This window comes from Lentzea sp. NPDC037011, from assembly GCF_055607425.1.
Genome location: NZ_JBVJRT010000012.1, coordinates 114,463 through 227,427 on the forward strand (window position 1 = coordinate 114,463; position 112,965 = coordinate 227,427).

Consider the following 112,965-nt stretch of genomic DNA (forward strand, 5'->3'; position numbering starts at 1 on the left):
CCCATGACTCAATCCACGACTCCGCCCGCCGCTCGCCCCGACGGCGCGCCGACTCCACCCACCCGGCTCCGGTGTTCGCCCCGGCGGTCGCCGGGGCGAACACCGCCGGCCGTGGCCGGCCACCCCGACCACCGCGCGCGTCAGCCTCATACCTGGGAACCCATCAACCGTCCTGGCTGGCGCGCGACCGCGGCGTGCCGTTCCTGGTCAGCCACTGGTGCCTGTCCAGCCGACGCTCGCTTCCACGTGCGAGTAGCTCGTGGGCGCTAGACTCCGGAGGCGTCACGGAACTCTCAATGCACGGGCGGTGGCGCACCGACGCCGTTGCCTACCTCAAGGCGGTCCGCCGCTACGCCACCGAGATCGGCAACCTCACCTGGGCCGCGCCCCGCGACCGCAAGAGCGAAGACCATCTTCTCGTCCGCACCGGCTTGAGTCTGCGCACCCGCCAACACCTCACCGTCATCGACTATCTCCGCTTGCGCGACTTGGACTTGGAGTTGGCGTTCATACCGGTCCGTCGAGGACAGTCGATCACCGATTACCAACGGTGCGCGGGCATGTACGAAGAACGCGGCGTCGACCTGGCCGCGCTTCCGTTGGTGGGCGTAGGAATTGTGTGCCGACGCCAGCACACAGTCGAGGTTGAACGCATCGTGCGCTCGTTGGCCGCCCGCGGCTACAAGCTCCACGCTTTCGGTGCCAAGGTTCTCGGCCTCGCCCGGTACGCCGACGCGATCATCTCCAGCGACTCGGCATCGTGGAGTCTGCGGGGCCGCCACGTTCCCGGCTGCACCCCCACCCACCGCAGCGAATCCAACTGCCTGCGCTTCGGCCTGGATTGGCACACCCGTCTGCTCGCCTCGCTGAACATGCAGTCAACGGCCGCGCCCGATGTGCCCAGCGTTGCCGCCGCACCTCCTGCATCTCCGATGCCAGGGTTGTCGAACACCGCTCGCCCGCGCGGACACGTTCAGCTCGTCACCGAACCTTTGCGGCAGCCGGCCATGCCGGAGTTCGGCACGGCCCACGCTGCCTGATCCACCGCGGCGGCGGACAACGGGATTGGGGCCGTTGACGTGCCCCAGCGACCGTGTCGCGCCCGAACGCCCCCGAAACGGGCGAATACCCATACACGGCGGTCGGGCGCGGTGGCGGCGCAACACAAGTCCGCCAGCCACCGCGCTTGACCGTCTTGGGTGCACAGAGCGTGGATAGACCGGTACCAGCGAATCGAACGACACAGGATTTCCCCTGGCGTTCACGAAGAAGGACTGAAGATGGCGGCACATCACCCCTTTCGCAGACCCCCGTTGTCCGATGCCGGACCAATATCTGCAACGTTCGACGGGACCGTCCCCGCCGGGAACGCACACATCCCCGTCTGCCCAGGTCAGATCAGCAAGCATCAGCGGTTCATGGCGGGAGAAGGTGATGAACGGTGAGCAGGCCGCATCCACCCGGACGACGACCGACGGGACGCAAGGACAGCCGCAGACCACACGACGCTGCTCCCGACTGGGAGCGAGCCGTCGGCGACAGCAGCGCCCAGCCATGGATCTTCAGGTTCGAGGTGCACCGAGTCCGCGGCACGGAAGGAGAGTGGCTACGTCGCGAGCTCTCTGCTGTGGTCCGGGAACTTCTGCTCCGGGCCAATCACGACATGTATCCGCGAGAGGTATCCGGTCTTGAACCCGAGGAGTGGGCTGCATGAGCGACGACAAGGTGAACCCGCCCTCCCCTGGCACGCAATCCGGCTCGGCGCATCGCGGTCTCAGCGACCTGGCGGTATCGCCGTTCGGTCTGCCACTGGCGCTGCATGCGAAGGAAGTTCGCGTCGCGTGGGTCGGGCGGACATCCACCGAGGAGCACCAGGACCCCCGGCAGTCACTGCTACGGCAACTGGAGCGGTCGAAGGTGGCCCTGCCTGAGTCGTGGTTGATCGCATGCCACTTCTACGACGTCGAGTCAGGCCGGATGGAGCTGGAACGACGTGGGCGCGGGACCGCCTACGAGCGGTTCGACATCCCCATCGCTCGCGATGGAGGTATCGCCGACCTGCTGGCCGAGGCGCGAAGCCCGGACCGCCGGTTTGACGTGGTGATCTGCGAGTCGACCTCCCGGATCGCCCGCAAGATGTACGAGACGCTGTCGGTTGAGCGCGAACTTGAGCACGCCGACATCCCGGTGTTCGCCGCCAACGAGCCGATCATGCTCAGCGGAGGGCGGGCGCAGCAGATCCTGCAACGCAGGATCAACCAGTCGGTGGCCGAGTACGAAGTGCTGAACATGTTGGAGTTGTCCTGGGGCGGTACCTGCACGCACGTGCGGGAGGGCTACAACATCGGCAAGCCCCCGTACGGGTACAGGGCCAAGAAGCTGCGCCACCCCAACGCGTCGAAAGCGGACAAGGGCCTGACCAAGACCCGCTTGGAGTCTGATGGGGCGCGGGCGGAGACGGTGACCCTCATCGCCCAGTGGCGCTATCACGAGAAGCTCGGCTACGACACGATCGCCGATCGACTCAACACCGACACGGAGAAGTACCCACCACCCGAACCTCCGGGGCAGCTGCGGGCCCGTGGCGCGTGGTCGAAGTCCAGCGTCGCGGAGCTGCTGAAGAACCCCAAGTACACCGGCTACCAGGTCTACAACCGACGGGCCCGGCGCAGCCGCGGAGGGCGGAACAAGCCCAACCCGCCGGAAATGTGGGTGTGGTCGCCCGAACCCGCCCACGAACCCCTGATCCCCAAGTGGATGTTCGACGCGGTGAACGCCACCAGCGACCAGCGCAAGGGGTCGCGCGACGGCGCCGAGCCCAACACCCACCGCTACACCAAGCGCACTTACCTGTTTCGAAGTCGCGTGGTGTGCGACTGCGGCCGACGCATGATGGGGTACCGCCACAAGCTGGGATACACGTACTACCGCTGCTGGCCGACCAACAACAACCGGGGCCGTCCCGACAAGCACGCCGGACACCCCCGCACTGTCTACGTGCGTGAAGAAGCGATCATGACGGCGGTCGAGCACGCGTACGGCGAGTTCCTCTTCCACCCAGGCCGGCGCACCCTGCTCACCCAGGACATCGACCAGGCCGAACAGCAGGCAAACCGACAGCGCTCCGACGAACGCGCCCGCCTACAGCGCCACGCCGCCGACGTGGCCCGCCGACAGGACAACCTGCTCAGACAAGCTGAGAGCGCCGACCCCGACGACCCGTTCACCCTCGGGCTACGTCAGCGCTACAACGACCTGCAGACGGAACGACGTCTCGTTCTCGACCAAGTCGCCGAACTCGACACCCAGGGCACCACACAGACCCGACGACCGGACGAGACCGACCTGGATCTGCTGGACACACTCCCCCACCTGGCGCTCAACCTGCGCCGGGCACCGGAGGACCTGCAACGACGCCTGTACGAGCTAACCCAGCTGAAGATCGAGATCCACCACCAGACGCGCGAAGCCACCCTGGTGATCACATTGCCCGAAGACGACGTTCCTGCGGTCGCCGCCGCAGCAGCCGACCTGCGGCAACCGGACGATCCATCTCACACGCATGCCACACCGGCAAAACCGCAGGTAGTCGCCAGTGTGAATGCTGTACGTGCCCCCGGTGCGACTCGAACGCACACTGGACGGATTTTGAGTCCGCTGCCTCTGCCGATTGGGCTACGGGGGCGTAGCGGGGTGAACTGTAGCGGATCTGGCGGTGTGGTTTGTTGCGGGTACCCCTAGGACTTCACCAAACGGCTGATGGCCGCGGTGGCTTCGGCGAGCTTCTCCTCGGCGACGGGGCCGCCTTCGGCGACGGCCTGGGCGACACAATGCTTGAGGTGCTCGTCGAGGAGGCCGAGGGAGACGGCCTGGAGGGCCTTCGTGGCGGCGGCGATCTGGGTGAGGACGTCGATGCAGTATTCGTCGTTCTCGACCATGCGCTGGAGGCCGCGGATCTGTCCCTCGATGCGGCGCAGTCGCTTGAGGTATGCGTCCTTGTCCGCGGTGTACCCGTGCATCGCTCCTGACCTTCCCTACCCCTGGCGGGTATGTGCAGGATACCCGGAGGACGGGTGGTGCGTTATGTGCAACGCTGCTCCGTCAGCGGGAATGGTGAAGCGTCCGGCAAGCCCAGCAACAGCGGCGTGATGAGACGACTAGCTGCACATTTTGGACCCATAACACCCCTGCGGTTTCCTCCGCAAAATGCCCCGACCGGGCGGTTGGGTCACATTTCAGCGGCGAAAGGTTCGCCGTTTTTCCTCGTGTGGACTATGGTGTTGTCGGTGCACGTGGTTTGGTCGAGGATCCGCGTGCTATGTGAGTACCCAACGGAGGAACAGTGGCACAGCAGACCGTCGTCCAACTCATCGACGACCTCGACGGCGGAGAAGCCGACGAGACCGTGACCTTCGCACTTGACGGTGTCGAGTACGCCATCGACCTGTCGAAGGGAAATGCGGAGCGGCTTCGCGAGTCGCTGGCGGACTTCGTCGCCAAGGCTCGTCGTGCGGGTGGCCGCAAGCAGCGCAAGGGCACCGGCAAGTCCACGGTGAAGGCCAGTGACAAGGCTGAGGCGCAGCGCATTCGGGACTGGGCCCGTGCGCAGGGGCACCAGATCTCGGACCGCGGCCGCATTCCGCAGAACCTGGTCGTGCAGTTCCAGGAAGCGCACGCGTCCTGACCTGCGCGGACTCGCGGGGTTTCCACACGTCGGCCGGGTGGCCGGCCGACGTGTTACCAAGAACAGAAGCACAAAGGTGTAACACGTCCCGGTTCGTTCACACCATCCCCGGAACGCGTGGGATCAGCGACCGGGAAAGTCCGCTCCGAACAGCCGCAACACGGCTGTCGCCTTGACTGCCGTCTCCTCGAATTCCGCGTCCGGCTCGGACAGCGAGATGACTGCTCCGCCGACGCCGAAACTGACCTGGGCACCGTTGCGGACCAGCGTTCGGATGACGATGCTGAAGTCCGCGGCGCCGTTGAGCGAGAAGTATCCGAGGGCTCCCGAGTACACGCCACGTGGACCAGCTTCGAGCCCGTCGAGGATCTGCGTGGTCCGGATCTTCGGTGCTCCGGTCATGGACCCGCCGGGAAACGCGGCTCGAACACATCGGACGGCGGAACTGTCCGGTCGAAGTCGTGCCCGCACGGTGCTCACCAATTGGTGGACGGTGGTGTAGGTCTCGACGTCGAACAACCGGGTCACCTCGACGGAACCGACTTCCGCGCAGGTGCCGAGATCGTTGCGGACGAGGTCCACGATCATCAGGTTCTCGGCGCGGTCCTTGACCGATCGGGCCAGGCTTGTGCGCAACATCTCGTCTTCGGCGGCGTCTTCGCCGCGGGGGCGGGTGCCCTTGATCGGCGATGACTCGACGACGCCATCCCGGTCGACGCGGATAAATCGTTCGGGTGACCCGCTGAGCACGGACAGTTCACCGAAACGCAGCAACGCGCCGAACGGTACGGGATTTGCGGCGCGGAGCAGCCGATAAGCGGCCCAGGGGTCCACGTCGGCCTGCCAGGACATCATGTTCGTCAGGCAGACCTCGTAGGTCTCGCCGGCGGTGATGGCTTCCTGGCACGCGTTGATCAGCTTCAGGTAGTGCGTGCGCGGGTGCCGCAGTTGCACGGTGACCGCGGCGGGCGGTTCGGGGGCCGGCAACGGGGTGAGTGCGTTCAATACGACCAATACCTGGTCGAACCAGTCGTCGTCGGTCAGCGACAGCAAATAAGCGGTGTCTTCGTGGTGGTCGATCACGACGGCGCGGTCGGCGAAGACGAAGGACGCGTCGGGGTGGTCGGACCGGTGGGCGGAGTCGCCGCCGCACTCGGCTTTCAGCTCGTACCCGAGGTAGCCGACCCAGCCGAGCGCGAAGTCGAACGGCACGTCGGGTTGTTCGACGGCCCAGGCGGCCACGTCCTCGTCCAGCCACGAGAAGAACGACGGGCAGTGCAGGCGTTCGCCGTCGACGACCAGCTCCTGGTCCGGCACCGAGTACCGGGCCACGCGCGCGAGGGGCCCTGAGGCGTCGCCCAGGAACGAGAACCGCCCGCCGAAGCCGCTGTCCAGCCAGAACGCGGTCTCAGCGGTCCCGTGGAGGGCCGCGAACGCCTGCTCCGCGTCCACGGCCAGGTCCAGGCGGCGAACGTGCACAGGGCGCTTCTGAGCCGTTGTACGAACCACCGCGGGTTCGGGGACGGCGGCGGTCCGGGTGGGTGTGAGTGCGGCGAAGTTCGCCAGCAGCTCCCGGCCGGACTGGGTGCAGATCGACTCGGGGTGGAACTGCACGCCCCACGCCGGGCGGTCGAGCGCGCGCACACCCATCAGCACGCCGTCGTCGCTCCACGCGACGGCTTCCAGGGAAGGAGGCAGCTCGGTGACCGCCAGCGAGTGGTAGCGGACCACTTCGAGAGGTGACGGCAGACCGGCGAACACGTCGACGCCCGTGTGCGTCACCGGTGAGACGATGCCGTGGCGCGGCACCGGTGCGGGACCGACCGTGGCGCCGTAGGACAGGCACAGTCCCTGATGGCCCAGGCACACGCCGAGCAACGGGATCTCGGCGTGCTCGACCACCGCGCGGCAGAGGCCGAAGTCGGCGGGGTTGCCGGGCCGGCCGGGCCCCGGTGAGATCACCACGTTGTCGAACGACCGCAGCGCGGACAGCCGGAAGCGCGGGTCGTCGTTGGTGACGACCACGGGTTCGGCGCCGTTCACCTCGGCCAGGTGCTGGAAGAGGTTGAACGTGAACGAGTCGTAGTTGTCGATGAGCAGAGTCCGCATCGCGGGCGGCACTCTACCTGCCAAAACACCCGATCGGACGCAGGAGAGAGGGCGGCCACAGAACGTGACCGCCCTCCGTGTGCGACCGGGTCAGCTCCCGAGGACGAACTTCGGGTCGACCGCCATGGCGGCGAGCTCTTCGCCGGAGAACGGCTCGACGTCGAGCGCCGGGTAGCCGCCTCCGTCGTAGCCCGCGCTCTGGGCGACGTTCACGACCCAGCCGTTCGGGTGCTTGTACGACATCCAGCCCATCACGCGGCCCTGGTCCGTGCTGGCCGCGTCACCGACCTTCTTCCCGTCGACGTCGCGCACCTTGCACATCGCCCGGCTCATGCCCCAGAACTGCCTGGCCAGGGCACACGGCTCGGAGGCGTTGCCCTGGCTGGGCGTGGACACCTCGACGATCAGCTTGCCGACCTTGCCGTTCTTGCGGACCGGCACGTACGACGTGTACTCCCAGACCTCGGGCTCACCCTCGTTCGACGAGATCTGCGCCTGGGTGTGGAGCAGGTCGCCGTTCTGGTACTTCGTGTCCTGGTACTTCAGCGACGGCGTCTCGAAGCCGTGCGCCTGGGCGGACTGCTTGACCGCCTCCAGCAGTTGCACGCCGCGCGCCGCCTGCGGGCCCTGCTGCGCGGTGCGGTCGTTCTGCCCGGACGGCCACGCCATCTTCGACGAGGCACCCGGCTGGGAGCTGCTGCTGCTCGGCCCCGCACCGATGAGGTAGTCCTGCGTGCCGCCGGGGTCGAGCGCGAACGCCGACCCGAGGCCGATGCCCACCACGAGCACCGCCACCACCGCGCCGACCTGCGACGACCGCCGCCTGGACCGGGCCTTGCGCGCGACGTCGAGCGCACGGTTCGGATCCATGGCCGGCGGGGGGCTGCTGGTCACCACCACGTCCTGGAAAGCCGTCCTGAGGTCCTGTTCGTTCATCGAACCCTCTCCTGCTGTGAGAGCAGACCGCGCAGCGTCTGCAGCCCCCGCGCGGCCTGGCTCTTGACCGTTCCTCCCGAAACCCCGAGGACAGCGGCCGTCTGGTCGACGGACATGTCCTCCCAGTACCGCAGCACGAGGCACGCGCGCTGCTTCGGAGGCACCTTCGCCAGCGCCTCCAGCAGCACCATCCGCTCCTCCGGGTAGCGACCCGGTGCAGCGGCCGAGTCGGCGAGGTCCTCGCTCACCGACTCGAACCGGAACCACCCGCGCCGCCGCTCGGACAGGAACGTCCGCACCAGTACCTGCCTGGTGTAGGCGTCCAGCGCCTCGTGCCGGTCTATTCGCCGCCACGCCAGGTAGAGCTTCGTGAAGGCTTGTTGCACGAGGTCTTCCGCGCGATGCCAGTCGCCGCACAGCAGATACGCCGTGCCGCGCATGGCGTCGGAACGGGCCGCGAAGTACTCCTGGAACGCGGCGTCCCGGTCACTCATCAGGTCTCCCCCTGTCTGCGGTACCGGGTTACTCACGCCACCGCCAACCTGGCGGGTTGCACGGAGTTCGCGAAACGCATACTGATGTCGTGATTTTCCTTTTGCTCCTCGGCGTCCCCACCGCACTGGGCCACTTCTACCTGTGGCGCAGGCTGGTCGTGGACACCACCCGGCCGCGCTCGCTCGGGCGCCGCGTCGGCACCGCCGCCATCGCCGGCGCGTTCCTGGTGCTGATGAGCGCGCTGGTCGTGACGCGCCGGGTGCCGCCGGAGTACGGGAAGTTCTTCGCCTGGCCGGGCTTCGTGTGGCTGGCCGTGCTGTTCTACCTGGCCATCGCGCTGGGCATCGCCGAGGTCCCGCGGCGCATCCTGCTGCGCAGGGCCAGCGCCGCACCCGTGCCCGTCGGCACCGGCGCGGAGGCGGCCGAGCCGGTCGAGGTCGTGCCCGACCCCGGTCGCCGCCTGTTCATCGCGCGGTCGGTCGCGATCGGCTCCGGCATCGCCGCGGGCGGTGTCGTCGGGTACGGCATGACGCAGGCGCTCGGCGACCCGCAGCTGCTGAACGTGCCGGTGACGCTGGACAAGCTGAAGCCCTCGCTGTCCGGTTTCCGGATCGCGGTGGTGAGCGACATCCACCTCGGCCCGCTGCTCGGCCGCTCGCACACCGAGCGGATCGTGCGGATGATCAACGAGCAGGAGGCCGACCTCGTCGCGATCGTCGGCGACCTGGTCGACGGCACCGTGGCCGAGCTGGGCGAGGCCGCGGCACCGCTGCGGGACCTGGTGTCCCGGCACGGCAGCTTCTTCGTGACCGGCAACCACGAGTACTTCTCCGGTCACGAGCAGTGGATCTCCGAGCTCGACCGGCTGGGCGTGCACCCGTTGCGCAACGAGGGCCTGACCGTCGCCGGTGGGATTGAGCTCGTCGGCGTGAACGACGTCACCGGGAAGTCCTACGGCGACGGCCCCGACCTCGACCGCGCCTTCGCCGGCCGCGACCGCGCCAACCCCGCCGTGCTGCTGGCGCACCAGCCGGTGCAGGTGGGCGACGCGTCTTCACGCGGAGTCGACCTGCAGTTGTCCGGTCATACACATGGCGGACAGATGGTGCCGTTCAACTTCGTGGTGCCGGTGCAGCAACCCGCTGTCGCGGGGCTGTCGAAGGTGGACGACACGTGGCTGTACGTCAGTCGTGGTGCGGGTTTCTGGGGGCCGCCGGTGCGCGTGGGCGCTCCCCCGGACATCACGCTGGTCGAGCTCCGGTCTGCTGGCTAAATCACACTCGGCCCCACGGGATTGCGCACTTGCGGTGTGCAGGCCGTAGAGTGGACGGCCGTGCCCGCGTACGGACGCGAGGCGGATGAAGGGGGAACCCTGGGGAAATGACCGAGAGCTTCGCCGTCGACCGGCGTTACGAGGCAGAGGCTCGTATTCGGCGTTTCCTGGACCAGGAGCACCCGTCGACACCGTGTCTGGTGATCGACCTCGAGACGATCCGCGCGCGTTACCAGGCGATCCACGCCGCGATGCCGTCCATCGACATCTTCTACGCGGTCAAGTCGAACCCCGAGGCCGACGTCGTCGCGACGCTGGTCGCCCAGGGCGCCCAGTTCGACGTCGCCTCCCCCGCGGAGATCGACCTGTGCCTGGCGCGCGGCGCCGCACCGTCGTCGATCTCCTACAGCAACCCCATCAAGAAGGCCGCCGACATCGCGTACGCCTTCTCCCGCGGGGTGCGGCTGTTCGTGTCGGACAGCGAGCAGGACGTGCAGTTCCTCGCCGAGCACGCGCCCGGTTCGTCCGTCCTGGTGCGGATCCTCGTCCACAGCAAGGGTTCCACCTACCCGTTCGGCAACAAGTTCGGTTGCGATCCGGAGATGGCGACGGATCTCTTGCGGTTGTCGCACCGGTTGGGGCTCGTTCCTCTGGGCGTCGCCTTCCACGCGGGCTCGCAGCAGCTGTCCGTGGCGGGCTGGGACTCCGGCATCGCCGACGCCGCCCTGATCGCCGCGAAGCTGCGCGCGGAGGGCATCGAGACCACCACGGTCAACCTGGGCGGCGGGCTTCCGGCCGTGTACCAGGAGGACACGCCGGGCCTTGAGGCCTTCGCCGCCGCCATCGAGGAGTCGCTGGCCCGGCACTTCGGTGCCGCACGCCCGCGGGTGATGATCGAACCGGGGCGCGCGATCTCCGCGGAGGCCGGGATGATCCGCTCGTCGGTCGTGCTGGTGTCGCGCAAGTCCTATGCGGACGAACGCCGCTGGGTGTACATCGACATCGGCCGTTACCAGGGGCTCGCCGAGACCGAGGGCGAGGCGATCGCGTACCGGTTGCGCACCTCGCGCGACGGCGGGCCGACCGGACCGGTGGTGCTGGCCGGTCCGACCTGCGACGCGGACGACGTGATCTACCAGCACACCCGCTACGACCTGCCGCTCGACCTGAGGGCGGGCGACCACGTGGACATCCTCCACGCCGGCGCCTACACCTCCTCCTATTCGTCCGTGTGCTTCAACGGCTTCCCGCCGCTGGCCACGTACTGCGTCTGAGTCCGCCTGTACTTCACATAGTTTGGAGTGATTGATGTCCGAAGCGCCCTGTCAGACCGAGGAGACCGTCGGTTTGTTCGCGGGACAGCACGTACTTGCAGAGCTTTCGGGTGTGAGTGCCGATCTGCTCGACGACGAGCAGTTCCTGCGCCACGCCCTCGGTGAGGTTCTCACGCAGGCCGACGCAACCGTGCTGGAGGTGATCTCCAAGAAGTTCGATCCCCAAGGAGTCACCGTGCTGGCCCTGCTGTCGGAGTCCCACGCGTCCATCCACACCTACCCCGAGGTGGGGTCGGTGTTCGTCGACGTGTTCACCTGCGGTACTCGTGCGAAACCCGCGCTCGCCGTCCAGCTACTCGCTGACGCTCTGGGCGCTGCTCACGTGAGCACGGACCTCGTCACTCGTGGCATCAAGGAGCACGCCGCGTGAACACGATCAACGAGCCGCTCGCCGAGGGCATGACCCGCCACTGGCGCGTGGACGAGGTGCTGGTCGACACCAAGACCGACTTCCAGCACCTGGTGATCGCCCGCACCGCCCAGGGCCTGTCGTTGTTCTGCGACGACGACCGCCAGTCCACGGAGCTCAGCCAGCTGACCTACCACGAGGCCCTGATGGTGCCGGCGCTGCTGCTGGCCGACCAGGTCGAGCGGGTGCTGGTCATCGGCTCGTCCGAGGGCGTGGTGTGCCAGATGGCGGTGCAGCACGGCGCCACCGTCGTCGACCACATCGACATCGACGAGCAGGCCGTGAAGCTGTGCGCGGAGCACCTCCCGTACGGCTACACGACCGAGGAGCTGGCGCTGGCGGAGAAGGGCGAGGGCCCGATCCGCGTGCAGTACATCGACGGGTTCGAGTACATCCGCACGACGTCGGAGAAGTACGACATCGTGCTGGTGGACCTGCCCGACGAGCGTGAGGAGGAAGCGCAGCACAACCGCCTGTACGGCGCGGACTTCCTGCGCATGTGCAAGGCCCTGCTGCGTCCCGGCGGCGTCGTCGTCAACCAGTCCGGTTGCCAGACGATGTGGCGCAACACCACGCTGATCCGCTCCTGGCAGCGGTTCAACGAGGTGTTCGAGACGGTCGCGTACTACGGCTCTGACGAACACGAGTGGGCGTACCTGTTCGGGCGCGCGGACGTCGTCGAGGACCCGACGGCGCTGATGGTCGAGCGGTTGGCCACGGCCGGGTACCGGCCGGAGTCGATCGACGACCTGGCGTTGCTGGGCAACAGCATTCCGCCGTACCGGGTGCGGCAGTCGCTGGCCTGAGCCGGTTTCCGGCACGAGAGAGGGGCGCTTCCCGGTCACCGGGAGGCGCCCCTCCTCCGTTCGTGCGCGCCTAGCCGAGCGCCTGCTTCAGGAAGTCCACCTGGAGCAGCAGCAGGTTCTCCGCGACCTGCTCCTGCGGCGTCATGTGCGTGACACCGGACAGCGGCAGCACGGTGTGCGGCCGGCCCGCCGCCAGCAGGGCGCTGGACAGGCGCAGGGTGTGGGCGGCCACGACGTTGTCGTCGGCGAGGCCGTGGACGATCATCAGCGGGCGGGAGAGCTTGTCCGCGTCGGCGATGAGCGAGTTGGAGTCGTAGACCTCTGGCCGCTCGTCGGGGTGGCCGAGGTAGCGCTCCGTGTAGTGGGTGTCGTAGAGGCGCCAGTCGGTGACCGGGGCGCCGGCGATGCCCGCGTGGAACACGTCCGGGCGGCGCAGGACGGCCAGTGCCGACAGGTAACCGCCGTAGGACCAGCCTCGGATGGCGACCCGGCCGAGGTCGAGGTCGGGTTCGAGTGCCGCCGCGGCGTGCAGGGCGTCGACCTGGTCCTCCAGGGTGGCGCCGGCGAAGTCGAACGCGATGGCGCGTTCCCAGGCCAGACCGCGACCGGGGGTGCCGCGGCCGTCGGCGACGAGCACCGCGAAGCCCTGGTCGGCGAGCCACTGCGAGGCGAGGAAGGCGTTCTGGGCCGTCAGGACGCGCTGGGCGTGCGGGCCGCCGTAGGGGTCCAGCAGCACCGGGAGCTTGGTGCCCGGTACGTGATCGGCAGGCAGCAGCAGGGCGGCGCGCAGGTCGCGTTCGCCGAGGGTCAGCATGCGCGGGGACGCCCTGATGACCGGCGTCTCGGCCCACGACTCGATCTCGCGCTCGCCGACGGTGACCTTCGGGCCGTACCAGTCCAAAGAGGACGATGCGAGCACAACCGTGTCACCGCCCCGGACCGCGGTGTGCACACCATCCCCTGTGGACAACTGCTCGACCGTCGCGCCGACGGAGTGGACGTGCACCTGGGTGGGGTCGTCGGCGGAGGCCGCGATCAGCACGGAGTCGTCGGTGATGTCCAGGACCCGGCGCACCTGCAGCCCTTCGGTCACGATGTCGTCGCCGACCTGCAACGCGTACTCGTCGCCGGAGTGCACGATCCGGACCAGGCGGCCGTCGGGCGTCCACGCCGGGGCGCCGTCGCTGACCTCCAGCCACACCGGGTCGGTCTCGACAGCGAGCTCGGACACCGCACCGGTCTCCGGGGCGAGCGAGTGGACGCGGCGGGTGCGCTGGTCGCGGGTCTGCGTGGTGATCAGCGGCGCACCACCGGCTGACCAGTGCACGTCGTTGAGGTAGTCGAACTCCAGCAGCACCGGCACGAAGGTGCCGTCCAGCGACACCACGTGCAGCGACACCGCGGCGTTGTCCGTGCCCGCCGCCGGGTAGGCGATCTCGGTGGCCGGCGTCGCGGGGTTCGCCGGGTCGGCGATGTACCAGCGGCGCACCGGGGAGTTGTTCACGCGCGCGGCGATGAGGCGGGTGCCGTCCGGCTCCCACCAGTAGCCGCGGTAGCGCGACATCTCCTCGGCGGCGATGAACTCGGCCAGGCCGAACGTGACGTCCTCGCCGTCGGGCACGGCGACCGCGCGGTCGTCGCCCGAGTCCAGCTCGACCACGCGCAGGGTCCCGCGCGTCACGTACGCCACGCGCTGCCCCGTCGGGTCGACGCGCGGGTCGATGACGCCGCCACCGGTCGGCAGCTCGCGCACGTCCCCGCTCACCAGGTCGGCCACGAACAGGCGGCCGGACAGGGCGAACGAGGCGACGTTCGCGTCACCGGACAGGGCGTAGCCGACGATGCCCGCGCCGGACTCGCGCGTGCGTTCGCGGCGGGCCTTCTCCTCCGCGGGCAGGTCCTCCTGCTCGGTCAGCAGGCGGCCGGGATCGGCCACCAGCCGTTCGGCGCCGGTGGTCGTGTTCAGCTCCCACAGCCCGTTCGCACGGCTCGTGGCCGTGGCCGGGCGCAGGAAGAACACGCGCGAACCGTCCGGCGACACCGCGAAGGTGCGCGGTGCGCCGACGGTGAACCGCTGAGAGCGCGCCTGTTGGCGCGGGAAGGAGATGTCGTTGCCCACCCGCTCACACTATCCCGCGCGCGAACGCGGGGGCATGGGAACGAAACCGCTGGTACGACGCACGTACTCGGCGTACCCCGGCCGGCGCGACACGATGTCCCTCTCGAGCAGCGGTTTGCCCGTGCCCTTGGCGAGCAGCCACGTCATGACCACCGGACTGATGACCGTGAGCGCCGCCGGCCAGGAGTGCACCGCGAACAGGAAGAGGCCCCACCACACCACGGCGTCCCCGAAGTAGTTGGGGTGCCTGGTGTAGCGCCACAACCCGCGGTCCATGACGGCGCCCTCGTTCGCCGGGTCCGCCCGGAACCGCGAGAGCTGCCAGTCACCGACTGACTCAACTGTGAAGCCGACCACCCACAAGGTCGTTCCGGCCCAATCTAGCACTCCCCACGGCGCGTCAAGGTGCTGTGCGACCTGCACCGGCAGCGACACGATCCACATCAGAACGGCCTGCAACAGGTACACCCGGTACATCCGCAGCCGCGGATTTCCCTTGGCGCGCTTGAGGATGTCCCGGTAGCGCGGGTCCTCGTCCCTGGTCCGGTTGCGCAGGAGGATGTGCACGCCGAGCCGCACGCCCCAGATCACCGTGAGCGCCGTGACCAGCACGTTCCGCACCGGTTCGCCGTCCGCGAACAGGAACGTCACCACCGCGATCACCGCGAAGCCAGGTCCCCAGGCGGAGTCGACCAGGTCGTAGCGCTTGCGCCGGTCCGCGTAGCCGAACAACGCGGTGAGCACCACCAGCACCACGAGGAAGCTGACCGGGTAGCTCACCGGGCCACCAGCTCACGGCGCACGCGCGGCATGCCGCTGCGGCCGTTCTCGCTCCTGCGCACCGCGAGGACCTGGTCCACGCCCATCCGTCCCTCCTCGAACGTCAGCGCGCCGCCGGCGAGGTAGAGCCGCCACACGCGCGCCTGACCCTCGCCGACGAGCGCGACGACCTCGTCCCACCTCTCTTCGAGCGTCCGCGCCCACGCGCGGACGGTCCAGACGTAGTGCTCGCGCAACGCGTGCACGTCCCGGATCTCCAGCCCGACCGCCTCCAGGAACCCGGTCGTCTGGCTGACCGGTCGCATGTGCATGTCCGGTGCCACGTACGACTCGATGAACGCACCACCGCCCGGCGCGTTCCGGCCGCGCGACATCTGTTGCAGCAGCAGCCGCCCCTCTGGCTTGAGCAGCCGGTGCAGCGTCGCGGCGTACTCGGGGTAGTTCCGCTCGCCGACGTGCTCGCCCATCTCGATCGTGGAGATCGCGTCGAACGGTTCGCCGCGCACCTCGCGGTAGTCCTGCAGCCGCACCTCGACCCGGCCCTCCAGCCCTTCGGCCGCGATGCGCGAGAGGACGTGCTCGCGCTGCTGAGCGGAGATCGTGACCCCGGTGGCGTGCACGCCGTAGTGCTTCGCCGCGTGGATGATCATCGAGCCCCACCCGCAGCCGACGTCGAGCAGCCGCAGGCCGGGCTGCAGGCCGAGCTTGCGGCACACCAGGTCGAGCTTGTTGTGCTGCGCCTGCTCCAGTTCCTCGTCCTCGGCGGTGAAGTACGCGCACGAGTAGGCCATGCTCGGGTCGAGCACGAGCCGGTAGAAGGCGTTGCTCAGGTCGTAGTGGTGCGAGATCGCGTCCCGGTCCCGCTTCTTGCTGTGCAGCGCGCCTTTGAGCCGTGCTTCCTCCTTCGGCGCGTCCGGGTTGCGCCCGACCACCTTGAGGTCCAGCGCGAGCCGCACCACCTCGGTGAGCTTCGGCCTGCGCGTGACACCACGCCGCACCAGCCCCCAGACCTGGGAGAGCCCGGCCGCGAGGTCGCCTTCCACGTCGAGCTCGCCGCTCACGTACGCCCGCGCGAGCCCGAGCTCGTTCGGGCTCCACACGAGCCGGCGCAGCGCGTCGCGGGAGCGGAGCACGAGCACGGTCCCGTCCTGTGGGCCGGCCACGCTCCCGTCCCACGCCCGAATCCCGATCGGAAGCGGCGCACCCAGCACCCGTTCCGCCACTCCTGCCAGCTGACCAGCGACGACCACCCTGCACCTCCTGCGAAACCGGCTCCGCCTGACGTTCGGGACGGCAAGAGGTTCGGTTCGTTTCTGAACCGAGACGCAACCACGCCCGTATGGCCCGGTAGAGCGAACGACGGACAAGGAGGACATGAGTGTGATCCGACGTAACCGCATTGCCATCGGGCTCGCCGCGGGACTGGCAGTTGTGCTGGGTCTTGGTGTCTGGAGCGCCACGGGAAGTGGCACAAACTCGAAGCCGGTGGCACAGACCGAAACCGACCTGGGCGTCCTCGGTGACTACGGCGACGTGGGTCAGCCCCCGGTGCTCCAGGAACCCGCTCAGGTGCCCGAGACCCCGGTTCAGCAGCAGGCACCGGAGACCCCGGCCGCGCAGCAGCCCCCCGCAGCCGCACCGGTCAGCTCGCTGAAGCTGGTCGGCAAGCCGGTCGACAAGATGGGCCTGGTCGTCCAGGACGGCGACGGCCGCACGATGTACCGCTTCGACAAGGACACCCCGAAGCCGGAAGGCAAGTCGAACTGCAACGGCCAGTGCGCCATCACGTGGCCGCCGCTGCTGTCGGACACGATCCCGCAGGTCGAGGGCATCGACTCGAAGCTCGTCTCGCTGATCACCCGCGCTGACGGCAAGAAGCAGGTCGCGATCGACGGCTGGGCGCTCTACGCCTACTCGCAGGACCCGAAGCCGGGTGCCTGGAAAGGCCAGGGCGTCGGCAACACCTGGTTCGTGATCCAGCCCGACGGCAAGCGCAACGTCGAATGCCTTCCCCCCGGCGTGACGGTGCCCGCGGCCTAGTCCCCTTGCAACGACCATCCCGTTAGGACGGTCCACCTGACACACACGACACCCTGACACGCGAAACCCCGGCCCTGGGGAAGGGGCCGGGGTTCCCGTCGTTCCGCTCTCACCCGATCGAGTGGTCTTTCACGTCACGCGGGGGCCCCGCGTTCCCCACAGGGAAACGCGGGGGCCCCGCGTGACGTTCGAACAGGCGGAGAAGGGGCGGCGCCGGAGGTCCGGTGCCGCCCCTTCGTTGCCGCAGGGTCAGAGCGTGGAGTACAGCGGGTGCTTCGCGGCCAGCACCTCGACGCGGGCGCGCAGCTCGTCGATCGCGGCGCCCGGCTTGAGGGCCTCGGCGATCACGTCGGCGACCTCGGTGAAATCCCCCTCGCCGAAGCCGCGGGTGGCCAGTGCCGGGGTGCCGATGCGCAGACCCGAGGTGACCATCGGCGGGCGCGGGTCGTTGGGGACCGCGTTGCGGTTGACCGTGATGCCGATCCGGTGCAGCACGTCCTCGGCCTGCTTGCCGTCCAGCTCGGAGTTGACCAGGTCGACCAGGACCAGGTGCACGTCCGTGCCGCCGGTCAGCACCTTCACGCCGGCCTGCGCGACGTCGGGCTGCGAGAGGCGGTCGGCGAGGATGCGGGCACCGTCGAGGGTGCGGCGCTGGCGGTCGGCGAACTCCTCCGACGCGGCGTGCTTGAACGCCACGGCCTTGGCGGCGATCACGTGCTCCAGCGGACCGCCCTGCTGGCCGGGGAACACCGCCGAGTTGATCTTCTTGGCGATGTCGGCGTCGTTCGACAGGATCACGCCGCCGCGCGGACCGCCGAGGGTCTTGTGCGTCGTCGTGGTCGTGACGTGGGCGTGCGGGACGGGCGAGGGGTGCAGGCCCGCGGCCACGAGGCCCGCGAAGTGCGCCATGTCGACCATCAGGTAGGCCTCGACCGAGTCCGCGATGCGGCGGAACTCGGCGAAGTCCAGCTGGCGCGGGTAGGCGGACCAGCCGGCGACGATCAGCTTCGGGCGGTGCTCGGTGGCGAGGCGCTCGACCTCGGCCATGTCGACGCGGCCGTCACCGTCGGAGACGTGGTACGGCACGACGTTGTAGAGCTTGCCGGAGAAGTTGATGCGCATGCCGTGGGTCAGGTGACCGCCGTGCGCGAGGTCCAGGCCGAGGATCGTGTCACCGGGCTGCAGCAGCGCGAACATCGCGGCGGCGTTGGCCTGGGCGCCGGAGTGCGGCTGGACGTTGGCGAAACCGGCGCCGAAGAGCGACTTGATGCGCTCGATGGCGAGGCGCTCGACGACGTCGACGTGCTCGCAGCCACCGTAGTAGCGGCGGCCGGGGTAGCCCTCCGCGTACTTGTTGGTCAGCACCGAACCCTGGGCCTGCAGCACCGAGACCGGCGTGAAGTTCTCCGAGGCGATCATCTCGAGGGTGCCCTGCTGGCGCGCCAGCTCGGCCGCAACGGCCTGCGCGACCTCGGGGTCGTACTCCGCGAGGGAGGCGTTGAACTGGTCGGACATCTGGAGGATCTCCCTACTTGGCGCGCTTGTAGAACGGAAGTGCGACGACCTCGACCGGCTGCTTCTTGCCGCGGACGTCCACCAGCAGAGGGGTGCCGGGCGCGGAGCTCGCCCGGTTCACGTAGGCCATCGCCACCGAGTAGCCCAGGGTCGGCGACAGCGCGCCCGAGGTCACCTCGCCGACGACCTCGTCGCCGTTCAGCACGGCGTAACCGTGGCGGGGCGCGCGGCGCTCGGGGGTCTTCAGACCGACCAGCACGGAGTCCACATCGGACTCGGACACCTCGGTCAGCGCCTCGCGGCCGACGAAGTCGCCCGGCTTGTCGAGCTTCACGACCCGGCCGAGACCCGCGTGGTACGGGGTGAGCGAGGTGGTCAGCTCGTTGCCGTACAACGGCATTCCGGCTTCCAGGCGCAACGTGTCGCGGCAGCCGAGACCGCACGGCTTGAGCTCGTGCGGCTGCCCGGCCTCCAGCAGCGCCGTCCACACTGCGGCGGCGTCGTCGGGCGCGACGAACAGCTCGAAGCCCTCCTCGCCGGTGTAGCCGGTGCGCGCGAGCAGCGCGTCCACCCCGGCCACCTTCGAGGGGTAGGAGGCGTAGTACTTCACCGTCGACAGGTCGGTGTCGGTCAGCCCGGCCAGGACCTCCACCGACTTCGGGCCCTGGATCGCGATCAACGCGTAGTCCGTGGACCTGTCCGTGACGACGGTGTCGAACCCGGTGGCCCGCTCGACGAGCGCCTCGGCGACCACGGCGGCGTTCGAGGCGTTGGCGACGACCATGAACTCCTCGTCGCCCAGCCGGTAGACGATCAGGTCGTCGACCACGCCGCCGTCGGCCTGGGTGATCATCGTGTAGCGGGCCTTGCCGACCGCGAGCGCGGAGATGTGGCCGACCAGCGCGTAGTCGAGTGCGGCACCGGCCTGCGGCCCGGTCAGCACGACCTCACCCATGTGCGTGAGGTCGAACAGGCCGGCGGTGGTGCGCACGGCGTGGTGCTCGGCCAGCTCGCTGGAGTAGCGCAGCGGCATCTTCCAGCCCGCGAAGTCGGTGAACATCGCGCCGAGCGACTCGTGCTCAGCGTTCAGTGGCGTGAGGCGGGACATCAGAACGCTCCTCCAGGGTGCGCCGAAGAGCCGGGCCAGGCCGGCTGAGGCAACAGAAGAATGACACGGTCCACCGGAGACTCCTCACCAGAGCGAGCCTCCCCCTCTGTCATGAGCCTGAGAGCTTCGTCGCCGGAGCGACTTGCACCGTGGGCGAGGCTCCTGATGAGCCTGCTTTCCAGAGTTGCCTTCGTCGTGCGGTATCTGTGCCTGAGAGATTCCGGGGAGGAGTTGCTCCTTCGGCGCTCCCGCTGAAGGGAGCTCTCCCGCGCGACATCGACGGCCGTGTTCAGTTGGTTGCCCCAGACGCTAGCAGGCCGAACGTCACAGCGGCACGCCCTGAGCAGTCTTCTCCACCACCTTGCGCTCCGCCCAGAACGACAGGAACGGGATCGTCCCCGCGACCAGCACGAGCGCGGTGCCCTTGATGGACCAGCGCAGCTTCAGCGCCAGGTCGACCGAAAGCACCAGGTAGATGGCGTAGAGGAACCCGTGGATCGGGCCGACGACCTTCATCGCCTGGTCCATGCCGGCGGCGTACTTCAGCACCATCGCCACGACCAGCAGCAGCAGGAAGACACCGACCACGTAAGCCATGACCCGGAACCGGGTCAACGCACCCTTCATCTGCCCGCCTTCGCTCAACGACCGTCCCGCGCGTTGAGGTCCGCGAGCATGCGGTTGTAGGCCGCGAGCTCCGCGTCTTCTTCGTCGTCGAAGTGCTCGACAGGCGCGGGTTTGACGGCGTCAACGGTAGTCACCGGTGCGACGGGAGGTGCAACCGGCTCCGGTGCGGAGAGAGCCTCGTCACGGCGCTGGCGCGCGAGACGGCGGAACCGCCACACCATGAAGAGGGGGAAGAGGCCGAAGAGCGGCCACTGGAGCACGTACCCGAGGTTCTGGAACGTGCCGCTCGCGGACTCGAAGCGCTGCCACTGCCACCACGCGAGCCCGCAGCAGAGGACCAGCGCCGCCAGACAGGCGAGCGCGATCAGCACACGCTGGGGAGTAAGGAGGCCGCGCACGACCTCCACACTACTGGGGTGAGGCCTCCTGTCAGGAGGCCACCCGTGAGGGGGTAGCGCGCCACGGGAGCGCGCGTGCCCGTTTGCGAGTGAACTTCGGGGCTGCCGATGCCTCGACAGCCCGCTTCTCCTACGCCACGCCGTCCCGGCGCTGCCTCTGCAGACGAGCAACGCACCAGGCCGCGGCCGAACCGCGGCGGAGGTGCTGGAGAACCGTCATCGGTCCCAGGCGCCTTCCGAGGTCGGCAGGCGTGAGGCCGGCGGCGCGGTAGTCGAGCGCGCGCTGGTCCAGCGGGCTGATGCCCGCGTCCCACCACTGCTCGGCCTCGGCGACGTCGCCCACCAGCTGCCAGTAGCTCGCCGCGGCGGCGAGCAGTGCCTCGGGTGCCTCCGGCGCCCGCTTGCGCATCGCGGCCACGTAGGCCGGATCCGCCGAGTCGACCTTGACCAAGCCACGCGGCCCACTCCTGCCTCCCCGCTGCACGGGGATGCCGGGCGCCGAGGGGGGAGCCTCCGCGAGCCACGCGTTCTTGATCCGGTTCACCTCCTGCATCTCTGCGTCGTCAGACCGTTCAGCCGCCCACTGCTGCAACAGCTCGTGGACCCCGGAGTCCTCGACCATCCATGCCTCCTCGTCGGTCGGGGATCGGCCATTGCAGCGGAAGGTATTCGGTAGGTCTGACAATCGCCAGACCCTGAATCGCCAGAACACCCGTTACCAGTGCGTGATTGGCCTCATTCCACCCGTCCGGCTCAACGCGGAGGGCCGAGGATCACCGAGGGTCACTAGGCGACGGGGGTGGCCGTCCCGAAGAGGCTCCTGACGAAGGTGATGATCGACTCCGCACCCTCGCGCAGCCAGCCGAGGGCCGTCTGGACCCCCGACGCGGACTCTTCCGGCTGGGTGATCAGGAGGAACAGCACCAGCGCGACGCCCGCCAGCACCAGCACCTTCTTGAGGTTCACAGGTCCCTCTCCGTCCATGTCGCTCACAGGTGGGGCGGCGAACCGCCCGTGTCACCCGACATGCTCCCTCATTCACCCGTGCGATGAACAACCACCACGCCAGGCGGGGCGGCGGATCCACCGCCACCGCACGTCTGCACCGGGCCTGTTGTCACCCGAATGGCGGCTAAAGCCGCCGGTTTCCAGCGCCGATGTCCTGGGCACGAGGTGAGCGCGAGGACCCTCGAATCCCACAGCTTGGACAAGACACAGGTGCACCGGGCCTCACCCGGATGCCGAATGCCCGGCATCACGCTCCGTCACGGCGTGGTGTCGTCATTAATGCGCCTCCGACCGTTCACGCAATTGCTCCAGCCCGCCGCAGTTCCGCAATTCGGTCTTCCGCCACACCCATGTTCGCGAGCACTTCCGCGGTGTTCGCCCCGACCGGCACCGGAGGGGTCGGAACCGCCGCCGGGGTCCGGTCGAACCGGGGCGCCGGCGCCGGGTGCCGCACACCGGCGACGTCCACGAAGGTGGCGCGCTCCGCGGTGAACGGGTGCTCCGCCGCCTCGGCCGGGGTCAGCACCGGCGCCAGGCAGGCGTCCGTGTCCCGCGCGAGGTCGGCCCACTCGTCCCTGGTGCGGGTCCTGACCGCCGCCGCGATGTGTTCGCGCAGCTCAGGCCACCGGGCCGGGTCGTTGCGCGACGGTGCGTCCGCCAGCCCCAGCACGCGCACCAGGTCGGCGTAGAACTTCTCCTCCAGCGCGCCGATGGCCACGTACCTGCCGTCCGCGGCCTCGTAGACGTCGTAGAACGGCACCCCGCCGTCGAGCATGTTCTCGCCGCGGCCACCGGACCACATGCCCGCGTTGCGCATGCCGTGCAGGAACGTGGTGAGCAGCGCGGCACCGTCGACCATGGCCGCGTCCACGACCTGGCCGCGCCCGGACCGCTCCCTCTCGTACAGCGCGGCGAGCACGCCGAGGGCCAGCAGCAGCCCTCCCCCGCCGAAGTCACCCAGGAGGTTGATGGGGAACGACGGTGGCCCGCCGGCCCGGCCGAGCGGTTCCAGCGCGCCCGCGACGGCGATGTAGTTGATGTCGTGCCCGGCCCGGTCGGCCAGCGGCCCGTCCTGGCCCCACCCGGTCATGCGCCCGTAGATGAGGCGCGGGTTGCGGGCCAGGCACTGCGCGGGCCCGATGCCGAGCCGTTCGGTGACGCCCGGCCGGAAGCCCTCGACCAGCACGTCCGAGCGTTCGACCAGGGTCAGCACCAGCTCGGCGCCCTCGGGCGTGCGGGTGTCGACCGCGATCGAGCGCCGGTTGCGGCCGAGGAAGTCACCGGGGACCGCCGGGTGGGCGCCCGGTTTGTGCACCTGGACCACGTCCGCGCCGAGGTCGGCGAGCACCATGCAGCCGAACGGCGCGGGCGCGAGGCCCGCGAGCTCGACGACCTTCAGCCCCGCGAGCGGCCCGCTCACAGCGACCTCGCGATGATTTCCTTCATGATCTCGTTCGTGCCGCCGTAGATCCGCTGCACGCGGGCGTCGGTCCAGGCGCGGGAGATCGGGTACTCGTTCATGTAGCCGTAGCCGCCGAAGAGCTGCAGGCACTCGTCGACGACGCGGCTCAGCCGGTCGCTCGCCCAGTACTTCGCCATCGCGGCGGTCGGCACGTCGAGCTCGCCCTTGAGGTGCTTCTCGACGCACTCGTCGATGAACGCCCTGGTCACGGCCGCCTCGGTGGCGCACTCGGCGAGCTTGAAGCGGGTGTTCTGGAACTTGATGAGCTCCTTGCCGAACGCCGTGCGCTCCTTCACGTACTTCAGCGTCACGTCGACGGCGGCCTCGATGCCCGCGATCGAGGCGACGCCGATGATGAGGCGTTCCTGCGGCAGCTGCTGCATGAGCTGGACGAAGCCCATGCCCTCCTGGCCGCCCAGCAGGTTCTCCGCGGGCACCCGGACGTCGTCGAAGAACAGTTCGGCGGTGTCCTGGCCCTTCATGCCGACCTTGTCGAGCACGCGGCCGCGCCGGATGTCGTGCTCGACCACGAGCAGCGAGATGCCCTGCGCGCCCTGACCGGGGTCGGTCTTCGCGACGACGACCACGAGGTCGGCGTGCACGCCGTTGGTGATGAAGGTCTTGGAGCCGTTGATGACGTACTCGTCGCCGTCGCGGATCGCCTTCGTGCGGATGGACTGCAGGTCCGAGCCCGCGCCGGGTTCCGACATCGCGATCGCGCCGACGTACTCGCCGGACGCGAGCTTGGGCAGCCAGCGGTGCTTCTGCTCTTCGGTGCCGTAGGAGTTGAGGTAGTGGGCCACGATGCCGCTGTGGACGCTGTTGCCCCACGAGCTGTCGCCGGCACGTGCCTGTTCTTCGAGCAGAACGGCCTCGTGTGCGAACGTGCCGCCACCGCCGCCGTACTCCTCGGGGATGCTCAGGCACAGCAACCCGAGCTCGCCCGCCTTGGTCCACAGGTCGCGGTCGACCTGCTTCTGCTCGGCGAAGCGCTCCTGGTGCGGCACGACCTCCTTCTCCATGAACGTGCGCGCGAGCTGGCGCAACTGGTCCAGGTCGCTGTCCATCCACCGCGATCGACGCTCTGCCATGCGGTCAACGAAACCACCGGCGGGTGGCCGACGCCATGACCGCCGCGCCTGCCCGTCACCCGAAAAACTGAGCGAAAAAACCACCTCGGTCGGTCAGACTGCCCGGTGTGCGGATTCACCGGGTCAGCCAGGACGACTGGCGGGTGTGGCGTGACGTGCGGCTGGAGGCGCTGGCCACCGACCCCGGCGGCTTCGGGTCGGCGCTGGCTCACGAGCAGGCGTTCACCGAGGACGACTGGCGGGAGGCCGTCGAGCGGGGGCTGAGGCTCATCGCGTTCGCCCCGGAGCCGGTCGGGCTGGTCGGTGCCACGCCGAAGCCCACCGGCCTGCACCTCTGCTCGATGTGGGTCAGGGGCTCCCACCGCGGCCGCGGCGTCGGGGAGGCGCTGGTGGACGGCGTGCTGGCGTGGGCTGCGGACGAGGGCTGGAAGGTCGTGCGGCTGCGCGTGTACGAGGACAACCTGCCCGCACGCAGGCTTTACGGGAGGCTCGGGTTCATCGACTGCGACGAACCCGAGCACATGGAGCTCCTCCTGAGCTAATCGGTCACCCTCCACGGTCATGGCCAGCGCCAGGAGCCGGGCTTAGCGTGGGTGCCATGAGCGAAGCCTTGATCTTCGACGCGGTGCGCACGCCGCGCGGCAAGGGCAAGCGCGGGTCGTTGCACAGCGTGCGGCCCGTCGAGCTGGCCGCCGGTGTCCTGCGCGCGCTGTCCGAGCGCAACTCCCTGGACACCTCCTCGGTGGACGACGTCGTGTTCGGCGTGGTGTCCCCGATCGGCGAGCAGGGCGGTGACATCGCCCGCGCGGCGGTGCTGGCCGCCGGGTGGGACCAGCGTCCCGCCGGTGTGCAGCTCAACCGGTTCTGCGCCTCCGGCCTGGAGTCGGTGAACCTCGCGGCGGCCAAGGTCGCGTCCGGGTTCGAGGACCTGGTGGTGGCCGGTGGCGTCGAGTCGATGTCGCGCGTGCCGATGGGCTCCGACGGTGGCGCGTGGGCGATCGACCCGGCCACGAACTTCGACCTGTCGTTCGTGCCGCAGGGCGTGTCGGCCGACCTGATCGCGACCCTGGAGGGCTTCTCCCGCACCGACGTCGACGCGTGGGCCGCCCGGTCGCACGCGAAGGCGTTCGAGGCGCAGAAGAACGGCTTCTTCGAGCGGTCCGTCGTCCCGGTCGTCGACCAGAACGGCACGGTGGTGCTCAAGGAGGACGAGACGATCCGCCCCGAGTCCACCGTGGAGTCCCTCGGCAGGCTGAAGCCCAGCTTCCAGTTCCACGGCGACCTCGGCTACGACACCGTCGCGATCGACCGCTACCCCACCGTCGAGCGCATCAGCCACGTGCACACGCCGGGCAACTCGTCGCAGATCGTCGACGGCGCCGCGGCCATGCTGATCGGCTCCGCGGCGGCCGGCCGGGCGCTGGGCCTCACCCCGCGCGCGAAGATCGTGTCCGTCGCGGTCGTGGGCACCGAGCCGACGATCATGCTGACCGGTCCGGCCCCCTCGGCGCGCAAGGCGCTGGACAGGGCGGGGCTCTCGGTCGAGGACATCGACCTGTTCGAGGTCAACGAGGCGTTCTCGTCGGTCGTGCTGAAGTTCCTGCGGGACATGGACGTCCCGGAGGACAGGGTCAACGTCAACGGCGGCGCCATCGCGCTGGGCCACCCGCTGGGCGCGACCGGCTGCATGATCCTCGGCACGCTGCTGGACGAGCTGGAGCGCCGGGACCTGCGCCGCGGCCTGGCCACGCTGTGCGTGGGCGGCGGCATGGGCATCGCGACGATCATCGAGAGGATCTGAGGTGCCTTTCCACTACGACAAGGACTCCGACGGCATCGTCACCCTGACGATGGACATGTCCGGCTCCGCCAACGTGATGAACGACGAGTACCGCGAGCTGATGGGTGACGCCGTCGCGAAGCTCGAAGGTGACGACATCACCGGTGTGGTCATCACGTCCGCCAAGAAGACCTTCTTCGCCGGCGGCGACCTGAACGTGCTCATCGCGATCACCCCGGAGAACGCCTCCCAGGCGCTGGAGGGCGTCGAGGAGCTCAAGGCGCAGCTGCGCAGGCTGGAGAAGCTCGGCAAACCGGTCGTGGCCGCGATCAACGGCACCGCGCTCGGCGGCGGGTTCGAGATCGCGCTGGCCGCGCACCGCCGGATCTTGCTGAACGACAACGGCATCCGCGTCGGGTTGCCGGAGGCGACGCTGGGCCTGCTGCCCGGCGGCGGTGGCGTGACGCGCATGGTGCGGCTGCTGGGCGTGCAGAAGGCGTTGCCGTTGCTCATGGAGGGCAAGCAGCTGCGGCCGGAGCGGGCGCTGCAGGCCGGGATCGTGCACCAGCTCGTGGACACGCGCGAGGAGCTGGTCTCCGAGGCCCGTGCGTGGATCAAGGCGAACCCGACGCCCGTGCAGCCGTGGGACGTGCAGGGCGCGGGTGTGCCGGACCTGAAGTTCGGCGACCCGAACAGCTACGGCCTGCTCGGTGCCGCACCCGCCGTGCTGCGCAAGAAGTCGCACGGCGTCTACCCGGCGCCGGAGAAGATCATGGCGACGGCGGTCGAGGGCGCGTACGTCGACTTCGACACCGCGTTGAAGATCGAGGGCCGCTACTTCGTGGAGCTGGCCTCCGGCCAGGTCTCGAAGAACATGATCACGGCGTTCTGGTTCAACCTCAACGAGGTCAACGGCCGCGCGTCCGCCACGGGCAAGCGCGTCGCCAAGCTCGGCGTGCTGGGCGCGGGCATGATGGGCGCCGGGATCGCCGAGGTGTCCGCGAAGGCGGGCATCGAGGTGGTGCTGAAGGACGTCAGCCTCGAAGGCGCTCAGAAGGGCGCTCAGGGCCTGGCGGGCATCACGCCGACCGACTCCGACGACGACCTCGCGGGCTGCGACCTCGTCATCGAGGCCGTCTTCGAGAACCGCGAGCTGAAGAACGCGGTGCTGCCCGCCGCCGAGGCGAAGGCGTTGCCCGACGCGGTGATCGCGTCCAACACCTCGACGCTGCCGATCACCGGTCTCGCGTCGTCGGTGTCCGCGCCGGAGCGGTTCATCGGCCTGCACTTCTTCTCGCCGGTGCCGAAGATGCGGCTCGTGGAGATCATCCGCGGCGAGAAGACGTCCGAGGAGACGTTGCAGCGCGCCCTGGACTACGTGCGGCAGATCGGGAAGACGCCGATCGTGGTCAACGACTCGCGCGGCTTCTACACCTCGCGGACGTTCGGCACGTACGTGATCGAGGCGATCACGATGCTGGCCGAGGGCGTGGCGCCGGCGCTGATCGAGAACGTCGCCAAGAAGTCCGGCATGGCGGTCGGCCCGCTCGCGGTGTCGGACGAGGTGACGCTGTCGTTGCAGCTGAAGATCCACGACCAGACGCTCGCCGACGACCCGTCGCTGGTGTCGGACAGCCCGGCGTACGACCTGATCCGCGAGATGGTCTCGCTGGGGCGCACCGGCAAGTCCGGTGGCGCGGGCTTCTACGAGTACCCGTCCGACGGCTCGAAGAAGTTCCTCTGGCCAGAGCTCACCACCCGGTACGCGAAGGCCGACGCGGGCGTGTCCGAGCAGGACGTGCGCGACCGGCTGCTGTTCGTGCAGGCGCTGGAGACCGTGCGGTGCCTCGACGAGGGCGTGCTGACCTCCGTGGCGGACGCGAACATCGGCTCGATCTTCGGGTTCGGGTTCGCGCCGTGGAGCGGTGGCACGCTGCAGTTCATCAACTCGTTCGGCGTGCAGGCGTTCGTGGAGCGGGCGGACTACCTCGCGGACACCTACGGCGAACGGTTCCGTCCCCCGGCTTCGCTGCGGGAGCGCGACAGGTTCTGAGCAGGTTGCCAGATGTCGTGCCTGTGACGCCCCAAGTTCCCGCCCCTGGCTCTGCTGGCGTCTGCAACGAGGGGCGGACGAGATTTCTGGCACCAGGGGCTCAGGCGCGGTAGGAGCCGGGTGAGGACCCGGTCCACCGCTTGAAGGCCCGGTGGAAGGCGCTCGCCTCGGAGAACCCGAGGCGCAGCGCCAGCTCCTCCACCGACTCACCGCCGCGCACGAGCGACGCCACGGCCTGGTCGCGCAGCAGCTGTTCGCGCACCTCGCGGAACGACGTGCCCTCCGCGGCCAGCCTGCGCCGCAGCGTCGGCGCGGAGATGCCGAGCCGTGCCGCGACCGCCTCCAGGCCCGTGACCCCGCTGCCGAGCAGCCTGCGCACGTGTCCGGCCGTGTCGGCGCCGTAGTCCCTGCGCGACAACAGCTCCGCCGGCGAGTGCCGCAGGAACCGCTTGAGCGCCGCCTCGTCCTGCACCACCGGCATCCGCAGGAACCGGGGGTCGAAGCTGATCGTCGTGTCCGGTGCGCCGAACGCCATCGGGCAGCTGAAGATCAGGTGGTACTCCCCGGCGTGCGCGGGCTCGGGGTAGGCGAAGGTGGCCTGCCGCAACGGGATGCGCCGCCCGATCAGCCACGACGAGAACCGGTGCCACAGCACGAGCAGCGACTCGGTGAGGAAGTGGTCGGGGTCGCCGGGGACGTGCAGCCGGAAGGTGCCGCCGGTGAGGGCGAGGTCCAGCGGCTCGTCGAAGAGCGAGTAGAACGCGAGCCCCCTGCGCAGCGCCGACTCGAGGTCGGGGCAGTGCACGGCCAGCAGGCACATCATGGCGAAGGTGCCGCGTTTGGACGGTCGTGGGCCGAAGCCCATGAACTCGTCGTCGAGGACCTCCCACAGCGTCTGGACCAGCCGCGTGTACTGGGCCGGCGTGACGCGCGCCCGGTCGTCGGCGAGCAGCGAGGCGGGGACCCCGGCACCGGCGAGCACCTCGTCCGCGCGCGGGCAGGCGCGCAGGGCCGCTCGCACGTAGTGGATCGCCACGGTCCGGGTGTGCACGAGCCACAGTAAAACGCCTGCGGGCCACCGGCGGTGGCGCGACCCCGGGGAGAGCCGGGGTCGTGCCACCGCCGGAGAAGGCCCACCCGGTGAGCCGTGCTCCTCACCGATGGGGCTGACCGCCCACCCACCGGCAAGGGACGATGTCGTGATCTCACAATGACGCTATGTGGTCTAGACCACAAAAGTCAATAGTGCGAACAGAGCAGGCGGGAGCGGGTGTTTCAGGCCTGTTCCAACGGTGCTACGGCAAAGCCCGCGGAGAAGCGCTTGCACCAGATCACGACACTCCGAATGGTGGAGACGTCGACTCCGGCCGGAATTTCGTACACCTGGTCGCCACGATTTCCCTTCAGCTTGCCGAGACTGGTGAATCCCTGTCCGAAGGTCTTCTCCGCCGCGGTGGACGCGTGCGGCGAGAGGTAGACGTACAGGTCGGGGCCGTCGCTGGTGGCGAGCGCCGCGAACTGCACGGAGTGCCCGCCACCAGGCAGTTCGACGAGGCTGGCCCGGCCGGTGGTGGCGTGTTCGAGCGACCGCCATGCGCCGGTGGCGACCTCTCGCGGCGTTTCGACCGGCGGGGGTGCGACGGGAGTGGCTTCCGCACTCGTCCCGGACGTCGTCATCGGCGCGGACGAGGTGGGTCCCGCGGGAACGAGGAGCGCCTCGTTCGTTTCGCGGGTCGTCAGCAGGCGCCACGGCTGGAACAGGTACAGGCCGACCCCGAGCGCGACCACGAGGACGAGTGCGACGGGGATCAGGAATCGACGATGGCGCATACCGAAATACTGGCGCAAATCGGACCGGTAAGACCTTACTGAGTTGTTAAGGCGGCACGGTCGACGCTGGCCTCCCCCTGTGCGCGCGTTCAGGTCCGCGTCACTCGATGGAGCAGTTCGCCGAGGTGTTCACCTGCTCGGGTGATGCTCCGGCGTGGCGCCTGACCGGAACCGTGCTGGTGGCAGGGCTTGCGGGGGCCGGTCCGGTGCTCGCCCGGACTGCGGTCCGCTGACGGCGGCCACTCAACCAGGGGCGTCAGGGCGCCGATAAGGCAGTCAGGTGAGCGTTCTCCTGCGCCCTTACTACCGGTAGCCTGCCGTGAGCGTGACCACCTGACTTCCATCCGTGAGCAATTGAGGAGGACTGCCGTGCGCGCACTGTGGGCCGCTGGCGGCTCCGCTGTGCTCGGCTCCGCGTTGCTCGGTGTGTTGGTGGGTATGGCCATCCACGGTGTCTCGGAAGAGGCCCCGTCGGCCGGAACACCCGGTTCCAGCTGGATCACCACCACCCCGAGCACGTCACTGAGCAGCACCGAGACCACCACGCCGTCGAGCAGCGCTCCGCCGAGTCCTCCGAGCTCCACGTCGAGCACGCAGCAGACGCCCAGGAAGACCACCCCGCCGCCGGCCGTCACCAACCCGGCACCGCCGCCACCGGTGAGCACGACCACGACGACCACGGCGACGCCGTCGGGGTGGCCGTGCAGCCCGCTGAACCCGTTGCCTCCGCCCACCTGCAAGAACCCGGGGTGAGTCCGCGCGCCCCGCTCAGCCGGGGCGCGCACTCCCCTGCTGGTCAGGCGGACTCGCGCCGCACCAGCGCCGTCGGCAGCATCTCCTGCTTGCGCTTCACCGTCTCGTCGCGCAGCAGCTTCATCAGGTGCGCGACCATGTGCTTCACCTGCGAGTCCGAGTCCTGGCGCACCGAGGTCAGCGGCGGCACGGTGTGCTCGGCGATCGCGATGTGGTCGTCGAACCCGACCACGGCGACGTCCTCCGGCACCCGCTTCCCGGCCTCGTTCAACGTCTCCAGCGCACCGGCGGCCATCAGGTCCGACGCGACGAACACGGCGTCGAGCGCGGGCACCTTCGCCAGCAGCGCCGACATGGCCTTCCGGCCGCCCTCGCGGGTGAAGCCGCCGTCCTCGGTGAGGCGGGCCGCGGCCTTGTCGTCCAGCTTGAGCGCGGACTTGAAGCCGTTCAGCCGGTCGATCGCCGACAGCTCGTCGAGCGGGCCGGAGACGTGCACGATCTTGCGGCGGCCCAGCGACTTGAGGTGCTCGGTCGCGAGGACGGCGCCGCCCTCGTTGTCGTTGTCGACGAGGTGCATGCCGCGCAGGGAGCCCCAGGGCTTGCCGGCGTAGACCACCGGCAGCGGTAGCTTCTTCACGATCGAGACCAGCTCGTCGTTGCGGTGCGGGGCGAACACCAGCGCGCCGTCGACGTGGCCGCCCGCGAGGAAGCGGTGGGCGCGGGCCTGGTCGTCGAGCGAGTGGACGAGCATGAGGACCATCTGCACGTCGACGTCGGCCAGCGCGCGGGCGCCCGCGCGGATGAGGCGCGCGAAGTGCGGGTCGTCGAAGATCTTGGGTTCGGGCTCGGAGAACACGACGGCGACGGCGCCGGTGCGGCGGGTGACCAGTGCCCTGGCCGCGCGGTTGGGTTGGTAGCCCAGCGCGTGCACGGCGGCGTTCACGGCCTCCAGTGCCTCGGGGCTCACCCTCGGCGACGCGTTCAGCACCCGTGACGCCGTGGCGCGGGAGACCCCTGCCCTCGCGGCCACGTCCTCCAGCGTCGGTCGCGCGTGGTTGGACACGAGCACCACCACTCCTCGATGAAAAGCCTTTGAGTCGCTGGTCAGCTTAGCCGCAAGCGATCTCGGAGGAGGGTTTCCGCGTTTTTCAGCGCGTTTTTTCCCCAATAGCGGCCACTTTCGGCGGATCGGGCGTGCTTCCCCGTGGCGCGATGGAGACCCGGACCAGTCCGTCCTCCCGGCGGGTCGCAACGGGCAAACCGGCGGAAACGGCCGTCCGCACCAGAGCGGTCGACGAAGGCAGGCACCACGCCACGAGCTCCCGACAGCCGAACAGCTCCGCCTCGGAAGCCAGTGCGGACAGCAGCGCCGCACCGACGCCACGGCGTTGCCACGCGTCCTCCACCAGCAACGACACCTCCGCGCAGCCCGGCAGCCCGGTGCGGATGAGCTGCCCCAGCGCGATCAGCCGGTCACCGTTCTGCACCACGGTCGTGGTCCCGCGCGAGGGGCTGAGCAGGCGGTGCAGCCAGCGCCGCGGCACGGTGCTCATCCCGGAGTGGTAGCGGTTGAACAACGTCCCCATCGAACATCTGCCGTGCAGCTCGGCGACGGCGTCGGTGTCCGCGGCCGTGCCCGGACGCAGCACCAAGTCCTCGGTGAGCACTCCTCGCATCATGCGAACCAGGATCGCCGGGTGCTGTTGCGGGAACGCGACACCGCGGTAAAACGATCCAGAAAAGCCCGGGGTCGCGAAATGGGGGGAATTGTCGCGCGTCCCCGGCGAACTCCGCCGTCCTGGCCAGTGACGCCGAGCGGCCGGAAAAACGAGAGAGCGCTCTCACCTGCGGACGGGCGTGTCCGCGGGTGAGAGCGCCAGAGTCCCCGGTCCGGCCGAGCGGTCAGACCGCGTAGCCGTGCGCCGGCAGGCCGTTGTTCCCGATGATCCGGGAGAACGTCGCCGCGCTCTCCTTGACCGTGCGCTGCTGCGTCTCGAAGTCGACGTGCACGATGCCGAACCGCTGCGAGTACCCGGCCGCCCACTCGAAGTTGTCGAGCAGCGACCACGCCAGGTACCCGCGGACGTCCGCGCCTTCGGAGATGGCCCGGTGCACCGCGCGCACGTGGTCCACCAGGTACCTCGTGCGCTGCACGTCCACGACGCGACCGAGCTCGTCGACCTCGTCCGGGAACGCGGAGCCGTTCTCGGTGACCACCAGCGGGATGCCGTCGACGTGCTTCGACAGCCGCACCAGCAGCTCGGTGAACGCGTCGGCGTTCTGCTCCCAGCCGAAGCCGGTGAGCTCACCGCGCGGCGGTTGCAGCGCCACCCCGCGCAGGCCTGCGTGCGGGCCCTCGGGCACGAAGTCCTCCTCGGCCGGTGCCACGCGGGTCGGGTTGTAGTAGTTGACGCCGATCCAGTCGACCGGGGTCGCGATGGTCTCCATGTCGCCGTCGCGCACCACGTTCGTCCAGTCGCCCAGCCAGGCGGTGTCCTGCAGGACGTCCAGCGGGTAGCCGCGGCCGAGCACCGGGTCGAGCAGGATGCGGTTCTGCAGCCCGTCGACCTTGCGCACCGCCTCCAGCGACGCCTCCGAGGAGTCGTCCGCCCAGATCGTGCTGAAGTTCAGCACGAGCGACAGCCGGTGTGAGGCCGGGGCCTGGGCGCGCAGCGCCTGCGTGGCGAGGCCGTGGGCGAGCAGCAGGTGGTGGGCCGCCTCCAGAGAGGCCACCGGGTCGGCCACGCCGGGGGCGTGGATGCCGTTGCCGTAGCCCAGGAACGCCGACACCCACGGCTCGTTCAGCGTCGTCCAGGCCTCCACCCGGTCGCCGAGCCGTTCGTGCACGACGGCCGCGTACTCCGCGAAGCGGTAGGCCGTGTCCCGGTTGCGCCAGCCGCCGAAGTCCTCCAGCACCTGGGGCAGGTCCCAGTGGTACAGCGTGGCCAGCGGCTGGATGCCCTTGTCCAGCAACGTGTCCACCAGCCGGTCGTAGAACGCGAGCCCGCGCTCCTCGACCGCGCCGCTGCCGCTGGGCTGCACGCGCGGCCAGGCGATGGAGAACCGGTATGCGGCCAGCCCGAGCGAGACCATCAGGTCCACGTCGGAGGCGTACCTGCGGTAGTGGTCGCAGGCCGGGTCGCCGCCGTCGCCGTTCAGCACCTTGCCCGGCGTGGCCGCGAAGGTGTCCCAGATCGAAGGCCCCCGACCGTCCGCTGTGGTCGATCCTTCGATCTGGAACGCCGCGGTCGCCGCTCCCCACAGGAAGTCCGGCGGGAAGCTCAGCACCTCCCGCTCGACCTCGACGTCCGAGTCGGTCGTCATTCACTCACCCCTTCACAGCACCCTGCATGATTCCTCCGACGATCTGGCGGGAGAGCAGGACGAAGATCGCGATGACCGGCAGTACGGCGAGCGACGCGCCGGCCAGCATCAGCGAGTAGTCGGTGTAGTAGCCGCTGGCCAGGGTCGACAGCGCGACCTGGACGGTCGGGCTGTCGTTGGGGTCCAGCACGATCAGCGGCCAGAAGAAGTCGTTCCACGACGTCATGAACGTGAACATGCCGAGCACCGCCGCCTGCGGCCGGACGGCGGGGAACCCGACGTGCCAGAACGTCCGCAGCACCGAGCAGCCGTCCACCCGCGCGGCCTCGATCAGCTCGTGCGGCACGGTCTCCTCGCACGCCTGGCGCATCCAGAACACCGCGAACGAGCCGATCAGCACCGGGACGATGACCGCCTGCAGCGTGCCGTACCAGTCCAGGTCCGACATCAGCATGTACAGCGGGATCACGCCCAGCTGCGTCGGCACCATCGCGGTGCCGAGCACGACCAGGAACAGCGAGTCGCGGCCCTTGAACCGCAGCCGGGCGAACGCGAAGCCCGCGAGCGTGCCCAGCACGACGTTCGAGATGGCCACGGTCGAGGCGACGATGAACGAGTTCTGCATGGCGAGCCAGAAGTCGACCGTGTCGAAGACGCGGGTGACGTTCTCGACGAGGTTGCCGCCGGGGACCAGCGGCGGCAGCTTCTCGCCGAGCACCGAGTTGTCCTTCGACGCCACGATGAACGAGTAGTACAGCGGGAACACCGAGGCGGCGAGCACCGCGACCAGGAACCCGTAGAGCAGCGGTCCGGCCTTCGTGCGAGTCATCGGCCGATCACCCCTTCGACGCGATGCGCCGCGTCAGCGTGAAGTTGATGACCGCGACCACCAGCACGACGAGGAAGAGCATCCACGCCACGGTGGCCGCGTAGCCCGCGTCGAACAGCCGGAAGCCCTTCTCGTACATGTAGAGCACGAGCGTCTGGAACTGCCGGTCGCTGCCGCCGGTCGAGTTGTTGGCCGCGAAACCGGGGTCGAACAGCGCGGGTTCGGCGAACAGCTGCAGACCGCCGATCGTCGAGGTGACGACGGTGAAGAGGATCGTCGGGCGGATCGACGGCACGGTGATCGACCAGAACATCCGCCAGCGCGAGGCACCGTCCAGGGTGGCCGACTCGTACATGTCCCTCGGCACCGACTGCATGGCCGCCAAGTACAGCAGCGCGTTGTAGCCGGTCCAGCGCCACATCACCATCGACGACACGGCGAGGTGCGAGGCCCACGTCTCGGCGCGCCAGTCGACCGGGTCGATGCCCACCAGGCTCAGCAGGTAGTTCACGATGCCGAAGTCGCGGCCGTAGAACTGCGCGAACACCAGCGCGACCGCGGCGACCGAGATGACGTTCGGCAGCAGCACGCCCGCGCGCCAGAACGCCCTGCCGCGCAGCCCCCGGTCGAGCAGCGCGGCCAGGCCGAGCGCGGCGAGGAGCTGCGGGACGGTGGAGAGCACGAACAGGCTGATCGTGTTGAACAGCGCGTTCCAGAAGTTCGGGTCGCCGAACAGCCGGCTGTAGTTCTCCAGGCCGACGAACCCCTGGTCACCGTCGATCAGCTGCCAGTCGTGCAGCGACACCCACGCCGTGTACAGCAGCGGGTAGAGCCCGAAGACCGCGAAGACCAGGAAGAACGGCGCGATGATCAGGTAGGGCGTGTACCTGGCGTCCCAGCGGCTCAGCCCCAGCCGCCGGGGCTCGTTCGAGGACGGAGGAACCGAGGCGGCCCTGGCCGCCTCGGTCTCCGGACGCGTCAACGTCACTTGACGAGGTCCTGTGCTTCCTTCAACGCCTGCGTCCAGGCGTCTGCTCCGGACTGCTTGCCCTGCTCGACGCGCGTGAGCGCGGTGCCGAACACGGGGCCGACCTTCGAGTCCTTCGTGCCGCGGTAGGTGGGCTTGAGCGACTCGGCGGAGGTGGCGAAGATCTGGCCCACCGGCGCGAAGTTGAAGTACTCGTTGACCGTGGCCTGGACCTCGGCGTCCTGGTAGACCTTCGGCTGGCTGGGCAGGTTGCCGGTCTCCTTGAAGATCCGCTTCTGCTGCTCGGGCGCGGTCAGCCACTTGGCCAGCTCGTAGGCCTCCTTCGGGTGCTTGCCCTGCTTCGGGATCGCGAGGAACGACCCGCCCCAGTTGCCGCCACCGCCGGGCGCCGTCGTGACGTCCCACTTGCCGGCCGCACCGTCACCGGCACCGGCCTTGATGAGCGCGAGCGCCCAGGCGGGGCAGGTGGTGGTGGCGAACGAGCCCTGCTTCAGCGCGACGTTCCACTCCTGGCTGAACGGCTCCAGCGCACCGGTCTGCTGCTTGGTGCCGAGCGCGGCCGCGGTGTCGAACGCGGTCTTGACCTTGTCGTTCTTCTCCGCGATGTAGGAGTCGTCCTTCGCGAAGTAGCCCTCCTCGGTCTGGTCGAGGATGGCCTTGTAGACGTTGCGACCGGTGTCGACGAACTTCACGTTCGGCGTCTTGGCCGTGAACTGGTCCGCGACCTTGGCGTAGTCCGCCCAGGTCGGCCACAGCTTCGCGACCTCGGCGCGGTCGGTCGGCAGGCCGGCCGCGGCGAACAGGTCGCTGCGGTAGCACAGGCCCAGGCTGCCCATGTCGGTGCCGAGGCCCAGGACGAACTCACCGTTGTCGGCGGTGCCCTGGTTCCACTTCCAGTCGGCCCACTGCGACTTCAGGTCCTTGGCGCCGTACTCGGCGAGGTTCACGAACTTGTCCTTGGAGGCGCGGAACTGCGAGATCACGCCCTCCTCCAGCGCGACGATGTCGGCGGCACCGCGACCACCCGCCAGCTGCGTGGCGAGCTGCGTGTTGTGCTGCTCCATCTTGACCTTGCGCTGCTCGATCTTGACGTTCTGGTGCGAGGCCATGTACTCCTCGATCAGCTTGTCGTAACCGAAGTCGGAGAACAGGCCGAGTGACAGCTCGACCTTGCCGTCAGCCTCGGAACTCCCGCCGCATCCCGCGACCAGAACCATCACGAGGGTCGCAGCAGCGCTGCCGACCAGCCTTCTGTTCATCCGTCCTCCTCGACGGCGCCGTTGGCGCATGTGAACCTCGGTGAGAGCGCTCTCACACTCAACTGGAGACGCGCCGGTGTCAAGCGGTCGACATCGTTCCGTAACTTTGTGGACAGGAGCAACAAAAACCTGGGACGAACTCCCGCGGCGTCTCAACCGGGTGGCGCGGAAGCGCCGGAACGGAGAGAGGGACGACCGGGCCCTCGCTCCGGTCGTCCCTCTCACCCCAGGTAGAGGGCGTCGCGCCCAAAACATGACGCGCGCTCCCAAGATTTTTTCCACTCCCGCCCGTCCCCCCTGCTGGGTGGGCACGCGGGGCCCTTCCGTGCACCAGGAGAGTACGAAAGCTCCCCGCGTGCACTCGACACAGCGGAGGTCCGGTGCCCCGAGTGCACCGGACCTCTGCCGATCCCCGGTCGTGCGGCCCCTGTTCCGCACCACCCGGTCCGTTCCGGCGGGTCCCCGAACTCACCCGGCCGGAACGGACGTCCTACGCCTCCGCCATGCCCGCCACCACGGAGTTCTTCGCCGCCCGGCGGGCCGGGAGGGCGGCCGCGACGACCGCGGCGACCACGGCGAGGCCGAGCATGATGCCGATCTGGCCGTACGGGACGGAGAAGCTGATCTGCAGCTCCGAGTTGGAGATCGCCTGGACCAGCAGCCACCCGAACCCGGCGCCGAGCACGACGCCCACGACCGCGCCGATCAGCGCCATCAGGATCGACTCGACCACCAGCATCTGCCGCAGCTGGCCCCTGGTGAGGCCCAGCGCCCGCAGCAGCGCCGACTCGCGGGTCCGCTCCAGCACCGAGAGCGTCAGCGTGTTCGCGATGCCGAACAGCGCGATGACCAGCGCCAGGCCGACGAGCGCCCAGATGAAGAGCAGGATCTGGTCGATCTGGCCGTTGAGCTCGGCCTTCGTCTCCGCCGCCGAGTTCAGCACCGCGACCGGCGAGGTGGCGATGACGCGTTCCAGGTCGGCCCGCGCGGTCGCGACGTCGGTGCCGGGAGCGAGCTTGACCAGCAGCTTCTCGTAGCCCTTCGGGGCCTCGGGGAGCAGGGCCGTGGCCGAGGGCAGCGTGACGATGCCGGTGCCGTAGCTGTTGTCCTTGAGCAGCGAGACGACCGTGAAGTCCTTGCCGCCGAGCTTCAGCGACGACCCGATCGAGAGGCCCGCTTCCTTGGCCTCCTTCTCGCGCATCGCGATCTCGCCGTCCTTCAGCGGGGTCAGCGGCCCGGTGGTCGTCTCCGCCCGCACCAGCGAGCCGATCGCGTCCGCCGGGTAGCCGGTGACGTAGGCGTAGGGCAGCTGCGGCGACTCGGTGGACGCGGTGAGCTGCGGCGCGACCTGGGCGACGGTGCGGACCTTCGCGAGCTCGTCGGCGAACTTGGAGGTCAGCGGCTGGCTGTAGACGCTGGAGCTGACCTCGTAGTCGGACGGGAACCGCTCGTCGACCTTCTTGCTCATCGTCTCGCGGCCGCTGCCGGCCACCACGGTCACCATCGCGACGATGGTCACGCCGATCATCAGCGCCGCCGTGGTCGCGGCCGTGCGCTTCGGGTTGCGGCCGGCGTTGGCCGAGGCCAGCTTGGCCGGGACACCGCGCAGCACCTTGCCGAACAGGCGGTTGACCGGGCCGACGTAGAGCGGGCCGAGGAGCAGGACCGCGAGCAGCAGCACCATCGTGGCACCGCCGGTGATGAACATCGCCAGCTCTTCCTCCTCCTGCCGGAGACCGAAGTAGACGGCGACGCCACCGGCCAGCGCGATCAACGCGGCGAGGACGATGCGGACCTTGCCGGTGCGGGCGACGTCGTCGTGGCTGTCGGGCTGCGAGCGCAGCGCGGCCACCGGGGCGACCTTCGTGGCGCGGCGGGCCGGCAGCACGGCCGACAGCACGGTCACGACCACGCCGACACCGAAGCCGGCGGCGATGGTCACCCACGAGATCGGCAGGCGGATCGCTACGTCGTCCCCGCTCGGGCCGCCGACCGTGCCCACCAGTGCCTGCAGGCCGGCCGAGACGCCGAGACCACCGAGGATGCCGAGCACGGACGCCGCGAGGCCCATGAAGACCGCTTCGGCGAGCACGCTGCGGAACACCTGGCCGCGTTCGGCACCGACGCAGCGCAGCAGCGCGAGCTCCTTGGTGCGCTGGGCGACCAGGATCGTGAAGGTGTTGTAGATGACCATGCCCGCGACGACGAGCGAGATCGCGGCGAACGCGAGCAGGAACGTCTTGATCTCCGCGGCGGCGTCACCGACCTGCTTGAGCGTCTCCTGGGTCAGCTGCTCACCGGTCTGCACCTGGTAGCTCGCGCCGACGACGCCCTTGATGGTGTCGACGAGCTGCTGCTGCGACACGCCGTCCTTCGCCACGGCGACGATCTCGTACACGCGCTGCTTCGGGATGACCGTGCGCAGGCCCTCCGGCGACACCACGACGTGGTCGCTGCCGGACATCGAGAGGCTGCCGGCGCCCTGCTGGTAGGTGCCGACGACGGTGAACGCGTGCTCGGCGTTGTCCTCGTCGAGCAGCTTGACCTGGTCACCGACCTTGAGCTTCGCGATCTGCGCGGTCTTGGTGTCGACGGCGGCCTCGTCGGCCTTGGCCGGGAACCGGCCGTCCCTGAGGTTGAAGTCGCGCAGCGCCTCCGTGGTGGGCAGCGGCTGCACCAGTGCGTTGCGGGCCTTGCCGTCACCGCCGAGCAGCGCGGCGCTGCCGAACTCGCGGGAGTCGGCGCCGGCCACACCGCTGGCGGCGCGGATCTTCTGCAGGAAGTCGACGGGGATGCCGTTGTCCCGGTCGGGGCTGTTCTCCGACAGGTGCACCGCCGCGTCCACGTTGCGGGCGCTGCGGGCGAAGTTGTCCCTGGTCTGCTCCTCGACGGCGTCGCCGAGCACGAGGGTGCCCGTCACGAACGCGACGCCGAGCGCGATGGCGATGCTGGACAGCACCAGCCGCGCCGTGCGGGCGCGCAGGCCCGCGAGGATCGTCTTCAGCATCGCTTCACGCCCCCAGGTGCGTGAGGGCGTTGACGACGGACTCGGTGGTGGGCTGGTGGATCTCACCGGCGAGGCGGCCGTCGGCGAGCAGGACCACGCGGTCGGCGTAGCTGGCGGCCACCGGGTCGTGCGTCACCATGATCACGGTCTGGCCCAGCTTGCGCACCGACATGCGCAGGAAGTCGAGCACCTCGGCACCGCTGCGGGAGTCCAGGTTGCCGGTCGGTTCGTCGGCGAAGATGACCTCGGGGCGGGCGACCAGGGCACGGGCGCAGGCCACGCGCTGCTGCTGGCCACCGGACAGCTCGGTCGGGCGGTGGGTGAGGCGGTCGCGCAGGCCCAGGACGGTGACGATGGTGTCGAACCACTCCTGGTCGGGCTTGCGGCCGGCCAGTTCGAGGCCCAGCAGGATGTTCTGCTCGGCGGTGAGCGTCGGCAGCAGGTTGAACGCCTGGAAGACGAACCCGACGCGGTCGCGGCGCAGCTTGGTGAGGTCCTTGTCGTTCAGCTTCGTGATCTCGGTCTGTCCGATGTGGATCGCGCCGCTGTCCACCGTGTCCAGTCCGGCGAGGCAGTGCATCAGCGTCGACTTGCCGGAGCCGGACGGGCCCATGATGGCGGTGAACCGCCCGGCCTGGAACGCGACGTCGATCCCGTCGAGCGCCCGCACGGCGGTGTCACCCTTGCCGTAGACCTTCACCAGGTTGTGGGCCGCCGCGGCGGTCCGGGTGCCGACCTCGGACACCAGTGCAGACATGTCTCGTGCCTTCCTCGCAGGGGGTCTGTCCTTGACGAGGAAGAAGCTATTTCGGTGGCTCGTGCGCGGACATCATCTCGCCGACGCGTTCCGCATCAGCCTGTGGGATGACAACCCACGGCGATTCGAGCAGCCTCCGGTCGTACCCGCCCGCCCCTCCGTTCGCCGATGGCATCTGCGGCGGGAAGCAAGGGGTCAGGGCGGTGCCAGCAGGGCGCGGTCGTAGGCGATCGCCACGGCCTCCGCGCGCCGGGAGGCGCCCAGCTTCGCCATGATGCGCGAGAGGTGCACGGACACGGTCTTCTCGCTGATGTAGAGCTCCTCGCCGACCTCGCGGTTCGTCCGCCCGGAGGCCACCAGCTCCAGCACCGCGCGTTCCCTCGGCGTGAACAGGTCGACCTGCTCGCGCACCGGCGCGTCGGCCCTCAGCGTGATGCGGGCCCGTTTGGCGACACCGGCCACGGCGTCCGCGAGCGCTTTCGCACCGAGCTTCGCCGCGGTCTCGTCGGCCCGGCGCAGCTCCTCGGCCGCGGCCTCCCTGCGGTCGGCGCCCAGCAGCGCCTCGGCGAGCCGCCACCGGCACAGCGCCTGCTCGAACACCAGGCCGTAGCCGAACCCGTCGACCGCGGCCCGCCACAGCGCGGGGTCGCCGGGGCCGGACAGCCGGGACTCCTCCGCCTGCGAGCGGGCCAGCCAGGCGCGGCCCTCCGGTCCGAGCGCACCGGAGCGCGGGACGCCGTTGCGCGCGGTCAACCGGACGTGCTCGGCCAGCCTGCGGCCCTCGGCGAGGGCCTGTTCCTCCGCCTGCCGGTCCCGCTTGCGGCGGGCCTTCGCGGCGATGTCGGCGTGGGCGGCGACGCCGATCGCGCCGATCCGGATGTCGGCCAGCATCCACGGCCCGCCGAGCTTGCGGGTCCACTCCAGCACGTCGGTGACCCGTTCGACGGCCAGCTCCGGCCGTCCCCGCCACAGCGCGAGCTCACCGCCGGTGCCGCCGGTGATCAGGGCGATCTGGATGTCGCGGTGCCAGTCGCTGCGCAGCTTCGTGATCACCCGCTCGGCCTCGGCGAGCTGCCCGCGGCCGATGGTGAGGTGGGTGTTCGCGGCGCGCAACCTGGCCAGCACCGTCGAGGACACGGACATGCCCGGCGGTTCGCTGGCCCAGTCCGCGTAGTCCCAGTCGCCCAGGTAGTAGTGCACGAGCACCTGCTGGATGCGGATCTCCAGGCCGAACATGCTCCAGGTCAGCCCGGTCTCCTGGGCCCGCTCGCCCGCCTCGTTGTAGACGCGGGCGGCGGCGGTGAGGTCACCGCGGTCGTAGTGCATCAGGCCGTGGTAGTACCGGGCGCGCAGCTCGGTGTTGACCGCGCCGACCTCCCTGGCGCACTCGATCGCGCGCTCGAAGTTCCGCCACGCGTCCTCCGGCCGGTTCGCGTAGTCGTCGAGGATGCCGAGCGTGCCGAGGGCGTCCGCCACGGCTCCCGGCGCGTTCGCCGCCTGCCCGTCGGCGATGGCCAGCTCCGCCGCCTCGCGCGCCTCCTCCCCGCGCCGTTCCTGCCGCAGCAGGGAGGCCTTTCCGGCGAGCACGCGGGCCCGCGTCGGGCTCGCGTCCCGGTCGCGGACCAGGTTCCACGCCGCCATCATGACCTCGTGGTGCTCCTGGTCGTTGCCGTCCAGGATCGACAACGCCTGGGCGAGCCGCAGCAGCACCTCGGCCTGCTCCTCCGGCGACTGCCCGGCGAGCGCCTTCGTCGCGCTGCGCCCGAACGCCACCGCCCGCTCCGGCTGCCCGGCCGTGCCCGCCACCCAGGACGCCCGCCGCAGCAGCACCGCTTCGTCCACATCGGACGGACGGTCCGCCGCGGGCACCGCGTTCCACAGGTTGAGCGCCATCTCCAGGTGCTGCAACGACTCCGCGGGCGCGCCGGCGCGTTCGGCCTCCTTGGCGGCCTTGATGAACGCCGTGAGCGCCTGTCCGTGGTCGTGGCTCTGGAACGCGTGGTGCGCCAGCGCGGCCGCGGCGCCCCGCTCGTCGAGGTGCCGCGCGAGGTGGTGCGCGTACGCCGCGTGCAGCCGGACCCGTTCGCCGGGGAGGAGGTCGCCGTAGACGGCCTCCCTGAGCAACGCGTGCCGGAAGGTGTAGACCTCGTTGTCGTCCACGACCAGCAGGTGGTGCTGGACGAGCTCGCGCAGCGCGGTGTCGAGCGCGAGGTCGCTCATCCCGGCGACCTCCCTGAGCCGCTCGTGCCGCACCCGGCGGCCCCGCACCGACGCCACCCGCACGACGTGCTGCGCCTCCGGGCTCAGCCGCTCGACCCGGCTCAGCAGCACGTCCGCCAGCGCGCTCGGCAGCGAGCGGTCGTCGCACGCCGCCACCGCGATGAGCTCCTCGGCGAAGAACGCGTTGCCCTCCGAGCGTTCCGCGACCTGCTGCACGACGTCGGCGGGCAGGTCGTCGCTCAACGCGTCCACGAACCTGCGCGCGTCGGCGGCGTTGAACGGCGCGAGGTCCAGCCGTTCGACGGCGGGCAGCCGCACCAGCTCCGACAGCAGGGGTCGCAGCGGGTGGCTGCGGTGCAGGTCGTCGCTGCGGTAGGTGCCGACCACCAGCAGGCGCTGGGACCTCAAGCGGGACAACAGGAACGACAGCAGGTAGCGGGTGGACGCGTCGGCCCAGTGCAGGTCCTCGACGACGAGCAGCACCCGCTGCCGCTCCGACAGCTCGGTCAGCAGGCCGAGCACCGCGTCGAAGAGCTGGAGCTGGCCGACGTCCTGCACGGGCCGGCGGCCGGGGATCAGGCTGGGCGCCAGCATCGCCTCGGTGCCGGGCTCGCGTTCGGCCGGAAGTGCCAGCTGCGGCAGGAGCATCGCGAGCGCCGGGCGGTGCGCGGTCCCGGTCTTGAGCTGGCCGAGGGCCTCGGCGAATGGGAGGTAGGGCAGCCCGGTCTCACCGGCGTCGAGGCAGCGTCCCAAGAGGACGAGCGTGTCGTCGGCCGCGGCGGCCAGCTCGTCGACCAACCGGGTCTTGCCGACGCCGGCGTCACCGGCGAGCAGCACCGCGGCGGCGGTGCCGTTGCCGGCGCCGGTGAGGGCGGCGCGCAACCTGGCCAGCTCGCGGTCGCGGGCGACCAGGGGAATTCCGGAACCCAGACGTGCCACGGGAGGCATGCTCGCACACCTCACGGGCTGGTGCCGCCGTGTTTCCGGGAGGTGCGGTGGATCACCCGGTGGAACCAGCGGCGCGGGCCGCCGTTGGACCGCTGCCAGGTGCAGCGGGCGTTCGCGCGGCGGTAGGCGATCTCGGCGTTGACGGCTTCGAGGGTCCACTCGGTCATGGACCTGAGGGTGGTGCTGAGGGTGGGCCGGGGACATTGGCAGAACGGGTGCGATCGGCAGCGAGAAGCCTTACCCCGCCTGCTACACCGCGGTCACCGCGCGCGCCCGTGCCAGCCTCGCCCGGATGCCGTCCGCCTCCGGTGCCCCCAGCTCCGTGAACAGCGCCAGCGCCCGCTGCCAGTGCGCCGCCGCACCCGCGGCCCCGAGCCGGTCGAACACCGCGGCGAGCCGGTCGTGGGCCAGGGCCTGGTGGTAGGGCGACACCGCGTCGCACGCGACGGCCAGCGCGGTGCGGGCCGACGACAGGGCGCCCTCGGTGTCACCGGTCTCCAGGAGCGCGGTGGAGAGGTCGACGTGGCAGGCGGCTTCCCCGCACTGCTCACCGACCTCGTGGTACATCCGCAGGGCCACGCGCAGCCACGGCATCGCGTCGTCGTAGCGGTCGTTGGCGAGGTAGAGCAGGCCGAGGTGGTGGTGGGCGTTGGCCTCCGCCCACCGGGAGCCCGCGATGCGCGAGACCTCCATCGCCTCGCGGTAGTGCGCTTCCGCCTCCTCCGTGCGGCCCAGGTCCATGAGGGTGCCGGCGACGGTGGTGAGGGCGCGGGCCTGCTGGTGGACGTCGGCCTTGCCGCGGGCCACCTCCAGGGCGCCGCGGTGGGCGGTCAGCGCCTCCTCCTTGCGCTCCACCTGCAACAGCGCCACGCCGAGGTTGAACTGCATCACGAACCGCGCCTCGTCGTCGCCGAGGGCGTTCGCGGCGGCCAGCGCGGCCTGGGTGATGCGCAACGACGTCTCGCGTTCGGTGCGGAGCCAGAGGTAGCGGGACAGCGTGTACGGCAGCTGCCAGGCGTGGACGTGCCAGCCGGAGGACGCGGCGTGCTCGGTGGCGGCGATGAGGTTGGCGCGTTCGGAGTCGAACCAGGCCATCGCGTCGGAGGGGCCGGTCAGGGACGGCACGGCGGCCGGGCGGTGCTCCGGGGCCACCAGGACGCTGCCGCGGTTGATGGGCAGCAGGCCGTCGGCGAGGTCCGCGCAGTGCAGGTAGTAGTCCAGCATGCGGCCGGTGGCGGCCCGGCGCTCCGGTTCGGAGAGCTCGCCCGCCAGGGTCTTCGCGTAGACGCGGACCATGTCGTGGGCGACGAGGCGGCCCGGTTCGGAGACGGACAGCAGGTTCGCGGCGGCCAGTGCGTCCAGCGCGCGCTGGGCCTCCAGCAGGGAGACCTCCCCCATCGCCGCGACGACGTGCGGGGTCAGATCGGCGCCGGGGTGCAGGCCGATGACGGGCAACAGGCGAGCGGGAACCGCTGGCAGCGCACGGCGTGATGCGTCCAGCGCGGCGCGCACGGGACCTTCGCCGTCCTCCAGCCCGAGAGCGGCCAACCGCCCGTGTTCGTCCTGCAGTTCCTCGACGAGCTCGGCGACGCGCAGCTTCGGGGACACCGCCAGCCGGGCGGCGGCGATCCGCAACGCCAGCGGCAGACCGTCGCACAGCTCGGCCAGCGACCGCAGGGCGGCGGCTTCGGCGGCACCGCGGCCCGCGACGCGGCCCAGCACGTCGACGGCGGCGTCCGCGGTGAGCATGTCCAGCTCGACCAGCTCCGCCTCGACCTGCGCCACCAGGCCGACCAGGCGCCGGCGCGAGGTGACGACCACGCACGACGGCGCGCCCGGCAGCAGCGGCAGCAGGTCACCGGAGCCGCGGACGTTGTCGAGCATCACCAGCATCCGGCGGTCGGCCAGGAGCGTGCGCAGCAACGCCGACCGCTCGTCGACCGAGACCGGGGTGTCGCCGGCGGGAACGCCGAGGGCGCGCAGGAACCGGTTCAGCACCTCGCCGATCTCCAGCGGTTCCCGGTTCGGGTCGTAGCCGTGGACGTCGACGTAGAGCTGGCCGTCCGGGAACTCCTCGCGCACCCGGTGCGCCCAGTGCAGCGCCAGCGCCGTCTTGCCCACGCCGGCCGGACCGGTCACCAGCAGCACGGGACCGTCGTGCGCGCTCAGCAACGAGTCCATCCGCGCCAGCTCCGCGTCCCGCCCGATCAACGCGACGGGTGCGCGCGGCAGCTGCGCGGGAACGGTCACGACGGGCTCGGGGGCCGGCTGCGCCGGGAGGCGGACCGGCGCGCGTTCCGGTTCGGGGCTGTCGCCCGCCAGCACGGCCTGGTGCACGCGGCGCAGCTCCGGCCCCGGTTCCACGCCCAGCTCGTCGATCAGCACCCGGCGGGCCTCGCGGTAGGCGGCCAGCGCCTCCGCCTGCCGGCCGGCCTGGACCAGGGCGCGCATCAGCAGCCCGTGCCCGCGTTCGCGCAACGGGTGCTCGGCGACGAGGGAGGTGAGCTGCGAGACGAGCTCGGGGCCCTGGCCGATCGCGAGACCGAGCTCGGCGCGTTCCTCGACCACGGCCAGCCTGCGTTCCACGAGCCGGCCGCGTTCGACGTCGGCGAAGAGACCGGACACCCCGCCCAGTGGCTCGGCGCGGAACAACGCCAGCGCGTCGTCCAGCTCCACCGCGGCTCCGGCGAGGTCCCCCGCCGCGCGCATGCGGTGCGCGAGCGAGACCTGGCGTTCGAACACGTCGAGGTCCAGCGCGCCCGTCTCGACCCGCAGCAGGTAACCGTCGCCGACGGACGTCAGCAGCTCCGCGGGGGCCCGGCGCGCGCGGGCCGGCTCCAGTGCGCGGCGCAGTCCGGCGACGTAGGTCTGCACCAGGTTGACCGCGCTGGAGGGCACGTTGTCGCCCCAGACGGCCTCGATGATCGTGCCCCGGCTCACCGGGGTGTTGCGCGACAGCAGCAGCACGGCGAGCACGGCGCGCTGCTTGGCCGCACCGAGATCGACCTCATGACCTGCGCGAACGACCCGGAGAAGGCCGAGAACCTCGAACCGCAGGGGTTCCTCGCGCAGTGTCACCGATCTGTCCTTCGCCTGGTGGCCAGCTGGAGCTTGAGGACCACTTCAGTCGGGCTCCAGTCGTGCTGTAGAAGGCATTCTTACGCTTAGCGTGTCCAACCAACCACAGACGGCGAGATCAACGGAAACCCGGGGGTCGAGCAGTCGACGGGGTTGGACCGGACAGCGGAACACCCGCTGCTCCCCATGATCGACGTGGGCCGGCCGGCGTGCAAGGGGCATCCAGCCCGCGGCGGCGGAACGCCGGCCGGCCCACGTCCCCCTTTCCGCACACGACGAAGCCCCGGCTGGGCGATCCAGCCGGGGCTTCGCGGTTCTTCGCGGCTTGTCGTCGATCAGCTGGCGAACGTGCCGGTCCTGGCGGCGGAGAGGAAGCCCTCCCACCCGGCGGACCCGAACCGGAGCTGGGCCCCGTCCGCGTTCTTGCTGTCACGCACGGCCGCGCCGGCCGGGACGAGCGCGATCTCCACGCAGTCGGGTCCACTGGCGGACGATCGGCTGCTCTTGCGCCAACGCAGGCTTTCCACTGTCTGTTCACTCCCGGTCTGCGATCAGCCGAGAGCGCGAGCGACTTCCGTGATCAGGGTCGCGGAGTCCGCCGGCTTGAGGGCGGTCCGCACCAGACGCTCGAACACCTCGGCGTACCAATTGACGTCACCGGACTGCTCCAGGTAGACGCCGCTTCTCGTGCTCTCGATGTACACCACGTCGGGGTCCAGCTGCTCGGGGAAGCTCAGGATGACGAACGGCCCGTCCATCGCAGCGTAACCACCGGCGCTGAACGGCACGACCTGCATCGTGACGTTCGGCAGTGCACCGACTTCGAGCAGACGCGCCATCTGCGTGCGCATCACCTTCGCGCCGCCGACGAGCCTGTGCAGGGCGGCCTCGTCGATCACGACGTGCAGGCGCAACGGGTCGTCCTCGCTCAGCAGTGCCTGCCGAGCCTTGCGCAACCGGACCCGCCGGTCGATCTCCGCGGTGCTCGCCTCTGGGAGCACCTGGGAGATCAACGACCTCGTGTACGCCTCGCACTGCAGCAGGCCGGGGATCATCAGGCCCTGGTAGGTCCTGATGGAGTCGGCGTCGGCCTCGTACCCGACGTAGCGACCGGGCACGATGTCGCCGAACTCGTCCCACCACGCCTTGCGGCGGGCTTCCCTGGCCAGCTGGACCAGCTCTTCCAGGGTGGTGGCGTCCGCACCGTAGGCGGTGAGCATGTCCCGCACGTCGCGCGGGCTCACCCCCACCCTCCCGGTCTCGATGCGGCTGATCTTGGAAGCCGAGCACTCGAGGCGCTCGCCGACCTCCTCGATCGTCAGCCCGGCCGCTTCGCGCAACCGCCGCAGCTCGCTCACGAGCCGGCGTTTGCGCAGGGTCGGGCTGCTACCCCGTGGCATCCACACCTCCTGGTCCGCGTCCAAGTTTGAGAGCAAAGGACACGCCCGCAAAGGGACGTCATCCATTCGTGTACTGCAACTTGCAGTTCGGCTCCGGGCCGGGCCAGGCTGCATGGGTTGCTCACGCGAGGACTGGAGCTCTGAGCCTGATGGCCGTCACGGTGTTCAGCCAACTGGACAGGTCGCTGCACTCCCACCTGGCCACGCTCGCGGACCTCGCCGAGCGCGGTGACGACCAGACGGCCCTCGTGCTCGCCAGGGTAGAGCTGCCGAGGGTGGTCGCGGTCGTCAAGGCGTTGCTGGACGAGCACCAGCCCGACGAGCACGGCCGCTGCGCCACGTGCAGGCGCGGCTGGTTCTCCCGGCGGATGCCCGCGCCGTGCCGGGCCTACCTGTCGGCGCAGCTCGTCCTGACCGTCGTGGGACAGGGGACTTCGCACGGCAAGCACCTGCGCCCGGTGGGCTGAACTCCGGAACTCGATAGTTCTTCAGCTCCGCCCCGGCCTGGGCCGGCTCCGCACCCCCCGACCGGAGCCGGCCCTTCTCGTGCCGGTCGGCCATCACCTCGCGTGACGATCACCGCGAAGATCAACACGACCGGCTGAAAGGTCTGTCACAGCGCCGCCTCCGCCCGCATCATTGTGGTGACGCGGCCTGGTCCCGACCCCGGATCCTCGTGCCGACACGGAGGTGTTCCCGTGCCGACCCCGCATGACCGCGCCGACGCGCTCGCTGCCGTCCGGCCGCGCCGCCTGCTGCCCTTACAGCACCGCTAGCGCCCCTTCACCCGCGCTCTCCCCCTTCCCCATGTCCTGTGCCGGTCGCACAGGGCCATGCGGTCATTCCGCCGTTCCCACGAAAGGCAAGAAGACGTGAACCACCTCCAGCGGTCCAACGCCGGCGAGCACACCCCGCACGGTCCTCCGGGCGGGGTGCGCCTGGTCCTGCGGCACGACCTGCCCGCGAGCTTCGTGCTGTTCCTGATCTCGATCCCGCTCTCGCTGGGCATCGCCCACGCCACCGGCGCACCGCTGATGGCCGGGCTGATCTCCGCCGTCGTCGGCGGTGTCGTGGTCGGCGCGCTCAGCGGGGCGCCGTTGCAGATCAGCGGACCGGGCACCGGGCTCGTGGTGATCGTCGCCGGGCTGGTGGCGCAGTTCGGCTGGGCCGCGACCGCCGCGATCACGCTGGCCGCCGGGGTGCTCCAGGTGGCGCTGGGCCTCACCGGCATCAGCCGGCTGGTGATGTCGCTGTCCCCCGCCGTCGTGCACGGCCTGCTGGCGGGCATCGGCATCTCGATCGCGGCCGGTCAGCTCGTCGTGGTGCTGGGCGGCACGGCGGCGTCGTCGGTTCCCGCGAACGTCGCCCTGCTGCCGGGTCAGCTGGCCGGGTCCCACCTGGGATCAGTGCTGGCCGGCGCGGTCGCGGTCGCGGTACTGCTGCTGTGGCCGCGGGTCCCGCGCGCCTCGCTGGTGCCGGCGCCGCTGGTCGCCGTCGCCGCGTCGACCGGGCTCGCGGTCGCGCTGCGCCTCGACGTCGCGCGGGTCGACCTGCCGGACAGCCACTCCCCGGTGTTCCCGGAGATGCCGCAGGGCAGCGCCGGAACCGTGGTCGTGGCCGTGGTGACGGTCGCGCTGGTGGCGAGCATGGAGTCGTTGCTGTCGGCGGTGGCCGTGGACCGGTTGCACGACGGGCCGCGGGCCCGGCTGGACAGGGAGCTGATGGCGCAGGGCACCGGCAACGTGCTCGCGGGCGCCCTCGGCGGGTTCCCGATCAGCGGTGGCCTGGCGCGCAGCTCCACGAACGTCGCCGCGGGCGCGAAGACCCGCTGCGCCGCCATGATGCAGGGGCTGTGGATCGCGGTGGCGGTGCTGGCGTTCGCTCCCGCGCTGGAGCAGATCCCGCTGGCGGCGCTGGCGGGCGTGCTGCTGGTCGTCGGCCTGCGGCTGGTGTCGGTCGAGCGGATGCGCAACCTGGTGCGGCACCAGGAGCTCCTGGTCTACGCGGCGACCGTGCTCGGCGTCGTCCTCTTCGGACTGCTGGAGGGCGTGGTCGCGGGGCTGACGATCGCGCTGCTGCGCGCGCTGTACCGGTTGACGCACTGCTCGGTGCGGGTCGAGGGCAACCGGGTGTGCGTGCGCGGGTCGCTGGTGTTCCTCGGCGTCGGGGGGCTGGTGCGCGAGCTGCGCCGGTTGCCGCTCGGGCAGACCGTGGTGCTGGAGCTGCACGTCGACTACCTGGACCACGCGTCCTACGAGGCGATCGACGACTGGCGCGAGGGCTACGAACGGCTCGGTGGCCGGGTTCAGGTCGACGAGGTGCACGACACCTGGTTCGACCAGGCGGACCAGGGCAGGCCGGGGCGGCGCAAGACGTTGCCCGGTCCGCTGCCGCGCTGGTTCGCGCCGTGGTCGCACTGGCAGGGCGCGGGCACCACGGTGCACCTGCCGTCGCAGCGGCCGTCGCCGGAGAGCGATCCCATGCTGCGGGGCATGCACGAGTTCGAGACGCGGTCGGCGCCGCTGGTCCGGCCGTTCCTGCGGGAGCTGGCGGTGCGCGGGCAGCGACCGCGGCAGCTCTTCATCACCTGCGCCGACTCCCGGGTGGTGCCGAACCTGATCACCACGTCCGGGCCGGGCGACCTGTTCTGCGTGCGCAACATCGGCAACCTGGTGCCGATGCACACCGCTGAGGACCGGTCGGTCGGCGCCGCGGTCGAGTACGCGGTGGAGGTCCTCGGCGTCCGCTCGATCGTCGTGTGCGGGCACTCCGACTGCGGTGCGATGAAGGCGCTGGTGAGCGGCGGCGCCGCCCGCGGCTCACACCTGCACTCCTGGCTGCGCAACGCCGAACCGTCGCTGATCCGCTTCCACGCCCCCACCGCGCCCGGCTGCGCGGAGCTGCCGGTGGCCGACCGGCTCGCGGTCGCGAACGTGGCGCAGCAGCTGGACAACCTGCTCGGGTACCCGAGCGTGCGGGAGGCGGTCGCCGCGGGCGCGCTCTCGTTGAAGGGCCTGTACTTCGACATCTCGAACGCCCGCGTGTACCTGGTGGACCCGGACCGCAACGGGCTCGAACCCGTGCCGTCACCGGCCTAGGAAACGCCGGAGCCGCCCCGGTTCGTCCCGGGGCGGCTCCAGTGGTCTCACGCGTGGGTCAGCAGGTGCCGATCCACGAGCACTCGACGTCGAAGCGCTCCTGCGGGGGAACCGTCACGCGTTCCTGCGCGGGGGCCTTCCGCTGCTGCGGAACGGACTCGACCTTCGGCGTCGCCACCTGCGCGCCGCCGTCGGAGGCGAGCCGCACGGCGACCCTGTCCTCGACCGCCTTCGGGCTGAACCACAGCACCACGTTGTTCTGCACCAGCGAGAACACCAGCTGGCGGCCCGACGCCGTGGTGACGTACCCGGACAGCGCCGAGACGCCCGAGAGCGACCCGGTCTTGGCCAGCACGGTGCCCTCGGCGGCGGTGCCCTTCATGCGGCCCGCCAGCGTGCCGTCCCTGCCCGCGACCGGCAGCGCCGCCGACCAGGTGCCGAACCACGGCTTGGTCTTCGCCTTCACCAGGATCGAGGTCAGGTCGTCCGGCGACATCTGGTTCAGCCGGGACATGCCGGAGCCGTCGAAGACCTCGACCCAGTTCGGGTCGATGCCCAGGCCCGCCCACTTGCGGCTGAGCTGGTTGACACCGTTGGCGAACGAGCCGCCCGCGGTCTTGACCAGCACCTCGGCCAGCATGTTGTTGCTGTTCTTCAGCAACGGGGTGATCAGCTGGCCGAGCGTCTGCGACGTGTCGGAGGCCAGCACCGCGGCACCCTGCGGCGCCTTGGCCCGCTTGACACCGCCGAGGACCTGGATCCCGTTCTGCTCCAACGCCTTGCCGAACACCGACGAGACGAGCCCGGTCGGGTCCTTGACGGTGGACAGCGCGGTCGTCTCGACCCAGGTCGAACCGCTGACCTTGATCACGTTCGTGCCGTGCTCGCGTTCGACGGTGATGCCGGCGTCCCCGTTGGTGGTCGCCGTGCTCTGGATCTGCACCACGTCGTTCGCGGGCTCGACGCTCACCTGCACCGGCGCGCCCGTCGCGGCGCCCGGCTTCACCCGCACGAGGACCGTACCGGCGCTGTACCGCTCGTCCGGTGAGAGCGTCAGTGCCGACGTCTCCGCGCTGTAGGAGTACGGCTCGTCGTCCCACGCCCAGCCACTGCCGTACGGCTGCGCGTCGAACGCCGTGTCGTCCAGCACGAGCGCGCCGGTCACCTGCGTGACACCGCTGTTCTTCAGCGCCGCCGCCAGCGCCTGGTAGCGCGCGGCGGACATCGTCGGGTCGCCCGTGCCGCGCAGGACGAGGTCGCCGGTCAGCGTCGAACCCGAACGGGCACCGGACGACTGCAGCTCGGTCTTCCACCGGTGGTCCGGCCCGAGCAGGTCGAGCGCCGCCGCGGTCGTGAGCACCTTCAGGTTCGACGCGACCTGAGAGCGCTTACCACCTGATCTGGTGTAGACGACCTCACCGGTGTTCGCGTCCCGCACGGTGATGCCGACGTCCGCGCCCTTGAGCCCGGAGTCGGCGAGGATGGCGTCGAGATCGCGGGTCAGCGCCTCGTTGCCGACCGCCACGGCGCCACCGCTGGACGTCAGGGTCAACCCCGCCGCCGCGACGACGACCGCCCCTAGTAAACGAAGTTTCACGCTTCCACCTCAGACCTGTCGCCTGACCACAACGTGTGGAAGCTACCGGCCCTGTCGGTGCGCCGATAAGTGTGTGCGCCGAAGAAGTCGCGTTGTCCCTGAACGAGTGCCGCGGGCAGCCGTTCCGAGCGAAGTCCGTCGTAGTAGGCCAAAGCGGACACGAAACCGGGCGTCGGGACACCGGACTCGACCGCGCGGACCACGACGCGCCGCCAAGCGGCCTCGGCATTCCGGACGGCGTCGCGGAAGTAGTCGTCCACCAGAAGAGACGCGAGATCCGCGTTCGCGTCATATGCCTCGCGGATGCGGTTGAGGAACCGTGCGCGGATGATGCAGCCACCGCGCCAGATCGTCGCCATCGCACCGAGGTCGATGTCCCAGTCGAAGTTCTTCGACGCCTCGCGGATCATGTCGAAGCCCTGCGCGTACGCGACGACCTTCGACGCGTACAGCGCCTGCCGCACGTCGTCGACGAGCTCGGCGTCCGGCTTCGCCACGACCTCGCTCGCACCGAACGCGTCGCGCACGGCCTTGCGCTGGTCGGTGTGGCCGCTCAGGCTGCGCGCGAACACGGCCTCGGCGATGCCGGTGACCGGGACGCCGAGCTCCAGCGCCTCCTGCACGGTCCAGCGGCCGGTGCCCTTCTGCTCGGCGGCGTCCTCGATGACCTGCACGAGCGGCGTGCCGTCCGCGTCGACGTGCTTGAGCACCTCGGCGGTGATCTCGACCAGGTACGACTCCAGGTCGCCCGAGTTCCACTGCGTGAAGACCTCGGAGATCTCCGCCGGCGTCTGCCCGCCGACGCGGCTCAGCAGGTCGTACGCCTCGGCGATCAGCTGCATGTCGGCGTACTCGATGCCGTTGTGCACCATCTTGACGAAGTGCCCGGCACCGTCCGGCCCGACGTGCACGCAGCACGGCTGCCCGTCGACCTTGGCGGCGATCTCCTCGAACACCGGCCCGACGTGCTCGTAGGACTCGGCGGGACCGCCGGGCATGATGCTGGGCCCGTTGAGGGCGCCCTCCTCGCCGCCGGAGATGCCGGCGCCGACGAACAGCAGGCCCTTCTCCTTCAGGGCGGCCTCGCGGCGGCGCGTGTCGGCGTAGTGGGCGTTACCGCCGTCGATGACCATGTCGCCGGGCTCCAGCAGCCCGCTCAGCTCGTCGATGACGGCGTCGGTCGGCCCACCGGCCTTCACCATGATGATGATCTGGCGCGGCGTCTGGAGGCTCTGCACGAGCTCCTCCAGCGTCTCGGCGCCGACGAAGTCGCCCTCGTGGCCGTGCTCGTCGAGCAGCGACTTCATCTTCGCGGGGGTCCGGTTGTGCACGGCGACCTTGAAACCGTGCCGCGCGAGGTTGCGCGCGAGGTTGCTGCCCATGGTGGCGAGACCGGTGACCGCGATACGTGCTTTGCCTTCCGTCATGGGCGACAGCCTGCCGTGTTCTCAAGCTTTGCGCGAGATGTCACAGCGTCTTCTCAGCCATCGTTTCGCCAGGTGAACCGCGTCACCCAACGGTACGTACAGCAAGGCGTAAGTTGGTTTTCATGACGTTCGTGAGCGAGGGCACCTCGGCGACCGACCGCGCCGAGCGCTACGGGTCCCAGCTGGTCAAGCACTTCACGCAGAAGGACCTGGAAGGGTCCTGGGAGGACGGACGCGGTTTCGTCCGCTTCTCCGCGGGAACGGCGTCCTTCGCCGCTCTTCCGGACGCGCTGCGGCTGCGCGTCGAGGCCTCCTCGGAGGAGGACGCCGCCCGGCTGCGCGACGTCGTTGAACGGCACCTGGTGCGGTTCGGGACGCGCGACGAGCTGAGCGTCTCGTGGGACTCAAGCGGCGAGAACTGACGCCGCCATCCCGATGAGAGCGGTACCACAGACCCGCTCGAACGCCGTGCGAACCTTCGGCCTGCTCAGCACCGTGCCCAGCTGACGAGCCAGCGGGACCACCACCACCCAGAACCCCGCGAACACACCGACCGTCACGGCGCTCAGCAGCGCGGCCTGCGGCAGCGGTGGGCTGTTCGGGTCCATCGCCTGCGGGATGAGGCTCAGGAACGTGAGCATCACCTTGGGGTTCAACAGATCGCAGAGCAGGCCGCGCAGGAACACGTTGCCACCGCTGCGCGGCAGCTCCTGCTCCTTGCCCGCGCCCTTCAGCGTCATGAACCCGAGGTGGGCCAGGTACAGCGCGCCGACCGCCTTGACGAGGAAGAGCGCGGTCGGCACCGCCACCACGAGCGCGCTCAGTCCGACGGTCGCGAGCGTCGCGTGGACGAGCAGCCCCGTGACCACGCCCAGCGCCGCCGTGACGCCCAGCTTGAGGCTGCGCACCGCGTTCCCCATGATCAGGACGAAGTCGGGACCGGGCACGACCGTGATCACCACGAGTGCCAGCAGGAAAGACGTCCACGCGATGTGCATGGGCGGGATCGTCCGCCACTCGTTCTGCCACATTCCACCTGGTCAGTACGATGTTCGCTTATGCGCGAACAAGCCGAACTGGATTCGGTGGACTGGCACATCCTGGAGGAGTTGCAGAACGACGCCACCCTGCCGAACCGGTCGCTCGCCGAGATCGTCGGCCTGGCCCCGTCGTCGTGCCTGCAGCGGGTGCGCCGGCTGCGCGAGCTGGGCGTGATCACGGGCTCGCACGCCGTCGTCGACCCGGCCGTGCTCGGACTGCCGCTGGAGGCCGTCATCTCGGTGAACGTGCGGCCGCACACGCGCCCGGTGGTGGCGGCGTTCCGCGCGTTCGTGATGGCCCAGCCCGAGACGCGGTCGATCTTCCACGTCTCCGGGCAGGCGGACTTCCTGATCCACATCGCGGTGGCGGACTCCACACACCTGCAGGCGTTCCTGATGGACAAGATCGCGTCGCGGACGGAGGTGCGGAACCTGACGTCGTCGGTGGTGCTGGAGCGGGTGGAGACACGGGCGCTGACCCCGCCGGCGACCCTGCGGCCGACGCACCGGCGGCGCCGCGCGGACTAGCGGTTGAGGGTCAACGCATCCAGGTCGACCACCAGTGGTGCGGGACTGAGGAGCTCGACCTTCCCGGTACCGCCGCCGACGTACTCGTAGCGACCGTCGACCAGAACGTGTGCCGCCATGCTGATCGGGTCCTTGAGATCGACGATCCAGTAGTACTGGATACCCGCAGCAGCGTACTCATCCGGCTTGATCTTCAGGTCCGACCCGGCTTGAAGACCCGCACGGGTGGTTCGAACAGGCGTGCTAGGAGCTACTCCATCAGGCGACGTCGAACCAGCGCGGCGAGGTCCACCGTCATCGGCGCGGGGCTGCGCACGTCGAGCATCCGCGAGCCTCCCCCGGCCAGCTCGTACCGGCCGTCCACCAGGGAGTGCGCGACCATGCTGACCGGCTCGTCCAGCGCGACCACCCAGTAGTCCGGGATTCCTGCGGCGGCGTACTCGCGCGGCTTCACCCGCAGGTCCACGTCCTCCGACTCCTCGGACAGGACCTCGACCACCAGCGCCACGTCCGCCGCGTCGAAGCGCGTCACCCCGGCGTCGAAGAGCTTGCTCGAAGCCACGACGACGTCCGGCTTGCGCATGAGCGGGCGTGCACTGTCCTTGAGGAGGACGTCGAACGCGTGCACGACATCGAGTTCGACGGGCAGCTGGTCTTCCAACTGGTCCGCCAGCAGGCGCACCGCGCGTTGGTGCACGGGATAGCGCGGTGGCATCTCCACCAGCACCCCGTCCACCAGCTCGTGGTGGCGGCAGTCGTCCTCGGACATCTCGTCGTAGTCGGCCAGCGTGATGATCACGGCCAGGTCATCGACGTGCGACGACCCGCCCTTGATCACTCACACAGGGCCTCAGTCCGACTTGACGACCCGGATCAGCCCCTCCTGCACCACCGTGGCCACCAGCTGCCCGTCCTGCGTGAAGAACTGCCCGGTCGCCAGCCCGCGGTTCCCCGAGGCGGACGGCGAGGCGGTGTCGTACAGCAGCCACTCGTCGGCGCGGAACGGGCGGTGGAACCAGATCGCGTGGTCCAGGGAGGCGCCGAGGACCTTGTCCAGTCCCCAGTAGACGCCCTGCTTGGCCAGGACGCCGTCCAGCAGCGTCATGTCCGAGGCGTAGGTCATCACGCAGATGTGCAGCATCGGGTCGTCCGGCAGCTTGCCGTCGGCCTTCATCCACACGCGGGACACGGCCTCGCCGGGACCGTCCTCACGGGACTCCCACGGCGGCTCGGTGACGTAGCGCACGTCGATCGGGCGCGGGAACTTCGAGTTCACCAGGGAGTAGCCGGCGGCCTGTTCGGTCCACGTCGGCAAGGTCTCCGGGTCCGGCACGGAGGGCATCGAGGAGGCGTGCTCGACGCCCTGCTCCTCCAGCTGGAAGGAGGCGGAGAGGGCGAAGATGGCCTTGCCGTGCTGCACGGCCACGACGCGGCGGGTGGTGAACGAGCGGCCGTCGCGGATGCGGTCCACCTCGTACACGATCGGCACCCGCGGGTCGCCGGGCCGGATGAAGTACGAGTGCAGCGAGTGCACCCGTCGTTCCACCGGCACGGTCCGACCCGCGGCCACCAGGGCTTGACCGGCGACCTGGCCGCCGAAGACGCGCACCGGCGACTCGGCGGGGGACACACCGCGGAAGATGTTCTCCTCGATGCGTTCCAGGTCGAGCAACGCGACCAGGTCGTCCACTGCGGGTTGGCCACTCACACCGGGTGGTCCGGCGGCAGCGGCACGGGCGGCCTCAGTCACGTTCCAACACTCCTACGCGTGGTCTTCCTCCCCCAGCCGGTGCACCCGGATGAGGTTCGTCGACCCAATGGTGCCAGGAGGCGATCCGGCGACCACCACCATGAGGTCACCGGCCTGGTAGCGGCCGATCTCCAGCATGGCCACGTCGACCTGGCGGACCATCTCGTCGGTGGACTCCACGCGCGGCACGATGAACGTCTCGGTGCCCCACGTCAGCGACAGCTGCGAGCGCACCGACGGCTCCGGCGTGAACGCCAGCAGCGGCAGGTGCGTGTGCAGGCGGGCCAGGCGGCGGACGGTGTCGCCGGACTGGGTGAACGCGACCAGGGCCTTGGCGTTGAGGCGCTCGCCGATGTCGCGGGCCGCGTAGGAGATCACACCGCGCTTGGTGCGCGGGACGTGCGTCAGCGGCGGCACGACGACCGACTCGGTCTCGACGGCCTCGATGATGCGGCCCATGGTCTGCACGGACTCGATGGCGTAGCGGCCGACCGAGGTCTCACCGGAGAGCATCAGGGCGTCCGCGCCGTCGAGCACCGCGTTCGCGACGTCGGACGTCTCGGCGCGGGTCGGGCGGGAGTTCGTGATCATCGAGTCGAGCATCTGGGTCGCGACGATGACCGGCTTGGCGTTCTCGCGGGCGATCTGGATCGCGCGCTTCTGCACCAGCGGCACGCTCTCCAGCGGCAGCTCGACGCCCAGGTCGCCGCGGGCGACCATGACGCCGTCGAAAGCCAGCACGATGGCTTCGAGGTTGTCCACGGCCTCCGGCTTCTCGATCTTCGCGATCACCGGGAGGCGCTTGCTGCCCGCGCGGTCCATGACCTGGTGGACCAGGTCGATGTCGGCGGGCGAGCGGACGAACGACAGTGCGATGAAGTCCACGCCCAGCGAGAGCGCGAACTCGAGGTCCTCGATGTCCTTCTCCGACAGCGCCGGCACGGAGACGTCCATGCCGGGCAGCGAGAGGCCCTTGTTGTTGCTGACGGGTCCGCCCTCGGTGACCTCGCACACGACGTCGGAGCCTTCGACCTCGACGACCACGAGGCCGACCTTGCCGTCGTCCACGAGCAGGCGGTCGCCGACCTTGGCGTCCTTCGCGAGCTCCTTGTACGTCGTCGACACGCGGTCGTGCGTGCCCTCGACGTCCTCGACGGTGATGCGGACGATGTCGCCGTTGTTCCAGTCGACAGGACCGGCCGCGAACCGGCCGAGCCGGATCTTGGGGCCCTGCAGGTCGGCGAGGATGCCCACGGCGCGACCGGACTCGTCCGCTGCGGCGCGGACCATGTCGTAGACCTGCTTGTGGTCGGCATGGCTGCCGTGGCTGAAGTTCATCCTGGCCACGTCCATACCGGCCGCTACCAGGTCACGGACCTTTTCGGGCGTGCCAGTGGCGGGACCGAGGGTACAGACGATCTTTGCGCGTCGACTCACGTGTAGAGAGAGTAGTCCTCGTTCCTGGACCGATCCCGAACTACTCCTCGGTAATGTTCTGCCAATGGGTCGAGTGCTCCCGTTCGTGTTCGCCGCGTTGCTCAGCGTCGTCGTGTTGTTCACCCCCGAGTCAGGTGTGCCCTCCTCGCCGCCGGGCACCGACAAGGTCGTGCACCTGGTGCTCTTCGGCCTGCTCGCGTTCACCGGCCTGCACGCGAAGATCCCTCACGCGCTGTGGGCGCTGGTGGCGTACGCGGGGCTCTCGGAGGTGCTGCAGGAGCTCATCACGCCGCTGCACCGCAGCGGGGACGTCCTCGACGCACTCGTCGACGTGGCCGGGATCGGTCTCGGCTGGGCTATCGCCGCGGCTTCTCGCTCACGCCGACGTGGTCCTCGCACCACGCGTTGAGGTCCCTGAGCTGCCGCCACGCCTTGCGCACCCGGTCCAGGGCGCCCGGCTCGTGCAGCACGTCGTCGGGCTCCCAGACCTTGCGCACCCAGATCGACCGGTGCTTGAGCAGGTCGAGGTGCGGGTGGTCGTCGGCGAACCCGCGCGGCTTCGACCTCATCACGTCGCCGTGCAGCTTCCAGCCCTGCTTGACGAGCTTGTCGACGACCTTGCGCAGCAGGACGCCGTGCGCGTCGACGGAGGCGCGGTAGCGGGCCAGCTGGTCGGACTGCATGTGGAACGAGCCACCGCCCACCATCAGGCCCTCCGGGCTGAGCTGCACGTAGTACGCGCCGCCGCCGCGGCCCTTCTCGATCACGGCGCCGCAGTGGTCCTTGTACGGCGTCTTGTCCTTGGCGAACCGCACGTCGCGGTACGGCCGGAACACCTTGCCCTCACCGAACTCCCCCTCCAGCGCGAGCAGCAGCGCCTCCATGGGGGCGCGCACGTCGCGCAGGTAGGTCTCCCTGTTGTCGTCCCAGTACGCCTTCGAGTTGTCCAGCACCAGGCCGTCGTAGAAGTCGATCGCGTACTCGCCGAAACCTTCGAACGTCACCGAGTCAGCCTAGGCGGCACGCCCGAATGCGTGAAAACTCGTTTGAGCGCAGACGGTCGGGGCATACTCGGACGAATGCCACGCCGTACCACCGCGCTCGCGAACTGGCTCCAGCGGCTCGACCAGGACGCGGTGGCGGCGGTGCTGACACACCGCAGGGACGTGGGCGACCGGTTGCTGCGCACCCTCAAGGACCTCGCGTACCAGCTCACGGACCCCGACTCGGTGCACCGCGCGGAGGAGGACCTCGACCAGGGCGCGGTGGACGTGCTCGGCGCGATCGTCCGGCTGGGCCGCTCGGCGAGCGTCGACGCGGTGTGCGCGGAGCTGCGGTGCTCGGTGCGGGAGTTCGACCGGGCGTTCGCCGAGCTCAAGGTGCGCGCGCTGGCCTGGCCGGAGGGACCGGTGCTCAAGGAGGTCAACTCGGTGCGGGCCCTGCACGCCCGGCCGCACCTCACGCCGCGGCCACCGGCGGCGCGGCGCGGGCCGGTGCCGCGGGTCTCGCCGGTCGCGCCCGCGACGTCCACGGTGGACGGGGTGGCGCGGCTGCTGGCGCACTGCGAACGGGACGCCTTCGAGGCCCGCCACACCGGCGGTGTCGCGACCGGGGAGATCCGGCGGGTCGCGCGGGCGCTGCGGGTCACCGACGGCGTGCTGCGGCTGCGGCTGGAGCTGGCGGTCGAGGCTCAGCTGCTGGGGCTGGAGCGCGGGCGCCTGCTGCCGACGCGGCACGCCGACGCGTGGCGGGACGCGCACCCCGGGGACCGGCTCGCGCGGCTGGTCGAGGCGTGGCGGCGGATGGACTGGCGGCCCGACGCCGAACAGGCGCGGTCGGCGTTGCGCGACTACGCCGGGCAGTGCGGCGCCGAGCTGCGGCGGTCGACGCTCGCGGCGTTCAGCACCGGCCACGCGGTCGTGGAGCCCGGTGAGCTGGTCGCCGAGCTGGAGTGGGCCCGCCCGGCCGTGCACGACCTGCGGGCCACGGCGGTCGTCATCACCGAGCTGGAGGCGCTGGGGCTGGTCGCGGGTGGCGCGCTGACGCCGCTGGGACTGGCGGTGCGCGACGGCGGTGACGTGGCGGCGGCCGCGGTGGAGCTGATGCCGCCGGCCGCGGACCGGGCGGTGTTCCTGGCGGACCTGACCGCGGTGGTGGACGGCCTGCCGGGCACGGTGCTCGCCGCCACGCTGGACCTGGTGGCGGACCTGGAGGACGGCGACTCCGCGCGGGTGTGGCGGCTGTCGGCGGGGTCGATCCGGCGGGCGCTCGACGCCGGGCTGCCGTCCGAGGAGGTGCTGCTGCGGCTGGGGGTCGTGGCGGACGGGCCGCTGCCGCAGGCCGTCGAGCACCTGGTGCAGGACGTGGCACGGCGGCACGGGCAGCTGACGGTGACCGAGGTCGCGTGCTGCGTGCGGGCGGAGGACCCCGCGCTGCTGCGGGAGATCGCGCGGTCCCGGTCGCTGGTGCAGCTGGGACTGCGGTTCCTCGCGCCGACCGTGCTGGCGTCCGCGGCGCCCATGCCCGAGACGCTGGCGGCGTTGCGCGCGGCCGGGTACGCGCCGAAGGGCGTCGACGGCGCTGACCGGTCCATTGTGGAGCGTTCACGGCCGGACCGGGCGCCCGCGCGCGGTGAGCGCGGACCGGACCGGCAGCGCGCCGAGCTGGACGACCTGGAGCTCACCCAGCTCGCGGTGCGGCTGGTGGAGCAGGAACGGCAGGTCCTCGGCCGGGGCACGCCGAGGGCGAACGCGGCGCGGCTGCTGCGCGACCAGAACGTCTTCCTGCGCGACGAGGAGGTGCAGCGGCTCGCGTCGGCGCTGGTCGACGGCCGGCCGGTGCGCATCGGGTACGCGAGCGGCCCGCGGCAGACGGAGTCGGTCCTGATCACACCGGTCAAGCACCTCGACGGCGTGCTGACGGCGGACTGCGAGGGCGGTGTGAGCCGGGAGTTCCGCATCGAGCACGTCCGCGCGGTGCACGCGCCCGGCGGGTGAACACCTGGTGAAGTCGCCGCCGCACCGGTGATCACGTGCTGATACTGGGGACCGTGCCCGACCCGTTCTCCGCCGGACTGCTGATGGTGCTCGAGACCGTGCTGGAACGCTTCCTGCTCGGGCTCTTCGACGCGGCGCACAAGGGTGCGCGGGACAAGAAGCGGCAGCGGGAGCTGACCAGGCCGGGTCCGCTGGTCGAGCGGATCGGCACCGAGCTCGCCCGCGGTGAGCTCGGCGGGGTCGCGGAGAACGAGTGGCGCGCCGCCGTGGCCGCGGTGCGCGAGTCGGTCGAGGCCGCGCTGCCGCTGCGCGAGGACGAGGCGCTGCACGTGGTGCTGACGCCCGAGGCGCTGCGGGCGCACGTGCTGGCCAGGTCGGTGGCGGTGCGGCGGGCGGCTGGGCTGTCCGAGGCGGCCTCGGCCGGCTACGACGCGCTGCTCACGCGGGTGTGCGTCGCGATCGTCGAGCTGGTGCGGTCGCAGCCGGAGTACGCGCGGCGGCTGGCCGTGGCGATGTTCCAGCTCGGTCAGCGCACCGCGGACGCCGTGGCGCGGTTGCCCGAGCAGCAGCGCGCGGCCGTGGTCGCCGCGCACCGCGAGTTCGAGGACCGGTACGCCGAGCAGGTCGCGCACGCGCTGGGCGGCCTGGAGGTGTTCGGGGTCTCGCGGGGACGGGCGCCGCGCCGGCACTCGTTCGACAGCTCGTACGTGTCGCTGGCCGTGGCCAGGGTCGGTGACACCGGCGAGCTGACCGGTGCCGGGCTGCCGGTGGCGGCGGCACTGGCGGACACGCCGCGGGTGCTGGTCCGCGGCGGCGCCGGTGCGGGCAAGACGACGTTCCTGCGCTGGCTCGCGATGAACGCGCTGGGCGAGACCAGGACCTCCGGCGACGAGTGGCTCGGCCTGGTGCCGTTCTTCGTGCCGCTGCGGCAGTGCACGGCGTTGCCGAAGCCGGAGGAGCTCATCGCCTGGACGGCGGCCGTGATCGAGGAGGAGAAGCCGTCCGGGTGGGTGACCGCGCGGCTGCGGGAGGGCCGGGCGCTGGTCCTGGTCGACGGCGTGGACGAGCTGGTGTGGGAGCGGCGGGCCGAGGCGCGGCAGTGGCTCGCGCAGCTCGTGGCGGCCTACCCGAAGGCGCGGTACGCGGTCACGACCCGGCCTGCGGCGGTGCCGGAGGACTGGCTGGAGGACTGCGGTTTCGCGGCGTTCGACCTGTTGCCGTTGAGCGACAAGGGGGTCCGCGACTTCGTCGAGGCCTGGCACACGGCGGCGCGCGACGAGCCGGGGTTGCCGCGGGACGCGCGGGTGTGGCTCGCCGAGTGCGAGACGCGGCTGGTGGCGACCCTCGCGAAGCGCCCCGACCTGCGGCGGCTCGCGTCGAGCCCGCTGCTGGCGGGACTGCTGTGCGCGCTGCACCAGGACCGGAACATGCACCTGCCGCGGGACCGGCGGTCGCTGTACGAGGCGGCGCTGGACCTGCTGCTGGTGCGCTGGGACGAGGACCGCGGCCTGGTGCTGCCGGCGTTCTCCAAGGAGGAGCAGCTCGTCCTGCTGCAGCGGTTCGCGTACTCGCTGGTGCGCAACAGGGAGCTGATGGTGCCGCGCGAGGAGGCGGTGCACCGGCTGGGGAACGCGATGCGCGGCCTGCGCTCGCACGACGTGGACCCGGATGAGGCGATGCAGCGGCTGCTGGAACGCGCCGGGCTGCTGCGGGAGGCGGCCGGGGAACGGGTGCAGTTCGTGCACCGGACGTTCCGCGACTACCTGGCGGCCAAGGAGGTCGTGGACGCGGGCGACCTGAACCTGCTGGTGGACCGGGCGCACCTGGACGAGTGGCACGACGTGGTGGTCATGGCCGTCGCGCACGCCCGGCCGCGCGAACGGGCCAGGGTGCTGATGGACCTGCTGGCGGGCAACGACGACACGCGCAAGGACGAACGCGGCCGGGACAGGCTGCGGCTGCTCGCGCTGGCGTGCCTGGAGCAGGCCGACGTGATCGAACCGGAGACCGCACGCGCGCAGGTGACGTCGGCGGCGGCCGCGCTGATCCCGCCGACGAGCTTCGCGCACGCCGACGCGCTGGCCGAGGCCGGGTCGTTCGTCGTGGACCTGCTGCCGGGACCGGAGGCGGTGGCCGAGGCCGCGTTCGTCGTGCGGACGCTCGCGAACATCGGCGGTGAGGGCGCGTGGGAGCGGCTCGCGGAGTTCGTGGCCGTGGACCAGGTGATGGTCGTCGACGAGCTGCTGAGGGCGTGGCGGAACACCCCCGACGCGGAGGACTACGCGCGGACCGTGCTGTCCGGGGTGGACTTCGGCGACCGGCGGGTGGACGTCCGCGGCTGGCACCGCATCCAGTTCATCGCGCACCTCGCGAAGCTGCGGTACGTGCGGTGCATCGGCAACATCAACCCGCTCGACCCGCTGGGCGCCATGCCCGCGCTGCACCGGCTGGAGCTGTGGCAGAACGAGGTGGTGCGCGAGCTGGCCCCACTCGCGTCGTCGGGGTCGCTGCGGGAGCTGCACCTGAGCCGGTGCCGGCCGCTGGGGCGGATCGACCTGGCGCCGGTGCGGGGGCTCGACGAGCTGCACCTGCACTTCAGCCGGGTCGACCTCGCGTCGCTGGAGGGCGGTGCGCTGCGGCGGTTGCAGGTCCGCGACGAGGGCTTGGACGGCGGTCTGGCGGCGCTGCCCGCGTTGCCCGCGCTGCGGCACCTGGCCCTCGACCACCGCCCGCCCTACCCGCTGGCGGGGCTGGAGCGGTGGCCGACCATCACGACGCTGGAGGTGTTCGGGGTGCCCGCGGCGGACGAGCTGCGCGTGCTGCCCGCGCTGGAGCACCTCGTCGTGCACCAGCCGGAGTCACCGGCCCGGCTGGCCGGGCTGCGCCGGGAGCTGCCGGGGCTGCGGATCACCACCTGATGTCGGCGAGGCTGCCCAGCGGCGGGCGCTGAGACGCGTCCTGCGGCTGCACGGCGGACGTCTCGGCGGCGTGCAGCTCGGCCGGGAACGTGAAGCTCACCCGCTGTTCGAGCTCGGTCAGCGACACCTGGAACACCCGGAACTCGTCGAGGTCGAGCGCCTCGGCCAGCACGAGGTTCTGGGTGAGCAGGAACGCGCTGCAGCGCAGCTCGCCGTCCACGACGAACGCGATGGCCTTGAAGAACTCGCGCGGGATCGGGACACCGCGGAACACCCGGTCGTCGACGTTGAACACCGGTCCGCCGTAGACGCTCACCCTCAGGTCGTCCACGTCGACGTCGGCGAGCACCGCGTCCTCCAGCCGCCCCCAGAGGCCTTCCTTGGTGCTCTGGTTGAAGTCGTCCATCTGCGGGGTGATGTTCGTGAAGAAGAACGAGTCCCGGTTGGCCTTCTTCGCCTCCGCCGTCGGCCCCCAGCACAGGTCGGCGCGGCGCGCGATGTGGCCGCGGTCGAGCCGGTTGTCTCGGTAGAGCTCGTCACCGGTCTGGAACTCCGCGGGCACCCTCGGGTCCTTGACGAACGGGATGCCGGTGCGGCTCAACGCCTTCATGGCGGCGCCGTCGATGTTCCACGCCACCCAGCTCGCGAACCTGCGCGACCTGCTCAGCGCGAGCGAGAAGTGGGTGTAGTCGATGGTGGTCGAGCCGTTCAGCTCGACCGCGTCCTCGGCGCCCGCCCCGGTGAGCACCGGGACTCCGGCGTCCGTGCCGAGGAACCCGGTGTCGAAGCCCGTCTGCACCGCTGTGCTGGTCATGTGTCGCCCCCTGTGACTCACCTGCAGGATCGACAGTGTCACCACGACCGTTAGCGGCGTACACCCGAACGGCCCAGTGCCGCGACCACAGCCGGCCGCGGCACCGGGCCCCGCACTACCTGCCGACCAGCTCGACGGTGCGGCCCGCGCGGCGGGACTCGTCGACCCACTGGTCGATCGCCTGCACGCAGGCCTGGTCGAGGTGCCGGACCCCGCTCAGGTCCATCCTGACGTGGTCCCTGTCGACGCCGTCGAGCACGTCGAGCAGGTTCGGCAGCCGCAGGAACGTGGCGTTGCCCTTCAGCTCCAGCCCGTCCGGGGTGACGACCACCGACAGCCGGGACACGTCCCAGGCGGTCTTCACGATCGCCGCGAGCAGGCCGACCAGCGTGCCGGTCAGCAGGTCCGTGGCGACGATGAGCCCGGCCGTGAGCACCAGGACCGCTCCCTCGGCCCGGTCGGTGCGCCACAGCGCGACGACCTGCTTGAGCCCGAGCAGCTTCCACCCGGCGTGCACCAGCACGGCGGCGAGCACGGCCACCGGGATCAGCGCGAGCAGCCCCGGCAGCGCCACCACGAACAGCAGCAGCCACACGCCGTGCAGCACCCGTGACGCCTTCGTCCGCGCGCCCGCCGCCACGTTGGCGGAGCTGCGCACGATCACCGCCGTCATCGGCAGTGCGCCGAGCAGGCCGCAGATCGTGTTGCCCACGCCCTGCGCCACCAGCTCCTGGTCGTACTTCGTCCGCGGCCCCTCGTGCATCCGGTCCACCGCGGCCGCGCTGAACAGGCTCTCCGCGGAGGCCACCAGCGCGAACACCACCGCGGAGCCGACCACCCCGGCGCCGAGCAGCGAGAACTCCGGCAGGTGCACGTCCGTGGCCAGCTCACCGACCTGGATCCGCGCCACCGGCAGCCCCGCCACCTCGGCGACCGCGGTGCAGACCACCACTCCGATGAGCACACCCGGCACCGCACGCCAGGCGAACCGCTGCCACAGCAGCATGATCGCGATCGTCGCGACGCCCAGCAGCACCGCCGCGGGCGTCACCGCGAGGTCGACCAGTCCCGCGACCTTCTCCCCCGTCGTGGCCGGCGCCTGCGCGCCGACCAGCGGGTAGAGCTGCCCCAGCACCAGCACCAGGCCGATGCCCGCGAGCATGCCCTGCACCACCGACGGCGAGATCGCGCGGAACCACCGCCCGCACCGCGCCAGGCCCAGGACCACCTGCAGCAGTCCGGCGCCGAGCACGATCACGCCGAGCGCGGCGATCCCGTGCGTGCCGACCGCGTCCGCCACCAGCACGGTCAACCCGGCCGCCGGTCCGCTCACCTGCATCGTGCTGCCCGGCAGCAACCCGACGACGATCCCGCCGACCACGCCCGTCACGATCCCGAGCTCGGCCGGCACCCCCGACGCCACCGCCACACCGACGCACAGCGGCAGCGCCACGAGGAAGACGACGACCGACGCACCCAGGTCGGCCCACACCTTGTTCTTCATCCGGACCCCGCCCCCCTACAGCGGCAGGAACGCGTGCTCGGCGCACGCGGAGACCTCGCCGGTCTCGATGTCGTAGAACCAGCCGTGCACGCGGAGCTCGCCTCGGTCGACCTTCTCCGCCACGAACGGGTAGTCGAGCAACGCCCTCAGCTGCGCGCGCACGTGCTCCTGCCCCTCACCGCGCAGGGCCGGGTCCGCGGAGCTGCGCGGCCGCTGCTCACCGAGCCAGCCGCGCATGGCCGGCAGGTGGTCGATCGCGGCGCCGTTGAGCGCCATCACCGCACCGCAGTGCGAATGCCCGCACACGACGATCTCGCTGACGCCGAGCTGCAGGACGGCGAACTCGATCGTCGCCATCTCACTCGTGGGCGCGTTCAGCGAATACGGCGGAATGACGTTGCCCGCCGTCCTGAGCTCGAAGAGAGAGCCCGGTTCCGCGCCGGTGATGGCCGCGGTGACGATGCGCGAGTCGGCGCACGTGATGAACATCGTCGACGGCTTCTGCCCCCGCGCGAGCTGCTCGCCAATGGCCTGGGGCCGCGACTTGGCGTGTGCGCGGGCATGCTGAACAAAGCGGTGGAAGTCCACGGGAATCCCTCACTGCTGGGGTTGAGATCTGTGTTCAGTTGGAACCGACCGGCGGGGACCGATCAGTTCCGGAACACCTGCAGTGCGGGTGGTGTGCGCCAGACCGCTGTCGGTTCGGCGGCGGGAACCGGCTTGGCACCGGCCGCCTCGACGCGCGGCGCGAGGGCCACCTCACGGGGCTTGGCCACGGTGGATGAACGTTCAACCGCCGAAGCGGCCGTCAGCAGGCGCAACCGGCTCGGTTCGCGCTCCTCGCGCGGCGCCTCTTCCTTCGGGGCCGACGTCTTGGACTTGGGCGGCGGCGCGCCGATCGACGCGGTCGACACCGCCGGGGCCAGCACGGCGCACAGGGCGACCACGACGGCCAGCAACACACTGCGCATGGTTCACCCCCCGACCGAGTTGATCTCGCACTTCCAGTTTTACCCGAGCGGATGACCAATGGGTTAACGGGGGCGCGATTGCACCGTCTCAACCGGAAAATTCACCCGAAAGGTGCTTCGCGTTTCACGGAGTGGAACGACGCTCACGCCTGACACACACCCTAGTCCTCCATTCAGTTTGTGGCGCAAATCATCAGGGAAGGGCCGAACCTTTCTCGTTCCCATCACGAAGGACACCTCACGCGGACTTTTACCGGCGCGGAACTGCTTGGATGACGGCGTGACCGCCTACGACGTCGCCCGGCTCCTGCCCGCCATCGAGGAACTGCGCGCGTTGTGCCGTTCGCTTGCCGTTCTGGACCTCGTGCTGAACCCGGACGACGACGTCCGGCGCCACCGGTTCGACGCCTCGTGGGCGCCCGGTGAGGAGCTGGCGTCCATGGACGACGGTTCAGGCAACGAGTACTCCGTCGTGTTCACGGCGGCGGGCGCGTACGTGCGCGGTTTCGACCACGAGTCGCCGATGAGTCCCTATGCCACCGACGACGACCAGCCGTGGCCCGGTGTCCTCGACTCCGTGCCCGAGGTGTTCCGGCAGTGCGTGGAGGAGCCGGCGTTCTGCGACGAGGGCGTCCCGCGCAGCACGGTGTGCCTGTGGCGCCGCACCGACGACACCGCCTGGCAGCACGGGGAGATCGACTTCCCCGACGACGACCAGGACGGAGCGGACTGGCTGTTCGCGCTGCTGACCGACCGCACACCGGAGGCGTACCAGGACTGGGCGCGGGACTACTACGAGATGCCGGTCGACCTCGGCGCGGTGCGGCACGTGTACGCCGGGCGGTCGCTGACTTCGGACGTGGTGACCGCGCTCAACCCCGCCACGACCCTGGCCGCGGTGGCGGACCGGGTGGCGGCCATCGGCCACCCCGTCCGCGTCCGCTGAAAGGCGAACGCCCCGGTCCGACGTCGTTGTCGGGGCCGGGGCGCCATGCTGCTGACCGCTGGTCGGACGTCGTTGTCAGACCACGGCGAGCGGAAGCTGGTTGGGGATCACGGGCGAGGGCAGGTTGGACGAGCCGGTGAGGAACCTGTCCACGGCGTGCGCCACGGACCGGCCCTCGGCGATCGCCCACACCACCAGCGAGGCGCCGCGGTGGGCGTCGCCGCAGACGAAGACGCCGGGGGCGGTCGTCTGCCAGTCGGAACCGCACGAGATGGTGCCGCGCGACGACAGCGGGATGCCGAAGTCGTCGAGGACCTTCATGTGCTCGACACCCTCGAAGCCGATGGCGAGCAGCACCATGTCCGCGGGCAGCAGCTCGACCTCGTCGGACACCGGCACGACCTGGCGGCGGCCGGAGGAGTCCCGCTCGACGCGCACCTGCTGCAGCTCGATGAACCGCACGTGGCCGGCTTCGTCACCGACGAAGCGGCGGACCGCCACGGTGAAGCGGCGTTCGCCGGCCTCCTCGTGCGCGGGGTACGTGCGCAGGACGTGCGGCCACACCGGCCACGGCGAGCGGTCGTCGTCGCGGACCGACGGCGGCATCGGGTACTGGTCGAGCTGCGTCACGGACAGCGCGCCCTGGCGGGTCGCGGTGCCGTAGCAGTCGGCGCCGGTGTCGCCACCGCCGATGACGATGACGTGCTTGCCCTCGGCCGAGATGCCGCTCGGCCCGTCGCCCTCGCAGGCCCGGTTCGCGGGGACCAGGTGGTCCATCGCGAGGTGGATGCCGTCGAGGTCGCGGCCGGGCGTGGACTTGTCGTCACGGCCGCGCAGCGCGCCGACGGCGAGCACGACGGCGTCGAAGTCCGAGCGCAGCTGCTCGACGGTGATGTCGACGCCGACCTCGCAGCCGGTGACGAACCTGGTGCCCTCCTTGCGCAGCTGGGACAGCCTGCGGTCGAGGACCTTCTTCTCCATCTTGAACTCGGGGATGCCGTAGCGCAGCAGGCCGCCGAGGCGGTCGTCGCGTTCGTAGACGACGACCTCGTGACCCGCGCGGGTCAGCTGCTGGGCGGCGGCGAGACCGGCGGGACCGGACCCGACGACCGCGACGCGCTTGCCGGAGGACACCGCGGCCGTGGACGGCTGCACGTAGCCGTTCTCCCACGACATGTCCGCGATGGTCTCCTCGACCCGCTTGATCGCCACGGCACCACCGGCATCGTGGGAGATCGCCAGCACGCAGGCGGCCTCACACGGTGCCGGGCACAGCCGCCCGGTGAACTCCGGGAAGTTGTTGGTGGCGTGCAGCCGGTCGGAGGCGAGCTCCCAGTCGCCGCGGCGCACCAGGTCGTTCCACTCCGGGATCAGGTTCCCGAGCGGGCAACCGGCGGTTCCGCTGTGGCAGAACGGGATGCCGCAGTCCATGCACCGCGTCGCCTGCGTGCGCACGGCGGCGTTGCGCTCCTCCGGGGCCTCCTGGAGGTAGACCTCGTTCCAGTCCTGCAACCGTTCCGGCTTCGGGCGCTTGGGCGCGTCGGAGCGGGAGTGCTTGAGAAAACCCTGTGGATCAGCCACGAGACGCCTCCATGACAGCCGCGTCAACGTCCCGGCCCTCGGCGCGGGCGAGGCGCATGGCCTCGAGAACGCGCTGGTAGTCGCCGGGCATGACCTTCGTGAACGCACCGGCTCGACGGGTCCAGTCACCGAGCAGCGAGGCCGCGACGGCGGAGCCGGTCAGCTCGTGGTGCCTGGTGACGACGTCCTTGAGCCAACGCAGGTCCTCGGCGCTGAGGCGCTGCAGTTGCACCATCTCCTGGTTCACCGACAACGGGTCCAGGTCCAACACGTACGCGATGCCGCCGGACATGCCGGCCGCGACGTTGCGACCGGTCGGGCCGAGCACGACGGCACGGCCTCCGGTCATGTACTCGAACGCGTGGTCGCCCACGCCCTCGGCCACCAGCGTGGCACCGGAGTTGCGGACGCAGAAGCGTTCGCCGACCCGGCCGCGCAGGAAGATCTCACCCGACGTGGCGCCGTAGCCGATCACGTTGCCCGCGATCACCTGCAGCTCCGCGCGGAACGGCGCGTCGTCGTGCGGGCGGACGACGATCCGGCCGCCGGACAGGCCCTTGCCGACGTAGTCGTTGGCGTCGCCGACCATCTCCAGCGTGATGCCGCGCGGCAGGAACGCGCCGAGCGACTGGCCGGCCGAACCCGTGAGCTTCACGTGGATCGTGTCGTCCTCCAGGCCCTCGCCGCCGTAGCGGCGGGTGACCTCGGCGCCCAGCAACGTGCCGACGGTGCGGTTGACGTTGCGGACCGGCAGCTCCAGCTTCACCTGGTGCGCGTCCTCCAGCGCCGCCTCCGCGAGCTGGATGAGCGTGCGGTCCAGGGCCCGGTCGAGGCCGTGGTCCTGGTCGCGGACGCGGCGCTTGGCCGTGGGGTACGGCGTCTCGGGCACCTCGAAGACCGGGTCGAGGTTCAGGCCCTCGATCTTCCAGTGCTCGATCGCCTCGTCCTTGTCGAGCAGCTCGGCGTGGCCGACGGCCTCGTCGATCGTGCGGAAACCCAGCTCCGCCAGCAGCTCCCTGACCTCCTGCGCGATGAACTCGAAGAAGTTCACGACGTGGTCGGCCTGGCCGGTGTAGCGGGCGCGCAGGTCGGGGTTCTGCGTGGCGACGCCGACCGGGCAGGTGTCCAGGTGGCAGACGCGCATCATCACGCAGCCCGCGACGATCAGCGGTGCCGTGGCGAAGCCGAACTCCTCGGCACCGAGCAGCGCGGCGACCACGACGTCGCGGCCGGTGCGCATGGCGCCGTCGACCTGGACGGTGATGCGGTCGCGCAACCCGTTGAGCAGCAACGTCTGCTGGGTCTCGGCGAGGCCGATCTCCCACGGCGTGCCCGCGTGCTTGAGCGAGTTCATCGGCGAGGCACCGGTGCCGCCGTCGTAGCCCGAGATGAGCACGACGTCCGCGTGCGCCTTGGCCACGCCCGCCGCGACCGTGCCGACGCCGATGGAGGAGACCAGCTTCACGTGGACGCGGGCCTGCTCGTTGGCGTTCTTGAGGTCGTGGATGAGCTGCGCCAGGTCCTCGATCGAGTAGATGTCGTGGTGCGGCGGCGGCGAGATCAGGCCCACGCCGGGCGTGGAGTGCCGGGTGCGCGCCACCCACGGGTAGACCTTGAAGCCGGGCAGCTGACCGCCCTCGCCGGGCTTCGCGCCCTGCGCCATCTTGATCTGGATGTCCGTGGCGTTCACGAGGTACTCGCTCGTGACGCCGAACCGTCCACTCGCGACCTGCTTGACCGCGGAACGGCGTTCCGGGTCGTACAGGCGCTCGCGGTCCTCGCCGCCCTCGCCGCTGTTCGACCGGCCGCCGAGGCGGTTCATCGCGATGGCCAGCGTCTCGTGCGCCTCGGCCGAGATCGAGCCGTAGGACATGGCGCCGGTGTTGAAGCGCTTGACGATCGCGCTGACCGGCTCGACCTCGTCGATCGGGATCGGCGTGCGGCCCTCGGTGCGGAACTTGAACAGGCCGCGCAGCGTGCCGCCCTGCCGGGAGATGCGCTCGACCTCCGCCGTGTACTGGCGGAAGACGTCCTCCTTGCGCGTCTTCGTGGCGTGTTGCAGCAGGAACACCGTCTCCGGCGTGAACAGGTGCAGCTCGCCCTCGCGGCGGTACTGGTAGTCACCGCCCACCTCGAGGCGGCGGTGCGCGCGGTCGGTCGGGTTGTCCGGGTACGCGCGCCGGTGGCGCAGCGCCACCTCCTCGGCGAGCACGTCCATGCCGGCGCCGCCGAGCTTGGACTGCGTGCCGGTGAAGTACTCGTCGAGCAGGTCGTTCGACAGGCCGACGGCCTCGAAGATCTGCGCGGCGGTGTAGGCGCCGACCGTCGAGATGCCCATCTTCGACATGATCTTCAGGACGCCCTTGACGAGCGCCTTGACGTAGTTGCGGATCGCCTTGTGCGCCGGGACGCCGGTGATGGCGCCCTGGCTGATCAGGTCCTCGATCGTCTCGAACGCGAGGTACGGGTTGACCGCGGCGGCGCCGTAGCTCAGCAGCGCGGCGACGTGGTGGACCTCGCGGCAGTCACCGGACTCGACGACGAGCGCGACGCGCAGGCGTTCCTTGGTGCGCACCAGGTGGTGGTGCACCGCGGAGACCAGCAGCAGCGACGGGATCGGCGCCATCCGGTGGTCGGAGTCGCGGTCGCTCAGCACCAGCGTGCGGGCGCCGTTCGCGATGGCCTCGGACGCCTCGCGGCGCACCCGCTCGACCGCCGCGGCCAGCGCGTCGCCACCACCGTCCACCTCGTACAGTCCGGACAGGACGGTGCACGCGAAGCCGGGCAGGTCGCCGTCGTCGTTGATGTGGATGAGCTTGGCGAGCTCGTCGTTGTCGATCACCGGGTAGTCGAGGGTGACGTGCCGGCAGGAGACGGGACCGGGGTCGAGCAGGTTCTGCTCGGGGCCCATCACGCGCTTGACCGAGGTGACGATCTCCTCGCGGATCGCGTCCAGCGGCGGGTTCGTGACCTGGGCGAAGTTCTGCACGAAGTAGTCGTAGAGCAGCCGGGAACGCTGCGACAGCGCGGCGACCGGGGTGTCCGTGCCCATGGAGCCGAGCGGCTCCTGGCCCATGACCGACATGGGCGTGAGCAGGATGCGCAGCTCCTCCTCGGTGTAGCCGAAGGTGAGCTGGCGGCGCACGACCGACTCGTGGCTCTGCACCACGTGCTCGCGGGCGGCGAGGTCGGCGAGGTCGAGCAGGCCCGCGTGCAGCCACTCGTCGTAGGGCTGCTCGGAGGCGAGGCCCGACTTGAACTCCTCGTCGTCGACGATGCGGCCCTGGGCGGTGTCCACGAGGAACATCCGGCCCGGCTGCAGCCGGCCCTTGGCGACGACCTGGTCGGACGGCACGTCCAGCACACCGGACTCGGAGGCCAGCACGACGCGGCCGTCGGCGGTCTGCCACCAGCGGGCGGGGCGCAGGCCGTTGCGGTCGAGCACCGCGCCGACGACCTCGCCGTCGGTGAACGTGACGCACGCCGGGCCGTCCCACGGCTCCATCAGCGAGGCGTGGAACTGGTAGAACGCGCGGCGCTTCGGGTCCATCGTGGCGTGGTTCTCCCACGCCTCCGGGATCATCATCAGCACCGCGTGCGGCAGGCTGCGGCCGCCGAGGTGCAGCAGCTCCAGCACCTCGTCGAACGACGCGGAGTCCGAGCCGTCCGGGTCGCAGATGGGGAACAGCCGCGCGAGGTCGCCGGGGATGAGGTCGCTCTCCAGCAGTGCCTCGCGGGCGCGCATGCGGTTGCGGTTGCCGCGCACGGTGTTGATCTCACCGTTGTGGGCGACGAACCGGAACGGGTGCGCCAGCGGCCACGACGGGAAGGTGTTGGTGGAGAACCGGCTGTGCACCAGCGCGATCGCCGACCGCAGCCGCTCGTCGTGCAGGTCGGGGAAGAACGCCGGCAGCTGCTCGGTCGTCAGCATTCCCTTGTAGACGATCGTGCGCGCCGACAGCGACGGGAAGTACACGCTGCCCTCGTGCTCCACGCGCTTGCGCAGGCAGAAGGTCAGGCGGTCCAGGGCGACGCCGGTCTCGTCGCGCGTGCCCTTCACGAAGAGCTGGGCGAAGTGCGGTGCCACGGACAGCGCCGTCGGGCCCACGTTCGCCTTCTCGGCGTCGACCGGGACGTCGCGCCAGCCGAGCACCTCGAGGTTCTCCTCGACGGCGATGCGCTCGATCTGCTCCCGCGCGGCCTCGCGGTCCTCGGCCTCGAACGGCAGGAAAGCGATTCCCGCCGCGTACCCGCCGCGCTGCGGCAGGTCGAAGTCGACGACAGCGCGCAGGAACTCGTCCGGCAACTGGAGCAGGATGCCGGCGCCGTCGCCCGAGGTGGGCTCTGCTCCGGCTGCGCCACGGTGTTCCAGGTTGGCCAGGGCGGTGAGCGCGTCGCTCACGATGCCGTGGGAACGCCTGCCCTGGATGTCGGCCACCATCGCGACACCACAGGCGTCGCGTTCATCAGCGGGGTCGTAGAGACCCTGGGGGCCGGGGATGGCGGAGAAGATCACTGCGCAGACCTCCTTCGTCGTCCTCGCGTAAAGAACTAAAGTCCTCGTGCTCAGACCTCGAACCAACAGGTGGGAGCACGGGACGACGATGGCCCGCGTGTTGACGCGACTTTAACAGCCGCGAAACCCGGGGACACCATCCAATGGGTGATCCAGGTCATGGAAGCGTAACGATTTCCCAGCGCTGAGCGACATTGCAGCGAACGTCGAGGCCCGTTACGGCTGAGTTAGCGTAACCGAACGTTCAACTTCGGCCAGCTCGATGAGAGCTGCACAACATTCGCGTGTTGCCACAAGATCAGCTGGGTAACCCCTCCTTCTTCCTGGTCAGACGCCTGCCGTCCCAGTTAGCGGACGCTCACACCGCACCGCCCGCTCCGCTGGGATGCCGTTCGTTTCCGGTCAAAAAACCGAGGTCCCGGTCCTCCGCGTCGCGTGCGGGAGGACCGGGACCTCGGTCTTCGCAGGGCTTGGCCGCCGTCAGGTCACGTGGCCGGGAGCGAGAGGGGGTCGCCCCCGGCCACGGACGCCTCAGTGGGCCGGGACCGCCACCTTCGCGGTCTCGTCCTCGCCGGACTGCTTCGCGAGCAGGTCGTCGACGTCGACGCTGCCGGGGTTGTTCAGCACCTCGGTCAGGCGGTCCCTGTCGAGGGACTTCTGCCAGGCGGCGACCACGAGCGAGCCGACGCCGTTGCCGATGACGTTGGTGATGGCGCGGGCCTCGGACATGAACCGGTCGATGCCGACGATGAGCGCGATGCCGACGGCCGGGATGGCGCTGTGCGCCTCGAACGCCTGCAGCGAGGCGGCCAGGGTGACCAGGCCGGCGCCGGTGACGCCCGCCGCGCCCTTGGACGCGATCAGCATGAACAGCAGCAGGCCGATCTGCACGCCGATCGACACGTCGTGACCGGTGGCCTGGGCGATGAAGATGGCGCCCATGGTCAGGTAGATGCAGGTGCCGTCGAGGTTGAACGAGTACCCGGTCGGGATGGTGAGGCCCACGACCGACTTCTGCGCGCCCGCCGCCTCCAGCTTGACCATCATGCGCGGCAGCACCGACTCCGAGGACGACGTGCCGAGCACGATCAGGATCTCGTCCTTGATGTAGCGCAGGAACTTGAAGAGGCTGAAGCCCGCGACCTTCGCGACGATGCCGAGCACCACGACGACGAACAGCAGGCAGGTGGCGTAGAAGGAGCCCATCAGCCACAGCAGCTTGCCGAGCACGCTGCCGCCGAACTTGCCGACGGTGTAGGCGATGCCGCCGAACGCACCGATCGGCGCGACGTACATGACGATCTTGATGATGCCGAACATCACCTTGGAGAGCGTCTCCATCGCGGACACGACCTTGGCGCCGCGCTCGCCCATGCCGGCGACCGCGATGGCCACGAGGATCGCGACCACGAGCACCTGGATCAGCTGCCCGTCGGTGAACGCGCTGACGAACGACTTCGGCACGAGGCTCAGGATGAAGCCGGTGACACCGGTCTCCGCGCTGGAGGCGTCCTTCAGCGTCTTGTCGGCGGCACTCGCGTTCAGCTGGATGTCGCCGCCGTGGTGACCCGGCTGCACGATGTTCACGACGAGCAGGCCGATGGCGAGCGCCACGGTCGTCATCGCGGTGAAGTACAGGATCGTGCGGAGTGCGAGACCGCCCGCCTTGGCGAGGTTCCCGAGGCCGGCGATGCCGACGATGATCGTGGCGAAGATGGTCGGGGCGATCACCACCTTGACCAGGTTCACGAACAGGTCGGCGAGCCACTTCATCTCGGACGCCTGCTTCGGGAACAGGAACCCGACCGCGGCGCCCAGCACGATGGAGACCAGCACCCAGAAGTAGAGGTGCCTGTAGATCGGTTTGCGGCCTGTGGTGGTGGTCGCCACTGTTCCTCCTCGAACACTTCGCGTTGGGTAGGAGGGTGAGCCGCGCCACGCACAGCGACAAGGCGGTGCCCGGAAACTTCAGACAGACCTGACGTAACGGTTAGTCTTCGGTGGTGTCGCTCAGCCGTCGCACACTTCTGCTAGGGGGTGCCCTCGCTCTCACGGGGTGCACCCCGCGGAAGGTCGAGGCACCCGCGCGGCTCGTGCTGGCCACCGGCCCGGACGGGGCGGTGTTCCGCGAGATCGGGGCGGCGCTCGCACGGGTGCTGGCCGAGCAGCTGCCCGGCACCGAGGTGGTCGCGCAGCCGACCGGCGCGTCGGTGGAGAACCTGCGGCTGCTCGCCGAGGGGAAGGCCGACCTGGCGCTGTCCTCTTTGGACGCGATCGAGCCGCCGGAGAGCGTGCGCGCGGTCGGGCGGCTCTACGACAGCTTCATGCAGATCGCGGTGCGCAAGGAGTCGTCCATCGAACGGCTCGCGGACCTCGCGGGCAAGCGGATCTCTTTGGGGCCCGTGGGTTCCGGCACGGAGTTCACCGGACGGCGGCTCTTGCAGTACCTCGGCGGTGCGTCCGCTGTGGACGAACGCATGGCGCACGCGGTGGCCTCGCGCCGACTCGCCGACGGCTCGCTGGACGCGCTGCTCGCGCTGACCGGCATCCCGACCGACGCGGTCTACAACATCAAGGACCAGGTGCGGCTGATCAACCTCCAGGACGAGGCGGTGCGGCTCCACCGGGAGTTCCGCGGCCCGTACATCCCGGCGACGATCCCCCAGTCGGTGTACAACCCGATCCCGGCCTGCCACACGTTCGCGGTGCCGAACCTGCTGCTCGCGCACGAGTCGCTGAGCGCGGACGTGGTGGAGGTCGTGACGCGGACGGTGTTCACCGAGACCGCGCGGATCGTGGAGGGGCACCCCGAGGCGTCGCGGATCAACGTGCGCACCGGCATCGCGACCGGTGAGGTGCCGTTGCACGAGGGCGCCATGCGGTGGTTCCGCTCGGTCAAGCGCTGAGGCTGATCTTCACGTCGAGGCCGGGACCGGCGTCGTGCAGCGTGAGCGCACCGCCCGCGGACTCGATCAGCTCGGCGCAGATCGCGAGGCCCATGCCGGTGCCGGGCACGTTCTGGTGCTTGGTCGCGCGCCAGAACCGCTGGAGCGCGTGCTCGCGTTCGTCGGCGGTGAGCCCGTCGCCGTTGTCGACCACGTGCAGCTCGCCCTTCGCGCCGGTGACCACGACCTCGGTGGCGTTGGCGAGGCGGATGGCGTTGCTGACCAGCTCGTCGAGCACGCTGCCCAGGCCGCCGGGCGGTTCCTGCATGGTGAGCCCCGGTGGCACGGTGACCTTCAGCTCGACCCCGGCCCGGTGGGCGAGCGCCTGCCAGCCGGCCCGGTGCGTGGCGAGGAGCTGGTCGATCTCGACGGGTTCGGTGTCGCGGGCGCTGTCGAGGCGGGTCGCGGCGAGCAGCGTGTCGAGCACCCGGCCCATCTCCTCCGCCTCGTCCACGGCGATCTGGTGCGCTTCCCGCCCGTGTTCGCCGCCGACGTGCGGCTCCAGGTTGTCGACGGCGAGCCGCAGGCTGGCCAGCGGGTTGCGCAGCTGGTGCGACGCGTCGGCCACGAACGCCTTCTGCCTGGTCAGGGCCCTGCCGACGACGTCGACCATGGTGTTGAAGCTGCGGGCGAGCCTGCGCAGCTCCGGCGGTCCGCCGACCTCGTCCGCGCGCACCTCCAGGTTGCCCTGCGCGACCGCCGCCGTGGCCTCGTCGAGCCGGCGCACCGGTCGCAGCACCCACCGCGACATCGGCCACGCCGCCGCGACCACCGCGAGCATCGGCGCGAGCCCGGCCAGCCCCATCAGCCCCCACTGCCGCAGCACCTCGCCGCGCAGCGCGGCGGTCGGCGAGATCGTGACGACCGCCGCCACCACCTCGCTGTCCCGCCCGACCGGCTCGACCACGACCATCGGGTCGGTCCGCCACGGCCAGCCCGAGTACCCGGCCGGCGGCGAGTACCCGGACAGCGCCGCGCTGAGCCCGCCCTCGACCAGGTCGTCGTGCGGGTCGAAGCCGTTGCGGGAGGTGATGAGCACGCTGCGGTCGGCGCTGACCAGCGCCACCGTGATGCCGTAGACGTCGTCGTACCGGTCGAACTCGTCGCGCAGCAGCTCCGTGCGGTCCGACTGCAACGCGCTCTCCGCGAGCGAGGCGAACCGGCTGGCGTCCCCGAGGCGGTCGAGGTAGGTCGTCTGGGTCTCGCGCTGCACCACGGCGGAGGCGAGCGGGATGCCGAGCGCGGCGACGAGGGCGACGAGCAGCGGGACGGTGATGACGAGGAGTCTGCGCAGCATCAGCCGCCGTCACTGGTTCGCATCGGGCACCTCACGGCGTTCATCATCCGGTACCGCGACGACACCCCGCAGTGCCGTGTTCCCGAAGTCACCCCCGGTAACCCTGCTCGCCCCGCACCTGCCGGAGAAGCTAGGTGGCCAGGCGGTAGCCGACGCCCCTCACGGTTTCGATCTTCACGTCGGTGCCGAGCTTGCCGCGCAACGCCGCGATGTGCGTGTCCAGCGTGCGCGAGGGCGCCTCCCAGTGCGCCTGCCACACCTGGTCGACGATGAAGTCGCGGCTGACCACCTCACCGGCCCTGGTCGCGAGCAGCGCGAGCAGGTCGAACTCCTTGCGGGTGAGCGACAGCGGCGTGCCGTCGAGGGTGGCGACGCGGGTGGGCACGGAGATGCTCAGCGCGCCCACCCGCACCGGGCCCTCGGCCTCCGGCTCCGCCCGGTGGGTGCGGGTGCGGCGCAGCACCGCCTCGATGCGGGCGAGCAGCTCCGAGGTGCCGAACGGCTTCACCACGTAGTCGTCGGCACCCGCGCGCAGGCCCAGGACGCGTTCGCGTTCCTCACCGCGCGCGGTCACGGTGATCACCGCGGTGCCCGGCCGGTGCCGCAGCTCGCGCAGCACGTCCAGGCCGTCGCCGTCGGGCAGGCCGAGGTCGAGCAGCACCACGTCCGCGGGCGCGGCTTTGAGGGCGTCGGCGGCCGTGGCCACCCGGTGCACCTCGTAGCCCGCGTGCCGCAACGCGGTCAGCAGGCCCCTGGCCACCCGGTCGTCATCCTCGACGACGAGCACGCGCACTCGGTCACTCCGGTTTGACGGACTCCGCCTGGGAGCCGGTCTTGTCCTTGTCGGCCGCCACGGCCGCGGTCTCGGTCTCGGCGGGTTCCGCGGTCTCGGTGCCGCCGTCCTCGGTCTTCGGCTCGCCGGTGCCGCGCAGTGCCGCGACGTCCTCCCGCGGCCCACGCGACTTCGCGATCACGAAGTAGGCGACCGCGCCCAGGAACACCAGCGCCGACACCCACACGTTCACGCGCTGGCCGAACACCAGCGTCGCCTCGTCGGTGCGCATGAGCTCGATCCAGAACCGGCCCGCGGTGTAGCCCGCGACGTACAGCGCGAACACCCGGCCGTGGCCCAGGCGGAACCGGCGGTCGGCCCACACCAGCAGCAGGGCGACACCGAGGTTCCACAGCAGCTCGTAGAGGAACGTCGGGTGCACGACCTGGATGGGCGTGTGGTCGACGGCGACGCCCGCGAGCATGTCCTCACGGCCGTCCGGCGTGACCCGGCGGTAGATCTCCAGGCCCCACGGCAGCGTCGTGTCGGCGCCGAAGAGCTCCTGGTTGAAGTAGTTGCCGAGCCGTCCGACGGCCTGCGCCACGACGATGCCGGGCGCCAGCGCGTCGGCCATCGCGGGCAGCGGGATGCCCTTGCGCCGGCAACCGATCCAGGCACCCACCGCACCGAGGGCGATCGCGCCCCAGATGCCGAGGCCGCCGTTCCAGATCTCCAGCGCCGCGAGCGGGTTCCTGCCCGGCCCGAAGTACTTCTGGTTGTCGGTGATGACGTGGTAGAGCCGGCCACCCACGAGACCGAACGGCACCGCCCACACGGCGATGTCGGTGACCTCGCCCTTGACGCCCCCGCGCGCGACCCAGCGGCGCTCGCCCCACCAGATGGCGATGACGATGCCCGCGATGATGCACAGCGCGTAGGCCCTGAGGGGGAGCGGACCGAGGTACCAGACACCGCGGTCGGGGCTCGGGATCGTGGCCAGCACGACGGAGTTCAACCCGTTCAACACGCCGCCCACCGTACCGGTGGCCCCGTGAGCCTCCTGTGGGGACGCTCGATCGTTATCTTGACCGTCCCCGGTGAGGAAGGCCTGACATGACGGTCCTGGTGGTCGGCGGCGGCATCGGCGGCCTCGCGACAGCGCTCGGTCTCGCCCGCGCCGGGCACCGCGTGGCGGTGCTGGAGGCGGCGGCCGAGTTCACCGAGATCGGCGCGGGCGTCCAGATCGGTCCCAACGGCTTCCGCGCGCTCGACGCGCTGGGCGTCGGTCCCGCGGTGCGGTCACGGGCCGTGCACGTCGACGAGCTGCGGCTGCGCTGCGGCGTCTCCGGCCGGGTGGTGGCGTCGCTGCCGGTCGACAAGGGCTTCCGGGCCCGGTTCGGCACGTACGCGGTCGTGCACCGCGATGACGTGCTGGCGCCGTTGCTCGCCGCCTGCCGCGACCTCGTGGACCTGCGCCCGGACAGCGCCGTCACGTCCTACGAGCAGGACGGCTCCGGGGTCACGGCGGTGCTGCGGTCCGGCGCGCGCGTCCGCGGCACGGCTCTGGTCGGCGCCGACGGCCTGCGTTCCGCGGTCCGCCGCCAGCTGGTCGGCGACGGCGACCCGGTGGTGTCCGGCCACACCACGTTCCGCGCGGTCATCCCGGCGGACGCCGTGCCCGCGGAGCTGAAGGAGAACGTGGTCACGCTGTGGGCGGGTCCCCGTTTCCACGTCGTCTGGTACGTCATCGCCGGTGGCCGCCTCGTGAACCTCGTCGCCACCATCGACAACGGCGCCCGCGACCCGTTGTCCGGCGTGCCCGTCGAGCACGCCGACGTCCTGGAGCACTTCACACCGCTGTGCCCGGACGCGGCGCGGGTCATGGCGCTGGCCGACGAGTGGCGGGCCTGGGTGCTGTGCGACCGCGAGCCGGTCGCGGACTGGCGGGACGGCCGGGTCGTGCTGCTCGGCGACGCCGCCCACCCGGTGCTGCAGTACGCCGCGCAGGGCGCCTGCCAGGCGCTGGAGGACGCCGTGTGCCTCTCCTCGGTGTTCGACCCGCGTGACGTGGACGGCTCCTTCGCGCGGTACGTCGCCCTGCGTTCCGAGCGGACGGCGCGCGTGCACCACGCCTCACGGTCGATGGGGCGGGAGGTCTACCACCCGGCCGGGGAGGCGGCCGCGGCCCGTGACGCGATGTTCGCGGCGTGGAGCGCGGCTGACCTGCACGGCCGGCTGGAGTGGCTGTACGGCTAGTCGTTCAGGTCGATCGTGACGGGGAACGGGTGGCGGTCGAGCGTGAGCACGCCGTTCACGCTGCGCGCGATCTCGAAGTACTCGGGCTTCTCACCCCGCATGTACAGCGTGGACACCGGAGCATCCGGCACCGGGTCGACGACCAGGTAGTAAGGCACGCCGCCCTCTGCGTACAGCTGCCGTTTGACGACCAGATCGGTCACCCGCGTGCTCTTGGACAGCACCTCGCCGACGAGCAGCACCTTCTCGACCGGGAACGTCACACCGGCATCGCACCGTTCGACCACGGTGAAGTCCGGGATCAGCAATCGGCCGTCGGACAGCGCGACGTTGATCTCGATCGTCGCCTTGAAGTCCTTCGGGCAGGCGGACCGCAGTGTGGCTGCGACGCCGAACACCAGGTCCTGGTGCCGGAAGGACCCGAGGGGGCTCATGAGGAGCGTCCCGTCGACGAGTTCGATGCGCTGCCGGTGGTCCTCCGGCAGGGCGAGGACGTCGTCGAGCGACCACGGGCCCACGTGGCTGAGTATGTAGTCAGACTTGGCTTCGGCTGGAGCCGCCACCGCGCATCACCTCCGAAAACCGCCCGGCGCACACCAGTGTGGCACGCCGGAACGGGAGCTGGCTTGTGCATACGACCACGATCGCAGCTCGACCAGCGGTTTTCGGCGTTTTCGACCTCGAACGGGCCGATTTCATTCGATCAGACGTTCGAACCAGAGCCCCTTGGATTCACTCCAAGGGACCGTCAGACGGTGGCCGCGGCCGACCGCACGCCCTTCGCGAGGTCCGCCGCCAGTGCGCGCACCGCGCCATCGCCTTCGGCGACCGCGGACACGAACGCCGACCCGACGATCACGCCGTCCGCGAACCCGGCTATCTCGGCGGCCTGCGCGCCGTTGCGCACGCCCAGCCCGACCCCGATCGGGAGCGAGGTGTGCTCACGCACCCGCGCGACCAGTTCGGGAGCATCCGACGACACCACGTCGCGGGCGCCGGTGACGCCCATGACCGCCGTGGCGTACAGGAAGCCGGAGGACGCCTTCGCGGTCATCGCGATGCGCTCCTCGGTCGACGACGGCGCGACCAGGAACGTCCGGTCCAGCCCGTGCGCCTGGGAGGCGGCCATCCAGTCATCGGCCTCGTCCGGCACCAGGTCCGGGGTGATGATGCCGAGCCCGCCGGCCGCGGCGAGGTCGCGGGCGAACGCGTCCACGCCGTAGCGCAGCACCGGGTTCCAGTACGTCATCACGACCGCGCGGCCACCGGCCTGCGCCACCGCGTCGACCACGTCGAACAGGTCCTTCACCCGGAAGCCCGCACGCCGTGCCTGCTCGGCGGCGGCCTGGATGGTCGGGCCGTCCATGACCGGGTCGGAGAACGGCAGGCCGACCTCGACGAGGTCGCAGCCGGCCTCGACCATGGCCTTCAGCAGGTCCTTCGAACCGTCGACGGTCGGGAAGCCCGCGGGCAGGTACCCGATCAGCGCCGCCCGCGACTCGGCGCGTGCGGTGGCGAAAACCTCGGACAACGACATCAGGCCCGTCCCCCGTCAGCGAGGCCGAAGTACTCCACGGCCGTGTCCATGTCCTTGTCGCCGCGACCGGAGAGGTTCACGACGAGCAGCCCGTCCTGGCCGAGCTCCTGGCCGAGCTTCAGCGCGCCGGCGAGCGCGTGCGACGACTCGATCGCCGGGATGATGCCCTCGGTGCGCGAGAGCAGCGCGAAGGCCTCCATGGCCTCGGCGTCGGTCACCGGGAAGTACTCGGCGCGGCCGATGTCCTTCAGGTGCGAGTGCTCAGGGCCCACGCCGGGGTAGTCGAGACCGGCGGAGATCGAGTGGGCCTCGGTGATCTGGCCGTCGTCGTCCTGCATCACGTACGACATCGCGCCGTGCAGCGAACCGGGCGTGCCGGCCGTGAGCGTCGCGCCGTGGCTGCCGCTGTCCAGGCCGGAGCCGCCGGGCTCGACGCCGACCAGGCGCACGTCCGCGTCGTCGATGAAGCCGTGGAAGATGCCGATCGCGTTCGAGCCGCCACCGACGCAGGCGACGACGGCGTCGGGCAGCCGGCCCGCCTTCTCGAGGATCTGCTCGCGGGCCTCGATGCCGATGACCCGGTGGAAGTCGCGCACGAGCAGCGGGAACGGGTGCGGGCCCGCGGCGGTGCCGAGCAGGTAGTGCGTCTCGTCGACGTTGGTGACCCAGTCGCGCAACGCCTCGTTGATCGCGTCCTTCAGGGTGCGGGAGCCGGACTTCACCGGGATGACCTCGGCGCCGAGCAGCCGCATGCGCGCGACGTTGAGCGCTTGGCGCTCGGTGTCGACCTCGCCCATGTAGACGACGCAGTCGAGGCCGAGCAGCGCGCACGCCGTCGCCGTCGCCACGCCGTGCTGGCCCGCGCCGGTCTCGGCGATCACGCGCTTCTTGCCCATGCGCTTGGTGAGCAGCGCCTGACCGAGCACGTTGTTGATCTTGTGGGAGCCGGTGTGGTTGAGGTCCTCGCGCTTGAGGAACACCCGCGTGCCGGCGTGCTCGGCGAACTTCGGGGCCTCGGTCAGCAGCGACGGGCGGCCCGCGAAGTCGCGCAGCAGGCGCTGGAACTCGTTCACGAACTCCGGGTCGATGCGCGCCTTGTCGTACTCGGCGGCCAGCTCGTCCACCGCCGCGATCAGGGCCTCCGGGACGAACCGGCCGCCCCACGGGCCGAAGTGGCCGCGGTTGTCGGGGTCGTGCGGCGTGGGCGTGAACTGGCCCATCGGGTGGCTCCTCCAGCGCTGTTGTCGACCGCGCCTCTTACCGGCTCGGCCTCGGGCACGCCGGGTGCGAACCGGCGGTCACGAGCTTGTTCACGGCGGCCTTGGGGTCGCCGCTGGTCACCAGGCTCTCACCGACGAGCACCGCGTCGGCGCCCGCTCCGGCGTAGGACATCAGGTCACCGGGCCCGGTCACACCGGACTCGGCGATCTTGACCGTCTCGAAGGGTAGTCCGGGAGCGATCCGGCCGAAAACGTCCTTGTCGACCTCCAGCGTGTGGAGGTTGCGCGCGTTGACGCCGATGACCGACGACCCCGCCTCCAGCGCGCGGTCGGCCTCCTCGGCCGTGTGCACCTCGACGAGCGCCGTCATGCCGAGCGACTCGACCCGGTCCAGCAGCGACACCAGCGCGTTCTGCTCCAGGGCGGCCACGATCAGCAGCACCAGGTCCGCGCCGTGCATCCTGGCCTCGTGCACCTGGTACGGCGACACGATGAAGTCCTTGCGCAGCATGGGGATCTTCACCGTTCTGCGCACCGCGTCGAAGTCGGCGAGCGACCCGCCGAAGCGCCGCTGCTCGGTCAGCACGCTGATCACCGAGGCGCCCCCGGCCTCGTACGCGGCCGCGAGCTCCGCCGGCTCGGGGATCTCGGCCAGCGCGCCCTTCGACGGGCTCTTGCGCTTGACCTCGGCGATGACCCCCACGTTCGGACCGCGCAGCACCGACATCACATCGAGCGGAGGAGCGGCCTTGGCCGCGCGCTCCTTGACGACGTCGAAGGACAACTGAGCCTCACGAGCGGCGAGATCCTCACGCACACCTTCGAGGATCGACTCGAGAACCGTCACAGTCTTGAACCCCTTCCCGCTACGGGGATGCTAACCCCGCCGGAGTAACGCACCGACCACCGGGGGTTCCGCGTCCACGCAGCTAGCCGTGGTCGTTCGCCCGTCACATGCGCGAATGCCGATCGTTGATCTTCACTCGTCGGTGTCACCCCGGACCGGCCCCCTACCGTCAGTCGATCCGCCCGCCGGTCCGTCGGTGGGGTCGTCGCCGCGTTCCAGCGCGCGCCACATGTCCTTCTCCGGGTCCGCGGCGCGGGTCTTCTGCCCGCCCACCCCGATCTTCGGCATGCGCGCGCCGAAGACCACCTGGACCGCGCCGGAGGCCACCACGAGCACACCGCCGGCGATGGCGAGCCAGTGCCCGCCGAACGCCGCCGCGACGCCCACGGCGACCAGCAGCGCCCCGAGCACGCGCCGGGCCACCCCGCTGACCGCCACGGCCGCGGCCACGGCGGCGAGGCTCAGCAGCGCGACCGGCACCAGGTCAGCACCCCAGAAGGCACCCGCCGCGCCCACCAGCAGGAGCGCGGCGATCCACAGTGGACGGTTACCCCTCAACGGCGGGCTTCAGCGTCTGCGCTGTGGCGATCGCGGCCAGCACCGCACCCGCCTTGTTCAGCGTCTCGTTGTCCTCGGCCAGCGGGTCCGAGTCCGCCACGATGCCGCCGCCCGCCTGCACGTACGCCACGCCGTCGCGCAGCAGCGCGGTCCGGATGGCGATGGCGGTGTCCGCGTCGCCGGCGAAGTCGAAGTAGCCGACCACGCCGCCGTAGAGGCCGCGGCGGGTGGGTTCCAGCTCCTCGATGAGCTCCATCGCACGCGGCTTGGGCGCACCGGACAGCGTGCCGGCCGGGAAGCAGGCGGCGACCGCGTCGTAGGCCGTCTTGCCCTCGGCGAGCTCACCGGTCACGGTCGACACGATGTGCATGACGTGGCTGTAGCGCTCGACCTTGAAGAAGTCGACCACGTGCACCGAGCCCGGCTTGCAGACCCGGCCCAGGTCGTTGCGGCCGAGGTCGACGAGCATCAGGTGCTCGGCGCGCTCCTTGTGGTCGGCGAGGAGGTCCTTCTCCAGCAGGGCGTCCTCCTCCGGGTCCTCGCTGCGCCAGCGGGTGCCCGCGATCGGGTGAGTGGTCGCCTTGCCGTCGCGCACCGTGACCAGCGACTCGGGGCTGCAGCCCACGATGTCGAAGCCGTCCAGGCGCAGCAGGTACATGTACGGGCTGGGGTTCGTCGTGCGCAGGACGCGGTAGATGTCGAGCGCGTCGGCGTCCGTGTCGATCTCGAACCGCTGCGACACCACGACCTGGAACGCCTCGCCGGCCCGGATGGCCTCCTTGGCCTTCTCGACGGCCGCGAAGTGCTCCGCCTGCGAACGGCGGCGGCGGAACTCCGGCTTGGGGCGGGAGAACACCGCGGTGGTCGGCGGCGCGGGCATGTGCAGCGCCTCGGTCATGTCGTCCAGCCGCCGCACCGCGTCGTCGTAGGCGGCGTCGACGTTCTCCGGCGAGTTGTCCCAGTTGATCGCGTTCGCGATGAGCGTGACCGTGCCCTCGTGGTGGTCGAGCGCCGCGAGGTCCGTGGCGAGCAGCATGACCAGCTCGGGCAGCTTCAGGTCGTCCTCCGCGATGGACGGCAGCCGCTCCAGCCTGCGCACCGCGTCGTAGCCGATGTAGCCGACCATGCCGCCGGTCAGCGGGGGCATGCCGGGCAACGGGTCGGTGCGCAGCACCTCGATGGTCTCGCGCAACGCGAGCAGCGGGTCGCCGCCGTCGGGCAGCCCGACCGGCCGCGTGCCGGTCCAGAACGCCTCACCACCGGTCGCCGTCAGCGCCGCCGTGGACCGCACGCCGATGAACGACCAGCGCGACCACGACCGCCCGTTCTCCGCGGACTCCAGGAGGAACGTGCCCGGCCGGTCCGCCCCGAGCTTGCGGTACAGCCCGACCGGCGTCTCCGCGTCGGCCAGCAGCCTGCGCACCACCGGGATGACCCGGCGGTTCACGGCCAGCTCGCGGAACTCCTCACGCGTGGGGCTCACGGCCCCCAGACCAGCGGCGGCCACAGCCCCGATGACGCTCACCATGACGGCAATTGTTGCATAAATTCAACAACTGTTGAACCATGACTCCCGTGGACCAAGTGAACCAGAAACGGCGGGGCCGCCGCGCCGCGGGCGAGGACACGCGGGCCGCCCTGCTGGCCGCGGCCCGCGAGACCTTCGTCGAGAAGGGCTACGACGGTGCCACGGTCCGCGCGATCGCCGCCCGCGCCGGCGTGGACGCGGCCATGGTCAACCACTGGTTCGGCGGCAAGGAGGGCCTCTTCGCCCAGTCCGTGCTGCAGCTGCCCTTCGACCCGGCCGAGATCCTCAAGCGCCTGCTCGACGGCCCGGTCGAGGAGGCGGGCGAACGCATCATCCGCACCTTCGCGACCGTCTGGGACGCGACCGGCGGCGGCACCTTCGCGGCGCTGATCCGCAGCGTCACCAGCCACCAGGAGGTCGCGAACGCCCTGCGGTCGTTCTTCATCAGCGCGATCTTCACGAAGCTGCTGACCGAGATCGGGGCGGAGGACCGCGAACTGCGCGCGACCCTGGCCGCCACGCAGATGGTGGGGCTGGGGATCGTGCGGTACGTGGTGCGGTTCGAGCCGCTGGCCTCGGCGGAGGTGGAGACCGTGGTGAAGGCGATCGCGCCGAACATGCAGCGGTACCTGACGGGCGACCTGGACTGACCGGCCGCCCTCGGCCTCACGCGTCCGCGAGCAGCACCGTGGCGTCGAAGCAGGTGCGGTCGCCGGTGTGGCAGGCCGCGCCGACCTGGTCGACCACGAGCAGCAGCGCGTCGCCGTCGCAGTCGAGCCGCACCTCGTGCACGTACTGGGTGTGCCCGGAGGTCTCGCCCTTGACCCACAGCTGCCGGCGGCTGCGCGAGTAGTAGGTCGCGCGGCGGGTGGTGAGGGTGCGGTGCAGCGCCTCGTCGTCCATCCACGCCACCATCAGCACCTCACCGGTGCCGCGCTGCTGGGCGACCGCGCAGACGAGGCCGTCGGCCGTGCGCTTCAGCTTGGCCGAGACGGCGGGGTCGAGCGGGCTGCTCACCGGGGTCCTCCCAGTTGTCGACGAGCGGGTCCGGTGTTGAGCAGGACCACTCCGTAGATGTGCACGGCGGACAGCACGCCGGACGCGACGCGGGCCCACACCGGGCCGTCGGCCAGGACGATCACCAGGTGCAGCAGGGCGACGAGCACGAACACGACCATCGCCGGGTAGTGCGCGAACCGCAGGCCCAGCAGCAGGCAGGCGGCGACGGGCAGCTCGACGAGGGCGAGGAACGACGGCAGCTTCAACACGTCCGCGTCACCGCTGGTCCGCCACAGCACCAGGCCGACGGCGAAGAACACCAGCGCGCCGCCGAACGCGACCGCCGAGGACACCAGCACCTCCGGCGACCTGCGGCGGGTGGTCATCGCACGACCACGCCCGCGTGGCGCAGGCCGTCCTTCACCTCGCCGATGCGCAGCTGTCCGAAGTGGAACACGCTCGCCGCCAGCACCGCGTCCGCGCCGGCCGCGACCGCGGGCGCGAAGTGGTCGACCGCGCCGGCGCCGCCGCTCGCGATGAGCGGCACGTCGACCTCGCGGCGCACCAGCTCGATCAGCTCCAGGTCGAACCCGGCCTTGGTGCCGTCGGCGTCCATCGAGTTCAGCAGGATCTCGCCGACGCCCAGCTCCTGGCCCTGCGCGGCCCACCGCACCGCGTCGATGCCGGTGCCGGTGCGGCCGCCGTGCGTGGTGACCTCGAAGCCGGTGCCGCCGGGCACGCGCCGCGCGTCGACCGACAGCACGACGCACTGCGCGCCGTACCGCTGGGAGCACTCCCTGAGCAGCTCGGGCCGCGCGATCGCCGCCGTGTTCAGGCTGACCTTGTCCGCGCCGGCCCGCAGCAGCCTGTCGACGTCGTCCGGGCTGCGCACGCCGCCGCCGACGGTCAGGGGGATGAACACCTGCTCGGCCGTGCGGCGCACCACGTCGTAGGTCGTCTCGCGGTCGCCGCTGCTGGCGGTCACGTCGAGGAACGTCAGCTCGTCCGCGCCCTCGGCGTCGTACGCCCTGGCGAGCTCGACGGGGTCGCCCGCGTCGACGAGGTTCGTGAAGTTGACGCCCTTCACCACCCGGCCCCGGTCGACGTCGAGACAGGGGATGACACGGACCGCGACCGACATGCCCGAAAGCCTACAAGCAGCCCTTTCGGGACTACGCTGGGACACCATGATCACCGAGCTCGGCGAGGGCAAGTACCTGCTGCTGACGACGTTCCGCAAGAACGGCACCGCGGTGCCGACACCGGTGTGGGTGGTGCCCGGCGAGGGCGCGGTCGTCTACGCCTGGACCGCCAGGGACACCGGCAAGGTCAAGCGGATCCGGCGCAGCGGTGCCGTGGAGATCGGCGCCTGCGACGTCCGCGGCAACCCGAAGGGCGCCTCGATTCCGGCGCGGGCGCGGATCCTCGACGACGCCGCGAGCGACCGGGTCAGGGCCGGGATCACGAAGAAGTACGGGATTCCCGGCTGGCTGACGGTGTTCGGCAGCAGGCTGCGCCGCGGCCGCACCGGCACGGTCGGCATCGAGATCACCCCCGCCTGACCACTTGCCTGCCCGGCAACCGTCAACCGGCGGTTGACGTGATCAAGATCGTCAACCTAGAGTTGACGGCGTGATCCAGCTGACCGACCTCATCGCCACGATTGGCGAGGAAGCCGACGACGTGCTCACCCGCCTCGCGAAGGCGGTTGAGCGCAGCGGGCAGCTCACCGAGCTCGGCGACCACCTGGTCGGCCACTTCGTCGACGAGGCCCGCCGCGGCGGGGCCAGCTGGGCGGAGATCGGCGAGAGCATGGGCGTGACGAAGCAGGCCGCGCAGAAGCGGTTCGTGCCGAAGGAGTCGCCCGAGCTGACCAAGCCGTCGATGGACCGCTACACGCAGCGGTCGCGGCGGGTCATCGCGCTGGCCCGGCACCACGCGCGGTTCAGCGAGCGGATCGGCACCGAGCACCTGCTGCTGGGCCTGCTCGACGAGTCCGGCGGGCTCGCGGCGAAGACGATCGCGAAGCTGGAGTCCGGTGACGGCAGCACCCGCATCGCCGTGCTGCACCGGCTGGAGAAGGAACCGAAGCAGCGCCCGGAGAAGCAGCCCTACTCAACGCACTGCAAGAAGTCGCTGGAGCTCGCGGTGCGGGAAGCGCTGCGGCTGGGCCACATGTTCATCGGCACCGAGCACATCCTGCTCGGCGTGCTGCTCGAAGAAGGAGGGACCGCGGCCGACGTGCTCAACACCACCGGTGTCACGCACGAGGCCGCGGCCCGTCACGTCGAGAGCGTCGTCAACGCACCGCAGCAAGCGCTTCCGGGAGCGTGAAGGCGCCCGCGTAGAGCGCCTTGCCGACGATCGCGCCCTCCACGCCGTCGCGGGAGAGCTTCGCGAGCGCCACCAGGTCGTCCACACTGGACACCCCACCGGAGGCGACGACCGGCGCGTCGGTGCGGGCGCAGACCTCGGCCAGCAGGGCGACGTTGGGGCCGGTGAGCGTGCCGTCCTTCGACACGTCCGTGACCACGTACCGCGCGCAGCCGTCGCGGTCGAGGCGGTCCAGCACCTCCCACAGGTCACCGCCGTCGGAGGTCCAGCCGCGGCCCTTGACCCGGTGGCCCTCCTCGGTGATGCGCACGTCGAGGCCCACGGCGATCTTCTCGCCGTACCGGGCGATGGCCTTCGCGCACCACTGCGGGTCCTCCAGTGCGGCGGTGCCGAGGTTCACGCGGGCACAGCCGGTGGCCAGCGCGGCCTCCAGCGACGCGTCGTCGCGGATGCCGCCCGACAGCTCGACCCGCACGTCCAGCTCGCCGACGACCCGCGCCACCAGCTCGCGGTTCGAGCCGCGCCCGAAGGCGGCGTCCAGGTCGACCAGGTGGACCCACTCCGCGCCGTCGCGCTGCCACTGCAGGGCGGCGTCCAGCGGCTCGCCGTAGTTCGTCTCGGTACCGGCTTCGCCCTGCACGAGGCGAACGGCACGACCGTCGGCCACGTCGACAGCGGGGAGGAGTGTGAACGTCACGCGCTCAGCCTAGCCTCCCCCCGCACGCGCTCCGTGACGGCCGTGGCGAGCGGGAACCGGACCGGTGTCCTCACCGGACACACCGGCGGGCCGCGGTCACGACAGGGTCTTGAGCCAGTTCTGCAGCAGGTGCGCCCCGGCGTCACCGGACTTCTCCGGGTGGAACTGGGTCGCCCACAGCGGCCCGTTCTCGACCGCGGCCACGAAGTCGTCGCCCGCGTGGTCGGCCCACGTCACGAGCGGCGGCCGGAGGTGTTCGGCCGGCTCCAGCTCCCACTTGCGCACGCCGTAGGAGTGGACGAAGTAGAACCGCGTGTCGTCGTCAAGCCCGGCGAAGAGCCGTGAGCCCTCCGGTGCCCTGACCGTGTTCCAGCCCATGTGCGGCACGATCGGCGCGTCGAGCCGCTCGACGGTGCCGGGCCACTCGCCACAACCCTCCGTCAGCACGCCGTGCTCGATGCCGCGCTCGAACAGGATCTGCATGCCCACGCAGATGCCCAGCACCGGCCGGCCACCGGCGAGCCGTTCGCCGATGATCCGCGCGCCCCGCACCGAGTTGAGCCCCTGCATGCACGCCGCGTACGCGCCCACGCCGGGCACGACGAGCCCGTCGGCGTTGCGCGCCGCGGCGGCGTCCGAGGTCACCTCGACCTGGGCGCCGACCCGCTGGAGCGCGCGCTCGGCGGAGCGCAGGTTGCCGGAGCCATAGTCAAGAACGACGACGCGTGCCACGCCGTCCAGGTTAGTCGGTCTGCGTCAGTCGGTGGGTGCGGCGCCCTGCGTGACGGGGATTACCGGCAGCACGGCGTTGACCGGCTTGCGCTGGACCAGGTGCTTCCCGGCCGCGGCCACGGCGGCGTAGACCGCCACGACGCTGGCCACCCAGGCGAGCAGGAACACCCACACGGGCAGGCCGAACGCGAGCAGCGCGACCAGCAGCACCAGCCAGATCGGCGGGATGAGCGCCTTGGGCCAGCCCGCCGTGCGCGGCGGGGCGAGCGGGGACAGCCAGGCGTCCGCGCGGCCCTCCTCGGCGAGCTCGGCGACCTGCGCCACGTCCGGCAGCCCGCACGCCCGCAGGAACCGCGGCACCGCCTCGGCACCGTGGTCGTGCTCGCCCAGCGCCGCCCGCACCTCACCGGTCGTGACGCCGGTCTGCAGCGCCGTGAACCGCTCGGTGGCCGCGGCCAGCCCCTTCTCGCCGCGCTGCTGCTCCAGCAGGCCGCTGAACGACCGCTCGACGGCCCGCCCGACCCGGCCGGACCGCTTGGCCGCCGCGAGCAGCTCCACCACGTCGTCGCGCCCGCCCCAGAACCAGGCACGCCCGGCGGGTGAGGCCTTGACGAGCGGGTAGCAGGCGGCGGCGTTCTCGTTCCACACGAACAGGGCGGCGCGTCCTGCGACCTTGCGCACCCGTGCCGCCATGAGCACGGCCTCGGCGAGCCTGATGTCGAGGGAGGGCAGCAGCACCGTCCCCGACTGCACGGGGACGAGCGCCGCGGGACCGACGTTGGCGCCGTGCATGTCCTTCTGCAGCTCGGCGGCGTTCAACGGGGTCCAGATCAGCATTCTCACGCGCACATCATTCCCCCTCCGCCGCGCGAGACCCTGCCGACATGCCAGGGACGTCCCACTCGCGGAGGTGCGCACGACCGGGCACCTCGCCCGGTCGTGCGCCCTTCTCCCCTAAACGGCGCGGGAAGGCGCGCCGGTCCAGTCATCCCCCATGACCGCGAACATGTTCCTTCACCCCCTGAAGAAACTCCGCACAGTGCTCCCCAGCCCCACCACGTCGAGGTCGTGCGCAGCGTCGTGGTCCTCGGCCGTGCCGTAGTTGCGGAGCTCTGCGTGTCGTTTGACACCCGTAGAACGAACGCGGTGCGGGATTTGTTGCAGGGTTTCGGAAACCAGGTGGGATGAAGTTCCTTCGAGATACGGCTCGACGACGAGCACGTCGGCGTGGTCGGTGTCCTCGACCGCTTTCCGCAGACCGTCCGAGTCGAACGGCCGGACCGTTGCCGCGTACAGCACCGTGACGTCCGCGTTCTCGGCTTCGACGGCCTTGAGCACACGGTCGAGCATCGGTCCCACGGCAAGCACCACTCCGCGTTTTCCGTGACGCAACGCGGTGAACCCCTCACCCACCGGATACGCCTGCGCGTTCTCGCGCAGCGAAAGCCTCAGGTAGACGCGGTTGTCTTTTTTGAGAGCTTCCTCAAGCAGAGGAGTGACCTCTTCCGGATGACCGGGCACGTGCACTTCCCATCCCGGAAGCGTGTCGAACAATGCGACATCTCCCGGCGATTGATGTGTACGCCCCCACACCGGGTCGTCGTACGAAGCACCGATACTCACGAACACCGCACCGACGTCCTGATGACCGATATCGAGTTTGATCTGCTCGTACGGCCGCTCGACCAGAAACGGCGCGTAGCTGTGCACGACAGGACGCAGTCCCGTGAGCGCAAGCCCGCCCGCAACACCGACCATCGCCTGTTCGCGAATGCCGACGTCCACTACTCGTTCGTGGTCTTGTGGAAAGTTGACCGCCGAGATGACAGCGGTCACGACAGCCACCCTCGGATCGGTGTGCAGCGCCTGGTTGACCGTCTTGATGAACGCCTCGCGCATGGTCATGAGCTCTTCCCCGTCCTGGCGACGACGACGTTCGGCCGGTCGTACCGCGCGGTCAACGCCGCGAAGATCGCCTCGTGGTCCCGCCCGTCGACAGTGGTCGCCGCCCACCCCTCGACCGCGAACCGCTCCTGGACCCCACCCGGCCAGCCGTACCACGCGCTCTCGTTGTCGATCACGATCGCGGTGAGGTTGCCGACCCCGCGCCGTGCCGCGACCGCGATGGCCTCGTGGTTGCTGCCCTCGTCCAGCTCCCCGTCCCCGACCAGCACGAACGTCCGCCCCGCACTCCCGGCGACCCGCTGCCCGATGGCCGTCCCGACCGCGATCGGCAACCCGTGCCCGAGCGACCCGCTGCTGATCTCCACCCCGTTGACGAGCACGCGGTCCGGGTGCTGCCCGAGCGGGCTGTCCCACGACGTCCAGTCGTCCAAAGTGGACTCGTCGATGAACCCCTTCTCCGCGAGCACGGCGTAGTAGGCCATCGGCCCGTGCCCCTTGGACAGCAGGAACCGATCCCGCCCCGGGTCGTCGACCGTCGCCGGCGACACGTTCAGCACCCGGTCGTAGAGGACCCACAGCACGTCGATCGTGGAGGCGGCGGCCCACTCGTACTTCTCGTCCCCGGTCATCCTCGCGAAGAGCTCCGGTATCCGTTGCATGCCACCAACTCTTCAACCTCCACCATGCTGGAGGTCAAGCGGCTACGATGATCAGGTGAGCAAGCTGCCCGAAATGCTGACCATCGGCCAGGTCGCCGAACGCAGCGGCGTCCCCCACACCGCCCTGCGCTTCTACGAGGACCGCGGCCTCATCGGCTCCGTGCGCACCGCCGGCAACCAACGCCGCTACCCCCGCTCCGTCCTGCGCCGCCTCGCCTTCATCCGCACCGCGCAACGCGTCGGCCTCACCCTCGAAGCCGTCCGCGACGCCCTCGCTCAGCTCCCCGACAACCGCACCCCGACCAAGTCCGACTGGGAGCGGCTGTCCCGCTCGTGGAAAGCCGAGCTCGACGCGCGCATCGACGCGCTGTTCCGGCTGCGGGACCGGCTGACGGGGTGCATCGGGTGTGGGTGTTTGTCGTTGCGCAGTTGTGCGTTGCAGAACATCGATGACGAGCAGGCGGAGCTCGGGCCCGGGGCGCCGCGGTTGAAGCCGGTGCTGGAGGGCGGGTCGGCGTAATGGGCTCCGCGGTGGCGCGGGCGCGCGGCGCGGCGGTGGACGGCGCGGCGGTGGACGGCGGTGCGGCGGTGGGCCGCGGCGCGGCGGTGGGCGCCGCGGTGGTGCGGTGGCACGCCGCGGTGACGTTGGCGCGTTGGCGCGTTGCGGGGACGTGGCGGTGCCGTGGACGCGGTGCGTTGGCGCGGGCGATGTGCAGCGGGCAGGTCGCCTGAGCACCCCGGCCGCGCGCCTTGCCCGACGTCCGCAGACCAGTTCCCGCCCTGACGGCGTTCCTCCCCGACGCTCGTCCCTCCCGACTCCCCCTCCCGGCGCTCACCTCTCCAGACGCTGACTCCTCACCACGAACCTCTGCCGGCCCCCGCGCCTCCTCATCCCAGGGCGAACTCGATCATGAGTTCCGGACACGAATTCGAACTCACCACCCCATCAGACGACCCAGGACGCAGATCCGGACAACCTTCACCCGTCCGAGTGACGCGCACGCCTCGACACCCCAGGCTGAGCACCGAAAACCGCTCGACCGCCGTGCTTTCCTGAGGGCCATGGAAGACGAAAGGATGATCCGCCTCTCCAAGCGGATGTCGAAGGCCCTGAGACACCAGCCGGAACGCCTCGGCCTCACCCTCGACGCCCGGGGCTGGGTCGCGACCGCCGACCTCCTCGCCGCGCTCAAGGTCAGCCGCGAAGAGCTCGAAGAGGTCGTCCGCAGGAACGACAAGCAGCGCTTCACCATCGACGGCGACCGGATTCGGGCGAATCAGGGGCACAGCGTCGAGGTCGACCTCGCGCTCGCACCAGCCACGCCGCCGGACGAGTTGTTCCACGGCACCGTCGAGCAGTACCTGGACGACATCATGCGCGACGGGTTGCGGCCGATGGCGCGGCACGACGTGCACCTGTCGCCCGACCGGGAGACCGCTCGCCGGGTCGGGGCGCGCAGGGGGCGGCCGTTGGTCCTGGTCGTGGATGCCAAGGGGATGCACGCGGACGGGCACGAGTTCCGGGTCAGTGCGAACGGCGTGTGGCTCACCCAGCACGTCCCGGCGGCCTACCTCGACCGCACCGACAAGCGAAACAACCCCAGAACCGGCCGCTGAACCCCCTCACCCGCAGGTCAGCTCCCCCGGCGGACTCCCGGCGAACCGCTGCCACTCCTCCTCCGTCACCGCCCGCCCCGCAGAGGCGCAGGCAGCGCGCACCCAGTTCTCGGCCGACAGGTCCCACGTGCGCAGGTCGGTTTCGGAGATCGCCGTCAGCAGGCGCGTGTCGCCGTCGAACGCCGTGCCGATGCGGCCGTACCTGCCCGCCTGTTCGGCCAGGCGCACCTCGCCGACCAGGTCGCCGGTCGCGAGCCAGGAGAGGACGAGCACGCGGTCGCGGCGGAGTTGGGTGACGAAGGTGGAGTTCGCCGAGAGGCCCGGCAGGTAGCCCGGGTCGGTGCGGAACGTGTGCCGCAGCGAGGTGCCGGCGGGGTTCCAGGCCTCGATGCGGTCGGCGCGCTGGACGAGCAGGGTGTCGCGGGTGAAGGTCACCGCTCGGGCCTTGCCACCGGGCAACGGGTGCTGGGTGCCGGTGGACACGTCGACCACCGTGACGGAGTCCGGGGTCGCGACGGCGGCGAAAGCGGTGTCGGGGCTCACCGCCGCCAGGTGGCCCGCGGGCGGCCAGCCGTCTTGGGAGAGTTCGCGGTTCAGGGTGGTCGTTCGCGCAACGGCGAGGTCGGGGCCTTCGAGGACCTGCACGTCGCCGAGCTCGTTCACGGTCACGACGCGGCGTTCGTCGGCGGAGGCGGCCATGGCCAGCACGTGGTCCGCTGTGACCGTGCCCTTCCACTGCGCGAGGCGGCGCATGCCGTCGCGCACCTCCCACGTCTCGCCGATGCCGTCGGGGGTGGTCACCAGGAACAGGTGGTCGCCGTTCCAGACGGGCGGGCCGAACAGGTTCGGCTGTTCCGTGCCGAGTGCGCGGGAGTCGACCGCCAGCTCCTCGCCGGAGGCCACGGCGGTCCGGCCGTTCGCCGACGCCACGAACGGGGGCGGGCACGCCGTGCACACCAGGGGCACCGCTGTCGGCTCCGGCCGGCTGATGCGGGTGTTGCGGGTCAGGTCCCACAGCACCAGCTGGTCGCGGGTGGCGGACACCAGGTGGTCGCCGTCGCCCAGGAACTCCACGAACGGCGTGGCGGTGTTGCCCTCCAGCCGCACGCGTTCGCCGGGGTCGGGGCCGGTCATCTCGTAGACGTGGATCGTGCCGGTGTCGGCGACGGCGGTGCGTGCGCCGTCCGGGCTGACCGCGACGAACGACGGGCTGGCGCGGCCGGTGGAGACGCGGGACAACGGGGCCGGGGTGAACGCGGCCGTGGTGGTCCACAGCGCGGTCTCGCCCTCCCACGAGTAGCCGTAGTGGTCGCCGTTCGGCGAGAGGCCGGCCCGGACACCGAAGGCGGGTGCGGGACCCGCCGGTGTGGCCGAGGTGACGTCCAGGGTCGCGGGCGAGCGGCGGACCCAGCTGTCGTAGGAGACCTCCAGCAGCGTGCCGTCGTCCGGCAGGCGCAGGAACGTCACCGGCGACGCGGTCTCCGCGCGGGTGACCACCTGGCCGGTCTGTCCGTCGTGGACGGTCCGGGTGCCGGTGGTGGCACCGTCCGCGGCCGGTGTCGTGTAGACGGCGGAGAACCGGCCGGACGGTGACACCGCGGTCAGCACGGCCGGGTGGCCGGGCAGGTCGGTCCGGTGGGCGCCGGAACGGTCCCAGCGCAGCGCGGAACCGGACGAGGCCGCCACGACCACGCCGCCGTCGGCGCTCACGGCGACCGCGCTCACCGGGTTCGACGACACGCGTTCCTCGGTGCGCCCGCCGGTCAGCGGCAGCCGCACCACGCGGCCGTCCTCGGTTCCCGCGACCACGACCTTCCCGTCCGCCGAGGCCGCGAGCGACGACACCACCCCGCCGACGGGCACGTACCGGTCCAGCTGCGGGCTCGCGGTCAGCGCCTGGAACAACGCGGCGCGCGTCTGCTCGTTGGGCTCGACCCGGTACGCCTCGGCCGCCAGGGCCTGCGCGAGCGACAGGTCCGTGCGCACCGAGGCGACGGCCGCCGACGCCAGGCCGCGGGCGGTCGCCGTCCTGGCCTGGTCGCGCGCGGAGTCCCGTTGTCCCACCGCGAGGAACGCCGCCACCAGCACGGCGGCGGTCAGCAGCACCAGTGCCGTCACGGCACCGCGCGCCAGCCGGACGGTCCGGCGGCGCTCGCGGACGTGCTCGCCGACGAGGTCGTCCTCTGGCACGCCCCGCACGGTGCTCGCGATGCCGGCGACGGCCGCCCGCAGCCGCGGGTTCGACGGGTCGACCTGATCGGCCGAGCGCAGCCACCGCAGGTCGACCCAGCGCGGTTCCTGGCCCAGCGCGGTCCGCAGCGCCGCCGGCACCGACGCCGAGTACTCCCCCGCCGTCAGCACCACCAGGACCCGCTGTGCCGACCGGTGTTCCAGCCACCACCCGACCTCGCGGGCGACCCGCGGCGAGGCCGCCGCCTCCGGTGACGCGAGGAGCACCAGCCAGCGGGACCGGCCCAGCGCCGACTCGATCGACGCCCAGCGGCCGGGGGTGTCCGGCGGCGGGGCGTCGTCGAGGAACGCCCGCACCGCCCGCCGCCGGTACCAGGGCTTCGCGAACCGCTCCACACCGCGGCGCAGCTCAGGGGCGAGCGTGCCGTCCAACGCCCGGCTGCACGAGAAGAACGCGTCGTATTCGGGCGGCTCGCTCACTCGCCTGATTCTGGTGGTCCGGACCTAGATCAGCCAGAGCACCGCGCCGCCGACGGCGATCACCGCCAGCGCCAGCAGGACGACCGCCGCGCCCCTCGCGGTCTTCCACGTCGAGTACACCCCGCCACCCAGGAAGCCCGCCAACGCCAGCAGGCCGATGACGACGACCTCCTTGGGCATCAGAGCACGCCCTTGGTCGACGGAACGCCGCCGACGCGCGGGTCGGGCTCCACGGCCGCGCGCAGGGCACGCGCGATCGCCTTGTACTCGGCCTCGGCGATGTGGTGCGGGTCGCGGCCGTACTCCACGCGCACGTGCAGGGCGATCTGCGCGTGGAACGCCAGCGACTCGAACACGTGCCGGTTCAGCACGAACGGGTAGTTGCCGCCGATCACGAAGCTGTTGAACTGCTCCGGCTCGCCGCGGTGCACGGTGTACGGGCGGCCGGAGACGTCGACCGCCGCGTGCGCGAGGGTCTCGTCCATGGGGATCCAGCAGTCGCCGAAGCGGCGGATGCCCTTCTTGTCCCCCAACGCCTCCCGCAGCGCCTGGCCGAGCACGATCGCGATGTCCTCGACCGAGTGGTGCGCGTCGATGTGCGTGTCGCCCGTGGCGCGCACGACCAGGTCGAAGCAGCCGTGCACACCGAACGCGGTGAGCATGTGGTCGTAGAACGGCACGCCGGTGCTGATCTCCACCTGGCCGGTGCCGTCCAGGTCGATCTCCACGAGGACCGACGACTCCCTGGTCGTGCGCTCCACCTTGCCCACGCGACTCACCGGCTGACCTCCTTGCTGGCCGCGAGGAAAGCGTCGTTCTCCTCGGGCGTTCCGATGGTCACCCGCAGGTGACCCGCGATTCCGACGTCCCTGATCAGCACGCCGTGGTCCAGGTAGGACCTCCACGTCGACCGCGCGTCCTCGAACCAGCCGAACAGCACGAAGTTCGCGTCCGAGGGCACGACCTGGAAACCCAGGGCGCTCAGCTCGGCCATCACGCGGTCGCGTTCGGCGGCCAGCAGCGCCACCGAACCCAGCGTCTCCGCGGCGTGCCGCAGGGAGGCACGCGCGGCCGCCTGCGTGAGCTGCGAGAGGTGGTAGGGCAGGCGCACCAGCTGCAACGCGTCGACCACGGCCGGGGCCGCGGCCAGGTAGCCGAGCCGGCCGCCGGCGAACGCGAAGGCCTTCGACATGGTCCGCGAGACGATCAGCCGCGCGCCGTACTCGTCGAGCAGCTCGATCGCGCTGCGCTGCGGCGAGAACTCCGCGTACGCCTCGTCGACGACGATCACGCCGGTGGTGGACGCGATCAGCAGCCGCAGGTCCTCCAGCGGGATCGACTGGCCGGTCGGGTTGTTCGGCGACGTCACGAAGACGACGTCCGGGCGGGTCTCGGCGATGATCGCCGCCGCCTTCTCCACGTCCAGCGAGAAGTCGGGGCGGCGCGGCGTCGGTGACCACTCGGTGCGGGTGCCGGCGGCGATGATCGGGTGCATCGAGTACGACGGCTCGAACCCGAGCGCCACCCGGCCAGGCCCGCCGAACGCCTGCAGCACCTGCTGGAGGATCTCGTTGGACCCGTTGGCGGCCCAGACGTTCTCCGACGTGAGGGTGACCGAGGTCGCCTCCGTCAGGTAGGCGGCCAGGTCCTCGCGCAACGCCACCGCGTCGCGGTCCGGGTAGCGGTGCAGCTCCCCGGCGATCTCCGCGACCGCCGCGACGACGTCGGCGGCCAGCGCGTCCGTCGGCGCGTACGGGTTCTCGTTGGTGTTGAGGCGGTACGGCACGTCGAGCTGCGGTGCGCCGTACGGCGTGCGGCCGCGCAGGTCCTCGCGCAGCGGCAGGTCGGAGAGCTCGACCCGCGCGCCGACCACCGGCTTCATCGGGGGAACCTCGCCGTCACGGCCTGACCGTGCGCGGGCAGGTCCTCCGCGTTGGCCAGCGCGACGACCTTGTCCGCCACCTCGCGCAGGGCTTCCTCGGAGTAGTCGACCACGTGGATGCCGCGCAGGAACGTCTGCACGGAGAGCCCCGACGAGTGCCGCGCGCAGCCACCGGTGGGCAGCACGTGGTTCGAGCCGGCGCAGTAGTCGCCCAGCGACACCGGCGCGTACGGACCGACGAAGATCGCGCCCGCCGAGCGGACCCGGTCCGCCACGGCGCGGGCGTCGCGCGTCTGGACCTCCAGGTGCTCCGCGGCGTAGGCGTCGACCACCCGCACGCCCTCGTCCACCGAGGACACGAGCACGATGCCGGACTGCGGGCCGGACAGCGCCGTGCGGATCCGGTCGACGTGCTTGGTGGCGCCGACCTGGCGCTCCAGCTCGGCGTCCACCGCGTCGGCGAGCTCGTCGGAGTCGGTGACCAGCACCGAGGCGGCGAGCGGGTCGTGCTCGGCCTGGCTGATCAGGTCTGCGGCCACGTGCACCGGGTCGGCGGAGGAGTCGGCGAGGATCGCGATCTCCGTGGGCCCGGCCTCGGAGTCGATGCCGATCAGGCCGCGCAGCAACCGCTTCGCCGCCGTCGTGTAGATGTTGCCGGGTCCGGTGATGACGTCGACCGGCGCCAGCTCGGCGCCGTCGGTGTCCACGCCGCCGTGCGCCAGCAGGGCCATGGCCTGGGCGCCGCCCACGGCCCACACCTCGTCGACGCCGAGCAACGCGGCGGCGGCCAGGATCGTCGGGTGCGGCAGGCCACCGAACTCCGCCTGCGGCGGTGAGGCCACGACCAGCGACTCGACGCCGGCGATCTGGGCGGGCACGACGTTCATGACGACCGTCGACGGGTAGACGGCGAGGCCGCCGGGCGCGTAGAGGCCGACGCGCGCGACCGGCACCCACTTCTCCGTGACGGTGCCGCCGGGGACCACCTGGGTCGTCGTGCCGACGCGCTGCTGGTCGGCGTGCACGCGCCGGGTGCGTGCGATGACCTCTTCCAGTGCCGCGCGCACGGCGGGGTCCAGTGAGGACAGAGCGGCCGGGAGCTCGGAGGCGGGAACGCGGACGGACGCCGGGCGGACGCCGTCGAACTTCTCCGTGTACTCCAGCGCCGCCTCGACGCCGCGGGCGGCGACCGCGTCCACCATCGGCCGCACGTGATGCAGCACCGCGTCCACGTCCACCTCGGCGCGCGGCACGATGGCGCGCAACTGAGCGGGGGTCGTGGTGCGACCTCGCAGGTCGATGCGGTTCAGCATGCCCCACAGCCTAGTTCCTGCCGAAATCTGTCAACGGTCACCCCGCTATCGGCGCTACCTCAGCCCGTGACGGGGCCGCCACGCTCGGTCGAGCACCACTCCGTCGCAAACCCCTGCTGATGATGGAGGAAAGATGTCCACCAAGCGCCGCGGCAAGATCGCCGCAGTGCTCGCCCTGTGCCTGCCCGTGCTGGTAGCGGGCATGGCGGTGCCCAGCACCGCCGACTCCGGCCGCTACCTGCTGGAGGTCGAGGCGAACACGTCCGCCGAACGCACGCAGGTCGCCCAGACCGGTGTCGACGTGCTCGGCGCGACGAAGCTCACCACCGTCCAGGTCGTCGCCGACAAGGCCCAGTACCGCGCCCTGCAGGCGACCGGGCTGCCCCTGAAGTACGTCGGTGACTTCGAGCAGGAGCTGAAGAAGCTCGGCAAGGCCGACTTCACCGACCCGGTCCCCGGTCAGGTCGGCGCGCAGGACTTCCCGTCCGGTTACGCCGGCTACCACAACTACGCGGAGATGACCGCGGAGCTGCAGCAGACGGTGCGCGACCACCCGACGCTGGCGAGCCTGCGCAGCATCGGCAAGAGCTACCAGAACCGCGACATCTACGCGCTGAAGGTCAGCGACAACGTCGCGACCGACGAGAACGAGCCGGAGGTGCTGTTCGTCTGCGGCCAGCACGCCCGCGAGCACCTGACCGTCGAGCAGTGCCTGCAGATCATCAAGCGCTTCACCGACAACTACGCCACCCCCGCGGTGAAGAACCTGGTCGACAACCGCGAGGTCTGGCTCGTCCCGATGATGAACCCGGACGGCGCCGAGTACGACATCGAGACCGGCTCGTTCCGCGGCTGGCGCAAGAACCGCCAGGGCAACGGCACCGACCTCAACCGCAACTGGGGTTACAAGTGGGGCTGCTGCGGTGGTTCCAGCGGCAGCAGCACGTCGGACACCTACCGCGGCACCGCGGCGTTCTCGGCGCCGGAGACCTCGGTCATCCGCAACTTCGTGAACTCGCGCGTGGTCGGTGGCGCCCAGCAGATCAAGACGTTCATCGACTTCCACTCGTACTCGGAGCTCGTGCTGTGGCCGTACGGCTACACCCGCTCGGACACCGACACGGGCCTGAACGCGGACGAGGCGCGCGCGTTCCAGACGCTGGGCCGGCAGATGGCCGCCACCAACGGCTACACGCCGGAGCAGGCGAGCGACCTGTACATCACCGACGGCAGCAGCGACGACTGGATGTGGGGCCAGCACAAGATCTGGGCCTACACCTTCGAGATGTACCCGGCGAGCGGCAGCGGCCTCAACGGCTTCTACCCGCGCGACACGGCCATCGCGACGCAGACCGCGCGCAACGACCGCGCCGTCGACCTGCTGCTGAGCTACTCGGACTGCGTGAAGCGGGTCATCGGGCAGACGTGCTGACCCGTTCCAGCGCCTGATCGACCTCCTGGTCGGTGACGAAGTAGTGCGGGGAGGCCCGCACTACTTCGTCCAGGCCGCGGCGGGTCATGTCGATCCGGGTGGCCGCGGCCTGCGACACCGTGACGGCGACCTCCCGGTCCCACAGCCGGTCCTTGAGCTCCGTCGGCGGGACCCGCTCGGACGTGAACGTGACGATGCCCGAGTGCCGTTCGCCCAGGTCGTGGACGGTGATGCCGGGGATGCGCGCCAGCCCCTCGCGCAAGCGCTTGGCACGGGCGGTGACCTCGGCCTCGATGACGTCGAGGCCCTTGGCCAGCGCGTACTTCGCGGCGGCGATGAGCCCGAGCCGGTCGGCGACGTTGTACTCCCACAGCTCGAACCACCGGGCGTCGTCACGCGGCTCGTAGCGGTCGGCGGCCGCCCACTCGGCGCCGCTGTGGTCGAACAGCCGGGGGCGCAGCCTGGGCCGCACGTCGTCCTTCACCACCAGCGCGCCCGTGCCCCGCGGCCCGCGCAGCCACTTGCGGCCGGTGCAGACGAGCAGGTCGTAGTCGAGACCGCGCAGGTCGAGCTGGCCGGTCGACTGGCAGGCGTCGAGCAGGACCAGCGCGCCGACCTCGCGGGCCTTCGCCGTGACCTCGTTCACCGGGTTGACCAGGCCGCCGTTGGTGGGCACGTGCACCAGTGAGATCAGCTTGACCCGGTCGTCGAGGTCGAGCGCGTCGACGTCGACCTGCCCGTGCCGGTCCGACGGCACGACCTCGATCGTCGCGCCCGTCTCCTCCGCGCGGCGCAGCATCGGCACCGCGTTGCCGCCGTACTCGACCTCGGTGACCAGCACGCGGTCGCCGGCGGCCAGCGGGACGGCGTCGAACGCGGTGAGCCACGAGCGGGTGGCGCTGTCGGTGAACGCGACCTCCGACGGCCGCACGCCGAAGAGCTCTGCCAGCACCCCGTAGCCCGCCTCGAGGTCGTCGGCGCGTTCCGCGGCGGCCCGGTAGCCGCCGATCTCGGTCTCGCGGCGCAGGTGGCCGACCACCTCGTCGACCACCTCGGCGGGCGGGATCGAGGAACCGGCGCTGTCCAGGAAGATCAGGTCGCTCACGGCCCTACTCTGCCACGGGCGGGCAACCCCGGGGCCGCGGTGCGTGCGCTGCGGAAATAGGCTCCGGTCCATGGTGGAGATCCCCTACGGCAAGCGCATGCGGCCGCGGTACTGGCGGTTCCTGATCATCACGGCGGTCGGCATGGCGCTCGTCGCGTTCGCACTCGATGTGTGGTGGCTGCAGGTCGTGCTGCTGCTGGTCGGCGGGCTGAACGTGGTGGTGTGCGTGGGCGCGCTCTACGTGCTGCACAAGCAGCCGCACGCGGTGACGGACGACGAGCTGCGGCTGCGGCAGCTGGGGTTCTTCGACTGGCGCATCCCGACGGAGGACCTGGCGACCGCGGAGGTCGCCGAGCGCGGCCACAAGGGTCAGCGCACCGTCGAGGTGGTCGGTGACGCCGTCGTCATCCATTCGCTGACCAGGACGAACGTGTCGGTGCCGTTCCGCGGGCCGCAGCTGGTCGACCTCGGCAAGACCGGGGCGAAGCAGGTGGAGCGGGTCGAGTTCTGGGCGGACGACCCGGAGCGGGCCGTCCGCGAGATCAACGCCCGGCTCACCTAGGTTCCCAGCGCTCCAGGTTCCACCAGGGACCCCAGGACAGGGCGCCGTAGGAGTTCGGGTCGACGACGGGCTGGTAGCCGGTCCACGAGTCGCGCAGCACGTAGGCGTGCTCGGGGAACACCAGCACCGCCATCGTCGGCACGGCCGCGTAGGCCTGCTGGAAGAGCTTGTAGGCCACGGCGCGCTGGGCCGGGTCGACCAGCTTGCGGCCGTTCTCCAGCGCCACGTCCGCAGCCGGGCTGCCCTGGCCGCGCAGTCCGTGCAGCATCAGGTCGGGGTCGAACGGCGAGCCCTCGCCGGACAGCAGCGCGTCCTGGCCGACGCGCGGGCGGATCGCCTCCCACGACAGGCCGGCGAGCTGCACGTCCACGCCCACGGCCTTCGCGTCGGCGGCGAACGCGGTGGCGAGGTCGGCGCGCAGGTCGTCGCCCAGCGGGTACATCAGGGTGAAGCGGGCGGCGACGCCCTCGCGGACCCGGGTGCCGTCCGGTCCCGGCAGCCAGCCGCCGGCGTCGAGCTGGCGCGCGGCCTCCGCCTTGTCGTAGCGGAACTTCACCGTCGGGTCGAAGTCCTCGGCCAGCGCGTCCGGCACCGGCGTGAAGCCCACGGTGCCCTTGCCGTCGAGGAGGCTGTCGATCATGCCCTGCCGGTTGACCGCGTAGTTCAGCGCGAGGCGGATGGCGGCGTTGCCGGTGACGGGGTGCGCGGCGGGCAGCGCGACGGCCCGGTAGTCGGCGCTGCGGTGGTAGCGGACCTGGAGGCCGGACCGGTTGGGGAAGGTGGCGGCGAGCTTGGGCGGCAGCACGGTGCCGTCGAACTCGCCGTCCTGCATGCGGCGGGCGCGCTGGTTGTCGTCGGTGACGAACACGACGGTCAGCTTCTTCACCTTGGGCGCGCCGCCGAAGTAGTCCTCGTTGGCCGTCAGCAGCAGCCGGTCGCCCTTCTTCCAGTCGACGACCTTGTACGGGCCGGTGCCGACCGGCTGCCCGCTCGGGTTCGCCTGCTCGCTCGGCAGGACGCCGAGCACGAGCAGGTGCGGGAACGCGGCGTGCTGCTGGTTCAGCTGGAACCGCACCGTGGACGGGTCGAGCTGGTCGACGCCCTTCAGCGTGGCGAACCGGTCCTTGACCTGGCTCTGCAACGCGGCGGTGTAGGTGGCGACCACGTCCTCGGCGCCGAACGTGCTGCCGTCGGTGAACTTCACGTCCCCGCGCAGCTTCACCGTCCAGCTCAGGCCGTCCGGCGCCGGCTGCGGCAGGTCGGCGGCCAGCTGCGGGGAGAGCGACCCGTCCTGGCGGTGCTCGACCAGCCCGTCGTAGATCTTCGACACGCCCTGCGCGCCGTAGCCGAGCAGCGGGTTCAGCGTCGTCGGTTCGTCGCGGTCGGCGAGCACGATCGACGTGCCGACGCCACCACCGTCCGGGTTGGGCGCGGCGGTCTCGGTGCAGCCCGCGACGGCCAGCAGCACGACGAGGAGCAGTGGGTAACGCGACACAGTCCGCGACCCTACAGTGGTCCTCATGCGCATCGCCGTGAGTCAGCTCAGCTCCACCACCGACCCCCGGTCCAACCTGGAGCTCGTCCGCGACGCGGTGCGCAGGGCCGACGGCGCGCGGGTGGTCCTGCTGCCCGAGGCGACGATGTGCCGCTTCGGCGTGCCGCTGGGCCCGGTCGCGGAACCGCTGGACGGCCCGTGGGCCTCGGCGGTGCGGGAGATCGCCGTGGAGCACGGCGTCGTGGTGGTGGCGGGCATGTTCACGCCCTCCGGTGACCGCGTGGCCAACACCACGCTGGTGACCGGCGCGGACGTGCACCTGGGCTACGACAAGATCCACCTGTTCGACGCCTTCGGCTTCCAGGAGTCGCGCACGGTCGCGCCCGGCTCGGACGTGGTGACGTTCGAGCTCGACGGGGTGACCCTGGGCGTGGCGACCTGCTACGACGTCCGCTTCCCCGCGTTGTTCACCGCGCTGGCGGACAAGGGCGCGTCAGCGGTGCTGCTGGGCGCGTCGTGGGGCGCAGGCCCCGGCAAGAAGGAGCAGTGGGAGCTCCTGGTGCGAGCGCGCGCGTTGGACTGCACGTCGTTCGTCGTGGCGTGCGGCCAGGCCTACCCCGGCGACCTGGGCTCGTCCGCACCGACCGGCATCGGGTACTCGACGGTGGCGGACCCGTTCGGCAACGTCGTGGCGCAGCTGTCCGACCGGCCGGAGGTGGCGGTGGTCGACCTGGACGTGGCGGCGGTCGCGCAGGCGCGGGAGGTCCTGCCCGTGCTGGCCAACCGGCGGCTGGGGTGAGCCGAACCCCGGCGGTTCGTGGCTGAAGCCTTGAGGGCCACTTGCGTTAAGTTCCTCACGTGGCCCTCCCACGCGACCAGGCACGGCAGCGGTTCACCGATGCGCGAGTCGCACGCTTGGCGACAGCCGACGCGCAGGCGGCTCCTCACCTCGTGCCCGTGACCTTCGCGGTCCACGAAGACGTGGTCGTGTTCGCCGTCGACCACAAGCCGAAGAGCACGCTGAGCTTGAAACGGCTGAGCAACATCCGGGAGAACCCGCGGGTGTCGCTGCTCGCGGACGAGTACGACGAGGACTGGACGCAGCTGTGGTGGGTCCGGGCTGACGGCGTTGCGCGCGTGGTGATCGACGCCGAGGAGCGGCATCACCCGCTGGAGTGGTTGTGCGACAAGTACCCGCAGTACCGCGAAAGGGTTCCGGCCGGCCCGGTGGTGGTGGTCGAGGTGCAGACGTGGCGTGGCTGGTCGTTCAAGCCGTGAGCCGTCACTACCCCGCCCGGAAGCGAACGAGGGAGTTCACCGCATGAACCCGACGCCGCCGTTCCGGCGCATCGCGGAGACGCTTCGGCGCGACATCCTCGGCGGTGCGTTGGAGTCCGGTGCACAACTGCCCTCGGAGAACGAGCTGGCCGAGCGGCACCAGACCACCCGCACCACGGTCCGCAAGGCGATCGCCCTTCTCCGGTCGGAGGGGCTGGTGACGTCGGAGCAGGGCAGTGGGATCTTCGTCCGTCCGCGTCCACACCTGAAGATGGTGCTGACCGGTTCGAACTGGCGCGCTCACCGCGGCAGCGGGACGAGCAACTTCAACGCGGAGGCCGAGACCCAGGGCAGGACGGCGACTCAGCAGCTCCTCGCTGTCGAGGAAACGGCGGCGCCACCGGAGATCGCCGGGCGTCTCGGCATTCCGGCGCACACACCGGTCATCGTCCAGCTCGCCTGTGGTGATCCGCTCATTCGCTGGGTCGTCGCCACCGCGTTGATCCGGGAACTGCGCGGTTGCCGCTTCCAGCCGATCGCTTGACCTCGGGTTAGGTCGAGCTCCCAGGATCAGGGACATGACCCTCCCCGAACTGCCCGCGTTCGTCCGCGGCCGCACCCACCTCGACGGTTACGCGCTCTACCGCTCCGGCGGACCGAACGACCCCACCAGGGAGGTCGGCTGCGTCGTGCTCGTCACCGTCGACACCGAGGACGAGGCCACGGCACGGGCGTGGGTCGACTCGGTGTTCACCGCCCTCGCCAGCGACCCGGACCCGCACCCCGGCGGGATCTCCGCCGCCTTCCACATCCGCGCGGACGGCAAGCGGGTCGTCAACTACGCGGAGTGGGTCAGCGCGGAGGACCACCTCGACGCCCTCTCCGCCAGGGGGAACGGGGTCGGCTCGCCGACCGCGGACTGGCGCCGGGTGCAGAACTTTCCCGGCGTCCAGCACGTGGGCGTGCGGCGGTACCGGCCGTTAGCGCAGGTCCAGGCCGAGGTCGAGTGACGGGGACGAGTGCGTGAGGCAGCCGACGGCGAGGTAGTCGACGCCGGTCTCGGCGTAGCGGCGGGCCACGTCGAGGGTGAGGCCGCCGGACGCCTCCAGCTTCACCCCGGCGGGCCTGCGGGCCACGGCCTGCGCGCACTGCTCGGGGGTGAAGTTGTCGAGCAGCACCAGTTCCGCGCCCTCGGCGATGGCCTCGTCGAGCTGCGCGAGGCTGTCGACCTCCACCTCCATCAGCAGGTCGGGGGCGTGTTCGCGGGCCGCGCGGATGGCGGCGCCGACCGAACCGGCCGCGGCGACGTGGTTGTCCTTGATGAGGACCGCGTCGCCGAGGCCCATGCGGTGGTTCACGCCGCCGCCGCAGCGGACCGCGTACTTCTGCAGCAACCGCAGGCCCGGCAACGTCTTGCGGCTGTCGCGGATGGCGGCACCGGTGCCCTCGACCGCCGCCACCCAGCGCGCGGTCTGCGTCGCGATGCCGGAGAGGTGGCAGACCAGGTTCAGCGCGGTGCGTTCCACGGTGAGCAGGCCGCGGGCCGGGCCGGTCAGCACCAGCGCGGGCTCGCCGGGCACCGCCTTGTCGCCGTCGGTGGCCTCGGAGAGCACCTCGACCTCGGGCAGGTAGCGCTGGAACGCCGCCCGCGCAACGGGAACGCCGCACAGCACGCCGGCCGCGCGCGGGGTGATCTCCGCGGTCGCGACGGCCTTCTCCGGCACGGTCGCGAGCGTCGTGGCGTCCAGGCCGTAGCGGAGGTCCTCCTCCAGCGCGAGCTGGATGACCCGGTTCGCGTCGTCCCAGTCGAACTCGGTGGTCATGCGACAACCTCCGCCAGCACGGGGTGGGTCAGGACGGGGTCGGCCAGCACGGGCTGGCCGCTCGGGGTGAGCCGGACGAGCTGGCTGCGCCGCCACACGTCGGACCGCTCGGTGAAGTCCGTGCGCACGTGGCAGCCGCGCGACTCGGTGCGTTCCTGGGCCGCCGCGATCAACGCGCGGGCGGCCGTGGTCAGCGCCGCGTCCTCGACGAGCTCGCGCGACTCCAGCTGCTTGTCCACGGTGGACACGTCGAGCGCCGAGCCGACGACGGCCAGGCCTTCCGCGTCACGGCCGATCGCGGCGTAACGCGACATGACGCGCTGCAGCAGGTCGCGGTCCGCCACGGGAGCGGTCGGCAGCGAAGGCTCGGCCGCGCGTGCCGGGGCGATCAGCTTCAGGGCCAGGTCCGACGCCACGGCCTCGGCGGCACGGGTGCCGCACACCAGGCCTTCGAGCAGGCTGTTGGACGCCAGCCGGTTCGCGCCGTGCAGACCGGTGCGGGCGACCTCGCCGACCGCGTACAGACCGGTCACGCCGGTGCGGCCGTCGACCGTGGAGACCACGCCGCCGCAGGCGAAGTGGGCCGCAGGGGCGACGGGGATCGGGTCCTCGGCCGGGTCGATCCCGACCGAGGTGCAGGCCGCGTGCACGGTCGGGAAGCGCGAAGCCATGTCGTGCAACGAGGTCGCGTCCAGGAACACGTGGTCGTCGACGCCACCGGGCCCACCGGCCATGTGCCGGGTGATCGCCGCCGCCACGACGTCGCGCGGGGCGAGGTCTTCGAGCGGGTGCACGCCCTTCATCACGCGCGCGCCCGTCGCGTCGACCAGCACGGCACCCTCGCCGCGCACGGCCTCGGTGACGAGCGGGCACCGGCCACGCGCGCCCCGGCCCGTGTACAGCACGGTCGGGTGGAACTGGATGAACTCCACGTCCGCGGCCAGCGCACCGGCCCGCAGCGCCAGCGCGAGGCCGTCGCCCGTGGCCACGGAAGGGTTCGAGGTCGCCTGGTACATCTGCCCGAGGCCACCGGTCGCGAGCAGCACGGCGGGCGCGGTCAGCACACCGGGCACGCCGTTGCCGTCGAGCACCAGCAGACCGCCGACCGCGCCGAGCGGCGTCTTCACCGCGTCGACGGCGACGTGGTTCTCCAGCAACGGAACCCGTCCGTCCACAGTGGCCTTCAGCAACGCGCGTTCGACCTCGGCACCGGTCGCGTCGCCCCCGGCGTGCACGACCCGGAACGCGCTGTGGCCGCCTTCGCGGGTGCGTTCGAGCAGACCGTCGGGCCGCGCGTCGAACAGCGCGCCGCGCTCCCGCAACCGGGCCACGGCCGCGGGTCCGTCCGTGATGATCGCGGCCACGGCGGCGTCGTCGCACAGACCGGCACCGGCCGTCAGCGTGTCGCCGATGTGCCGGGTGACCGAGTCACCGGGGTCGTGCTGGTCCTCCAGCACGACCGCGACACCGCCCTGCGCCCACCGGGTGTTGCCGTCGTCGCCGGCCGCCTTGGTGACGACCAGGACGCGCAGTCCCAGCTCACGCGCCCGCAGCGCGGCGGTCAGGCCCGCCACGCCCGTGCCGACCACGATCAGGTCGGCCCGCGCCTCCCAGCGCGCGGTCATCACTCACCGCCGCCGGGCTGGCCGATCTCGATCATGCGCTGCACGGCGCCCTGGGCCCGCTTCGCGGTCTCCAGGTCCACGTGCACCTCGTCCAGGCCGTCGCGCACGCACCGCAGCAGCGCGGCCGGGGTAATCATCTTCATGTAGGTGCAGGACGCACGGTCGTTGACCGCGCGGAAGTCGATCTCCGGGGCGGCCTTGCGCAGCTGGTGCAGCATGCCGACCTCGGTGGCGACCAGCACCTTGCGGGCGCTGGTCGAGCGCGCGGCGGTGATCATGTCGCCGGTCGAGAGGATCTTGACCTTCTCCGCGGGGACGATGCCCTCACCGCTCA

At 70.8% G+C, this 112,965-nt stretch carries 106 protein-coding genes, 1 tRNA gene, 1 pseudogene and 2 riboswitches (1 of these 110 only partly in view); of the genes and pseudogenes, 34 read left to right on the plus strand and 74 right to left on the minus strand.

The genetic code is table 11. The annotated features are described in order from the left end of the window. Positions 1–152: 152 nt before the first annotated feature. Positions 153–1,040, plus strand: a complete 888-nt coding sequence (locus ACZ7CH_RS32470) for a deazapurine DNA modification protein DpdA family protein (protein WP_470375745.1) — start codon at positions 153–155, stop codon at positions 1,038–1,040. Positions 1,041–1,968: 928 nt separating this feature from the next. Here the strand turns inward: ACZ7CH_RS32470 and ACZ7CH_RS32475 are convergent. Continuing rightward, positions 1,969–2,247 carry a hypothetical protein gene (locus tag ACZ7CH_RS32475; RefSeq protein ID WP_470375700.1) on the minus strand — a complete coding sequence of 93 codons (279 nt, stop codon included), beginning with the start codon at positions 2,245–2,247 and terminating at the stop codon, positions 1,969–1,971. 42 nt (positions 2,248–2,289) lie between these two features. Here ACZ7CH_RS32475 and ACZ7CH_RS32480 point away from each other — a divergent pair. Further along, positions 2,290–3,024, plus strand: a pseudogene (locus ACZ7CH_RS32480) (recombinase family protein); the annotation flags it as partial. A gap of 587 nt (positions 3,025–3,611) precedes the next feature. On the opposite strand, the gene ACZ7CH_RS32485 reads toward ACZ7CH_RS32480, so the two are convergent. Next, positions 3,612–3,685: transfer RNA gene (locus ACZ7CH_RS32485), tRNA-Leu, on the minus strand. 52 nt (positions 3,686–3,737) lie between these two features. Then, entirely contained in the window at positions 3,738–4,019 is a 282-nt protein-coding gene (locus tag ACZ7CH_RS32490) for a metal-sensitive transcriptional regulator (RefSeq protein WP_360390172.1), read from the minus strand. A gap of 323 nt (positions 4,020–4,342) precedes the next feature. On the opposite strand from ACZ7CH_RS32490, the gene ACZ7CH_RS32495 reads away from it, so the two are divergent. After that, complete coding sequence (locus ACZ7CH_RS32495; RefSeq protein WP_030466676.1) at positions 4,343–4,684, plus strand: histone-like nucleoid-structuring protein Lsr2; 342 nt, start codon at positions 4,343–4,345, stop codon at positions 4,682–4,684. A 123-nt stretch (positions 4,685–4,807) separates the two neighbouring features. Here ACZ7CH_RS32495 and pabB read toward each other — a convergent pair whose 3' ends face one another. The 3 genes from pabB to ACZ7CH_RS32510 all read right to left on the minus strand — a co-directional run bounded on the left by pabB (position 4,808) and on the right by ACZ7CH_RS32510 (position 8,223). Continuing rightward, the gene (gene pabB, locus ACZ7CH_RS32500; RefSeq protein ID WP_470375701.1) at positions 4,808–6,793 is read right to left on the minus strand and encodes an aminodeoxychorismate synthase component I; all 1,986 of its coding nucleotides are present in this window, start codon (positions 6,791–6,793) and stop codon (positions 4,808–4,810) included. Positions 6,794–6,883: 90 nt separating this feature from the next. Further along, a complete protein-coding gene (locus ACZ7CH_RS32505) occupies positions 6,884–7,729 on the minus strand; it encodes a hypothetical protein (protein ID WP_470375702.1) in 846 nt (281 codons plus the stop codon). Beyond that, complete coding sequence (locus tag ACZ7CH_RS32510) at positions 7,726–8,223, minus strand: SigE family RNA polymerase sigma factor (RefSeq protein ID WP_360390182.1); 498 nt, start codon at positions 8,221–8,223, stop codon at positions 7,726–7,728. The genes ACZ7CH_RS32505 and ACZ7CH_RS32510 overlap by 4 nt, the downstream gene beginning before the upstream one ends. An 89-nt stretch (positions 8,224–8,312) precedes the next feature. Between ACZ7CH_RS32510 and ACZ7CH_RS32515 the strand changes: the two genes are divergently transcribed. The 4 genes from ACZ7CH_RS32515 to ACZ7CH_RS32530 all read left to right on the plus strand — a co-directional run bounded on the left by ACZ7CH_RS32515 (position 8,313) and on the right by ACZ7CH_RS32530 (position 12,046). Further along, positions 8,313–9,497 carry a metallophosphoesterase gene (locus ACZ7CH_RS32515; RefSeq protein ID WP_458430789.1) on the plus strand — a complete coding sequence of 395 codons (1,185 nt, stop codon included), beginning with the start codon at positions 8,313–8,315 and terminating at the stop codon, positions 9,495–9,497. A 107-nt stretch (positions 9,498–9,604) separates the two neighbouring features. Beyond that, positions 9,605–10,771, plus strand: a complete 1,167-nt coding sequence (locus ACZ7CH_RS32520; RefSeq protein ID WP_470375703.1) for a type III PLP-dependent enzyme — start codon at positions 9,605–9,607, stop codon at positions 10,769–10,771. Between the two features lie 34 nt (positions 10,772–10,805). Beyond that, positions 10,806–11,201, plus strand: coding sequence for an adenosylmethionine decarboxylase (speD, locus tag ACZ7CH_RS32525; RefSeq protein ID WP_030466682.1), 396 nt, complete (start codon positions 10,806–10,808; stop codon positions 11,199–11,201). Positions 11,202–11,230: 29 nt separating this feature from the next. Beyond that, positions 11,231–12,046, plus strand: a complete 816-nt coding sequence (locus tag ACZ7CH_RS32530; protein ID WP_360391446.1) for a spermine/spermidine synthase domain-containing protein — start codon at positions 11,231–11,233, stop codon at positions 12,044–12,046. Positions 12,047–12,116: 70 nt separating this feature from the next. Here the strand turns inward: ACZ7CH_RS32530 and ACZ7CH_RS32535 are convergent, their stop codons facing one another. The 3 genes from ACZ7CH_RS32535 to ACZ7CH_RS32545 are packed head-to-tail and all read right to left on the minus strand — an operon-like array spanning position 12,117 to position 16,135. Then, positions 12,117–14,165, minus strand: a complete 2,049-nt coding sequence (locus ACZ7CH_RS32535; protein WP_470375704.1) for a S9 family peptidase — start codon at positions 14,163–14,165, stop codon at positions 12,117–12,119. 9 nt (positions 14,166–14,174) lie between these two features. After that, positions 14,175–14,945 (minus strand): DUF1295 domain-containing protein, encoded by a 771-nt coding sequence (locus tag ACZ7CH_RS32540; protein ID WP_470375705.1) that lies wholly within the window; start codon positions 14,943–14,945, stop codon positions 14,175–14,177. Then, a complete protein-coding gene (locus ACZ7CH_RS32545) occupies positions 14,942–16,135 on the minus strand; it encodes a class I SAM-dependent methyltransferase (RefSeq protein ID WP_470375746.1) in 1,194 nt (397 codons plus the stop codon). Before ACZ7CH_RS32545 ends, ACZ7CH_RS32540 begins: the two co-directional genes overlap by 4 nt. 295 nt (positions 16,136–16,430) lie before the next feature. Here ACZ7CH_RS32545 and ACZ7CH_RS32550 point away from each other — a divergent pair, with 295 nt between their 5' ends. Continuing rightward, positions 16,431–16,985: a COG4315 family predicted lipoprotein gene (locus ACZ7CH_RS32550; protein ID WP_470375706.1), complete on the plus strand. Its 555-nt coding sequence runs from the start codon at positions 16,431–16,433 to the stop codon at positions 16,983–16,985. Between the two features lie 249 nt (positions 16,986–17,234). On the opposite strand, the gene glyA is transcribed toward ACZ7CH_RS32550, so the two are convergent. The 8 genes from glyA to ACZ7CH_RS32590 all read right to left on the minus strand — a co-directional run bounded on the left by glyA (position 17,235) and on the right by ACZ7CH_RS32590 (position 24,194). Then, positions 17,235–18,500 carry a serine hydroxymethyltransferase gene (glyA, locus tag ACZ7CH_RS32555; protein WP_360390202.1) on the minus strand — a complete coding sequence of 422 codons (1,266 nt, stop codon included), beginning with the start codon at positions 18,498–18,500 and terminating at the stop codon, positions 17,235–17,237. Between the two features lie 13 nt (positions 18,501–18,513). Next, positions 18,514–19,608 carry a glycine cleavage system aminomethyltransferase GcvT gene (gene gcvT / locus ACZ7CH_RS32560; RefSeq protein WP_470375707.1) on the minus strand — a complete coding sequence of 365 codons (1,095 nt, stop codon included), beginning with the start codon at positions 19,606–19,608 and terminating at the stop codon, positions 18,514–18,516. 99 nt (positions 19,609–19,707) lie between these two features. Beyond that, a riboswitch (glycine riboswitch) is annotated at positions 19,708–19,795 on the minus strand. Position 19,796: 1 nt separating this feature from the next. Then, positions 19,797–19,887, minus strand: a riboswitch (glycine riboswitch). A 45-nt stretch (positions 19,888–19,932) separates the two neighbouring features. Next, entirely contained in the window at positions 19,933–20,235 is a 303-nt protein-coding gene (locus tag ACZ7CH_RS32565; RefSeq protein ID WP_360390208.1) for a DUF3817 domain-containing protein, read from the minus strand. 14 nt (positions 20,236–20,249) lie between these two features. Beyond that, positions 20,250–20,633 (minus strand): hypothetical protein, encoded by a 384-nt coding sequence (locus ACZ7CH_RS32570; protein ID WP_360390211.1) that lies wholly within the window; start codon positions 20,631–20,633, stop codon positions 20,250–20,252. A gap of 130 nt (positions 20,634–20,763) precedes the next feature. Next, a complete protein-coding gene (locus ACZ7CH_RS32575; RefSeq protein WP_360390214.1) occupies positions 20,764–21,255 on the minus strand; it encodes a helix-turn-helix transcriptional regulator in 492 nt (163 codons plus the stop codon). Positions 21,256–21,419: 164 nt separating this feature from the next. Beyond that, entirely contained in the window at positions 21,420–21,599 is a 180-nt protein-coding gene (locus ACZ7CH_RS32580; protein WP_360390217.1) for a hypothetical protein, read from the minus strand. A 337-nt stretch (positions 21,600–21,936) separates the two neighbouring features. Beyond that, on the minus strand, positions 21,937–23,061 hold the full coding sequence (locus ACZ7CH_RS32585) for a CaiB/BaiF CoA transferase family protein (protein WP_360390220.1): 1,125 nt from the start codon (positions 23,059–23,061) through the stop codon (positions 21,937–21,939). After that, positions 23,058–24,194 (minus strand): acyl-CoA dehydrogenase family protein, encoded by a 1,137-nt coding sequence (locus ACZ7CH_RS32590; protein WP_360390222.1) that lies wholly within the window; start codon positions 24,192–24,194, stop codon positions 23,058–23,060. The genes ACZ7CH_RS32585 and ACZ7CH_RS32590 overlap by 4 nt, the downstream gene beginning before the upstream one ends. A gap of 107 nt (positions 24,195–24,301) precedes the next feature. On the opposite strand from ACZ7CH_RS32590, the gene ACZ7CH_RS32595 reads away from it, so the two are divergent. From ACZ7CH_RS32595 to ACZ7CH_RS32605, 3 genes are read left to right on the plus strand one after another with little or no spacing between them, the layout of a single operon-like run. Continuing rightward, positions 24,302–24,736 carry a GNAT family N-acetyltransferase gene (locus ACZ7CH_RS32595; protein ID WP_360390225.1) on the plus strand — a complete coding sequence of 145 codons (435 nt, stop codon included), beginning with the start codon at positions 24,302–24,304 and terminating at the stop codon, positions 24,734–24,736. Between the two features lie 56 nt (positions 24,737–24,792). Then, positions 24,793–25,995 (plus strand): acetyl-CoA C-acetyltransferase, encoded by a 1,203-nt coding sequence (locus tag ACZ7CH_RS32600; protein WP_360390226.1) that lies wholly within the window; start codon positions 24,793–24,795, stop codon positions 25,993–25,995. Between the two features lie 49 nt (positions 25,996–26,044). After that, the gene (locus ACZ7CH_RS32605; RefSeq protein ID WP_470375747.1) at positions 26,045–28,027 is read left to right on the plus strand and encodes a 3-hydroxyacyl-CoA dehydrogenase NAD-binding domain-containing protein; all 1,983 of its coding nucleotides are present in this window, start codon (positions 26,045–26,047) and stop codon (positions 28,025–28,027) included. 100 nt (positions 28,028–28,127) lie between these two features. Here ACZ7CH_RS32605 and ACZ7CH_RS32610 read toward each other — a convergent pair whose 3' ends face one another. Continuing rightward, on the minus strand, positions 28,128–29,078 hold the full coding sequence (locus ACZ7CH_RS32610; protein ID WP_360390228.1) for an AraC family transcriptional regulator: 951 nt from the start codon (positions 29,076–29,078) through the stop codon (positions 28,128–28,130). 224 nt (positions 29,079–29,302) lie between these two features. Further along, positions 29,303–29,815, minus strand: a complete 513-nt coding sequence (locus ACZ7CH_RS32615; RefSeq protein WP_470375708.1) for a DM13 domain-containing protein — start codon at positions 29,813–29,815, stop codon at positions 29,303–29,305. A 411-nt stretch (positions 29,816–30,226) separates the two neighbouring features. On the opposite strand from ACZ7CH_RS32615, the gene ACZ7CH_RS32620 reads away from it, so the two are divergent. Further along, positions 30,227–30,610 (plus strand): hypothetical protein, encoded by a 384-nt coding sequence (locus ACZ7CH_RS32620; RefSeq protein WP_360390234.1) that lies wholly within the window; start codon positions 30,227–30,229, stop codon positions 30,608–30,610. 43 nt (positions 30,611–30,653) lie between these two features. Here ACZ7CH_RS32620 and ACZ7CH_RS32625 read toward each other — a convergent pair whose 3' ends face one another. The 13 genes from ACZ7CH_RS32625 to ACZ7CH_RS32685 form a co-directional block, all read right to left on the minus strand. Continuing rightward, positions 30,654–31,679, minus strand: a complete 1,026-nt coding sequence (locus ACZ7CH_RS32625) for a LacI family DNA-binding transcriptional regulator (protein WP_360390236.1) — start codon at positions 31,677–31,679, stop codon at positions 30,654–30,656. 79 nt (positions 31,680–31,758) lie between these two features. Then, positions 31,759–32,289 (minus strand): GNAT family N-acetyltransferase, encoded by a 531-nt coding sequence (locus ACZ7CH_RS32630; RefSeq protein ID WP_470370662.1) that lies wholly within the window; start codon positions 32,287–32,289, stop codon positions 31,759–31,761. A gap of 223 nt (positions 32,290–32,512) precedes the next feature. Then, complete coding sequence (locus ACZ7CH_RS32635) at positions 32,513–33,934, minus strand: GH1 family beta-glucosidase (RefSeq protein WP_470375709.1); 1,422 nt, start codon at positions 33,932–33,934, stop codon at positions 32,513–32,515. Between the two features lie 4 nt (positions 33,935–33,938). Beyond that, positions 33,939–34,763, minus strand: a complete 825-nt coding sequence (locus ACZ7CH_RS32640; RefSeq protein ID WP_360390245.1) for a carbohydrate ABC transporter permease — start codon at positions 34,761–34,763, stop codon at positions 33,939–33,941. A 7-nt stretch (positions 34,764–34,770) separates the two neighbouring features. Further along, positions 34,771–35,676, minus strand: a complete 906-nt coding sequence (locus ACZ7CH_RS32645) for a carbohydrate ABC transporter permease (protein WP_470375748.1) — start codon at positions 35,674–35,676, stop codon at positions 34,771–34,773. A gap of 71 nt (positions 35,677–35,747) precedes the next feature. Next, complete coding sequence (locus ACZ7CH_RS32650; protein ID WP_470375710.1) at positions 35,748–37,010, minus strand: ABC transporter substrate-binding protein; 1,263 nt, start codon at positions 37,008–37,010, stop codon at positions 35,748–35,750. Between the two features lie 490 nt (positions 37,011–37,500). Beyond that, positions 37,501–40,017 (minus strand): ABC transporter permease, encoded by a 2,517-nt coding sequence (locus ACZ7CH_RS32655; RefSeq protein ID WP_470375711.1) that lies wholly within the window; start codon positions 40,015–40,017, stop codon positions 37,501–37,503. A gap of 4 nt (positions 40,018–40,021) precedes the next feature. Continuing rightward, positions 40,022–40,774, minus strand: a complete 753-nt coding sequence (locus ACZ7CH_RS32660; protein WP_360390253.1) for an ABC transporter ATP-binding protein — start codon at positions 40,772–40,774, stop codon at positions 40,022–40,024. A gap of 195 nt (positions 40,775–40,969) precedes the next feature. Further along, positions 40,970–43,942 carry a helix-turn-helix transcriptional regulator gene (locus tag ACZ7CH_RS32665; RefSeq protein WP_470375712.1) on the minus strand — a complete coding sequence of 991 codons (2,973 nt, stop codon included), beginning with the start codon at positions 43,940–43,942 and terminating at the stop codon, positions 40,970–40,972. 11 nt (positions 43,943–43,953) lie between these two features. Then, complete coding sequence (locus tag ACZ7CH_RS32670; RefSeq protein ID WP_360390259.1) at positions 43,954–44,109, minus strand: hypothetical protein; 156 nt, start codon at positions 44,107–44,109, stop codon at positions 43,954–43,956. Positions 44,110–44,191: 82 nt separating this feature from the next. Next, positions 44,192–47,020 (minus strand): AfsR/SARP family transcriptional regulator, encoded by a 2,829-nt coding sequence (locus ACZ7CH_RS32675; RefSeq protein WP_360390262.1) that lies wholly within the window; start codon positions 47,018–47,020, stop codon positions 44,192–44,194. A 335-nt stretch (positions 47,021–47,355) separates the two neighbouring features. Continuing rightward, positions 47,356–47,547 (minus strand): DUF397 domain-containing protein, encoded by a 192-nt coding sequence (locus tag ACZ7CH_RS32680; RefSeq protein WP_360390264.1) that lies wholly within the window; start codon positions 47,545–47,547, stop codon positions 47,356–47,358. A gap of 24 nt (positions 47,548–47,571) precedes the next feature. After that, complete coding sequence (locus tag ACZ7CH_RS32685; RefSeq protein WP_360390267.1) at positions 47,572–48,420, minus strand: helix-turn-helix domain-containing protein; 849 nt, start codon at positions 48,418–48,420, stop codon at positions 47,572–47,574. A 149-nt stretch (positions 48,421–48,569) separates the two neighbouring features. Here ACZ7CH_RS32685 and ACZ7CH_RS32690 point away from each other — a divergent pair, with 149 nt between their 5' ends. Then, positions 48,570–48,887 carry a hypothetical protein gene (locus ACZ7CH_RS32690; protein WP_360390270.1) on the plus strand — a complete coding sequence of 106 codons (318 nt, stop codon included), beginning with the start codon at positions 48,570–48,572 and terminating at the stop codon, positions 48,885–48,887. Between the two features lie 405 nt (positions 48,888–49,292). Continuing rightward, positions 49,293–51,518 carry a SulP family inorganic anion transporter gene (locus tag ACZ7CH_RS32695; protein ID WP_360390272.1) on the plus strand — a complete coding sequence of 742 codons (2,226 nt, stop codon included), beginning with the start codon at positions 49,293–49,295 and terminating at the stop codon, positions 51,516–51,518. A 58-nt stretch (positions 51,519–51,576) separates the two neighbouring features. On the opposite strand, the gene dacB is transcribed toward ACZ7CH_RS32695, so the two are convergent. Both dacB and gndA read right to left on the minus strand, forming a co-directional pair. Beyond that, positions 51,577–53,115, minus strand: a complete 1,539-nt coding sequence (gene dacB / locus ACZ7CH_RS32700; protein ID WP_470375713.1) for a D-alanyl-D-alanine carboxypeptidase/D-alanyl-D-alanine endopeptidase — start codon at positions 53,113–53,115, stop codon at positions 51,577–51,579. Then, positions 53,112–54,542, minus strand: coding sequence for an NADP-dependent phosphogluconate dehydrogenase (gene gndA / locus ACZ7CH_RS32705; protein ID WP_360390278.1), 1,431 nt, complete (start codon positions 54,540–54,542; stop codon positions 53,112–53,114). The genes dacB and gndA overlap by 4 nt, the downstream gene beginning before the upstream one ends. A 122-nt stretch (positions 54,543–54,664) precedes the next feature. Between gndA and ACZ7CH_RS32710 the strand changes: the two genes are divergently transcribed. Next, entirely contained in the window at positions 54,665–54,964 is a 300-nt protein-coding gene (locus ACZ7CH_RS32710) for a DUF2218 domain-containing protein (RefSeq protein ID WP_360390281.1), read from the plus strand. On the opposite strand, the gene ACZ7CH_RS32715 is transcribed toward ACZ7CH_RS32710, so the two are convergent. After that, positions 54,947–55,540: a LysE family translocator gene (locus ACZ7CH_RS32715; RefSeq protein WP_470375714.1), complete on the minus strand. Its 594-nt coding sequence runs from the start codon at positions 55,538–55,540 to the stop codon at positions 54,947–54,949. The two genes, ACZ7CH_RS32710 and ACZ7CH_RS32715, sit on opposite strands and share 18 nt — an antisense overlap. Before the next feature lie 60 nt (positions 55,541–55,600). On the opposite strand from ACZ7CH_RS32715, the gene ACZ7CH_RS32720 reads away from it, so the two are divergent. Further along, positions 55,601–56,110, plus strand: a complete 510-nt coding sequence (locus ACZ7CH_RS32720) for an Lrp/AsnC family transcriptional regulator (protein WP_470370665.1) — start codon at positions 55,601–55,603, stop codon at positions 56,108–56,110. Here the strand turns inward: ACZ7CH_RS32720 and ACZ7CH_RS32725 are convergent. From ACZ7CH_RS32725 to pyk, 4 genes are all read right to left on the minus strand, one after another. Then, positions 56,107–56,229, minus strand: coding sequence for a hypothetical protein (locus ACZ7CH_RS32725; protein WP_360390290.1), 123 nt, complete (start codon positions 56,227–56,229; stop codon positions 56,107–56,109). The genes ACZ7CH_RS32720 and ACZ7CH_RS32725 overlap by 4 nt on opposite strands. 131 nt (positions 56,230–56,360) lie before the next feature. Beyond that, complete coding sequence (locus ACZ7CH_RS32730) at positions 56,361–56,948, minus strand: Uma2 family endonuclease (RefSeq protein WP_470375715.1); 588 nt, start codon at positions 56,946–56,948, stop codon at positions 56,361–56,363. 12 nt (positions 56,949–56,960) lie between these two features. Next, positions 56,961–57,860: an acyl-CoA thioesterase II gene (gene tesB / locus ACZ7CH_RS32735; protein ID WP_360390296.1), complete on the minus strand. Its 900-nt coding sequence runs from the start codon at positions 57,858–57,860 to the stop codon at positions 56,961–56,963. A 12-nt stretch (positions 57,861–57,872) separates the two neighbouring features. After that, positions 57,873–59,297 carry a pyruvate kinase gene (pyk, locus tag ACZ7CH_RS32740; protein WP_360390298.1) on the minus strand — a complete coding sequence of 475 codons (1,425 nt, stop codon included), beginning with the start codon at positions 59,295–59,297 and terminating at the stop codon, positions 57,873–57,875. Between the two features lie 64 nt (positions 59,298–59,361). Here pyk and ACZ7CH_RS32745 point away from each other — a divergent pair, with 64 nt between their 5' ends. After that, a complete protein-coding gene (locus ACZ7CH_RS32745; RefSeq protein ID WP_470375716.1) occupies positions 59,362–59,706 on the plus strand; it encodes a VanZ family protein in 345 nt (114 codons plus the stop codon). Here the strand turns inward: ACZ7CH_RS32745 and ACZ7CH_RS32750 are convergent. Continuing rightward, positions 59,654–60,301 carry a DUF2461 domain-containing protein gene (locus ACZ7CH_RS32750; RefSeq protein WP_360390303.1) on the minus strand — a complete coding sequence of 216 codons (648 nt, stop codon included), beginning with the start codon at positions 60,299–60,301 and terminating at the stop codon, positions 59,654–59,656. The two genes, ACZ7CH_RS32745 and ACZ7CH_RS32750, sit on opposite strands and share 53 nt — an antisense overlap. Before the next feature lie 75 nt (positions 60,302–60,376). Between ACZ7CH_RS32750 and ACZ7CH_RS32755 the strand changes: the two genes are divergently transcribed. Together ACZ7CH_RS32755 and ACZ7CH_RS32760 are read left to right on the plus strand one after the other, a co-directional pair. Beyond that, entirely contained in the window at positions 60,377–62,293 is a 1,917-nt protein-coding gene (locus tag ACZ7CH_RS32755) for a helicase-associated domain-containing protein (protein ID WP_470375717.1), read from the plus strand. Positions 62,294–62,328: 35 nt separating this feature from the next. Next, positions 62,329–65,211: an NACHT domain-containing protein gene (locus ACZ7CH_RS32760; RefSeq protein ID WP_470375718.1), complete on the plus strand. Its 2,883-nt coding sequence runs from the start codon at positions 62,329–62,331 to the stop codon at positions 65,209–65,211. Here the strand turns inward: ACZ7CH_RS32760 and ACZ7CH_RS32765 are convergent. The 4 genes from ACZ7CH_RS32765 to ACZ7CH_RS32780 all read right to left on the minus strand — a co-directional run bounded on the left by ACZ7CH_RS32765 (position 65,201) and on the right by ACZ7CH_RS32780 (position 68,500). After that, complete coding sequence (locus ACZ7CH_RS32765) at positions 65,201–66,025, minus strand: DNA/RNA non-specific endonuclease (RefSeq protein WP_470375719.1); 825 nt, start codon at positions 66,023–66,025, stop codon at positions 65,201–65,203. The two genes, ACZ7CH_RS32760 and ACZ7CH_RS32765, sit on opposite strands and share 11 nt — an antisense overlap. 115 nt (positions 66,026–66,140) lie before the next feature. After that, a complete protein-coding gene (locus ACZ7CH_RS32770; protein ID WP_360390313.1) occupies positions 66,141–67,529 on the minus strand; it encodes a SulP family inorganic anion transporter in 1,389 nt (462 codons plus the stop codon). 15 nt (positions 67,530–67,544) lie between these two features. Continuing rightward, complete coding sequence (locus tag ACZ7CH_RS32775) at positions 67,545–68,018, minus strand: carbonic anhydrase (protein ID WP_360390315.1); 474 nt, start codon at positions 68,016–68,018, stop codon at positions 67,545–67,547. A gap of 161 nt (positions 68,019–68,179) precedes the next feature. Then, complete coding sequence (locus tag ACZ7CH_RS32780; protein ID WP_470375720.1) at positions 68,180–68,500, minus strand: hypothetical protein; 321 nt, start codon at positions 68,498–68,500, stop codon at positions 68,180–68,182. A gap of 280 nt (positions 68,501–68,780) precedes the next feature. Here ACZ7CH_RS32780 and ACZ7CH_RS32785 point away from each other — a divergent pair, with 280 nt between their 5' ends. Beyond that, positions 68,781–69,446 (plus strand): hypothetical protein, encoded by a 666-nt coding sequence (locus tag ACZ7CH_RS32785; RefSeq protein WP_470375721.1) that lies wholly within the window; start codon positions 68,781–68,783, stop codon positions 69,444–69,446. Between the two features lie 75 nt (positions 69,447–69,521). Here the strand turns inward: ACZ7CH_RS32785 and ACZ7CH_RS32790 are convergent, their stop codons facing one another. The 3 genes from ACZ7CH_RS32790 to dctA all read right to left on the minus strand — a co-directional run bounded on the left by ACZ7CH_RS32790 (position 69,522) and on the right by dctA (position 77,433). Beyond that, entirely contained in the window at positions 69,522–71,027 is a 1,506-nt protein-coding gene (locus ACZ7CH_RS32790; protein WP_360390324.1) for a glutamate synthase subunit beta, read from the minus strand. Then, on the minus strand, positions 71,020–75,543 hold the full coding sequence (gltB, locus tag ACZ7CH_RS32795) for a glutamate synthase large subunit (RefSeq protein ID WP_360390327.1): 4,524 nt from the start codon (positions 75,541–75,543) through the stop codon (positions 71,020–71,022). Before gltB ends, ACZ7CH_RS32790 begins: the two co-directional genes overlap by 8 nt. 531 nt (positions 75,544–76,074) lie before the next feature. Further along, a complete protein-coding gene (dctA, locus tag ACZ7CH_RS32800; RefSeq protein ID WP_360390330.1) occupies positions 76,075–77,433 on the minus strand; it encodes a C4-dicarboxylate transporter DctA in 1,359 nt (452 codons plus the stop codon). Positions 77,434–77,546: 113 nt separating this feature from the next. Here dctA and ACZ7CH_RS32805 point away from each other — a divergent pair, with 113 nt between their 5' ends. Further along, positions 77,547–78,449: a TAXI family TRAP transporter solute-binding subunit gene (locus tag ACZ7CH_RS32805; protein ID WP_360390333.1), complete on the plus strand. Its 903-nt coding sequence runs from the start codon at positions 77,547–77,549 to the stop codon at positions 78,447–78,449. On the opposite strand, the gene ACZ7CH_RS32810 is transcribed toward ACZ7CH_RS32805, so the two are convergent. The 3 genes from ACZ7CH_RS32810 to lgt all read right to left on the minus strand — a co-directional run bounded on the left by ACZ7CH_RS32810 (position 78,439) and on the right by lgt (position 81,584). Further along, positions 78,439–79,785: a sensor histidine kinase gene (locus ACZ7CH_RS32810; RefSeq protein WP_360390336.1), complete on the minus strand. Its 1,347-nt coding sequence runs from the start codon at positions 79,783–79,785 to the stop codon at positions 78,439–78,441. The two genes, ACZ7CH_RS32805 and ACZ7CH_RS32810, sit on opposite strands and share 11 nt — an antisense overlap. 130 nt (positions 79,786–79,915) lie before the next feature. Next, entirely contained in the window at positions 79,916–80,578 is a 663-nt protein-coding gene (locus tag ACZ7CH_RS32815) for a response regulator transcription factor (protein ID WP_360390339.1), read from the minus strand. 4 nt (positions 80,579–80,582) lie between these two features. Next, entirely contained in the window at positions 80,583–81,584 is a 1,002-nt protein-coding gene (gene lgt, locus ACZ7CH_RS32820; RefSeq protein WP_458430767.1) for a prolipoprotein diacylglyceryl transferase, read from the minus strand. A gap of 86 nt (positions 81,585–81,670) precedes the next feature. Here lgt and ACZ7CH_RS32825 point away from each other — a divergent pair, with 86 nt between their 5' ends. Beyond that, positions 81,671–82,813, plus strand: a complete 1,143-nt coding sequence (locus tag ACZ7CH_RS32825) for an FAD-dependent monooxygenase (RefSeq protein ID WP_470375722.1) — start codon at positions 81,671–81,673, stop codon at positions 82,811–82,813. Here ACZ7CH_RS32825 and ACZ7CH_RS32830 read toward each other — a convergent pair. From ACZ7CH_RS32830 to ACZ7CH_RS32855, 6 genes are all read right to left on the minus strand, one after another. Beyond that, on the minus strand, positions 82,810–83,331 hold the full coding sequence (locus tag ACZ7CH_RS32830; protein ID WP_360390344.1) for a Uma2 family endonuclease: 522 nt from the start codon (positions 83,329–83,331) through the stop codon (positions 82,810–82,812). The two genes, ACZ7CH_RS32825 and ACZ7CH_RS32830, sit on opposite strands and share 4 nt — an antisense overlap. Positions 83,332–83,561: 230 nt before the next feature. Then, on the minus strand, positions 83,562–84,350 hold the full coding sequence (trpA, locus tag ACZ7CH_RS32835) for a tryptophan synthase subunit alpha (protein ID WP_458430764.1): 789 nt from the start codon (positions 84,348–84,350) through the stop codon (positions 83,562–83,564). Then, complete coding sequence (trpB, locus tag ACZ7CH_RS32840; protein WP_360390347.1) at positions 84,350–85,570, minus strand: tryptophan synthase subunit beta; 1,221 nt, start codon at positions 85,568–85,570, stop codon at positions 84,350–84,352. The genes trpA and trpB overlap by 1 nt, the downstream gene beginning before the upstream one ends. Before the next feature lie 37 nt (positions 85,571–85,607). Next, positions 85,608–86,417, minus strand: coding sequence for an indole-3-glycerol phosphate synthase TrpC (gene trpC / locus ACZ7CH_RS32845; protein WP_360390350.1), 810 nt, complete (start codon positions 86,415–86,417; stop codon positions 85,608–85,610). A gap of 132 nt (positions 86,418–86,549) precedes the next feature. Continuing rightward, positions 86,550–86,975: a Trp biosynthesis-associated membrane protein gene (locus ACZ7CH_RS32850; RefSeq protein ID WP_458430762.1), complete on the minus strand. Its 426-nt coding sequence runs from the start codon at positions 86,973–86,975 to the stop codon at positions 86,550–86,552. After that, a complete protein-coding gene (locus ACZ7CH_RS32855; RefSeq protein WP_360390356.1) occupies positions 86,965–88,503 on the minus strand; it encodes an anthranilate synthase component I in 1,539 nt (512 codons plus the stop codon). The genes ACZ7CH_RS32850 and ACZ7CH_RS32855 overlap by 11 nt, the downstream gene beginning before the upstream one ends. Before the next feature lie 38 nt (positions 88,504–88,541). Here ACZ7CH_RS32855 and ACZ7CH_RS32860 point away from each other — a divergent pair, with 38 nt between their 5' ends. Further along, positions 88,542–89,153 (plus strand): TetR/AcrR family transcriptional regulator, encoded by a 612-nt coding sequence (locus ACZ7CH_RS32860; RefSeq protein ID WP_458430761.1) that lies wholly within the window; start codon positions 88,542–88,544, stop codon positions 89,151–89,153. Positions 89,154–89,169: 16 nt separating this feature from the next. Here the strand turns inward: ACZ7CH_RS32860 and hisI are convergent, their stop codons facing one another. From hisI to hisF, 3 genes are read right to left on the minus strand one after another with little or no spacing between them, the layout of a single operon-like run. After that, positions 89,170–89,520, minus strand: a complete 351-nt coding sequence (gene hisI / locus ACZ7CH_RS32865; RefSeq protein ID WP_360390361.1) for a phosphoribosyl-AMP cyclohydrolase — start codon at positions 89,518–89,520, stop codon at positions 89,170–89,172. After that, the gene (locus ACZ7CH_RS32870; protein ID WP_470370674.1) at positions 89,517–89,888 is read right to left on the minus strand and encodes a hypothetical protein; all 372 of its coding nucleotides are present in this window, start codon (positions 89,886–89,888) and stop codon (positions 89,517–89,519) included. Before ACZ7CH_RS32870 ends, hisI begins: the two co-directional genes overlap by 4 nt. Next, positions 89,885–90,643, minus strand: a complete 759-nt coding sequence (gene hisF, locus ACZ7CH_RS32875) for an imidazole glycerol phosphate synthase subunit HisF (RefSeq protein ID WP_360390367.1) — start codon at positions 90,641–90,643, stop codon at positions 89,885–89,887. The genes ACZ7CH_RS32870 and hisF overlap by 4 nt, the downstream gene beginning before the upstream one ends. 46 nt (positions 90,644–90,689) lie before the next feature. Here hisF and ACZ7CH_RS32880 point away from each other — a divergent pair, with 46 nt between their 5' ends. Continuing rightward, complete coding sequence (locus ACZ7CH_RS32880; RefSeq protein ID WP_360390369.1) at positions 90,690–91,064, plus strand: PPOX class F420-dependent oxidoreductase; 375 nt, start codon at positions 90,690–90,692, stop codon at positions 91,062–91,064. A gap of 70 nt (positions 91,065–91,134) precedes the next feature. Continuing rightward, positions 91,135–91,836, plus strand: coding sequence for a Clp protease N-terminal domain-containing protein (locus ACZ7CH_RS32885; protein ID WP_360390372.1), 702 nt, complete (start codon positions 91,135–91,137; stop codon positions 91,834–91,836). Here the strand turns inward: ACZ7CH_RS32885 and priA are convergent. The 5 genes from priA to ACZ7CH_RS32910 all read right to left on the minus strand — a co-directional run bounded on the left by priA (position 91,802) and on the right by ACZ7CH_RS32910 (position 95,829). Beyond that, entirely contained in the window at positions 91,802–92,533 is a 732-nt protein-coding gene (gene priA / locus ACZ7CH_RS32890; RefSeq protein ID WP_360390374.1) for a bifunctional 1-(5-phosphoribosyl)-5-((5-phosphoribosylamino)methylideneamino)imidazole-4-carboxamide isomerase/phosphoribosylanthranilate isomerase PriA, read from the minus strand. The genes ACZ7CH_RS32885 and priA overlap by 35 nt on opposite strands. A 96-nt stretch (positions 92,534–92,629) precedes the next feature. Next, the gene (hisH, locus tag ACZ7CH_RS32895; protein ID WP_360390377.1) at positions 92,630–93,265 is read right to left on the minus strand and encodes an imidazole glycerol phosphate synthase subunit HisH; all 636 of its coding nucleotides are present in this window, start codon (positions 93,263–93,265) and stop codon (positions 92,630–92,632) included. A gap of 24 nt (positions 93,266–93,289) precedes the next feature. Continuing rightward, the gene (locus ACZ7CH_RS32900; RefSeq protein WP_470370675.1) at positions 93,290–94,108 is read right to left on the minus strand and encodes a hypothetical protein; all 819 of its coding nucleotides are present in this window, start codon (positions 94,106–94,108) and stop codon (positions 93,290–93,292) included. 171 nt (positions 94,109–94,279) lie between these two features. Further along, the gene (locus ACZ7CH_RS32905; protein WP_360390382.1) at positions 94,280–95,170 is read right to left on the minus strand and encodes a transketolase family protein; all 891 of its coding nucleotides are present in this window, start codon (positions 95,168–95,170) and stop codon (positions 94,280–94,282) included. After that, complete coding sequence (locus ACZ7CH_RS32910) at positions 95,167–95,829, minus strand: thiamine pyrophosphate-dependent enzyme (protein WP_470375723.1); 663 nt, start codon at positions 95,827–95,829, stop codon at positions 95,167–95,169. Before ACZ7CH_RS32910 ends, ACZ7CH_RS32905 begins: the two co-directional genes overlap by 4 nt. Positions 95,830–95,902: 73 nt before the next feature. Here ACZ7CH_RS32910 and soxR point away from each other — a divergent pair, with 73 nt between their 5' ends. From soxR to ACZ7CH_RS32925, 3 genes are all read left to right on the plus strand, one after another. Beyond that, complete coding sequence (gene soxR / locus ACZ7CH_RS32915; RefSeq protein WP_458434336.1) at positions 95,903–96,349, plus strand: redox-sensitive transcriptional activator SoxR; 447 nt, start codon at positions 95,903–95,905, stop codon at positions 96,347–96,349. Next, positions 96,349–96,561 carry a hypothetical protein gene (locus ACZ7CH_RS32920; protein ID WP_470375724.1) on the plus strand — a complete coding sequence of 71 codons (213 nt, stop codon included), beginning with the start codon at positions 96,349–96,351 and terminating at the stop codon, positions 96,559–96,561. Before soxR ends, ACZ7CH_RS32920 begins: the two co-directional genes overlap by 1 nt. Positions 96,562–96,891: 330 nt before the next feature. Continuing rightward, a complete protein-coding gene (locus ACZ7CH_RS32925) occupies positions 96,892–97,446 on the plus strand; it encodes an RNA 2'-phosphotransferase (RefSeq protein ID WP_470375725.1) in 555 nt (184 codons plus the stop codon). Between the two features lie 6 nt (positions 97,447–97,452). Here the strand turns inward: ACZ7CH_RS32925 and ACZ7CH_RS32930 are convergent, their stop codons facing one another. From ACZ7CH_RS32930 to hisD, 5 genes are read right to left on the minus strand one after another with little or no spacing between them, the layout of a single operon-like run. After that, positions 97,453–100,116, minus strand: coding sequence for a hypothetical protein (locus tag ACZ7CH_RS32930; RefSeq protein ID WP_470375726.1), 2,664 nt, complete (start codon positions 100,114–100,116; stop codon positions 97,453–97,455). A gap of 24 nt (positions 100,117–100,140) precedes the next feature. Then, positions 100,141–100,296, minus strand: coding sequence for a hypothetical protein (locus tag ACZ7CH_RS32935; protein ID WP_470375727.1), 156 nt, complete (start codon positions 100,294–100,296; stop codon positions 100,141–100,143). Continuing rightward, a complete protein-coding gene (gene hisB, locus ACZ7CH_RS32940) occupies positions 100,296–100,895 on the minus strand; it encodes an imidazoleglycerol-phosphate dehydratase HisB (protein ID WP_360390400.1) in 600 nt (199 codons plus the stop codon). The genes ACZ7CH_RS32935 and hisB overlap by 1 nt, the downstream gene beginning before the upstream one ends. Beyond that, positions 100,892–101,998 (minus strand): histidinol-phosphate transaminase, encoded by a 1,107-nt coding sequence (locus ACZ7CH_RS32945; protein ID WP_470375728.1) that lies wholly within the window; start codon positions 101,996–101,998, stop codon positions 100,892–100,894. Before ACZ7CH_RS32945 ends, hisB begins: the two co-directional genes overlap by 4 nt. Further along, on the minus strand, positions 101,995–103,311 hold the full coding sequence (gene hisD / locus ACZ7CH_RS32950; RefSeq protein WP_360390405.1) for a histidinol dehydrogenase: 1,317 nt from the start codon (positions 103,309–103,311) through the stop codon (positions 101,995–101,997). The genes ACZ7CH_RS32945 and hisD overlap by 4 nt, the downstream gene beginning before the upstream one ends. A gap of 133 nt (positions 103,312–103,444) precedes the next feature. Here hisD and ACZ7CH_RS32955 point away from each other — a divergent pair, with 133 nt between their 5' ends. Next, a complete protein-coding gene (locus ACZ7CH_RS32955; RefSeq protein WP_470375729.1) occupies positions 103,445–104,743 on the plus strand; it encodes a M14 family metallopeptidase in 1,299 nt (432 codons plus the stop codon). On the opposite strand, the gene ACZ7CH_RS32960 is transcribed toward ACZ7CH_RS32955, so the two are convergent. Then, on the minus strand, positions 104,724–105,848 hold the full coding sequence (locus ACZ7CH_RS32960; protein WP_360390410.1) for an aminotransferase class V-fold PLP-dependent enzyme: 1,125 nt from the start codon (positions 105,846–105,848) through the stop codon (positions 104,724–104,726). The genes ACZ7CH_RS32955 and ACZ7CH_RS32960 overlap by 20 nt on opposite strands. A gap of 70 nt (positions 105,849–105,918) precedes the next feature. On the opposite strand from ACZ7CH_RS32960, the gene ACZ7CH_RS32965 reads away from it, so the two are divergent. Beyond that, the gene (locus tag ACZ7CH_RS32965; RefSeq protein WP_360390413.1) at positions 105,919–106,410 is read left to right on the plus strand and encodes a hypothetical protein; all 492 of its coding nucleotides are present in this window, start codon (positions 105,919–105,921) and stop codon (positions 106,408–106,410) included. Here the strand turns inward: ACZ7CH_RS32965 and ACZ7CH_RS32970 are convergent. Beyond that, positions 106,403–107,905, minus strand: a complete 1,503-nt coding sequence (locus ACZ7CH_RS32970; protein WP_470375730.1) for an ABC transporter substrate-binding protein — start codon at positions 107,903–107,905, stop codon at positions 106,403–106,405. The genes ACZ7CH_RS32965 and ACZ7CH_RS32970 overlap by 8 nt on opposite strands. Positions 107,906–107,930: 25 nt before the next feature. Here ACZ7CH_RS32970 and ACZ7CH_RS32975 point away from each other — a divergent pair, with 25 nt between their 5' ends. From ACZ7CH_RS32975 to ACZ7CH_RS32990, 4 genes are read left to right on the plus strand one after another with little or no spacing between them, the layout of a single operon-like run. Further along, positions 107,931–108,704 carry a carbon-nitrogen hydrolase family protein gene (locus ACZ7CH_RS32975; RefSeq protein ID WP_360390418.1) on the plus strand — a complete coding sequence of 258 codons (774 nt, stop codon included), beginning with the start codon at positions 107,931–107,933 and terminating at the stop codon, positions 108,702–108,704. 59 nt (positions 108,705–108,763) lie between these two features. After that, on the plus strand, positions 108,764–109,183 hold the full coding sequence (locus ACZ7CH_RS32980; RefSeq protein WP_470375731.1) for a TIGR03668 family PPOX class F420-dependent oxidoreductase: 420 nt from the start codon (positions 108,764–108,766) through the stop codon (positions 109,181–109,183). 43 nt (positions 109,184–109,226) lie between these two features. Then, positions 109,227–109,727 carry a GntR family transcriptional regulator gene (locus ACZ7CH_RS32985; RefSeq protein ID WP_470375732.1) on the plus strand — a complete coding sequence of 167 codons (501 nt, stop codon included), beginning with the start codon at positions 109,227–109,229 and terminating at the stop codon, positions 109,725–109,727. Between the two features lie 34 nt (positions 109,728–109,761). Then, entirely contained in the window at positions 109,762–110,193 is a 432-nt protein-coding gene (locus tag ACZ7CH_RS32990) for a hypothetical protein (RefSeq protein ID WP_470375733.1), read from the plus strand. Here the strand turns inward: ACZ7CH_RS32990 and nadC are convergent. The 3 genes in view from nadC to nadA are tightly spaced (each overlapping or abutting the next) and all read right to left on the minus strand, a layout consistent with a single transcriptional unit that may run on beyond the window. Beyond that, a complete protein-coding gene (gene nadC / locus ACZ7CH_RS32995; RefSeq protein WP_470375734.1) occupies positions 110,164–111,006 on the minus strand; it encodes a carboxylating nicotinate-nucleotide diphosphorylase in 843 nt (280 codons plus the stop codon). The genes ACZ7CH_RS32990 and nadC overlap by 30 nt on opposite strands. Further along, on the minus strand, positions 111,003–112,631 hold the full coding sequence (locus ACZ7CH_RS33000) for an L-aspartate oxidase (protein WP_470375735.1): 1,629 nt from the start codon (positions 112,629–112,631) through the stop codon (positions 111,003–111,005). Before ACZ7CH_RS33000 ends, nadC begins: the two co-directional genes overlap by 4 nt. Next, a protein-coding gene (gene nadA, locus ACZ7CH_RS33005) for a quinolinate synthase NadA (RefSeq protein ID WP_470375736.1) crosses the window boundary here: on the minus strand, positions 112,631–112,965 show its 3' portion. It continues 685 nt past the right edge of the window; the window shows 335 of its 1,020 coding nt (coding positions 686–1,020); its start codon lies off the right edge, out of view — the gene reads right to left on this strand; its stop codon occupies positions 112,631–112,633. Before nadA ends, ACZ7CH_RS33000 begins: the two co-directional genes overlap by 1 nt.

Excerpts from the sequence above, each read along its gene's own strand:
- ACZ7CH_RS32590 (WP_360390222.1), bottom strand. The coding sequence starts at position 24,194 with ATGGCAGAGCGTCGATCGCGGTGGATGGACAGCGACCTGGACCAGTTG.
- ACZ7CH_RS32855 (WP_360390356.1), bottom strand. The coding sequence starts at position 88,503 with ATGGTGAGCGTCATCGGGGCTGTGGCCGCCGCTGGTCTGGGGGCCGTG.
- ACZ7CH_RS32565 (WP_360390208.1), bottom strand. The coding sequence starts at position 20,235 with ATGAAGGGTGCGTTGACCCGGTTCCGGGTCATGGCTTACGTGGTCGGT.
- speD (WP_030466682.1), top strand. The coding sequence starts at position 10,806 with ATGTCCGAAGCGCCCTGTCAGACCGAGGAGACCGTCGGTTTGTTCGCG.
- pabB (WP_470375701.1), bottom strand. The coding sequence starts at position 6,793 with ATGCGGACTCTGCTCATCGACAACTACGACTCGTTCACGTTCAACCTC.
- ACZ7CH_RS32780 (WP_470375720.1), bottom strand. The coding sequence starts at position 68,500 with ATGCGCAGTGTGTTGCTGGCCGTCGTGGTCGCCCTGTGCGCCGTGCTG.
- ACZ7CH_RS32685 (WP_360390267.1), bottom strand. The coding sequence starts at position 48,420 with ATGCCACGGGGTAGCAGCCCGACCCTGCGCAAACGCCGGCTCGTGAGC.
- ACZ7CH_RS32530 (WP_360391446.1), top strand. The coding sequence starts at position 11,231 with ATGACCCGCCACTGGCGCGTGGACGAGGTGCTGGTCGACACCAAGACC.
- ACZ7CH_RS32990 (WP_470375733.1), top strand. The coding sequence starts at position 109,762 with ATGACCCTCCCCGAACTGCCCGCGTTCGTCCGCGGCCGCACCCACCTC.
- ACZ7CH_RS32860 (WP_458430761.1), top strand. The coding sequence starts at position 88,542 with ATGACTCCCGTGGACCAAGTGAACCAGAAACGGCGGGGCCGCCGCGCC.
- ACZ7CH_RS32825 (WP_470375722.1), top strand. The coding sequence starts at position 81,671 with ATGACGGTCCTGGTGGTCGGCGGCGGCATCGGCGGCCTCGCGACAGCG.
- ACZ7CH_RS32715 (WP_470375714.1), bottom strand. The coding sequence starts at position 55,540 with ATGCACATCGCGTGGACGTCTTTCCTGCTGGCACTCGTGGTGATCACG.
- ACZ7CH_RS32665 (WP_470375712.1), bottom strand. The coding sequence starts at position 43,942 with ATGCCTCCCGTGGCACGTCTGGGTTCCGGAATTCCCCTGGTCGCCCGC.
- ACZ7CH_RS32575 (WP_360390214.1), bottom strand. The coding sequence starts at position 21,255 with ATGGTCGAGGACTCCGGGGTCCACGAGCTGTTGCAGCAGTGGGCGGCT.
- ACZ7CH_RS32965 (WP_360390413.1), top strand. The coding sequence starts at position 105,919 with ATGGTGGAGATCCCCTACGGCAAGCGCATGCGGCCGCGGTACTGGCGG.
- ACZ7CH_RS32810 (WP_360390336.1), bottom strand. The coding sequence starts at position 79,785 with ATGCTGCGCAGACTCCTCGTCATCACCGTCCCGCTGCTCGTCGCCCTC.
- ACZ7CH_RS32905 (WP_360390382.1), bottom strand. The coding sequence starts at position 95,170 with ATGACCATGCGCGAGGCGTTCATCAAGACGGTCAACCAGGCGCTGCAC.
- ACZ7CH_RS32640 (WP_360390245.1), bottom strand. The coding sequence starts at position 34,763 with ATGACTCGCACGAAGGCCGGACCGCTGCTCTACGGGTTCCTGGTCGCG.
- hisD (WP_360390405.1), bottom strand. The coding sequence starts at position 103,311 with ATGCTGAACCGCATCGACCTGCGAGGTCGCACCACGACCCCCGCTCAG.
- ACZ7CH_RS32720 (WP_470370665.1), top strand. The coding sequence starts at position 55,601 with ATGCGCGAACAAGCCGAACTGGATTCGGTGGACTGGCACATCCTGGAG.
- nadC (WP_470375734.1), bottom strand. The coding sequence starts at position 111,006 with ATGACCACCGAGTTCGACTGGGACGACGCGAACCGGGTCATCCAGCTC.
- ACZ7CH_RS33000 (WP_470375735.1), bottom strand. The coding sequence starts at position 112,631 with ATGACCGCGCGCTGGGAGGCGCGGGCCGACCTGATCGTGGTCGGCACG.
- trpB (WP_360390347.1), bottom strand. The coding sequence starts at position 85,570 with ATGGGCCAGTTCACGCCCACGCCGCACGACCCCGACAACCGCGGCCAC.
- ACZ7CH_RS32605 (WP_470375747.1), top strand. The coding sequence starts at position 26,045 with ATGGACATGTCCGGCTCCGCCAACGTGATGAACGACGAGTACCGCGAG.
- ACZ7CH_RS32725 (WP_360390290.1), bottom strand. The coding sequence starts at position 56,229 with ATGGCGGCACACGTTCTGGTCGACGGTCGCTACGAGTACGTCGGCGGC.
- ACZ7CH_RS32660 (WP_360390253.1), bottom strand. The coding sequence starts at position 40,774 with ATGTCTGCACTGGTGTCCGAGGTCGGCACCCGGACCGCCGCGGCGGCC.
- ACZ7CH_RS32490 (WP_360390172.1), bottom strand. The coding sequence starts at position 4,019 with ATGCACGGGTACACCGCGGACAAGGACGCATACCTCAAGCGACTGCGC.
- ACZ7CH_RS32955 (WP_470375729.1), top strand. The coding sequence starts at position 103,445 with ATGTCCACCAAGCGCCGCGGCAAGATCGCCGCAGTGCTCGCCCTGTGC.
- ACZ7CH_RS32985 (WP_470375732.1), top strand. The coding sequence starts at position 109,227 with ATGAACCCGACGCCGCCGTTCCGGCGCATCGCGGAGACGCTTCGGCGC.
- ACZ7CH_RS32870 (WP_470370674.1), bottom strand. The coding sequence starts at position 89,888 with ATGACCACCCGCCGCAGGTCGCCGGAGGTGCTGGTGTCCTCGGCGGTC.
- ACZ7CH_RS32520 (WP_470375703.1), top strand. The coding sequence starts at position 9,605 with ATGACCGAGAGCTTCGCCGTCGACCGGCGTTACGAGGCAGAGGCTCGT.
- ACZ7CH_RS32910 (WP_470375723.1), bottom strand. The coding sequence starts at position 95,829 with ATGCAACGGATACCGGAGCTCTTCGCGAGGATGACCGGGGACGAGAAG.
- ACZ7CH_RS32510 (WP_360390182.1), bottom strand. The coding sequence starts at position 8,223 with ATGAGTGACCGGGACGCCGCGTTCCAGGAGTACTTCGCGGCCCGTTCC.
- ACZ7CH_RS32630 (WP_470370662.1), bottom strand. The coding sequence starts at position 32,289 with ATGATGCGAGGAGTGCTCACCGAGGACTTGGTGCTGCGTCCGGGCACG.
- ACZ7CH_RS32745 (WP_470375716.1), top strand. The coding sequence starts at position 59,362 with ATGGGTCGAGTGCTCCCGTTCGTGTTCGCCGCGTTGCTCAGCGTCGTC.
- ACZ7CH_RS32975 (WP_360390418.1), top strand. The coding sequence starts at position 107,931 with ATGCGCATCGCCGTGAGTCAGCTCAGCTCCACCACCGACCCCCGGTCC.
- ACZ7CH_RS32710 (WP_360390281.1), top strand. The coding sequence starts at position 54,665 with ATGACGTTCGTGAGCGAGGGCACCTCGGCGACCGACCGCGCCGAGCGC.
- ACZ7CH_RS32505 (WP_470375702.1), bottom strand. The coding sequence starts at position 7,729 with ATGAACGAACAGGACCTCAGGACGGCTTTCCAGGACGTGGTGGTGACC.
- gndA (WP_360390278.1), bottom strand. The coding sequence starts at position 54,542 with ATGACGGAAGGCAAAGCACGTATCGCGGTCACCGGTCTCGCCACCATG.
- ACZ7CH_RS32920 (WP_470375724.1), top strand. The coding sequence starts at position 96,349 with ATGGGCTCCGCGGTGGCGCGGGCGCGCGGCGCGGCGGTGGACGGCGCG.
- glyA (WP_360390202.1), bottom strand. The coding sequence starts at position 18,500 with ATGTCCGACCAGTTCAACGCCTCCCTCGCGGAGTACGACCCCGAGGTC.
- ACZ7CH_RS32655 (WP_470375711.1), bottom strand. The coding sequence starts at position 40,017 with ATGCTGAAGACGATCCTCGCGGGCCTGCGCGCCCGCACGGCGCGGCTG.
- ACZ7CH_RS32600 (WP_360390226.1), top strand. The coding sequence starts at position 24,793 with ATGAGCGAAGCCTTGATCTTCGACGCGGTGCGCACGCCGCGCGGCAAG.
- gcvT (WP_470375707.1), bottom strand. The coding sequence starts at position 19,608 with ATGTCCCGCCTCACGCCACTGAACGCTGAGCACGAGTCGCTCGGCGCG.
- ACZ7CH_RS32650 (WP_470375710.1), bottom strand. The coding sequence starts at position 37,010 with ATGAACAGAAGGCTGGTCGGCAGCGCTGCTGCGACCCTCGTGATGGTT.
- soxR (WP_458434336.1), top strand. The coding sequence starts at position 95,903 with ATGCTGACCATCGGCCAGGTCGCCGAACGCAGCGGCGTCCCCCACACC.
- ACZ7CH_RS32775 (WP_360390315.1), bottom strand. The coding sequence starts at position 68,018 with ATGTTCATCACGTGCGCCGACTCGCGCATCGTCACCGCGGCCATCACC.
- ACZ7CH_RS32690 (WP_360390270.1), top strand. The coding sequence starts at position 48,570 with ATGGCCGTCACGGTGTTCAGCCAACTGGACAGGTCGCTGCACTCCCAC.
- ACZ7CH_RS32670 (WP_360390259.1), bottom strand. The coding sequence starts at position 44,109 with ATGACCGAGTGGACCCTCGAAGCCGTCAACGCCGAGATCGCCTACCGC.
- ACZ7CH_RS32770 (WP_360390313.1), bottom strand. The coding sequence starts at position 67,529 with ATGAAGAACAAGGTGTGGGCCGACCTGGGTGCGTCGGTCGTCGTCTTC.
- ACZ7CH_RS32635 (WP_470375709.1), bottom strand. The coding sequence starts at position 33,934 with ATGACGACCGACTCGGACGTCGAGGTCGAGCGGGAGGTGCTGAGCTTC.
- hisF (WP_360390367.1), bottom strand. The coding sequence starts at position 90,643 with ATGTCGGTCGCGGTCCGTGTCATCCCCTGTCTCGACGTCGACCGGGGC.
- ACZ7CH_RS32925 (WP_470375725.1), top strand. The coding sequence starts at position 96,892 with ATGGAAGACGAAAGGATGATCCGCCTCTCCAAGCGGATGTCGAAGGCC.
- ACZ7CH_RS32755 (WP_470375717.1), top strand. The coding sequence starts at position 60,377 with ATGCCACGCCGTACCACCGCGCTCGCGAACTGGCTCCAGCGGCTCGAC.
- ACZ7CH_RS32765 (WP_470375719.1), bottom strand. The coding sequence starts at position 66,025 with ATGACCAGCACAGCGGTGCAGACGGGCTTCGACACCGGGTTCCTCGGC.
- ACZ7CH_RS32945 (WP_470375728.1), bottom strand. The coding sequence starts at position 101,998 with ATGAAGCCGGTGGTCGGCGCGCGGGTCGAGCTCTCCGACCTGCCGCTG.
- ACZ7CH_RS32935 (WP_470375727.1), bottom strand. The coding sequence starts at position 100,296 with ATGCCCAAGGAGGTCGTCGTCATCGGCCTGCTGGCGTTGGCGGGCTTC.
- trpA (WP_458430764.1), bottom strand. The coding sequence starts at position 84,350 with ATGTCGTTGTCCGAGGTTTTCGCCACCGCACGCGCCGAGTCGCGGGCG.
- ACZ7CH_RS32880 (WP_360390369.1), top strand. The coding sequence starts at position 90,690 with ATGATCACCGAGCTCGGCGAGGGCAAGTACCTGCTGCTGACGACGTTC.